The sequence below is a fragment of the Kitasatospora sp. NPDC030952 genome, from assembly GCF_055571335.1.
The window spans coordinates 1-115,343 of sequence record NZ_JBVIFM010000028.1 but is presented as its reverse complement, the minus strand read 5'-3'; the positions used below and the strand labels follow the sequence as shown (position 1 = coordinate 115,343).

Annotated in this window: 92 protein-coding genes; 26 read left to right on the top strand and 66 right to left on the bottom strand. The window is 73.3% G+C overall.

Annotated elements, in window-relative coordinates:
- Positions 1-76: 76 nt before the first annotated feature.
- The 3 genes from ACZ47G_RS34315 to ACZ47G_RS34305 all read right to left on the bottom strand — a co-directional run bounded on the left by ACZ47G_RS34315 (position 77) and on the right by ACZ47G_RS34305 (position 1,986).
- Entirely contained in the window at positions 77-874 is a 798-nt protein-coding gene (locus tag ACZ47G_RS34315) for a DUF3710 domain-containing protein (RefSeq protein WP_380462869.1), read from the bottom strand.
- 69 nt (positions 875-943) lie between these two features.
- Positions 944-1,411, bottom strand: coding sequence for a dUTP diphosphatase (gene dut / locus ACZ47G_RS34310; protein WP_465749520.1), 468 nt, complete (start codon positions 1,409-1,411; stop codon positions 944-946).
- Positions 1,408-1,986, bottom strand: coding sequence for a PaaI family thioesterase (locus tag ACZ47G_RS34305; RefSeq protein ID WP_465749529.1), 579 nt, complete (start codon positions 1,984-1,986; stop codon positions 1,408-1,410). Before ACZ47G_RS34305 ends, dut begins: the two co-directional genes overlap by 4 nt.
- A gap of 136 nt (positions 1,987-2,122) precedes the next feature.
- On the opposite strand from ACZ47G_RS34305, the gene ACZ47G_RS34300 reads away from it, so the two are divergent.
- Positions 2,123-2,572 (top strand): DUF3093 domain-containing protein, encoded by a 450-nt coding sequence (locus ACZ47G_RS34300; RefSeq protein WP_465749518.1) that lies wholly within the window; start codon positions 2,123-2,125, stop codon positions 2,570-2,572.
- A 227-nt stretch (positions 2,573-2,799) separates the two neighbouring features.
- Here ACZ47G_RS34300 and ACZ47G_RS34295 read toward each other — a convergent pair whose 3' ends face one another.
- The 4 genes from ACZ47G_RS34295 to ACZ47G_RS34280 form a co-directional block, all read right to left on the bottom strand.
- Positions 2,800-3,099: a DUF4193 domain-containing protein gene (locus tag ACZ47G_RS34295; protein WP_030057692.1), complete on the bottom strand. Its 300-nt coding sequence runs from the start codon at positions 3,097-3,099 to the stop codon at positions 2,800-2,802.
- Positions 3,100-3,605: 506 nt separating this feature from the next.
- Complete coding sequence (locus ACZ47G_RS34290; RefSeq protein ID WP_465749517.1) at positions 3,606-4,589, bottom strand: acyl-ACP desaturase; 984 nt, start codon at positions 4,587-4,589, stop codon at positions 3,606-3,608.
- 266 nt (positions 4,590-4,855) lie between these two features.
- Positions 4,856-6,160 carry a sensor histidine kinase gene (locus ACZ47G_RS34285; protein ID WP_465749515.1) on the bottom strand — a complete coding sequence of 435 codons (1,305 nt, stop codon included), beginning with the start codon at positions 6,158-6,160 and terminating at the stop codon, positions 4,856-4,858.
- 112 nt (positions 6,161-6,272) lie between these two features.
- On the bottom strand, positions 6,273-6,926 hold the full coding sequence (locus tag ACZ47G_RS34280) for a response regulator transcription factor (RefSeq protein WP_030057689.1): 654 nt from the start codon (positions 6,924-6,926) through the stop codon (positions 6,273-6,275).
- A gap of 443 nt (positions 6,927-7,369) precedes the next feature.
- Here ACZ47G_RS34280 and ACZ47G_RS34275 point away from each other — a divergent pair, with 443 nt between their 5' ends.
- Positions 7,370-7,555 (top strand): hypothetical protein, encoded by a 186-nt coding sequence (locus tag ACZ47G_RS34275; protein WP_030057688.1) that lies wholly within the window; start codon positions 7,370-7,372, stop codon positions 7,553-7,555.
- A gap of 223 nt (positions 7,556-7,778) precedes the next feature.
- Here the strand turns inward: ACZ47G_RS34275 and ACZ47G_RS34270 are convergent, their stop codons facing one another.
- Positions 7,779-8,597, bottom strand: coding sequence for an inositol monophosphatase family protein (locus tag ACZ47G_RS34270; RefSeq protein ID WP_465749513.1), 819 nt, complete (start codon positions 8,595-8,597; stop codon positions 7,779-7,781).
- 69 nt (positions 8,598-8,666) lie between these two features.
- A complete protein-coding gene (locus tag ACZ47G_RS34265) occupies positions 8,667-9,809 on the bottom strand; it encodes a ferrochelatase (protein WP_465749509.1) in 1,143 nt (380 codons plus the stop codon).
- Positions 9,810-9,939: 130 nt separating this feature from the next.
- Between ACZ47G_RS34265 and ACZ47G_RS34260 the strand changes: the two genes are divergently transcribed.
- Positions 9,940-11,208: an MFS transporter gene (locus ACZ47G_RS34260; RefSeq protein WP_465749507.1), complete on the top strand. Its 1,269-nt coding sequence runs from the start codon at positions 9,940-9,942 to the stop codon at positions 11,206-11,208.
- 138 nt (positions 11,209-11,346) lie between these two features.
- Positions 11,347-12,669 (top strand): D-arabinono-1,4-lactone oxidase, encoded by a 1,323-nt coding sequence (locus ACZ47G_RS34255; RefSeq protein WP_465749505.1) that lies wholly within the window; start codon positions 11,347-11,349, stop codon positions 12,667-12,669.
- 19 nt (positions 12,670-12,688) lie between these two features.
- Here the strand turns inward: ACZ47G_RS34255 and ACZ47G_RS34250 are convergent, their stop codons facing one another.
- The gene (locus tag ACZ47G_RS34250; protein WP_465749503.1) at positions 12,689-13,567 is read right to left on the bottom strand and encodes a hypothetical protein; all 879 of its coding nucleotides are present in this window, start codon (positions 13,565-13,567) and stop codon (positions 12,689-12,691) included.
- 517 nt (positions 13,568-14,084) lie between these two features.
- Here ACZ47G_RS34250 and sepH point away from each other — a divergent pair.
- Positions 14,085-15,164: a septation protein SepH gene (gene sepH, locus ACZ47G_RS34245; RefSeq protein ID WP_465749501.1), complete on the top strand. Its 1,080-nt coding sequence runs from the start codon at positions 14,085-14,087 to the stop codon at positions 15,162-15,164.
- Positions 15,165-15,225: 61 nt separating this feature from the next.
- Here the strand turns inward: sepH and ACZ47G_RS34240 are convergent, their stop codons facing one another.
- A complete protein-coding gene (locus ACZ47G_RS34240; RefSeq protein ID WP_465749499.1) occupies positions 15,226-16,101 on the bottom strand; it encodes a sulfurtransferase in 876 nt (291 codons plus the stop codon).
- A 166-nt stretch (positions 16,102-16,267) separates the two neighbouring features.
- On the opposite strand from ACZ47G_RS34240, the gene ACZ47G_RS34235 reads away from it, so the two are divergent.
- Positions 16,268-17,008, top strand: coding sequence for a VOC family protein (locus tag ACZ47G_RS34235; protein ID WP_465749527.1), 741 nt, complete (start codon positions 16,268-16,270; stop codon positions 17,006-17,008).
- Between the two features lie 16 nt (positions 17,009-17,024).
- On the opposite strand, the gene ACZ47G_RS34230 is transcribed toward ACZ47G_RS34235, so the two are convergent.
- From ACZ47G_RS34230 to ACZ47G_RS34215, 4 genes are all read right to left on the bottom strand, one after another.
- Positions 17,025-17,681: a thymidine kinase gene (locus tag ACZ47G_RS34230; protein WP_380462251.1), complete on the bottom strand. Its 657-nt coding sequence runs from the start codon at positions 17,679-17,681 to the stop codon at positions 17,025-17,027.
- A 61-nt stretch (positions 17,682-17,742) separates the two neighbouring features.
- Positions 17,743-18,930 (bottom strand): alkaline phosphatase family protein, encoded by a 1,188-nt coding sequence (locus ACZ47G_RS34225; RefSeq protein ID WP_465749497.1) that lies wholly within the window; start codon positions 18,928-18,930, stop codon positions 17,743-17,745.
- Positions 18,931-19,037: 107 nt separating this feature from the next.
- On the bottom strand, positions 19,038-19,637 hold the full coding sequence (locus ACZ47G_RS34220; protein WP_465749495.1) for a DUF5998 family protein: 600 nt from the start codon (positions 19,635-19,637) through the stop codon (positions 19,038-19,040).
- A 92-nt stretch (positions 19,638-19,729) separates the two neighbouring features.
- Positions 19,730-22,561, bottom strand: a complete 2,832-nt coding sequence (locus ACZ47G_RS34215) for a bifunctional acetate--CoA ligase family protein/GNAT family N-acetyltransferase (protein ID WP_465749493.1) — start codon at positions 22,559-22,561, stop codon at positions 19,730-19,732.
- Between the two features lie 242 nt (positions 22,562-22,803).
- On the opposite strand from ACZ47G_RS34215, the gene ACZ47G_RS34210 reads away from it, so the two are divergent.
- A complete protein-coding gene (locus ACZ47G_RS34210; protein WP_380462248.1) occupies positions 22,804-23,085 on the top strand; it encodes an HPr family phosphocarrier protein in 282 nt (93 codons plus the stop codon).
- 79 nt (positions 23,086-23,164) lie between these two features.
- On the opposite strand, the gene ACZ47G_RS34205 is transcribed toward ACZ47G_RS34210, so the two are convergent.
- From ACZ47G_RS34205 to ACZ47G_RS34195, 3 genes are all read right to left on the bottom strand, one after another.
- Positions 23,165-24,358 (bottom strand): RtcB family protein, encoded by a 1,194-nt coding sequence (locus tag ACZ47G_RS34205; protein ID WP_465749490.1) that lies wholly within the window; start codon positions 24,356-24,358, stop codon positions 23,165-23,167.
- Positions 24,359-24,682: 324 nt separating this feature from the next.
- Positions 24,683-26,071, bottom strand: coding sequence for a M16 family metallopeptidase (locus ACZ47G_RS34200; protein ID WP_465749488.1), 1,389 nt, complete (start codon positions 26,069-26,071; stop codon positions 24,683-24,685).
- Positions 26,068-27,402: a M16 family metallopeptidase gene (locus ACZ47G_RS34195; RefSeq protein ID WP_465749486.1), complete on the bottom strand. Its 1,335-nt coding sequence runs from the start codon at positions 27,400-27,402 to the stop codon at positions 26,068-26,070. The genes ACZ47G_RS34200 and ACZ47G_RS34195 overlap by 4 nt, the downstream gene beginning before the upstream one ends.
- A 306-nt stretch (positions 27,403-27,708) precedes the next feature.
- Here ACZ47G_RS34195 and ACZ47G_RS34190 point away from each other — a divergent pair, with 306 nt between their 5' ends.
- Together ACZ47G_RS34190 and ACZ47G_RS34185 are read left to right on the top strand one after the other, a co-directional pair.
- Positions 27,709-30,159, top strand: coding sequence for a DNA gyrase/topoisomerase IV subunit A (locus ACZ47G_RS34190; protein WP_465749484.1), 2,451 nt, complete (start codon positions 27,709-27,711; stop codon positions 30,157-30,159).
- Between the two features lie 213 nt (positions 30,160-30,372).
- Positions 30,373-31,275: a sucrase ferredoxin gene (locus tag ACZ47G_RS34185; RefSeq protein WP_465749483.1), complete on the top strand. Its 903-nt coding sequence runs from the start codon at positions 30,373-30,375 to the stop codon at positions 31,273-31,275.
- An 86-nt stretch (positions 31,276-31,361) separates the two neighbouring features.
- Here the strand turns inward: ACZ47G_RS34185 and ACZ47G_RS34180 are convergent, their stop codons facing one another.
- Genes ACZ47G_RS34180 through ACZ47G_RS34170 form a run of 3 tightly spaced genes read right to left on the bottom strand, consistent with a single transcriptional unit; the run spans position 31,362 to position 34,168 of the window.
- On the bottom strand, positions 31,362-32,432 hold the full coding sequence (locus tag ACZ47G_RS34180) for an ABC transporter substrate-binding protein (RefSeq protein WP_465749482.1): 1,071 nt from the start codon (positions 32,430-32,432) through the stop codon (positions 31,362-31,364).
- Between the two features lie 40 nt (positions 32,433-32,472).
- Positions 32,473-33,354, bottom strand: coding sequence for an ABC transporter permease (locus ACZ47G_RS34175; protein WP_465749480.1), 882 nt, complete (start codon positions 33,352-33,354; stop codon positions 32,473-32,475).
- On the bottom strand, positions 33,344-34,168 hold the full coding sequence (locus ACZ47G_RS34170) for an ABC transporter ATP-binding protein (RefSeq protein WP_465749478.1): 825 nt from the start codon (positions 34,166-34,168) through the stop codon (positions 33,344-33,346). The genes ACZ47G_RS34175 and ACZ47G_RS34170 overlap by 11 nt, the downstream gene beginning before the upstream one ends.
- 266 nt (positions 34,169-34,434) lie before the next feature.
- Here ACZ47G_RS34170 and ACZ47G_RS34165 point away from each other — a divergent pair, with 266 nt between their 5' ends.
- Together ACZ47G_RS34165 and ACZ47G_RS34160 are read left to right on the top strand one after the other, a co-directional pair.
- On the top strand, positions 34,435-36,021 hold the full coding sequence (locus ACZ47G_RS34165) for a sensor histidine kinase (RefSeq protein ID WP_465749476.1): 1,587 nt from the start codon (positions 34,435-34,437) through the stop codon (positions 36,019-36,021).
- A complete protein-coding gene (locus ACZ47G_RS34160; RefSeq protein WP_380462239.1) occupies positions 36,021-36,707 on the top strand; it encodes a response regulator in 687 nt (228 codons plus the stop codon). Before ACZ47G_RS34165 ends, ACZ47G_RS34160 begins: the two co-directional genes overlap by 1 nt.
- Before the next feature lie 61 nt (positions 36,708-36,768).
- On the opposite strand, the gene ACZ47G_RS34155 is transcribed toward ACZ47G_RS34160, so the two are convergent.
- The 6 genes from ACZ47G_RS34155 to ACZ47G_RS34130 form a co-directional block, all read right to left on the bottom strand.
- Positions 36,769-38,445, bottom strand: a complete 1,677-nt coding sequence (locus tag ACZ47G_RS34155; RefSeq protein ID WP_465749473.1) for a solute symporter family protein — start codon at positions 38,443-38,445, stop codon at positions 36,769-36,771.
- Positions 38,442-39,047, bottom strand: a complete 606-nt coding sequence (locus ACZ47G_RS34150; protein ID WP_465749471.1) for a DUF485 domain-containing protein — start codon at positions 39,045-39,047, stop codon at positions 38,442-38,444. Before ACZ47G_RS34150 ends, ACZ47G_RS34155 begins: the two co-directional genes overlap by 4 nt.
- 127 nt (positions 39,048-39,174) lie before the next feature.
- Positions 39,175-39,879, bottom strand: a complete 705-nt coding sequence (locus ACZ47G_RS34145; protein WP_465749469.1) for a response regulator — start codon at positions 39,877-39,879, stop codon at positions 39,175-39,177.
- Between the two features lie 73 nt (positions 39,880-39,952).
- The gene (locus ACZ47G_RS34140; RefSeq protein ID WP_465749467.1) at positions 39,953-41,128 is read right to left on the bottom strand and encodes a sensor histidine kinase; all 1,176 of its coding nucleotides are present in this window, start codon (positions 41,126-41,128) and stop codon (positions 39,953-39,955) included.
- A 30-nt stretch (positions 41,129-41,158) separates the two neighbouring features.
- The gene (locus ACZ47G_RS34135; protein ID WP_465749465.1) at positions 41,159-41,644 is read right to left on the bottom strand and encodes a DUF1453 domain-containing protein; all 486 of its coding nucleotides are present in this window, start codon (positions 41,642-41,644) and stop codon (positions 41,159-41,161) included.
- Between the two features lie 154 nt (positions 41,645-41,798).
- Positions 41,799-43,910: a DNA gyrase/topoisomerase IV subunit B gene (locus ACZ47G_RS34130; RefSeq protein WP_465749463.1), complete on the bottom strand. Its 2,112-nt coding sequence runs from the start codon at positions 43,908-43,910 to the stop codon at positions 41,799-41,801.
- Positions 43,911-44,447: 537 nt separating this feature from the next.
- Here ACZ47G_RS34130 and ACZ47G_RS34125 point away from each other — a divergent pair.
- Positions 44,448-44,681 carry a DUF7455 domain-containing protein gene (locus tag ACZ47G_RS34125; protein WP_465749461.1) on the top strand — a complete coding sequence of 78 codons (234 nt, stop codon included), beginning with the start codon at positions 44,448-44,450 and terminating at the stop codon, positions 44,679-44,681.
- A 231-nt stretch (positions 44,682-44,912) separates the two neighbouring features.
- Here ACZ47G_RS34125 and ACZ47G_RS34120 read toward each other — a convergent pair whose 3' ends face one another.
- The 8 genes from ACZ47G_RS34120 to ACZ47G_RS34085 form a co-directional block, all read right to left on the bottom strand.
- The gene (locus tag ACZ47G_RS34120) at positions 44,913-45,812 is read right to left on the bottom strand and encodes a S1 family peptidase (protein ID WP_380454749.1); all 900 of its coding nucleotides are present in this window, start codon (positions 45,810-45,812) and stop codon (positions 44,913-44,915) included.
- 219 nt (positions 45,813-46,031) lie between these two features.
- A complete protein-coding gene (locus tag ACZ47G_RS34115; RefSeq protein ID WP_465749459.1) occupies positions 46,032-47,684 on the bottom strand; it encodes an RNA polymerase sigma factor in 1,653 nt (550 codons plus the stop codon).
- 483 nt (positions 47,685-48,167) lie between these two features.
- Positions 48,168-49,046: a FadR/GntR family transcriptional regulator gene (locus tag ACZ47G_RS34110; RefSeq protein WP_380454753.1), complete on the bottom strand. Its 879-nt coding sequence runs from the start codon at positions 49,044-49,046 to the stop codon at positions 48,168-48,170.
- Positions 49,047-49,240: 194 nt separating this feature from the next.
- Entirely contained in the window at positions 49,241-50,146 is a 906-nt protein-coding gene (locus ACZ47G_RS34105; RefSeq protein WP_465749457.1) for a hypothetical protein, read from the bottom strand.
- A gap of 3 nt (positions 50,147-50,149) precedes the next feature.
- Complete coding sequence (locus tag ACZ47G_RS34100; protein WP_465749455.1) at positions 50,150-51,613, bottom strand: ATP-binding cassette domain-containing protein; 1,464 nt, start codon at positions 51,611-51,613, stop codon at positions 50,150-50,152.
- A 212-nt stretch (positions 51,614-51,825) separates the two neighbouring features.
- On the bottom strand, positions 51,826-52,113 hold the full coding sequence (locus ACZ47G_RS34095) for a hypothetical protein (RefSeq protein ID WP_380454759.1): 288 nt from the start codon (positions 52,111-52,113) through the stop codon (positions 51,826-51,828).
- A gap of 174 nt (positions 52,114-52,287) precedes the next feature.
- Complete coding sequence (locus ACZ47G_RS34090; protein WP_465749453.1) at positions 52,288-53,046, bottom strand: NUDIX hydrolase; 759 nt, start codon at positions 53,044-53,046, stop codon at positions 52,288-52,290.
- Positions 53,047-53,206: 160 nt separating this feature from the next.
- Positions 53,207-55,330, bottom strand: coding sequence for an amylo-alpha-1,6-glucosidase (locus ACZ47G_RS34085; protein WP_465749525.1), 2,124 nt, complete (start codon positions 55,328-55,330; stop codon positions 53,207-53,209).
- A 737-nt stretch (positions 55,331-56,067) separates the two neighbouring features.
- Here ACZ47G_RS34085 and ACZ47G_RS34080 point away from each other — a divergent pair.
- Entirely contained in the window at positions 56,068-57,381 is a 1,314-nt protein-coding gene (locus ACZ47G_RS34080) for an alpha/beta fold hydrolase (protein ID WP_465749451.1), read from the top strand.
- Between the two features lie 31 nt (positions 57,382-57,412).
- Here the strand turns inward: ACZ47G_RS34080 and ACZ47G_RS34075 are convergent, their stop codons facing one another.
- Positions 57,413-58,924, bottom strand: coding sequence for a DUF4192 domain-containing protein (locus ACZ47G_RS34075; RefSeq protein ID WP_465749449.1), 1,512 nt, complete (start codon positions 58,922-58,924; stop codon positions 57,413-57,415).
- Between the two features lie 229 nt (positions 58,925-59,153).
- On the opposite strand from ACZ47G_RS34075, the gene ACZ47G_RS34070 reads away from it, so the two are divergent.
- Positions 59,154-61,349 carry a RecQ family ATP-dependent DNA helicase gene (locus ACZ47G_RS34070; RefSeq protein WP_465749448.1) on the top strand — a complete coding sequence of 732 codons (2,196 nt, stop codon included), beginning with the start codon at positions 59,154-59,156 and terminating at the stop codon, positions 61,347-61,349.
- Between the two features lie 366 nt (positions 61,350-61,715).
- Positions 61,716-62,432, top strand: a complete 717-nt coding sequence (locus ACZ47G_RS34065; protein WP_465749446.1) for a hypothetical protein — start codon at positions 61,716-61,718, stop codon at positions 62,430-62,432.
- Positions 62,433-62,633: 201 nt separating this feature from the next.
- Here the strand turns inward: ACZ47G_RS34065 and ACZ47G_RS34060 are convergent, their stop codons facing one another.
- The 3 genes from ACZ47G_RS34060 to ACZ47G_RS34050 form a co-directional block, all read right to left on the bottom strand.
- Positions 62,634-63,317, bottom strand: coding sequence for a hypothetical protein (locus ACZ47G_RS34060; RefSeq protein WP_465749444.1), 684 nt, complete (start codon positions 63,315-63,317; stop codon positions 62,634-62,636).
- A gap of 101 nt (positions 63,318-63,418) precedes the next feature.
- Complete coding sequence (locus ACZ47G_RS34055) at positions 63,419-64,117, bottom strand: ribonuclease HII (RefSeq protein WP_465749442.1); 699 nt, start codon at positions 64,115-64,117, stop codon at positions 63,419-63,421.
- A 277-nt stretch (positions 64,118-64,394) separates the two neighbouring features.
- Complete coding sequence (locus ACZ47G_RS34050) at positions 64,395-65,039, bottom strand: TetR-like C-terminal domain-containing protein (RefSeq protein WP_465749440.1); 645 nt, start codon at positions 65,037-65,039, stop codon at positions 64,395-64,397.
- Positions 65,040-65,430: 391 nt separating this feature from the next.
- Here ACZ47G_RS34050 and ACZ47G_RS34045 point away from each other — a divergent pair, with 391 nt between their 5' ends.
- Positions 65,431-66,981: an MFS transporter gene (locus tag ACZ47G_RS34045; protein ID WP_465749438.1), complete on the top strand. Its 1,551-nt coding sequence runs from the start codon at positions 65,431-65,433 to the stop codon at positions 66,979-66,981.
- A 194-nt stretch (positions 66,982-67,175) separates the two neighbouring features.
- Here ACZ47G_RS34045 and ACZ47G_RS34040 read toward each other — a convergent pair whose 3' ends face one another.
- The 13 genes from ACZ47G_RS34040 to nrdR form a co-directional block, all read right to left on the bottom strand.
- Positions 67,176-68,909 carry a DUF4153 domain-containing protein gene (locus ACZ47G_RS34040; protein WP_465749436.1) on the bottom strand — a complete coding sequence of 578 codons (1,734 nt, stop codon included), beginning with the start codon at positions 68,907-68,909 and terminating at the stop codon, positions 67,176-67,178.
- A gap of 243 nt (positions 68,910-69,152) precedes the next feature.
- Positions 69,153-70,097: a carbohydrate ABC transporter permease gene (locus ACZ47G_RS34035; RefSeq protein ID WP_465749434.1), complete on the bottom strand. Its 945-nt coding sequence runs from the start codon at positions 70,095-70,097 to the stop codon at positions 69,153-69,155.
- 56 nt (positions 70,098-70,153) lie between these two features.
- Positions 70,154-71,176 carry a carbohydrate ABC transporter permease gene (locus ACZ47G_RS34030; RefSeq protein ID WP_465749431.1) on the bottom strand — a complete coding sequence of 341 codons (1,023 nt, stop codon included), beginning with the start codon at positions 71,174-71,176 and terminating at the stop codon, positions 70,154-70,156.
- A 205-nt stretch (positions 71,177-71,381) separates the two neighbouring features.
- Positions 71,382-72,767: an ABC transporter substrate-binding protein gene (locus ACZ47G_RS34025; protein WP_465749429.1), complete on the bottom strand. Its 1,386-nt coding sequence runs from the start codon at positions 72,765-72,767 to the stop codon at positions 71,382-71,384.
- 275 nt (positions 72,768-73,042) lie between these two features.
- On the bottom strand, positions 73,043-74,257 hold the full coding sequence (locus tag ACZ47G_RS34020; protein WP_465749427.1) for a cytochrome P450 family protein: 1,215 nt from the start codon (positions 74,255-74,257) through the stop codon (positions 73,043-73,045).
- 289 nt (positions 74,258-74,546) lie between these two features.
- Positions 74,547-75,785: a cytochrome P450 gene (locus ACZ47G_RS34015; protein WP_465749425.1), complete on the bottom strand. Its 1,239-nt coding sequence runs from the start codon at positions 75,783-75,785 to the stop codon at positions 74,547-74,549.
- On the bottom strand, positions 75,782-76,519 hold the full coding sequence (locus ACZ47G_RS34010) for a GTP-binding protein (protein ID WP_465749423.1): 738 nt from the start codon (positions 76,517-76,519) through the stop codon (positions 75,782-75,784). The genes ACZ47G_RS34015 and ACZ47G_RS34010 overlap by 4 nt, the downstream gene beginning before the upstream one ends.
- Positions 76,500-76,868: a DUF742 domain-containing protein gene (locus ACZ47G_RS34005; protein WP_380454791.1), complete on the bottom strand. Its 369-nt coding sequence runs from the start codon at positions 76,866-76,868 to the stop codon at positions 76,500-76,502. The genes ACZ47G_RS34010 and ACZ47G_RS34005 overlap by 20 nt, the downstream gene beginning before the upstream one ends.
- On the bottom strand, positions 76,865-77,308 hold the full coding sequence (locus ACZ47G_RS34000) for a roadblock/LC7 domain-containing protein (RefSeq protein WP_465749422.1): 444 nt from the start codon (positions 77,306-77,308) through the stop codon (positions 76,865-76,867). Before ACZ47G_RS34000 ends, ACZ47G_RS34005 begins: the two co-directional genes overlap by 4 nt.
- A 320-nt stretch (positions 77,309-77,628) precedes the next feature.
- Positions 77,629-79,386: a sensor histidine kinase gene (locus ACZ47G_RS33995; protein ID WP_465749420.1), complete on the bottom strand. Its 1,758-nt coding sequence runs from the start codon at positions 79,384-79,386 to the stop codon at positions 77,629-77,631.
- Between the two features lie 358 nt (positions 79,387-79,744).
- The gene (locus tag ACZ47G_RS33990; protein WP_465749418.1) at positions 79,745-80,503 is read right to left on the bottom strand and encodes an SDR family oxidoreductase; all 759 of its coding nucleotides are present in this window, start codon (positions 80,501-80,503) and stop codon (positions 79,745-79,747) included.
- Between the two features lie 176 nt (positions 80,504-80,679).
- On the bottom strand, positions 80,680-83,562 hold the full coding sequence (locus tag ACZ47G_RS33985) for a vitamin B12-dependent ribonucleotide reductase (protein WP_465749416.1): 2,883 nt from the start codon (positions 83,560-83,562) through the stop codon (positions 80,680-80,682).
- A gap of 234 nt (positions 83,563-83,796) precedes the next feature.
- Positions 83,797-84,294, bottom strand: a complete 498-nt coding sequence (gene nrdR, locus ACZ47G_RS33980) for a transcriptional regulator NrdR (RefSeq protein WP_380454801.1) — start codon at positions 84,292-84,294, stop codon at positions 83,797-83,799.
- A gap of 529 nt (positions 84,295-84,823) precedes the next feature.
- Here nrdR and lexA point away from each other — a divergent pair.
- On the top strand, positions 84,824-85,519 hold the full coding sequence (gene lexA / locus ACZ47G_RS33975) for a transcriptional repressor LexA (RefSeq protein ID WP_380454855.1): 696 nt from the start codon (positions 84,824-84,826) through the stop codon (positions 85,517-85,519).
- A 131-nt stretch (positions 85,520-85,650) separates the two neighbouring features.
- On the opposite strand, the gene ACZ47G_RS33970 is transcribed toward lexA, so the two are convergent.
- The 5 genes from ACZ47G_RS33970 to ACZ47G_RS33950 are packed head-to-tail and all read right to left on the bottom strand — an operon-like array spanning position 85,651 to position 93,695.
- On the bottom strand, positions 85,651-87,813 hold the full coding sequence (locus ACZ47G_RS33970) for an ATP-dependent DNA helicase (RefSeq protein ID WP_465749414.1): 2,163 nt from the start codon (positions 87,811-87,813) through the stop codon (positions 85,651-85,653).
- 12 nt (positions 87,814-87,825) lie between these two features.
- Entirely contained in the window at positions 87,826-89,667 is a 1,842-nt protein-coding gene (locus ACZ47G_RS33965) for an IucA/IucC family protein (RefSeq protein ID WP_465749412.1), read from the bottom strand.
- On the bottom strand, positions 89,645-91,216 hold the full coding sequence (locus tag ACZ47G_RS33960) for a lysine N(6)-hydroxylase/L-ornithine N(5)-oxygenase family protein (RefSeq protein ID WP_465749410.1): 1,572 nt from the start codon (positions 91,214-91,216) through the stop codon (positions 89,645-89,647). Before ACZ47G_RS33960 ends, ACZ47G_RS33965 begins: the two co-directional genes overlap by 23 nt.
- An 8-nt stretch (positions 91,217-91,224) precedes the next feature.
- Positions 91,225-91,896 carry a GNAT family N-acetyltransferase gene (locus ACZ47G_RS33955; protein ID WP_465749522.1) on the bottom strand — a complete coding sequence of 224 codons (672 nt, stop codon included), beginning with the start codon at positions 91,894-91,896 and terminating at the stop codon, positions 91,225-91,227.
- Positions 91,785-93,695: an IucA/IucC family protein gene (locus ACZ47G_RS33950; protein ID WP_465749408.1), complete on the bottom strand. Its 1,911-nt coding sequence runs from the start codon at positions 93,693-93,695 to the stop codon at positions 91,785-91,787. Before ACZ47G_RS33950 ends, ACZ47G_RS33955 begins: the two co-directional genes overlap by 112 nt.
- Before the next feature lie 351 nt (positions 93,696-94,046).
- Between ACZ47G_RS33950 and ACZ47G_RS33945 the strand changes: the two genes are divergently transcribed.
- Both ACZ47G_RS33945 and ACZ47G_RS33940 read left to right on the top strand, forming a co-directional pair.
- Positions 94,047-95,219 carry a trypsin-like serine peptidase gene (locus tag ACZ47G_RS33945; RefSeq protein WP_465749406.1) on the top strand — a complete coding sequence of 391 codons (1,173 nt, stop codon included), beginning with the start codon at positions 94,047-94,049 and terminating at the stop codon, positions 95,217-95,219.
- A 27-nt stretch (positions 95,220-95,246) separates the two neighbouring features.
- Positions 95,247-96,446, top strand: a complete 1,200-nt coding sequence (locus ACZ47G_RS33940; RefSeq protein WP_465749404.1) for a trypsin-like serine peptidase — start codon at positions 95,247-95,249, stop codon at positions 96,444-96,446.
- Between the two features lie 51 nt (positions 96,447-96,497).
- On the opposite strand, the gene hflX is transcribed toward ACZ47G_RS33940, so the two are convergent.
- From hflX to miaA, 5 genes are all read right to left on the bottom strand, one after another.
- On the bottom strand, positions 96,498-98,000 hold the full coding sequence (gene hflX, locus ACZ47G_RS33935; RefSeq protein ID WP_380454814.1) for a GTPase HflX: 1,503 nt from the start codon (positions 97,998-98,000) through the stop codon (positions 96,498-96,500).
- The gene (locus ACZ47G_RS33930) at positions 97,997-100,381 is read right to left on the bottom strand and encodes a RelA/SpoT family protein (RefSeq protein WP_465749401.1); all 2,385 of its coding nucleotides are present in this window, start codon (positions 100,379-100,381) and stop codon (positions 97,997-97,999) included. The genes hflX and ACZ47G_RS33930 overlap by 4 nt, the downstream gene beginning before the upstream one ends.
- A 167-nt stretch (positions 100,382-100,548) precedes the next feature.
- Entirely contained in the window at positions 100,549-101,457 is a 909-nt protein-coding gene (gene dapF / locus ACZ47G_RS33925) for a diaminopimelate epimerase (protein WP_465749399.1), read from the bottom strand.
- A gap of 100 nt (positions 101,458-101,557) precedes the next feature.
- Positions 101,558-102,070 carry a hypothetical protein gene (locus tag ACZ47G_RS33920; protein ID WP_465749397.1) on the bottom strand — a complete coding sequence of 171 codons (513 nt, stop codon included), beginning with the start codon at positions 102,068-102,070 and terminating at the stop codon, positions 101,558-101,560.
- Between the two features lie 229 nt (positions 102,071-102,299).
- Positions 102,300-103,235 carry a tRNA (adenosine(37)-N6)-dimethylallyltransferase MiaA gene (gene miaA / locus ACZ47G_RS33915; protein ID WP_465749395.1) on the bottom strand — a complete coding sequence of 312 codons (936 nt, stop codon included), beginning with the start codon at positions 103,233-103,235 and terminating at the stop codon, positions 102,300-102,302.
- 177 nt (positions 103,236-103,412) lie between these two features.
- Here miaA and ACZ47G_RS33910 point away from each other — a divergent pair, with 177 nt between their 5' ends.
- Positions 103,413-103,685: an antitoxin gene (locus ACZ47G_RS33910; protein WP_465749393.1), complete on the top strand. Its 273-nt coding sequence runs from the start codon at positions 103,413-103,415 to the stop codon at positions 103,683-103,685.
- A 12-nt stretch (positions 103,686-103,697) separates the two neighbouring features.
- Here ACZ47G_RS33910 and ACZ47G_RS33905 read toward each other — a convergent pair whose 3' ends face one another.
- Both ACZ47G_RS33905 and miaB read right to left on the bottom strand, forming a co-directional pair.
- Positions 103,698-104,396, bottom strand: coding sequence for a class III extradiol dioxygenase subunit B-like domain-containing protein (locus tag ACZ47G_RS33905; protein ID WP_465749391.1), 699 nt, complete (start codon positions 104,394-104,396; stop codon positions 103,698-103,700).
- A gap of 220 nt (positions 104,397-104,616) precedes the next feature.
- Entirely contained in the window at positions 104,617-106,119 is a 1,503-nt protein-coding gene (gene miaB / locus ACZ47G_RS33900) for a tRNA (N6-isopentenyl adenosine(37)-C2)-methylthiotransferase MiaB (protein WP_465749389.1), read from the bottom strand.
- Between the two features lie 172 nt (positions 106,120-106,291).
- Between miaB and ACZ47G_RS33895 the strand changes: the two genes are divergently transcribed.
- A complete protein-coding gene (locus ACZ47G_RS33895) occupies positions 106,292-107,311 on the top strand; it encodes a TAXI family TRAP transporter solute-binding subunit (RefSeq protein ID WP_465749387.1) in 1,020 nt (339 codons plus the stop codon).
- 83 nt (positions 107,312-107,394) lie between these two features.
- Here ACZ47G_RS33895 and ACZ47G_RS33890 read toward each other — a convergent pair whose 3' ends face one another.
- A complete protein-coding gene (locus ACZ47G_RS33890; RefSeq protein ID WP_465749385.1) occupies positions 107,395-108,828 on the bottom strand; it encodes a sensor histidine kinase in 1,434 nt (477 codons plus the stop codon).
- A gap of 6 nt (positions 108,829-108,834) precedes the next feature.
- Complete coding sequence (locus ACZ47G_RS33885) at positions 108,835-109,593, bottom strand: response regulator transcription factor (RefSeq protein ID WP_465749383.1); 759 nt, start codon at positions 109,591-109,593, stop codon at positions 108,835-108,837.
- Between the two features lie 392 nt (positions 109,594-109,985).
- Here ACZ47G_RS33885 and ACZ47G_RS33880 point away from each other — a divergent pair, with 392 nt between their 5' ends.
- The 5 genes from ACZ47G_RS33880 (at position 109,986) to ACZ47G_RS33860 (ending at position 115,192) form a co-directional block, all read left to right on the top strand.
- Positions 109,986-110,759, top strand: coding sequence for an amino acid ABC transporter ATP-binding protein (locus tag ACZ47G_RS33880; protein ID WP_465749381.1), 774 nt, complete (start codon positions 109,986-109,988; stop codon positions 110,757-110,759).
- 119 nt (positions 110,760-110,878) lie between these two features.
- A complete protein-coding gene (locus tag ACZ47G_RS33875) occupies positions 110,879-111,784 on the top strand; it encodes a glutamate ABC transporter substrate-binding protein (protein WP_465749379.1) in 906 nt (301 codons plus the stop codon).
- Positions 111,785-111,840: 56 nt separating this feature from the next.
- Positions 111,841-112,491 carry an amino acid ABC transporter permease gene (locus tag ACZ47G_RS33870; RefSeq protein ID WP_465749377.1) on the top strand — a complete coding sequence of 217 codons (651 nt, stop codon included), beginning with the start codon at positions 111,841-111,843 and terminating at the stop codon, positions 112,489-112,491.
- Positions 112,488-113,336: an amino acid ABC transporter permease gene (locus ACZ47G_RS33865; RefSeq protein WP_465749375.1), complete on the top strand. Its 849-nt coding sequence runs from the start codon at positions 112,488-112,490 to the stop codon at positions 113,334-113,336. Before ACZ47G_RS33870 ends, ACZ47G_RS33865 begins: the two co-directional genes overlap by 4 nt.
- Before the next feature lie 122 nt (positions 113,337-113,458).
- The gene (locus tag ACZ47G_RS33860) at positions 113,459-115,192 is read left to right on the top strand and encodes an FAD-dependent monooxygenase (protein WP_465749373.1); all 1,734 of its coding nucleotides are present in this window, start codon (positions 113,459-113,461) and stop codon (positions 115,190-115,192) included.
- Positions 115,193-115,343: the final 151 nt, after the last annotated feature.

Below are 115,343 nucleotides of genomic sequence, written 5' to 3'. Positions count from 1 at the left end.
ATGCAAATCGCCTCCGCCCGGGGCTCCGGGCGGAGGCGATCAGCAGCGATGACCAGCGAAGACGGTCAGCCGAGGATCAGCGGACCTCGGTGATCTCCGGGCCGCGCGCGAACGGGTCGAGCGAGCCGTAGCGGCCCTCGCCCTCGCCCGCGGCGGCGGCAGCCCCGCCACCGTCGGCGACCATCTGGGCGTCCTCGGGAAGCTTCAGCACGATCGGGTCGCGGGGAGCCATCGGGCTCTCGCCGCGCACGACGACGGTCTGCCGGAAGACCTGCTCCAGGATGCCGGCCATCTCGGGCTGCACGGCGGCCTGGCCCGAGATCACACCGCGCAGGAACCAGCGCGGGCCGTCGCAGCCGACGAAGCGCACCAGCTGCACGCCCTGGGTGCCGTCCGGGAGCTGCACGGGGACCTGGGCGCGGAGGTGCCAGCCGAGCGGGCCCTCCTCCTCGTCGATCAGGCCGCCCTGCGAGGTGATGCCGTTGGCGATCTCCTCGCGGACCTCTCCCCAGATGCCCTCCGACTTCGGGGCCGCGAAGGCCTGGAGCTGGATGGCGCTGTTGCCGAGCACCAGGGTGGCGGCGACGATCGCGTCACCGGCGACCTCGACGCGCAGCTCCATGCCCTCGACACCGGGGACCAGCAGACCCCCGAGGTCGACCCGCCCCTCCTCCGGGGTCTCCAGCTCGGTGTGGTCCCACGGGCCGTCCGGCCGCGGGGCCGGCGGCAGGCCGACCTTGTCGGCCGGGTCCAGCTCGGTCACGTTCTCGCTCTCGGCGGAACCTTCGACGTCATCGGCCGTCTCGTCGGCGCTGATGGCGTCGTCGGCGAGCTGCTCGACAGCGTCCTCGCTCTTCTGGCGACGACGGAACACGGTCACTGTCCTTCCCGGTCCAAGACCGATGCGAATACCTGCTCGGCTTCCTGCGAGGCCGCGGGAATGCTAGACCCCGGCGTGGCCACCGGTCGACCCGAACCCGCCCTCGGCGCGTGCCGACCCAGGCAGCTCGGCCACCTCGTGGAAGCGGGCCTTCTCGACCTGCTGGATGACCAGCTGGGCGATCCGGTCCCCTCGGCGGAAGCTGACCCCCTCGCGCGGGTCCAGATTGACGACGATCACCTTGATCTCTCCACGGTACCCGGCATCGACCGTCCCCGGGGCGTTCACGAGAGCAACTCCGCAACGAGCTGCCAGCCCGGAGCGCGGGTGGACGAAGGCCGCGTAGCCGTCCGGCAGCGCGACGGCGATGCCGGTCGGGAGCACCGCCCGCTCGCCGGGGGCCAGTTCGGCGTCGACGGTGGTCCGCAGGTCGGCGCCGGCGTCCCCGGGCTGCGCGTACTCGGGCAGCGGCAGCTCGGCGTCGATGCGCTTGATCAGGACGTCCAGCTGCGGACGGGGGGTCTCGCTCAAGGGTTCACCTCAAAGGCTCGTGCGCGCTTCATCAGATCCGGGTCGTCGAGGACCTTGTCGATGTCCTCGGCACGACCGTGCGTGGTGAAGTGTTCCAGCTTCACCTGGATGAAGAGCGCCTGTGCGCGCACGGCGACCGGTCCGTCCGGGCCGCCGATCCGCGCCTCGGCGGCGCTGTAGATCTTGCGGCCGCGCACTCCGGTGACCCAGGCGCGCAGGTGCAGCACCGAGTCGACGGGCACCGGGCTGAGGAAGTCGGTCTCCAGCCGGCCGGTCACGGCGGGCGCGTGCAGCAGCCAGTTGAGCGTGCCGAGGGTCTCGTCCATCGCCGTCGTGAGTACGCCGCCGTGGGCCAGTCCGGGGCCGCCCTGGTGGACGTCCCGGACGGTGAACTCGGCCGTGACGTCGAGGCCCTCGCCGGCGACCGCGTCGATCCGCAGGCCGCCGGGGTGCTGCGGGCCGCAGCCGAAGCAGTGCTCGTAATGCGAGCCGAGGTGGGTGCCGGGGGCGGGCGCCTCGGGGTGGCGCTCCGGGATCACGGCGTCCGGCGGCGGGGTGGTGGGGGTCGGCGGCAGCGCGGGCGCCGACCGGTCGGTGGGGGTGGTGGGGGTGGTCGTACCGGTCACGGCTCCCCAGCCTACCCAGGGGTAGCAAGGCCTCCGGTGGGGGTGGCGTCCCGGCCCGGGCGTCAGGGCGCCCACAATGGGGGGCATGTACGACGAACGCCTCACGGTGCCGCGCTCCTGGTGGCTGCTCCCGGTCGCAGTCGGTCTGACCCTCGCCCTGATCCTGATCCGGGTCAGCGGGCTGGCCGCCCTGGTCGGCCTGGTGGTCGGCATCGCCGTCGGCGCGGTGGCGATCAGCAGCTACGGCTCGGCCCGGATCCGGGTGGTGCAGGGCTCGCTGGTGGCCGGACCGGCCCGGATCCCGGTGGACGCGCTGGGCGCCGCCCACGCGCTGAGCCCCACCGAGGCCGCGGCCTGGCGCGGCCCGAAGGCCGATCCCCGCGCCTTCATGCTGCTGCGCAGCTACGTCCCGACTGCGCTGCGGGTCGAGGTGAGCGACCCGGCCGACCCGACGCCCTACCTCTATCTGTCGACCCGCTCGCCGATGAAGCTGGCCGAGGCGCTGGAGGAGGCCCGGCGCGGCGCCCGTACGTAGCCGACGCACCACAGGCCCCGAAAGACCGAGAGGGACGGTTCCGCTGCTGCGGGACCGTCCCTACGACTTTGTCCTGGCCGGCACGCGGCCGACCGACTCCGTCCTCCCGGGCCCGTCCCGCAGGACGGTCCGCGGACCTGCCGTCCGGCCCCGCTGCCCGGGGCCGGAAGGGGCGGTGTGCCGGTGCCGCGGGAGCCACGGGCACCAGGCGCTGTCCGCTGCGGTGCTCAGGCGCCGCAGTCCCGGCAGATCGGGTTGCCGTTCTTCTCGCTGTACAGCTGGCTGCGGTGGTGGACCAGGAAGCAGCTCATGCAGGTGAACTCATCGGCCTGCTTCGGCAGGACCCGAACCGCGAGCTCCTCGTTCGAGAGGTCGGCACCGGGAAGCTCCATGCCCTCGGCGGCGTCGAACTCGTCGACGTCGACGGAGCCGCCGCCCTTGTCGTTCCGCCGAGCCTTGAGTTCCTCGATGCTGTCTTCGTTGAGCTCGTCGTCAGTCTTGCGTGGGGTGTCGTAGTCGGTTGCCATTTTTCGCTCTCCCCCTCCGGGTTTGTGCGGTGTGTGCGGTATCTCCAGCGCACGTAACGCATGGGGGGTCGGTCTTGTGCCCGACCCGAGGCGGAGATTTTGCCTTACTTCAAGCCCTGTTACTCAATCGACACTCAGCCTGGGCTCCGTTGGGGTGATCCTCCGGGGCGCGGAAGGCCTCACGCTGGGCCATCGCCGACCCGCCGAATGCCCGCCGGGCCGGCGACTCACAGTGAGCGGAACCCGCCTTGCTGTCCGCTGAATCCCTTGCCCACCAGGGACGCCGACCAATCCTGCGAACCGGTGGCAGGCCGGATTCCGGTCACGGACGGCGATCGTCACCCCCGATGGAGTGATCACTCTCCGGGGTCACCCGGCATCGCGGAGCGACACGGTGTGAGCTTGGTCACGTTCAGAATCTTCTGGGGCAAACCACGGAAAATCCACCCACTCCGCCCTCTCCCCCGGAGGGCGTGACAGCTCGCCGGAGCGCCCCCGCAGGCGCCCTAGCCGGCGTTCCGGCGGGCCTCCCGGCGGGCCAGCAGCGCGGCCTGGCGCTCCTCGAACTTGCGCGCCTGCTCGTCCAGCCCGTCCAGGAAGACCCCCAGCTCGTTCTGGGCCAGCAGGCCCTCGGGGCCGAGGCCGTCGATCTCCATCACCCGCAGCTTGCGCAGCACCGGCTGCAGCACGTCGTCGTGGTGAATGCGCAGGTTGTACACCCCGCCGAGGGCGATCTGCGCGGCAGCGCGCTCGAAGCCGGGGATGCCGTGACCGGGCATGCGGAAGTCGATGACCACGTCGGCGATGGCGCGCATGGCCTGGTCCGGGGCGATCTCCAGCGCGGCCTTCAGCAGGTTCCGGTAGAAGACCATGTGCAGGTTCTCGTCGTTGGCGATCTTCGCCAGCAGCTGGTCGCACAGCGGGTCGCCCGCGTACTTGCCGGTGTTGCGGTGCGAGATCCGGGTCGCGAGCTCCTGGAAGGCCACGTACGCGACCGAGTGGAGCATGCTGTGCGCGTTGTCGGACTCGAAGCCCTCGGACATGTGGGACATCCGGGCCCGCTCCAGCTCCACCGGGTCGACGGCCCGGGTGGCAAGCAGGAAGTCGCGGATGGCTATCCCGTGCCGGCCCTCCTCGGCGGTCCAGCGGTGCACCCAGGTGCCCCAGGCGCCCTCGCGGCCGAACATGGTCGCGATCTCGTGGTGGTAGCTGGGGAGGTTGTCCTCGGTCAGCAGGTTCACCACCAGCGAGACCCGGCCGAGCGGGGTCACCTGGGACTGCTCGAGGCGCCATGCCTCGCCGCCGAGCACGCCGTCGAAGTCGCGGCCCTGGCTCCACGGGACGAACTCGTGCGGCATCCACTCCTTGGCCACCCCCAGGTGGCGGTTGAGCTCCTTCTCGACGACCTCTTCGAGGGCCAGGATCAGTCGCGCGTCGGTCCAGCCGCTCGATCCGAGCGAGGGGCTGCTCTGCACAGGGGCGATGGTCACAGTCTTGCTCCTGGGGACGGATACGCGCGGGACGGGCGCGTTGGGCGGGCACGCGTCCGCTTCTCGGAGCCGTCGGCGGAGAGGCCGGCGGTCGCACTTACGGTTGCGTAGGTTACGACACCGTAAGTTGCTCGGACCGGAAAAGACAAGCCGCCCCGCCAGGCCTTATGTCGTCTTGACAGGCTGACGGGGGCGGCTGAAAACGGTCGCCCACGGAACGCGGCAGCACCGGCGGCCGTGACCGGCGGAACGGCCCTGCGAGCGGGTCAGGGCGAGGGAATCCGCACCCGCATGGTGAGGCCGCCGCCGGCGCGCGGGGTGGCCTCGACGGTGCCGCCGTGGGCGCGCACCACCGAGCGGACGATGGACAGGCCCAGCCCGACCCCCTTGTCGCTGCGGGTGCGGTCGGCGCCCTTCACCCGGCGGAACGGCTCGAAGATGTGCTCCAGCTCGTACCCGGGCACCACCGGGCCGGTGTTGGAGACCACCAGCTCCCCGCCGCCCGGCACCGTGGCGGTGGCCAGCTCGACCCAGCCTCCCGGGGTGTTGTAGCGGACGGCGTTCTGCAGCAGGTTGAGCGCCAGCCGCTCCAGCAGCACGCCGTTGCCCGCGACCACCGCCGGGTCGAGCTTGGAACGCAGCTCGACCTCGCGCTTGTCCGCCTCGCCCCGGCTCTGCTCCAGCGCCCGGGTGGCGACCTCGGACAGCTCCACCGCGCGGCGGTCGGTCAGCTCGTTCTCGCTGCGGGCCAGCAGCAGCAGGCCCTCGACCAGCTGCTCGCTGCGCTCGTTGGTGGCCAGCAGGGTCTTGCCGAGCTGCTGGAGGTCGGGCGAGGCGGCCGGGTCGGAGAGCTGGACCTCCAGCAGGGTGCGGTTGATCGCCAGCGGGGTGCGCAGCTCGTGCGAGGCGTTGGCGACGAAGCGGCGCTGGGAGTCGAAGGAGCGGTCCAGCCGGTCCAGCATGTCGTCGAAGGTGTCGGCGAGCTCCTTGAGCTCGTCGTCCGGGCCGTCCAGCTCGATCCGGCGGTGCAGGTCGGAGGAGGCGACGTCCCGGGCGGTGCGGGTGATCCGGCCCAGCGGGCGCAGCACCCGGCCGGCCATCGCGTAGCCGGCCGCGAAGGCGATCACGGCGAGGCAGACCAGCACGGTCAGCAGCTTGCGCAGCAGGGTGTTGAGCGCCGCGGCGGCCTGGATGGACTTGTTGTCGTTCAGCCACTGGTCGAGCGCGGACTGGTTGGTGATGATCTGGCCGTCCGGGGTCCGCACGGGGATGCCGTTGAGCACCAGGTGCGGCTGGCCGACCGACTGGAGCGACTGCTGGACGAAGAAGTACATGACCAGCAGCAGCACCACGCCGGCCATCAGGAACATCCCGCCGTACAGCAGGGTGAGCCGCATCCGGATCGTCGGGCGGAACGGCAGCCAGGCGAGCAGCCCGTCACCGGGCACGTAGGTCTCCTGCTGGCCCAGCCGGGGCGGGCGCGGCGGGTGCACGGGCTTGGGCGGTACGGCACGCGGGCCGCCGGCGGGCGCGCCGGAGGGCCCGCCGGCCGGGGGCGGCGGGGTGGTCATGATGGTCCTCTCGGGCGTCCGCCGGGGGCGGGCGCTGGGTACGGCGGGGAATCCCGGGAGCGGATCCCAGGGGACGGATTCCGTGGGGCGGACTCCGGGGGTCGGATTCCGGTCAGATCCGGTAGCCGGAGCCCGGCACGGTGACGATCACCGGCGGGTCGCCGAGCTTGCGGCGCAACGTCATCACGGTGACCCGCACGACGTTGGTGAACGGGTCGGTGTGCTCGTCCCAGGCCTTCTCCAGGAGCTGCTCGGCGGACACGACGGCGCCGCCGGCCCGCATCAGCACCTCCAGGACGGCGAACTCCTTGGGGGCGAGCTGGACGGTGCGCCCGTCACGGATCACCTCGCGCCGGCCGGGGTCGAGCGAGATGCCGGCCCGCTCCAGCACCGGGGGCAGCGGGATGGTCGCGCGGCGGCCCAGCGCCCTTACCCGGGCCACGAGTTCGCTGAAGGCGAACGGCTTCGGAAGGTAGTCATCGGCGCCGATCTCCAGGCCCTCGACCCGGTCGCTGATGTCGCCGGAGGCGGTCAGCATGATCACCCGGGTCGCCAGGCCCTGCTCGACCACCTTGCGGCAGACGTCGTCGCCGTGGACCAGCGGGAGGTCGCGGTCCAGGACCACCACGTCGTAGTCGTTGACCGCGATGCGCTGGAGCGCGGCCTCCCCGTCGTACACCACGTCGACGGCCATCGCCTCGCGGCGCAGGCCGGTCGCGACGGCCTCGGCAAGCAGCTGCTCGTCCTCGACGACGAGAACCCGCACGGTCGTTGTCCCTTCTCCAGGCCGGCCCCGGAAGCGGACGCACGGCTCCGACGGTGCCTCCATCCTGCCTGGTCCTGCGGTAAAGCAGCGATAAGCTGCCCCTCGGGCAGGGGGCCGGGCCGCACGGCGGTGACCGTTCGTGCCGGAAGCGCTCCGCTTGGACTGTGACACGGGCAACTTTCTTCCGCCGGGAGGTTTCCCGGCCCCCCGGGCGGGGAGGACAGCTGCACACCCGCGATCTGGCTGTTGGCCGATCGCACCCACCCGCCGTGCGTTCATCCGCGCCGGCCCTGGGGCTGGGACGTCACCGGGAGCGGCCGAAGGGCCGTCTCCGCGCCCGACCGGAGTTCTCACCTGTCGGCCAGGGCGCATTCACCGGCTGGACCACTCCTCAGGGCGGAGAGCGCACGACCGTGCACGTCCGACACAGTAAGGGGGCCCGTATGGACGCCTTCAAGGCCGGAATCCTGCAGCGCATAGCCAACGCCGAGCAGGACCTGCACCGCGCGATCGAGGCCGGGGACGAGTTCCTCGCCGAGGTGGAACAGTCCGAGCTGGACGACCTGCGTCGTCTCGCCGCCGAGCACGGTGTGGACACCGTGCTGGAGCGCCACCGCACCGCCGCCTGACCCGACGCCGGCACTCCGGCACCAGCGGCCCTGCGGGGGCCGTGCGAAACCCCAAGCCCTGGCATCCCCCGTATGCCAGGGCTCTTCGCTGTCCCGAAGGGTTCTCCGCCGCGGCTTCGGCTTCCCGAAGGCTCCCCGAAGGCTCCCCGAAGGCTTCCCCGAGCGGCCTCGGGCCTTCGGGAACCCGAAGGGCCGTCGGGCCCTTCGGGTTCCCGAAGTGTCCTCAGTCCGCCCAGGCGCGCAGCGCGGCCAGCCGCTCCTGCAGCGGCTGGTACACACCGGGGGCGGCGGCCACGGTCAGCTCGCCGTCCGGGCCGTGCCCGGGGCGGCCGCCGACCAGGGCACCGGCCTCGGTGGCGATCAGGCAACCGGCCGCGCGGTCCCAGGGGGCGAGGCCGCGCTCGTAGTAGCCGTCCAGCCGCCCGGCGGCCACGTCGCACAGGTCCACCGCGGCCGCCCCGGCCCGGCGGACGTCCCGCACCTCGGGCATCAGGGCCAGCAGCACCTCGGCCTGGCGCACCCGCACCGGCTGGACGTAGTTGAAGCCGGTGGCGATCAGCGCCTGGCCCCAGGGCGGGGCCGGGCGGGCGGAGATCGGCCGGCCGTCCAGGTGGGCGCCGCGGCCCAGCACGGCGTGGAACAGCTCGCCGCGGGCCGGGGCGTAGACCACTCCGACGACCGCCCGGCCGTCCACCTCGGCGGCCACGCTGACCGCCCAGGAGGGCAGCCCGTAAAGGTAGTTGACCGTTCCGTCGAGCGGGTCGACGACCCAGCGCACCCCGCTGGTGCCGGGGTGCTCGGCGCCCTCCTCGCCGAGGTAGCCGTCCTGGGGGCGGCGGTCGGCGATCAGCTCCACGATGAGCTTCTCGGAGGCGAGGTCCATCTCGGTGACCACGTCGACCGGGCTGCTCTTGGTGCCGGCCACGCCGAGGTCGGCGGGGCGGCCGTCGCGCAGCAGGGCGCCGGCCTGCCGGGCCGCGTCCAGGGCGACCTCCAGCAGGTCGTCGAGGAGCCCGTCGTCGGGCAGGGCGGGGGTGGGCACGGGAATCTCCTCCGGAAGGGGTCGACGCTCGAAGGTCGACGCTCGAAAGGGGTCAGCGCTCGGAAGGGGTCACCGCTCGGCGGCGGCCGGGCGGGGGGCGCGCGGGTTGGGGCAGCAGGCCACCGCGCACACGTCGTGGCTGGGGCCCAGGGCGCCGAGGGCGCAGCGGGTCACGGCCTCGCCCCGCTCGGTGGCGGCCCGCTCCAGGACGAGTTCGCGCACCGCGGCGGTGAACCGCGGGTCGGCGCCGACGGTGGCCGCCCGGGAGACCGGCAGGCCCAGTTCGGCGGCCTTGGCGACGGCTTCGGTGTCGAGGTCGTACTTGACCTCCATGTGGTCGGAGACGAAGCCGATCGGGACCATCACCACGGCCGGCGCGCCGTCGGCGTGCTGGGCCTCCAGGTGGTCGCAGATGTCCGGCTCCAGCCACGGGATGTGCGGGGCGCCGCTGCGGCTCTGGAACACCAGCTGCCACGGCCGGTCGGCCACGCCGGTGTGCTCGGCGACGGCCGCGGCGATCAGCCGGGCCACGTCCAGGTGCTGGGCGACGTAGGCGCCGCCGGGCGTGCCGCGGGCCGGGTCGTCCGGGGCGCCGGAGGTCTCGGCCATCGCGTCCGGGATGGAGTGGGTGGTGAAGGCCAGCCGGGCGCCGTCCCGCACCTCGGCGGGCAGCTCGGCCAGGGCGGCCAGGGTGGCGTCGATCATCGGCTCGACGAAGCCGGGGTGGTTGTAGAAGTGCCGCAGCTTGTCGACGGTCAGCGCCGGGACGCCCTCCTCGGCCAGGGTGGCCAGCGCGTCGGCCAGGTTCTCCCGGTACTGGCGGCAGCCCGAGTAGCCGGCGTAGGCGCTGGTGGCGAGCACGGCGATCCGGCGGTGGCCGTCCGCGGCCATCTCCCGCAGGGTGTCCACCAGGTACGGGGCCCAGTTCCGGTTGCCCCAGTGGACCGGGAGGTCCAGCCCGTGCTCGGCGAAGTCCTTGCGCAGGGCGGCGAGCAGCTCCCGGTTCTGTTCGTTGATCGGACTGACGCCGCCGAACATGAAGTAGTGCTTGCCCACCTCCTTCAGCCGTTCCTTGGGGATGCCGCGGCCCCGGGTGACGTTCTCCAGGAACGGGACGACGTCCTCGGGGGCCTCGGGCCCGCCGAAGGAGAGCAGCAGCAGGGCGTCGTACGGGGCGGCGCCGGAGGCGGAGGGTTTGCGCGCGTCGGACATGGCTCCGATCCTGCCACTGAGGGGTCGGGCGTCGGCGCCGGGGCCGCGCGGGCGTCCGGAAAATACCGTTTGCCAACGTACGTAAGCTGTCCAGACCAGCCATGTTCCTTACCCCCTGCCCGGAGCTCACGTGCTGTCCAGCTACCGCCGAATATTCGCCGCGCCCGGCACCGTGGCCTTCTCCTCCACCGGTTTCGTCTCCCGGCTGCCGATCTCCATGACCGGCATCGGCATCGTGACCATGCTGTCCCAACTGCGGGGCTCGTACGGCGTGGCCGGCCTGGTCTCGGCGACCCTCGCGGTCTCCGCCGCGGTCCTGGGCCCCCAGGTCTCCCGACTGGTGGACCGGCACGGCCAGGCGAAGATCATCGTCCCGGCCATGGCCCTCACCATCGGCGCCGTCGTCGGCCTGCTGCTCAGCGCCCGGCTGAACGCCCCGGACTGGACGCTGTTCGTCTTCGCCGCCGGCATGGGCGTGATGCCGAGCACCGGCGCGATGGTCCGCGCCCGCTGGGCCCACCTCTACCGCGAGGACGCCGACCGGCTGCACACCGCGTACTCCTTCGAGGCCGTGGTCGACGAGGTCTGCTTCATCGTCGGCCCGATCCTCTCCATCGGCCTGGCCACCTCCGTCTTCCCGGAGGCCGGCGTGCTGCTCGCCGGGATCTTCCTCGCCGTCGGCGTGCTGCTGTTCGCCGGCCAGCGCTCCACCGAGCCCCCGGTCCACGAGGCCGCCCGGCACGAGGGCCACTCGGTCATCCGCAACCGCGGCCTTCAGGTACTGATCCTCACCTTCGTCGCCACCGGGGCGATCTTCGGTTCGGTCGAAGTGGTCACCGTCGCCTTCTCCGAGGCCCAGGGGCACAAGTCGATCTCCAGCGTGATCCTCGCCCTGTGGGCGCTCGGCTCCTGCGTGGCCGGGGTGGTCTTCGGCGCCGTCAAGCCCACCGGCTCGATGGCCCAGCGGTTCTTCCTCGGCGTGCTCTTCATGGCGCTCAGCATGGTGCCGCTGCTGCTGGTCGCCCACGCGGTGCACGGCATCGGCGGACTGGTCGCGGTCGGCGGCGCCCTGCTGGTCGCCGGCATCGCCATCTCCCCCACCCTGATCACCGCGATGGCCCTGGTCGAGCGGCTCGTCCCGGCCGCCCAGCTCACCGAGGGCATGACCTGGACCACCACCGGGCTCGCCCTCGGCGTCGCGACCGGCTCCTCGGCCGGCGGCTGGGTCGTCGACGCCTCCGGCGCCGCCGCGGGCTACTGGGTGCCGCTGGCCGCCGGCGCGCTCGGGGTGCTCGCCGCCCTGGCCGGACTCGGCCGACTGCGCGCCGGACTCGGCGCCGAACAGCCCGCCGGGACGGCCGGCGGAACGGTCGACCGACCCGTAGACGCCGAACGGTGAACTGACTAATCTCGCCCTACCCGTGGCCCTACCCATGGGTAGGGCCCGCCTCCCGGACACCGCGGACGGGCCCTGGGGCGGCCGCGCCGCCGCAGACCGCGCCGACCCCGTTCGGCCACGGAGCAGGAGGCAGCGCAGATGCCCCAGGCCAGCACCGCGACCCGCACCCGGTGGACCAACTGGGCCGGCAACCAGAGCGCCCGACCGGCCCGGAGCGCCACCCCCGGCACCGCGGAGGAACTGGCCAGGGAGATCCGGCGCGCCGCCGAACAGGGCCGCAGCGTCAAGGCCGTCGGCTCCGGCCACTCCTTCACCGCGATCGCCTCACCCGGCGACGGCCTGCTGGTCCGGCCGCACGCGCTCACCGCCGTCCGCGAGATCGACCGCGAGGCCGGCACCATCACCGTCGAATCCGGCCTCCCGCTGAGCCGGCTCAACCGGATCCTGGCCGCCGAAGGCCTCTCCCTGACCAACATGGGCGACATCGAGGTCCAGACCGTCGCCGGCGCCACCAGCACCGGCACCCACGGCACCGGCCGCGACTCCGGCTCGCTCGCCGCCCAGATCCGCGCCCTGGAGATCGTGCTCGCCGACGGCACCGTTCGGCACTGCTCCCCCACCGAGGACCCCCGGCTCTTCCAGGGCGCCCGGCTCGGACTCGGCGCCCTCGGGGTGATCACCGCCCTCACCTTCGGCGTCGAACCGGCTTTCCTGCTCACCGCCCACGAGCAGCCGATGGGCTTCGACGAGGTGCTGGAACGCCTCGACGACCTCACCGCCGTCAACGAGCACTTCGAGTTCTACTGGTTCCCGCACACCGAACGCTGCTCCACCAAGCGCAACAACCGCAGCCAGGGGCCGGCCGCCCCGCTGCCTCGGTTCAAGGAGTGGCTGGAGGACGACTTCCTCTCCAACACCGTCTGGGAGGGCGCCTGCCGGGTCGGCCGCCGCTTCCCCGGCTCCATCCCCTCGATCGCCTCGCTCGCCAGCCGCGCCTGGTCCGACCGCAGCTACACCGACACCGCGTACAAGGTGTTCACCAGCCCGCGCAAGGTCCGCTTCCTGGAGATGGAGTACGCCGTGCCGCGCGCGGCCGTCGCCGAGGTGCTGCGTGAACTGAAGGCCCTGGTCGAACGCTCCGACTGGAAGGTCGGCTTCCCGGTCGAGGTGCGCTTCGCCCCCGCCGACGACCTCTGGCTCTCCACCGCCTCCGGCCGGGACAGCGCCTACATCGCCGTCCACCTCTACCGGGGCACTCGCGACCAGGGCTACTTCACCGGCGTGGAACAGCTGATGACCGCCCATCAGGGCCGCCCGCACTGGGGCAAGCTGCACACCCGCGACGCCGAGTACCTGGCCGGCGCCTACCCCCGCTTCGCCGACTTCACGGCGCTGCGCGACGAGGTCGACCCCCAGCGCCTGTTCGGCAACGACTACCTGCGGCGGGTGCTGGGGGCCTGACCACTCGGCCGGACAGGGCCTAAGGCGCGGCGGTCCCGGCCGGCGGCGGGGCGACCGTCGCGTTCGCCGGGGCGTCGGTCGGCACCGGCGGCTGGGACGTGGTCCCGCCGGTGGGCTTCCCGCCGCCGCCCGCCGACGGGGAGGGCCCGGCGGACGGGCTCGCGCTCGGGCCCGCGGAGGGCGAGGCGTCGCCGCCGTGCCCGCCGGTGCCGCCGCTCGGGGTCGGGCTCGGCTCCCGGGTCGGCCGGGTGGTCGCCGGGGCCGAGGCACCGCCGGGCGGCGTGGTCTCCGGGCCGCGCCCGCCGCCCCCGGTGGACGGCCGCTCCGCCGGGGCGTCCTTGGGCGCCTGATCCTTGGGCGCCACCGTGCCGCCGAAGGACGTCCCGTTGCCGGACTCGCCCTTCACCGTCGCCGACACCGGCTGCCCGGTGGCCAGCTCGAACGCCACGATCGGCGTCATCGCCAGCACGAACACCAGCCCGGACACCGCCGCGTAGCCCCGCCACCCCAACCGCCGGCGCGCCCGTACCACCTGCGGCTCGTTCCACTCCGAGGTGATCACCGGCGCTCCGGCCGGCAGCTCCGCCGACGGCTCGGGCCGCTCCGGACCGGTCGGCACCTGGCGCAGGGTGTTCACGGTCTGGTTCGGCCCGCGGTCCACCGCGTCGCGCAGCTGCTCGCCGGTCCGCCGGAACACGTGCTGGAACACCGCGCCGCCCGTGGTGGCCCCGATGCTGACCACGGCCGCGCCCATGATCGTGCCGTACACGCCGAGTTCGGAGGCGAGCAGTGCGCCCACCACCGCGGCCAACGCGCTCGCCACGACCTGAGCCACACTCAGATCGATCCGCTTGCGCTCCTCCTTGCCGCCCTCCTCGGCGGGGCTCAGCTCCGGCATCAACATCCCTCGGTCCGTACGACTACTACTCGAACAAGCCTCTCCATCTTGCCCAAAGAAGGACACAAGGGACGAAAATGCGGTTCTTCGCGCCCGGATTGTGTGAAGATGATCACCGTTCATCCGGCGATGGTCCGCCATTGGGGGCGCGCGCTCTTGAGATTCCCGTGAATCGCGGGAGACTTGAGCGGCGAGCCGCCCCTTCGGATGCCACGAATGGAGTACTGTTCGTAAAGCCCGAGCCCTGGGTCGACATGTCGACTGTGCCTTCACCGGCAGCTTGACGAAGAGCCACGGAACGGGCACGCACGGCGACGCCGGTCCCGGATCGTCGCGAACACTCCGCGTGCGAGGACGGCCGGGACACCCAGGCGCGACGTCGACGGATGACGTGGCAAAAAGGCAACCGTGCCACAGCGGTGTGGCGGGGCGTAAGCCCGACACGCCGGGGAACTCAGCAAGGTTGTGGCCAGTCGCGAGTGGGCAGGCCACACTCAGTACGGGAGCAGCGACGCAGGTGACGTCGGCAGGCACCACCCGGGAGGTAACCGTGCCCGAACTGCGGGTTGTGGCCGTCAGCAACGACGGCACACGGCTGGTGCTCAAGGCTGCCGACAGCACGGAGTACACCCTCCCCATCGACGAGCGGCTGCGCGCCGCCATCCGCGGCGACCGGCCGCGCCTCGGCCAGATCGAGATCGAGGTCGAGAGCCACCTCCGCCCCCGGGACATCCAGGCCCGGATACGAGCCGGTGCCTCCGCCGAGGAGGTCGCCCAGGCCGCCGGCATCTCCGTCGACCGCGTCCGCCGCTTCGAAGGACCGGTCCTCGCCGAGCGCGCCTTCATGGCCGAGCGCGCCCGCAAGACCGCCATCCGCCGCAACGGCGAGTCCCCCGGACCGCAGCTCGGCGAGGCCGTGGCCGAACGGCTCGCCCTGCGCGGCGCCGAGAAGGACACCGAGCGCTGGGACTCCTGGCGGCGCGACGACGGCACCTGGGAGGTCATCCTCTCCTACCGCGCCGACGGCGAGGGCCGCAGCGCCTCCTGGACGTACGACCCGCCCCGGCGCCTGGTCCAGCCCAACGACGACGAGGCCCGGGCGCTGATCGGCGAGTCCGTCGAGCGCGAGGAGGACTCGGTCTTCCCGTTCATCCCGCGGATCGCCCGGCTCCCCCAGGACCGGCCGCCCCGCCCGATGATCGACCGGCCCTCCGCCGACCGCATCATGTCGGCCCGCGAGGTCCGCGAGTCGCGTGAGGCCACCGCCGAGTCCCGGGACTCGCTGACCAGCCTGCTCGACGTGGTCCCCGCCTTCCGCGGCGACCTCGCCGTCGGCGGCCCCGCCCCGATCGAACCGGTACCCGCCGAGGTCGCCGAGGAGAGCGAGGAGCCGGCCGCGGCCGCCGCCCCGGCGGTCGGCGCGGGCTCGGCCTACGCCGACATCCTGATGCCGCGAGCCGTCGCCCCGCACCGCGAGCGCCTGGTCGGCACCACCGACCGGCAGGCCGAGGCGGACGGCGTCCGGCCCGGGCGCCGGGCCACCGTGCCCAGCTGGGACGAGATCGTCTTCGGCAGCCGGCGCAAGAAGCAGGAGTAAGTCCCCGGACATGCCGGTGGGGCGGGAGGCCGGGCCTCCCGCCCCACCGGCGTGTCCGGGCTCAGCCCGGCTGGTCGGTCACCGCCACCGGGCGGCTCGCGTCGCTCGACCACTCGCTCCACGAGCCCGGGTACAGCGTGGCGTCCAGGCCCGCCGCCGCCATCGCCAGGATCTGGTGAGCCGCCGTCACGCCCGAACCGCAGTACACCGCGACCTTGCCCTCCCCCGCGCCCAACGCCTCGAACCGGGCCAGCAGTTCGGCGACCGGGCGGAACCTCCCGTCCGGGCCCACGTTCTCGGAGGTCGGCGCCGACACCGCACCCGGAACGTGCCCGGCCCGCGGGTCCACCGGCTCGGTCTCGCCCCGGTAGCGCTCCCCCGACCGGGCGTCCAGCAGCAGGGCGTCGCGCGCCCAGGCCGCGGCGCCGTCCGCGTCCACCGTCGGCAACTGCCCCGGGACGGGCTTGAAGTCACCCTCCGCCGGCTCCGGCAGCTCGGTCGTCACCGGCAGCCCGGCCGACCGCCAGGCCGCGAAACCGCCGTCCAGCACCCGGACGTCCCGGTGCCCGGCCCAGCGCAGCAGCCACCAGGCCCGGGCCGCCGCCATCGACGCCGCACCGTCGTACACCACGACCGGGCGCCCGGCGCTCACCCCGAAGCCGCGCATCGCCGCGCCGAACTCCTCCGGGTCCGGCAGCGGGTGGCGCCCGCCCCGGCCGGGAGCGCCGGGCGGGGCCGCGAGGTCCCGGTCCAACTCGACGAAGTGGGCGCCGGGCAAATGCCCGGCCCGGTACTCCTCGGCCGCGGTCGGGCCGCCCGGCGCGGCGCCGACCAACTGGTAGCGCACGTCCAGCAGCACCGGCGGGTGCGCGGAGGCGAGCGCCTCCCGCAGCCCGGCCGCGGAGATCAGCGGGGAACCGTCGTTGAAGGTGGTCATGCCGGCCATTGTCGCGCAGCGCGCTCCGACCACGGCTCTTTGTGCGCTCTTTGCCGGACTTTCCGCGCGGGTCGAGGGTTGGGCGCGCGCCAGAGTGGAAGCATCACCCTCGCGCGCGAGGATTTCCGTGCGCCAACCACCCGTGAGGAGGCCCGCATTGCCCGCGGTGGAACTCCGACTGGCCCAGGGCACGCCCTGTTGGGTCAGCCTGCTGACCGACGACCTGCCCGGCGCCCGCGCCTTCTACGGCGAACTGCTCGGCTGGACGTACTCCCCCGGGCCCGGCCAACTCGGCGCCTACGTCCGGGCCGAGCTCGACGGCACCCCCGTCGCCGGCCTCGGCGTCTCCACCGCCACCGGATTCCCGGTGCAGTGGACCACCTACTTCGCCGTGGACGACGCCGACCGCACCACCCAGCTGGTGCGCGAGTGCGGCGGCACCGTCGCGGTCGGGCCGGTGCAGGCCGAACGCGCCGGGCGGATGGCCATCGCCTCCGACGTCTCCGGCGCCGTCTTCGGCCTCTGGCAGGCCGAGGAGCACCTCGGCCGGGAGGCCGGGGAGGACCCCGGCGGCCCCGCCTGGGCCGAACTGCTCACCCCGGACGCCGACGGCGCCGCCGCCTTCTACGGCACCGTGCTCGACCGGCCGGTCCGGGACGACGCCGACGAGACCGCGCTGCTGGTGCACGGGCGGCCGGTCGCCGGCATCCGCCACCGCGCCGACCTGCGCGGCCACCCGCCGCGCTGGCGCACCCATTTCGCCGTCCGGAACGCCGCACTGACCGCCCGTCAGGCCGTCGAACTCGGCGGCCGCGTCCTGGTGGAGCCGCAGGACACCGCCCGCGGCCGCGCCGCCCGGCTGGCCGACCCCCAGGGCGGGCACTTCTCGGTGCTGGAAGCGCCGTGACTCGCCCACTCGCCGGTCAGACCTGCTGCTCCTCGAACGGCAGGACGTCCGGGGAGAGCACCGAGGCGCGGGCGGTCGCGGCGGTCAGCCGACGGCGGTGGTGGCGGCGGCAGAGCACCTCGTAGCCGACCTCGTCCTCGGCCACCGAGATGTCACCGATCACCACCTGGGCGCCCTCGACCACCATCACCCCGCCGACCGTACGGGCGTTGTGGGTCGCCCGTGCACCGCACCAGCACAGCGCCTCGACCTGCAGCACCTCGACCCGGTCGGCCAGCTCGATCAGTCGCTGCGAGCCCGGGAACAGCCGGGTGCGGAAGTCCGTGGTGATACCGAAGGTGTAGACGTCGATGTCCAGTTCGTCCACCACCCGGGCCAGCTGGTCGACCTGCTCGGCGGCGAAGAACTGCGCCTCGTCACAGATCAGGTAGTCCACCCGGCCGCCCGCCGAGAGCCGGTGCACCACGTGGGCGTGGAAGTCGAAGTCGTCCGTCACCTCGACCGCGTCGGCGCGCAGGCCCAGCCGGCTGGAGATGGTGGCGGCGCCGGCCCGGTCGTTGCGGGTCAGGATGACGCCCTGCCGACCGCGCGCGGCGTGGTTGTGGTCCATCTGCAGCGCCAGCGTCGACTTGCCGCAGTCCATCGTGCCCGAGAAGAACACCAGTTCAGCCATGGGTGGAGCAAAGGCCTTTCACATCAAGGGGGTTCGGGCACGGATGAGTCAAGGGGCAGGCTCAGCCACGGACTTCGAGCAGCGGCACGAACTGCTCGACCGGGGTCATCGAGCCGTGCAGGCCGATCATCGCGGACTCGCCGGGCTCGTTGCGGGAGGCGATGATCGCGATGTCGTCGCGCGCCGCGGCGACCACGTCGCCGATCCGCCGGTACACCCGCTCGTCGACGGTCGGGCCGAACCAGCCCGCGGCGATCGCCTCGTCCCGGGTGGCCACCCACATCCGGTCGCCCAGCACCTCGCTCCAGACCGTGTGCACGTCGGCCGCGGCGCCCGGCACCGCGTACACGTGCCGGGCCCGGCCCTCGCCGCCGAGCAGGGCGACGCCGGCGCCGAGTTCCCAGTCCTCGTCGAAGTCGATCCGGTCCTCGGGCGCGATGTCGATCATGCCGTGGTCCGCGGTCACGTACATCGCCGAGCGCGGCGGCAGCTGCTCGGCCAGCCGGCGGGCCAGCCGGTCCACCGCGTCCAGCGTCATCCGCCACTCGTCGGAGTCCACCCCGAAGCGGTGGCCCGCGCCGTCCAGTTCGCTGACGTACGTGTACACCAGTGCCCGGTCGTGCTCGGCCAGCCAGGAGGCGGCCAGGTCCATCCGCTCTTCGCCGGTGGTACGGCCCAGGAAGGTGCCGCCGGACAGCGCCACCCTGGTCAGCGGGGTCTGGGCGAACAGCGGGGAGGACACCTGGGCGGTGGCCACCCCGGCCCGGTGGGTCTGCTCGAACACCGTCGGGTACGGCTGCCAGACCTGCGGGTCGGTGTGCGGCTGCCAGCGCAGCTGGTTCATCAGGTAATCGGCGCCCGGCACCGCCACCGTGTACCCGGCCAGGCCGTGCAGGCCCGGCGGCGTCCCGGTGCCGACCGAGGCCAGCGAGGTCGCGGTGGTCGACGGGAAGCCCGCGGTCAGCGGACGGCCGGTGCCGCCCAGCGAGCTCGCGGCCAGCGAGGACAGGAACGGGGCGTACTCGGGGTGGCGCAGCAGCAGCTCCCAGCCGAGGCCATCCACCAGGAACACCACCGCCCGGTCGGCCGGGGCGATCGGCAGGGTCGCGGTGAACCCCGGGACGCCCAGGCCCGCCGCCACCGAGGGCAGCAGGTCGCAGAGCGAGCCGCTGCCGTACGGGGGCGCGGGAGCGTCGGCCGGGTCGAGGATCTCGAAGGCGTCGTAGCCGTCGGAGGGTGCGAAGGACATGGAACCGGATTCGTAGCGGTCGGGAACGCGGCCGGGCACGCGGCCGGAGGCGCGAACGAGGGCGCGAACAGGAAACGGGGGCGCGAACGGCGGGGCTCGGCCGGGCCTCAGACCCTCGGGCCGTTGTCGATCGTCGCGTCGGACAGCGCCCGGGCGAACACCAGCGCCTGGGCCACCGTCTCCGGGCCGTCCCCGGCCTCGCTCACCCGCAGCGAGAGGTCGTCGGCCGTCGCCGAGCCGGTGTAGCCGTGGTCGGCCTCACAGTTCGGGTCGGAGCAGCCGGCCGGCTCCAGGTCCAGGCGCTGCACGGCACCCCAGCCGATCGTCAGCACCACCTCGCGCGGCAGCGTGCCGGGGGTGTACGTCTCCGGGTTGGCCACCATCCGGCTCAGCACGACCGAGCCGATCCGGTCCAGCCGGACGCTCTCCGTCGAGGTGGTCGCGAACGGCACGGCCGGGCTGCCCGCGTCACCGGACTGCTCGTCGGTGTGGCTCACCACGAACCGGGTCGGGGTCAGCACCAGCACCGTCACGTGCCGGCGCACCTCGTTGGAGTCGAAGGTCGTCTCCTGGTGCACCAGGTAGGAGCTGATCGGCTCCGGGCCCACCGCGGCCTCCACCGCCTCGGACACCAGGGCCGGGTAGTAGCCGCTGCGCTCGATCGCCGAGCGCAGGTCCTGAGTGGTGGTGGTACCGGTCTTCGCCATAACTCCATCCTGGCATGGTCCGCCGACGAAGCGGGCGGCGCGGCGCCGAGCTTCGGACATCAGCGCCCACGGGCAGGCGCAACCAAGGAAGGTTACAGCGTGCTCATCGCGCGCGGACCCAGATCGCTGCGGATCGGCAGCGGTGCGACCCGCACCCGCGCCCCCAGGATCGCCAGCCCGTGCGGGGCGACGACCACCGGTTCGAGGTCCACCGAGGCGATCTCCGGAACGTCGTCCACCAGCTGCGACACCCTCAGCAGCAACTCCTCCAGCGCGTTGGTGTCCACCGCCTCGGCGCCGCGCCAGCCGAACAGCAGCGGCGCCGCCCGGACCTCCCGGATCAGCCCGGCGACGTCCTGGTCGGTGGCCGGGACGAGGCGGTGGGCGACGTCACCCAGCAGCTCGGCGGGGGCGCCGGCCAGGCCGAAGGACAGGATCGCGCCGACGGCCGGGTCGACGGTGGCGCCGATCACGGTGTCCACGCCGCGCGGAGCCAGCCGCTGCACCACCAGCTGGGCCCCGACCGCGCCGCCGAGCAGGGCGTCCAGTTCGCGGTGGGCGCGGCGCAGGCCCGGCTCGCCGGTGAGGTCCAGCCGGACGCTGCCCAGGTCGGGGCGGTGGCGCAGGTGCGGGGCCGTCGCCTTCAGGGCCACCGGGTAGCCGAGCTGCTCGGCGGCCCGGACGGCGGCCTCCTCGTCCGGGGCGGGCAGCGTCGGCGAGACGTCGATGCCGTAGCGGGCCAGCAGCAGCCGGGACTCGGCGTCGGACAGGGTGATCCGGGCGCCGCCGGGCTGGGTGCGCGCGGCAACTGCGGCGCGGGTGCTGAGCGCCGCCTCAACCAGGGTGCGGGCGCCGGGCTCGTCGATCCGGTCCAGGTCGGGGACGCGCGCCGTCTCCTCCGCCGCGGCGGTACGGCGGCGCCACTGGGCGTAGTGCACGGCGTGGGCGAGGGCGCGTACGGCGCGCTCGGGCGCCGGGTAGGCCGGGATGCCGCCGGGGCGCAGCCGGGTCGGCAGGTCGGTCAGGGCCAGGTGGGCCAGCACCAGTGGTTTGCCCAATCCCCGTGCGCGCTCGCCCGCTTCGAGTAGGGCGGTGGCGATCTCCGGGTCGTCCGAGCCCAACTCGGGGTCGTCCGAGCCGGTCAGCCGGCCGCCCATGAAGGCGTGCGCGGAGGTGCCGATCGGCGGGATGGCGACGGCGATCACCGCGTCCACGGCGGGGTCGCTGAGGGCGACGTCCAGGGCGATCCGGAAGTTCTCGCCGGTCGCGCCGGTGGTGAGGTCGACGGGCGTGCGCGGACGCAGCCCGGCGCTCAGGCAGGCGTCGTAGGTGAGCAGTCCGAGGGAGTCGGAGTTGCCGACCACGGCGACCCGGTCCCCGGGCGGCAGCGGCTGCTGGCCGAGCAGCTCACCGGTGTCGAACAGTTCGGTGATGGTCGACACCCTGGTCACCCCGGCCTGCTCGAACAGGGCGTCCACGGTGGCGTCGCGCAGGCCGGTGGCGGTGGCCGGGACGGCGTGGCCGGGCGGCAGGCTGCCGGTGTGGCGGGCGCCCTTGACCACGACCACCGGCTTGGCGGTGGCCAGTCGGCGCGCGATCCGGGTGAACTTGCGGGGGTTGCCGAAGGACTCCAGGTAGAGCAGCACCACCTCGGTGGACTCGTCCTCGGCCCAGTACTGGAGGAAGTCGTTGCCGGAGACGTCCGCGCGGTTACCGACCGAGGCGAAGGAGGAGATGCCCAGGCCCCGCCGGTGGGCGGACTCCAGCAGGGCCACGCCGATCGCCCCGGACTGGCAGAAGATCCCGTAGCCGCCGCGGGCCGGCAGGTGCGGGGCGAGCGAGGCGTTCAGCGGGCGGTCGGGGTCGGTGTTGATCAGACCGAAGGCGTTCGGGCCGATCACCCGCATGCCCGCCGCGCGGGCCTGGCGGACCAGGGCGCGCTGGCGGTCGCGGCCCTCCGGGCCGGTCTCCGCGTAGCCGGCGGTGACCACCACCAGGCCCTGCACGCCGTGCGCGCCGCACTCGGCGACGGCCGCCGGGACGGCGCTCTCGGGGACCGCGATCACCGCGAGGTCGACCGGTCCGGGAATGTCCAGAATCGAACGGTGCACCGGGACGCCGTCCAGCTCGGTGCCGGGCGGGGCGCTGCGGTTCACCGCGTACACGGCGCGCGGGGCTCCCTTGGGCTCGTACCGGCTCTCGAACTCGGTGTCGAAGCTGCCGAGCAGGTCGCGCAGCAGGGCCCGGCCGACGGTCTGCGGATTGCGGGAGACCCCGAGCACGGCCACCGAGCGCGGGGTCAGCAGCCGCCGCACCGAGCGGGCCTCGGCACGGTGCTCGCGGGCGCGCATCACGGCGAGCGAGCGGTCGGTCTGTTCGAGGTCGAACTCCAGGTGCACCACGCCGTCGGCGAAGCTGCGGCGCTGGGTGTAGCCGGCGTCGGTGAAGACCTTCACCATCTTGCGGTTCTCCGGCAGCACCTCGGCCTGGAAGCGGCGGATGCCGCGCTCCTGGGCCACCGCCGCGATGTGCTCCAGCAGGGCGGAGGCCACGCCACGGCCCTGGTGGGCGTCCTGGACCAGGAAGGCGACCTCGGCGTCCGTGCCGTCGTCGGAGGGGCGGCCCTCGGCGTCGATCCGGTCGTAGCGGACGGTGGCGATGAAGTGGTCCCGGACCACCACGGCGAGGCCGACCCGGTTCACGAAGTCGTGGTGGGTGAACCGGCGGACGTCCTTGTCGGAGAGCCGCGGGTACGGGGCGAAGAAGCGGAAGTACTTGGACTGGTCCGAGACCTGCTCGTAGAACTCCACCAGCCGCCCGGCGTCGCCGGGGGTGATCGGCCGGATCCGGGCCGTACCGCCGTCGCGCAGCAGGACGTCGGCTTCCCAGTGCTGCGGATAGTCGGGTTGCGCGGGGTTCGCCACCGCCGGGTCTTCCACAATCGTCAGGTTATCCGGCGGCGGGCCGAATGGCGCCGGGCGCGTGCCCACGGCAGGGTGGACACGGCCACTGGCCGGGCCTTATGCCCCGAAAAGAAACAATCACAAGTCCCGAACGCGACGCCTCCCAGGGGTTGTCTGCGTGCAACACTGGTCTAGACAACACGGTCGTTTCCCCCGCTCCCCCGAGCACGGCCGTGACCAGCTTCACCGGAAAGGCACGTCTCATGGCCGAGCGCCGCGTCACCATCGGTTGGGCCGAGGGCCTGCACGCCCGTCCCGCCTCCGTCTTCGTCCGGGCCGTCACGGCCACCGGCGTGCCGATCACCATCGCCAAGCCGGGCGGCAACCCCGTCAACGCCGCCTCCATGCTCGGCCTGCTCGCCCTCGGTGCCCAGGGCGGCGAGGAGGTCATCCTGGCCTCCGACGCCCCCAACGCCGACGAGGCCCTCGACCGCCTCGCCAAGCTCGTCGCCGAAGGCCTCGACGAGCTCCCGGCCGCGGCCTGAGCCCTCGCAACCGCCCGATCGGGGTGTCGCCACATCGTGGCGGCACCCCGATCTGCTGTCCGCGGGACTCGCGGCCCGCTCAGCCCTTGACGCAGATCACCTGCTTGAGGTGCGCGACCACCTCGACCAGGTCCTTCTGCTGCTCGATGACCTTCTCGATGGACTTGTAGGCGCCCGGGATCTCGTCCACCACGCCGCTGTCCTTGCGGCACTCCACGCCCTTGGTCTGCTCGGCAAGATCGCGCGTGGTGAACCGCTTCTTCGCGGCGGTGCGGCTCATCTTCCGGCCGGCGCCGTGCGAGGCGGAGTTGAACGACGCCGCGTTGCCCAGACCGCGGACGATGTAGGAACCCGTCCCCATCGAACCCGGGATGATCCCGTAGTCGCCGGATCCGGCCCGGATCGCGCCCTTACGGGTCACCAGCAGATCGACGCCGTCGTACCGCTCCTCCGCCACGTAGTTGTGGTGGCAGCTGATCACCTCGTCGAAGGTGACCTGCGCCTTGGCGAACTCACCTCGGACGACGCCCTGGAAGAGCGCCATCATCAGGGCCCGGTTGTGCTTCGCGTACTCCTGCGCCCAGAAGAGGTCCTGGCGGTAGTCGGCCATCTCCGGGGTCTTCGCGAGGAAGACCGCCAGGTCCCGGTCGACCAGGCCCTGGTTGTGCGGCAGCGAGCGGGCGACCCCCATGTGGTGCTCCGCCAGTTCCTTGCCGATGTTGCGGGAGCCGGAGTGCAGCATCAGCCAGACCGCGCCAGTCGTATCAACGCACACTTCGATGAAGTGATTTCCTCCGCCGAGCGTCGCCATCTGCTGCATCGCCCGCTCGCGGCGCCACTTGACGTCCTCCGCGATGTCGTCGAAGCGCTGCCAGAAGTCGTCCCAGCCCGCCGCGCGGAAGCCGTGCAGCTTGGTCGGGTCGACCGGGTCGGTGTGGAGGCCTCGGCCGACCGGGATGGCCTGCTCGATCTTGGAACGCAGGCCGGAGAGGTCGTCCGGGAGGTCCTTGGCGGTGAGGGAGGTCTTCACCGCGCTCATGCCGCAGCCGATGTCGACGCCGACGGCCGCCGGGCAGACCGCGCCCTTCATGGCGATGACGGAGCCGACGGTCGCGCCCTTGCCCAGGTGGACGTCGGGCATCACGGCGAGGCCGTGCAGCCAGGGCAGGGAGCTGATGTTGCGCAGCTGCTGCATGGCCGCGCCCTCGACCGTCGCCGGGTCGGTCCACATCCGGATCGGGACCCGGATGCCGGGTACTTCGGTGTACGTCATGGTTGAACGACCTCCAGCGGTCGGGGAGTTCGGAAGAAATGCTGCCGCGCGAAAGAGAATCCCGGCGCGGCTCGGGGAAGTTCGGGAGGGGCTGCGCTCAGGCAGCCGGAGCGGAGCAGGGGAGGAACGGCCTTGGGGAGCGTCGTCGTATGGTTCGCTCGACCCGCATGGTGACCGCCTCCCTTCGCTGTGTCCGCAGTTCGCACGCTCTGTGCGTCGGGGAACATCTATCCACGGAACGGGACGGGCCCGCAACGGATTTAAAGACGCGTCCGGCCCGGCGGAGCGGGTGCTCCACCGGGCCGGGTACGACGGCTCACGGCGTCAGCTGACGACGGTGACCTCGCCGATGCCGAGCGCCCGCACGTCCGCCTCGATCGCGGCGGCGTCGCCGACCAGCACGGTGACCAGGCGGTCCGGCGGGAAGGCCGCGACCACGGCCTCGGTGGCCGCGGCGGTGGGCAGTTCGGCCAGCTGGCGGTAGACCTCGGCCTGGTAGTCGTCGGCGAGGTACTGCTCGACCTGGTCGGCCAGGGTGCCGGCGACCGAGCCCGCGGTCTCGTACTTCAGCGGCGCGACGCCGACCAGGAACTGCACGGCCTCGTCGCGCTCGGCGTCGGTGAGGCCCTCGGCGGCGAGGGTGCGCAGGATGGTCCAGGTGTCGGCGAGCGCGGGGGCGGTGGAGGCGGTGTCCACCGAGCCGCTGATGGCGAGCAGCGAGCGGCCGGTGCCGTCGGCGGCGGAGCGCAGCGGCTGGGCGAAGGCCCGGACGCCGTAGGTGTAGCCCTTCTCCTCGCGCAGGACGCGGTCGAGGCGGGAGGTGAGGGTGCCGCCGAGGCAGTAGGTGCCGAGGATCTGGGCGGCCCAGACCGGGTCGTGGCGGTCGGGGCCGATCCGGCCGATCAGCAGCTGGGTCTGGACGGAGCCGGGGCGGTCGACGATGAGGACGCGGCCGTGGTCGTCGCCGGTGACGGGGGCGTGGACGGAGGGCTCGGCGGTGCTGCCGGTCCAGGTGCCGAGGGTGCTCTCCAGCAGGGCGGGCAGGTCGACGCCGGTGAGGTCGCCGACCACCACGACGGTGGTGGTCGCGGGCCGCACGTGGGCGTTGTAGAAGGCCTTGACGGCGGCCCGGTCGATCGACTTGACGGTGTCGGCGGTGCCGCTGCGGGGCCGGGAGAGGCGGTCCGCGGCGTCGAAGAGCTCGGCGTAGAGGGCCTTGGCGGCGCGCCGGGCGGGGTTGGCCTGCTCGTGGACGATCTCGTCGAGCCGGTTGGCGACCAGGCGCTCGATCTCCTCCGCGGGCAGGGCGGGGGCGCGCAGGGCGTCGGCGAGCAGGGTGAGGCCGCGCTGCAGCCGGGAGGCGGGGACCTCCAGGGCGACCCGGATGCACGGGTGGTCGGCGTGGGCGTCCAGGGTGGCCCCGGCCCGCTCCAGCTCGCCGGCGAACTCCTCGGCGGTGAGGGTGTCGGTGCCCTCGTTGAGGGCGCGGGCGAGGATCGCGGCGATGCCGTCGAGGCCCTCGGGTTCGGCGGCGAGCGGGGCGTCGAGGAGGACCTCGACGGCGACCAGCTGCTGGCCGGGCCGGTGGCAGTGCAGCACCGTGATGCCGTTGCCGAGGGCGGCGCGCTCGGGGGCGGGGAAGGCCCACGGGCCGGGGGTGCCGGGCTGGGGCTGGGGGTGGAAGGTCATCGCGGGGACGTAGTCGGTGCTCATACGGCGGCACCCTCCTCTTCGGAAGCGGCGTCGGAAGCGGCGGCGGTCGGCTCGTAGACGAGGACGGCCCGGTTGTCGGGGTGGAGCCGGGCCTTGGCGACGGCCTGGACCTCCTCGGCGGTGACGTCGAGGACCTTGGGGAGGGCGTCGTTCAGCAGCTTGGGGTCGCCGAACAGGACGGCGTAGCGGCAGAGTTCGTCCGCGCGGCCGGCGACGGTGGTGAGCCGGTCGAGCCACTCGCGCTCGATCTGGGCCTGGGCGCGCTCGAGCTCCTCGGGGGTGGGGCCCTCGGCGGCGAAGCGGGCGAGTTCCTCGTCGACGGCGGCGTCGATCTGCGCGATGGTGGCGTCGCCGGAGGTCTTGACGTCGAGCCAGCCGAGGCTGGGGGCGCCGGCCAGGCGCAGCAGGCCGAACCCGGCGGCGACGGCGGTGCGGTCGCGGCGGACGAGCCGGTTGTAGAGGCGGCTGGACTCGCCGCTGCCGAGGATGGTGAGCGCGAGGTCGGCGGCGTCGGCCTCCCGGGTGCCGTCGTGCGGCAGGCGGTAGGCGGCCATCAGGGCGCGGGAGGGGACGTCCTCGGCGAGGTTCTGGCGCAGCTCGCGGCCGATGGTGTCGGGGAGTTCGCCGGAGCGCGGCGGCTGCTTGCCGTCGTGGGCGGGGATGGAGCCGAAGTACTTCTCGACCCAGGCGATGGTCTGCTCGGGGTCGATGTCGCCGACCACGGACAGCACCGCGTTGTTGGGCGCGTAGTAGGTGCGGAAGAACGCGCGGGCGTCCTCGAGGGTGGCGGCGTCGAGGTCGGCCATCGAGCCGATCGGGGTGTGGTGGTACGGGTGGCCGTCGGGGTAGGAGAGCGCGGTGAGCTTCTCGAAGGCGGTGCCGTACGGGACGTTGTCGTAGCGCTGGCGGCGCTCGTTCTTGACGACGGCGCGCTGGTTCTCCATGGACGTCTCGTCCAGGGCGGCGAGCAGCGAGCCCATCCGGTCGGCCTCCAGCCAGAGGGCGAGCTCCAGCTGGTGGGCGGGCATGGTCTCGTAGTAGTTGGTGCGCTCGAAGCTGGTGGTGCCGTTGAGCGAGCCGCCGGCGCCCTGGACCAGCTCGAAGTGGCCGTTGTTGGAGACGTTGGCGGAGCCCTGGAACATCAGGTGCTCGAAGAGGTGGGCCAGGCCGGTGCGGCCCTTGACCTCGTGGCGGGAGCCCACGTCGTACCAGAGGCAGACCGCGGCGACCGGGGTGAGGCGGTCCTCGGAGAGGACGACGCGCAGGCCGTTGGCCAGGCGGTGCTCGGTGATGGCGATGCCTCGGCTGGAGGCGGGGGCCGGGTTGGCCATGCGCTCGGGTCCTTCCCGTCGTCGATGTCGGGGTTCGTGTGGCGTCCCCCATTGTGGTGCAACGCGTGGGGGGCGTGTTTGTGTCCGCGCGGAAGTGGCGTTCGCCAGGGGCGGAAGAGGGCCGCTGACCGGGAGTGTCGGCGCGAGGGTCCACAATGGGGGCGCCGTGCCCTGTCGGTCGCGTCCGGTTGACGGTCGCGGCGGCAGGACGGTGCATCAGGACGGCACCGCCCGTTCCGACGCCCGACGGCCGGCCGACCACCGGCCGCCGCCACAGCCAGCGACACGTAAGGGAGCCCCGCCGCGATGGCCCGCCGCAGTTCGCAGACCCCGCCGCCCGGAGACTTCGAGGAGCGGATCCTCGACGTCGACGTCGTGGACGAGATGCAGGGCTCCTTCCTGGAGTACGCCTACTCGGTGATCTACTCGCGTGCGCTGCCCGACGCGCGGGACGGTCTGAAGCCCGTGCACCGCCGGATCCTGTACCAGGCCAACGAGATGGGCCTGCGCCCGGACCGCGCGCACGTGAAGTGCGCCCGCGTGGTGGGCGAGGTGATGGGCCGGCTGCACCCGCACGGCGACCAGTCGATCTACGACTCGGTGGTGCGCATGGCGCAGCCGTTCTCGATGCGGCTGCCGCTGATCGACGGGCACGGCAACTTCGGTTCGCTGGGCAACGACGACCCGCCGGCGGCGATGCGTTACACCGAGTCGCGGCTGACGGCGGCCTCGATGGCGATGGTGGAGTCGATCCACGAGGACACCGTCGACTTCGGTCCGAACTACGACGGCAGCGAGCAGGAGCCGCTGGCGCTGCCGGCCGCGTTCCCGAACCTGCTGGTGAACGGTGCGACGGGCATCGCGGTCGGCATGGCGACCAACATGCCGCCGCACAACCTGTCCGAGGTGGTGGCCGCGGCCCGGCACCTGATCAAGCACCCGACCGCGGACCTGGACACCCTGATGCGGTTCGTGCCCGGTCCGGATCTGCCGACCGGCGGACGGATCGTCGGCCTGTCGGGGATCCGGGACGCGTACGAGTCGGGTCGCGGCACCTTCAAGATCCGGGCGACCACGACGATCGAGAACGTCACGGCGCGCCGCAAGGGCATCGTGGTGACCGAGCTGCCGTACAACGTCGGCCCGGAGAAGGTCATCTCGAAGATCAAGGACCTGGTCAACGCGAAGAAGCTGCAGGGCATCGCGGACGTCAAGGACCTCACCGACCGCGAGCACGGGCTGCGGCTGGTGATCGAGGTGAAGAACGGCTTCGTGCCGGAGGCGCTGCTGGAGCAGCTCTACAAGCTGACGCCGTTGGAGGAGACCTTCGGCATCAACAACGTGGCGCTGGTGGACGGGCAGCCGCTGACGCTGGGCCTGAAGGAGCTGTTGGAGGTCTACGTCGACCACCGCTTCACGGTGGTGCGTCGGCGCAGCGACTTCCGCCGCCGCAAGCGGGAGGAGCGGCTGCACCTGGTCGAGGGTCTGCTGGTGGCCCTGGTCGACATCGACGAGGTCATCGCGATCATCCGGTCGAGTGACAACGCCCAGCAGGCGAAGGAGCGCCTGATGGAGCGCTTCTCGCTGTCGGAGACGCAGACCGGCTACATCCTGGACACCCCGCTGCGCCGACTGACCAGGTTCGACCGGGTGGAGCTGGAGCAGGAGAAGGCGAAGCTGAAGTCGGAGATCGCGGAGCTGACCGAGATCCTGGAATCGGACGCCAAGCTGCGCAGCGTGGTGTCGTCCGAACTGGGCGCGGTGTCCAAGCAGTTCGGGACGGAGCGGCGCACGGTGCTGCTGGAGGCGGGGGCGGCCCCGTCGGCGGCGCTGTCGGTGCCGTTGGAGGTGGCGGACGACCCGTGCCGGGTGCTGCTGTCCTCGACGGGGCTGCTGGCGCGGACGGCGGACGGCGAGCCGTTCGAGCTGTCGGAGAAGCGGGCCAAGCACGACGTGATCGTGTCGGCGGTGCCGGCCACGGCGCGGGCGGACGTGGGTGTGGTGACGTCGGCGGGCCGGGTGCTGCGGCTGCCGGTGATCGACCTGCCTGCGCTGCCGCCGATGCCGTCGCCCACGCTGGCGGGCGGCGCCGCGGTGGGCGAGTTCCTGCGGCTGGAGGCCGGGGAGCGGGTGCTGGCGCTGACCACGCTGGACGAGTCCTCGCCGGGGCTGGCGCTGGGCACGGTGCAGGGCGTGGTGAAGCGGGTGGTGCCGGAGTGGCCGGCGAACAAGGACGAGTTCGAGGTGATCGCCCTCAAGGACGGCGACGAGCTGGTGGGCGCGGTCGAACTGCGCACCGGCGAGGAGGACTTGGTCTTCATCACCTCGGACGCCCAGCTGCTGCGCTACCCGGCGGGGCAGGTCCGTCCGCAGGGTCGTCCGGCGGGCGGCATGGCGGGCGTCAAGCTGGCGGACGGCGCGCGGGTGCTGTCGTTCACGGCGGTGGATCCGGCCGTGGACGCGGTGGTGGTCTCGGTGGCGGGCGCCTCCGGCACCCTGTCCGGTGACGAGCAGTCGTCCTGGAAGGTCACCCCGTTCGAGCAGTACCCCCGCAAGGGCCGGGCGACCGGCGGCGTCCGCTGCCAGCGCTTCCTGCGGGGCGAGGACGCGCTGGCGTTCGCCTGGGCGGGTGCGGCCCCGGCCCGCGCGGCCGGTGCCAAGGGCGCGCCGGTCGACCTGCCGGAGCGTGACCCGCGCCGGGACGGCTCGGGCACCCCGGTGGCGGCGCCGATCGCGGTGGTGGCCGGTCCGGCGTGACGTCCGGCGTGATGTCCGGCCCGGCGTGATTCCTGGCCCGGTGTGATTCCTGGCCCGGCATGATGTCCGGTTCGGCGTGATGCCTGGTCCGGGGGGGCGGGGTGCCTGCGGGTGCCCCGCCCTCCGGCGTGTCCGGGGCCGTCGCGCGGGCTCGTCCGAGGCCCGTTCCCGGCCCCCGGGCCCGCCCGAACGGCTGAGGGTAGCCTTGCCCAAGTGAGCACCTGTGCGACCGCGTCGCGTGAACTTTCGGAGCCGCTGACCGCGACGGCGGCGGTCGCGACCACCTGGCTGCTGCTGGAGCAGAACGGCCCGTGGGGTGCGAAGGCGCTGGCCGAGAGCCACCTCGACACGGCGGTCGGGCGAGCCCTGGAGGCGGCCGCGGCGGGCACCGGCGTACGGGTGGCCCTGATCCGGCGGCCGGGCCGGCACGCGGACTGCCTGCCGACCGCGCGGCACGAGGTGGTCGTGGCCCACACCGTACCGGGCCGCGGCTGGGTGCGCCGGGCCCAGGTCGGGGACCCGGCGGAGCTGCTGGAGCTGGACTTCGCGGCGCTGGGCGTCGGCGACCACACGGGTTTCGGCGTGGAGCACGTCGGCGGCCCGCTGGCCCTGGTGTGCACCAACGGCCGCCGGGACCGCTGCTGCGCGCTGCTGGGCCGTCCGCTCGCGGCGGAGCTGGCGGCGGCCGGGCACAGCGAGGTGTGGGAGGTGACCCACCTGGGCGGGCACCGCTTCTCCCCCACGATGCTGGTGCTGCCGTACGGCTACGCGTACGGGCGGCTGACGCCGGAGAGCGCCAAGGAGGTGCTGGCGGCGACGGCGGCCGGGCACATGGTGCCGGAGTGGTCGCGGGGCTGCTCGGGCTGGGAGCGTCCGGGCCAGGCGGCCGAGCACGCGGTGCGGCTGGCGACCGGCGAGACCGGGGCGGCGGCGCTGACCCTGGTGCAGCGGCCGGACGGCGCGGGCCGCTGGCTGGTGCGGGTGGTGCACCGGGACGGCCGGGCCTGGGAGGTGGACGTGATCGAGTCGGTGAGCGAGCCGCCGCGTCCGGAGAGCTGCGGCAAGGCGGCGGGGACGCCGTCGCGGATGGACGTGCTGTCCGTACGGGGGTTCTGAACACCGCGGCGGCCCCGCGCCCGTGGGGGTGAGCGCGGGACCGACGGGCAGATGGGGTGAGCGCGGGACCGCGACGGACGCCGGACTCAGCCGGCGGCCTTGCCGACGAACTCGGTGGTGTACGTCTTGGCCAGGTCGATCGTCCCCTCCTTGCCCTTGACGTCCGGGTGGAAGGCGGCGAGCACGGCGAGCACGGTCTTGGGCCCGTCGGCCGGCATCACCCCGTCGGTGGTGAACATCGGCAGGGTGGACTTGATCGCCGCCGCGTACTGCTGGGCGCCGCCCTGGGCGTAGTCGGCGGGCATCTTCGCCGCGATCTCCTCCGGGCTGTGGGTGGACATCCACTTGAGGGTCTTCACGAAGGCGGCGGCGAGCTTCTGGGTGGTCTCCTTGTTCTTCTCCACCCACTCGGTGTTCATGTACAGCGACGACGAGGGGTAGAGCCCGCCTAGCGCCTGGCGCGAGCCCTCGGGGGTGCGCATGTCGTAGAGGATCTTGCCGAGGCCCTTGTCGAGGACGGCGGCGACGGTCGGGTCGGTGGTCATCCCGGCGTCGATGCTGCCCTGCTGGAGGGCGGCGATGAAGGTCTGGCCGGCGCCGACCGCGATCGGGCTGAAGTCGCTGACGGAGGCGCCGTTCTTGACCGCGAGGTACTTGGTGAGGAAGTCGGTGGAGGAGCCGATGCTGGTGACGCCGAGCTTCTTGCCCTTGAAGTCGGCGCCGGACTTGATGGCGTCGGCCTGCTTCGCGGAGACGAGTTCGACCTCGCCGGGGGCCTGGGCGAACTGGACCACCGACTCGACGTGCTTGCCCTTGGCCTGGAGGTCGATGGTGTGGTCGTAGAAGCCGACGGCGCCCTGGACGTCACCGGCCAGCAGCGCGGTGGTGGCGTTGACGCCGGCCGGCTCGGTGAGCAGCTCGACGTTGACGCCGGCCTCGGCGAAGTAGCCGAGCTGCTGGGTGAGCATCGCGGGCAGGTAGATGACCTTGTCCAGGCCGCCGACCATGATCTTGACCTTGGGGCCGTCGACCTGCTGCCCGGCCGGGGCGGCGCCGTGGGCCGAGGAGGCGGCGTCGTTGGCGCAGGCGGAGAGCGGGAGGACCAGGGCGGCGGCGAGGACGGCGGCGGCAGCTCTGCCGGTCGGGTGCGGGCGCATCGTGGGGGAGCCTCTCTGTACGTACGGGCAGGTGGGGAGTTCAGCGGCCGTCGCCCGCGTCGGCGGGCTTCCAGCGGAACAGCTTCTTCTCGGCGAAGGTCAACAGCCCCTCGGTGACCAGCGCGACGACCGCGAGGATGGTCATCGCGGCGTACACCCCGGCCGCGTTGAAGGTGCCCTGGGCGGCGGCGACCAGCAGGCCGAGGCCCTTGGTGGCCCCGATGTACTCGCCGACGATCGCGCCGATCAGCGCGAAGCCGAAGCTGACGTGCAGGCTGGTGAAGATCCAGGTGGTGGCGGCGGGGATGACCACCTGGAGGGTGACCTTGCGGTTGTCGGCGCCCAGGATGCGGGCGTTGGCGACCAGGTTGCGGTCCACCTCGCGGGCGCCCTGGAAGGCGTTGAAGAACACCGGGAAGAACACCAGCACCACCGCGGAGGCGACCTTGGAGGCCGGGCCGAGGCCGAACCAGATCAGGAAGATCGGGGCGAGCACGATGCGCGGGATGGCGTTGAGCACCTTGATGTACGGCCCGAACACATCGGCCAGGAACCGGATCCGGCCGAGCGCGATGCCCAGCAGCACACCGCCGACCACGCCGATCACCCAGCCGCTGAGGGCCTCGTACAGGGTGTAGCCGATCTGCTCGCCGAGCGAGCCCTGGGCGGTGCCGTGGGTGATCCACTGCCAGATCTGGTCCCAGATCCTGGACGGCTGCGAGAAGTTGAACGGGTCGATGACCTCGGTGCGGGCGCACAGCTCCCACAGGCCGAGGAAGGCGACCAGCACGCCGAGCCGGGCCGCGTAGACGGTCAGCCTGCGGTTGCGGGCGGCCCGTTCGCGGGCCTCGGTCCTGGTCGTGGCGGCCGGGGGCTTCCCGGCGGCGGTCGAAGCGGTTTCGGACGCGGTCTCAAGCGGCACGACCCGCTCCTCTCTCCCGGGTGATGCGCACCTCTTCGCCGAGCGAGGCCCAGATCTCGCGGTACAGCTCGACGAACCTCGGTTCCAGCCGGACGGCCTCCACGGTGCGCGGCCGTGGCAGGTCGACGGTGAAGATCTCCTTGACGGTGGCCGGCCCGGCCGTCATCACGACGACCCGGTCGGCGAGCGCGATGGCCTCGTCCAGGTCGTGGGTGACGAACACGACCGACGCTGCGTTTCTGGAAGAACCGGTGCCGGCCCACAGCTCCAGCAGCTGGTCGGACATCAGGGCGCGGGTCTGCACGTCCAGCGCCGAGAAGGGCTCGTCCATCAGCAGGATGGCCGGGTCGTTGACGAAGGTCTGGGCGAGCGCGACGCGCTTGCGCATGCCGCCGGACAGCTGGTGCGGGTAGCGGTCCTCGAAGGCGGACAGCCCGACCCGGCCGAGCCAGTCCCGGGCCCGTTCCCTGGCCTCGGCGGCGGGCACGCCGCGGAACCGCGGCCCGGCCATCACGTTGGACAGCACGGTGCGCCAGGGGAAGACGGCGTCCTGCTGGAAGACGAACCCGACCTGGGGGTCGATCCCGCGCACGGGCTCGCCGTACACCCGGACCTCGCCCTCGGTGGGCTCCTCCAGACCGCTGACCAGCGTCAGGGTGGTGGACTTGCCGCAGCCGGTGGGGCCGACGACGGCGACGAACTCGCCCTGGGCGACGGTCAGATCGAGATCGCGGACGGCGGTGTGCAGGGCCCCGGAGGGGGTGCGGAAGCGTTTCGTCGCGCCGGTCAGCTCGATCGCCGGGGTATTGGTCATTGATTCCTCCCGGGTCAGTGCTTGCCCCGGAAAGGTAGAAGCGGCCCCGGCCCCGGCGGGAGCCTTCTCCGCGTAGTGCGACTTCTCCGCATTGAGGGGTGTTCTGCTCGTTTTGCTTCCGCTACAACTGCGGGGACGCGGGCTGACAGAAACACCCCGGAAACATAGGGTGTCCCGACCCCACCCCTGACGGACCCCATCCCTGACGGACCCACCCCTGACGGACCCCGCCCCCGTAGCACCGACGCCACCGAGAGGAGGCCCGGATGAAGCTCCCCCACTGGCCCCGCCGGGTCTTCGCCCAGCTCCTGCTGAGCCAGACCGTCGTCACCGTCGGCGTCACCGCCGTGACCGCCGGGCTGTTCCTGGCCCCGGTCAGCAGCGAACTGGACCACGACGCGATGCAGCGGGCGCTGTCCATCGCCCAGGCCACCGCCACCGACGAGACCATCGCCCGGGCCGCCGACGCCCGGGACGTCGTCACCGCGCAGCGCAACGCCGAGCAGATCCGGCTGGCCACCGGCGCCAGCTTCGTCGTGGTCACCGACCTGGACGGCATCCGGCTGTCGCACACCGACCCCGGCCGGATCGGCCAGCGGGTCAGCACCGACCCGGAGCCCGCGCTCAACGGCCGCAGCGTCACCGCGATCCAGCAGGGCACGCTGGGCCGCACCGCCCGCGGCAAGGTGCCGCTGCGGACGACGGACGGCCGGATCGTCGGCGAGGTGTCCGTCGGCATCAGCGACGACTCGATCCGCCGCCGCCTGCTGAAGATGCTCACCGGCATCCTGCTGTGCGCCGCCGCCGGTCTGGCCGCCGGCACCGTCGCCACCCTGGTGCTGGCCCGCCGGCTCAAGCGCCGCACCCACAACATCGCGCTGGCCGACATCTCCGCGCTGCTGGTCGAGCGGGAGGCGATGCTGCACGGCATCCGCGAGGGCATGGTGGCGCTGGACGAGCGCGGCCGGATCCGGCTGGCCAACGACGAGGCCCTCCGGCTGCTCGGCCTGCCCGAGGACTGCACCGGCCGCCCGATCGCCGAAGTGCTGCCCCCGGGCCGGCTGGCCGACGTGCTGACCGGGCGGATCACCGGCCCCGACCTGCCCGCCGTACGGGACGACCGGGTGCTGGTGGTGAACCGGACGGCCACCAGCGAGGGCGCGGTGGTGACGCTGCGCGACCGCACCGAACTGGAGTCGCTGGTCCGCGAGCTGGACACCACCCGCAGCCTCACCGACGCGCTGCGCGCCCAGGACCACGAGCACGCCAACCGGATGCACACCCTGCTCGGCCTGCTCGAACTCGGCCGCCACGAACAGGCGGTGGCCTTCATCTCGGAGCAGTCCGGCTCGCACGCCGTGGTCGCCGCCCGGATCGCCGAGCAGGTGCGGGACCCGCACGTGGCGGCACTGCTGGCGGGCAAGACGGCGGTGGCCGGCGAGCGCGGGGTGCGGCTGGCGCTGGCCCCGGCCGCCCACCTGCCGGACACGGTGGTGGACGCCCGGGCGCTGGTGACGGTGCTCGGCAACCTGATCGACAACGCGGTGGACGCCCTGGAGGGGGGCGGCCGGGTGGAGGTGACGCTGGCGGCGGCCGGCTCCACCCTGCTGCTGCAGGTCGCGGACAGCGGCCCGGGCGTGCCGGAGGAGCTGCGCCTACGGGTCTTCGAAGAGGGGTGGACCAGCAAGGGCGCGCCCGCGCACCGCCCGCGCGGGCTGGGCCTGGCGATGGTGCGGCGGCTGGTCGAACGGACCGGCGGCCGGATCGTGCTCGACACCGGCCCGCTCGGCGGCGCCCGGTTCACCGTCGAACTGCCCGAGGCCCTGCTCACCGCTCAGCTCGTGGAGGCGTGATGATCGACGTACTCGTGGTGGACGACGACTTCCGGGTCGCGGACGTGCACGCCGCGTACGTGGCCAAGGTGCCGGGCTTCCGGGTCACCGGCACCGCCCACTCGGCCGGCGAGGCGCTGGCCGCGCTGGAGCGCCGCCCGGTGGACCTCCTGCTGCTCGACCACCACCTGCCGGACGAAACCGGCCTGGCGCTGGTCCGCCGGCTGCGGGACCGCCAGGTGGCCTGCGACGTGATGATGGTGACCGCCGCCCGGGACGTCTCCACGGTGCACGCCGCGATGCAGCACGGCGCCCTGCAGTACCTGGTCAAGCCGTTCACCTTCGCCGGACTGCGGGACAAGCTGGTCTCGTACGCGCAGCTGCGGCACGCGCTGGCCGCACCGGCCCGGGAGGCCGGCCAGGACGAGGTGGACCGGCTGTTCGCGACCCTGCGCAGCGCCTGCGCGCCCACCGGCGCCCTGCCGAAGGGCCACTCGGCGCCCACCACCGACCTGGTCCTCGGCGTGCTGCGGCGGGCCGGCCGGCCGCTGTCCGCCCAGGAGGTCGCCGACGCCACCGGACTGAGCCGCTCGACCGCCCAGCGCTACCTCAAGCAACTGGAGCGCGACAGCCGGCTGCGGCTGACCCTGCGCTACGGCGACACCGGCCGCCCGGAACACCGCTACGGACTGGCCGCCCGGGCCTAGACACGGGGGAACCCCGGCGGCCCCTGGCCCGCCGGGGCCCCGACCTCACGGATCAGTACGGCTAGGCCGCGCCCGCACCGGTGAGGGCCCGCACCTCCAGCTCGGCGAATCGGTCCGCGTCGGCGGGCTCGGGCGAGGTGAGCGTCCCGATCCAACCGGCCAGGAAGCCCAGCGGGATGGACACGATGCCGGGGTTCTCCAGCGGGAACCAGTGGAAGTCCACGCCGGGGAACAGCGCCACCTTGGAGCCGGAGACCACCGGCGAGAAGAAGACCAGCACGATCGCCGGGACCAGCCCGCCGTACACCGACCAGACCGCGCCCCGGACGGTGAACCGCGACCAGAACAGGCTGTACAGCAGCACCGGCAGGTTCGAGGAGGCGGCCACCGCGAAGGCCAGGCCGACCAGGAACGCGACGTTCAACTGCTGGGCGTACAGGCTGATCACGATCGCCACCGCGCCGATCCCGACGGCGGCGAACCGGGCGACCACCACCTCCTGCTGCTCGCTGACCTTCTCCGCGGCCCGCTCCCCACCGCGACGGCGCGGGCGCCCGCGCCAGGCGCCGGCCCAGATGTCGTGGGCGAAGGCGGCCGAGGAGGCCAGGGTCAGCCCGGCGACCACGGCGAGGATGGTGGCGAAGGCGATCGCCGAGATCAACGCGAACAGCACCACCCCGCCGGTGCTGCCGTTGCCGCCGCCGAGCACCAGGGCGAGCAGCGGAACGGCGGTGTTCCCGGCCGAGTTGGCGTGCCGCACCTCGGCCGAGCCGATCAGCGCGGTGGCGCCCAGGCCGAGCACGATGGCCATCAGGTAGAAGCCGCCGACCAGGCCGATCGCCCACATCGTGGAGCGGCGGGCGGCCCGGGCGGTGGGCACCGTGTAGAAGCGGGACAGGATGTGCGGCAGGCCGGCGGTGCCGAGCACCAGGGCCAGGCCCAGGCTGAAGAAGTCCAGCCGACTGGTGAAGGTGGCGCCGTACTTGAGCCCGGGTTCGAGGTAGCGGTGCCCGGCGCCGCTGTGCTGGGCGGCCTGGCGCATCAGCTCGAGGAGGTCGCCGTGGAAGCGGACCACCAGCAGCACGGTCAGCAGCACCGAACCCGCGATCAGCAGGACGGCCTTGACGATCTGGATCCAGGTGGTGGCCCGCATCCCGCCGATCGTGACGTAGACGATCATCAGGGCGCCGACCGCGATGATCGTCCAGGTCCGGGCCTGGGCGCTGTTGGTGCCGAGCAGCAGGGCGACCAGCGAGCCGGCGCCGACCATCTGGGCGACCAGGTAGAGCAGGGTCACCACGACGCTGGCGCCACCGGCCGCCGCCCGCACCCGGCGGCGGCGCAGCCGCAGCGCGAGCACGTCGGCGAGGGTGTACCGGCCGGCGTTGCGGACGAGTTCGGCGACCAGCATCAGCACGACCAGCCAGGCCACCAGGAAGCCGATGCTGTAGAGCACGCCGTCGTAGCCGTAGAGGGCGATCAGCCCGGCGACGCCGAGGAAGGAGGCCGCGGAGAGGTAGTCGCCGGAGAGGGCGAAGCCGTTCTGCAACGGGGTGAAGTCACGCCCGCCGGCGTAGAAGTCCTCGGCGGCATTGCCCTGGCGGCCGACCCAGAGGGTGATCCCCAGGGTGACCAGGACGATGACGGCGAACAGCACGATCGCCAGGCCGTGGTGCTGGCCGGTGGGGGCGACGGGGGGCGGGGTGGCGGTGGTCAGCACGCCGGTGGTGGCCGTCATCGCAGCTGGTCCTGGGTGTCCCAGCGCAGGCCCAGGGCGGCGCGGTCGCGCTTGGTCCGGGCGTTGCGGGCGTAGAGCCAGGTGAGCAGGAAGGTCGAGGCGAACTGCAGCAGTCCGAGCAGCCAGGCCACGTTGAGCGGGCCGGCCACCGGGGTGCGCATCACGCCGGGGGCGGCGGCCTCGGCGGCGACGTACATCAGGTACCAGCCGAGGAAGGCCCCGCTGGTCGGGAAGACGAAGCCCCGGTAGCTGCGGCGGATGTCCTGGAAGGCCGCGCTGGCCTGGACGCTCCGGTAGACCTCGGTGCTGTCGGTGGTGCTCACCGGCGCGGTCGGCTCCGGCGGGGCCAGCGGTGCGGCGGCCGACGCGGCGGCCGGGGCCGGCGGCGGCACGACCGGGGGCGCGGCCGGCGGGGCGGCGGGCGCGGCCGCCGGCTCGGGGGCGGCCGACCGGCCCGCGGCCGTACGGGTGGGCACCGGCTGGGCCGGTACGGCCGTTCGGCGGGGCGCGGCAGCCGGCTCGGATGCGGCGGCGGTGGCCGGAGCGGCCCACCAGTCGAATCGCTGCCCCTGTCCGGGACTGCTGGTCTGCTGCTGTGGCACTGCTGCTCCTGGGCCGGGCCGGGCGTTCTGACCCGAACCATCATGGAGGCCCCCGGACACCGTCCCTGACCATCGCAGATACGTTCACTCAATGAGGTGATCGATCATCTGACGGACGCTCATCCGACTACTGCTGCGTACCGGTGATTCCGTGCCGGAAGGCGTACGCGACCGCCTGCGCGCGGTCCCGCACCGCGGTCTTGGCGAACAGGTTGTTGATGTGCGTCTTCACGGTGGCCTGGCTGACGAACAGCCGCTGGGCGATCTCCGCGTTGGAGAGCCCCTCGGCGATCAGCGCGAGCACCTCGGCCTCCCGCACGGTCAGGCCGTCCGGCAGCTCCCCGCTCCGCGCGGCCGACCGCTCCGGGCCCGGCCCGCCCGTCGGCGCGGACTTCGCCGGCGCCTCCGAAAGTCGTTCCAGCAACCGGAGTTGGACCTGCGGCGAGAGCCCGGCCGCCCCCGCACGGACATTCGCGATGGCCTTGGCGATCTCCTCGCCGCCGGCGTCCTTGGTGAGGTAGCCGCGCGCCCCGGCCTGAAGGGCCGGGAACAGCGACTCGTCGTCGGCGTAGGTGGTGAGCACCACGACCTCGGTCTCCGGGTGCGCGGCCCGGATCCGCCGGGTCGCCTCGACACCGTCGACCCGCGGCATCCGCAGATCCATCAGCACCACGTCCGGGTGATGACGCTCCACCAGGGCGACGGCCTCCTCGCCGTCCGCCGCCGCCCCGACCACCTCGATGCCGGGCAGCAGCCCCAGCAGCATCACGATGCCCTCGCGCACCACCGTCTGGTCGTCCGCCACCAGCACCCTGGTGACCCCCGCGTTCATGCGCCCACCTCGCTGCGCCCGGCCGTCGCTTCGCGCACTACGCACCCTCCGATGATGAGCTCGCCGCGCTCGCTCATGCCGGCACCCGCAGCAACACCCGCCACCCTCCGTCCACCGGGCCCGCCAGCAGGGTGCCGCCGAGCAGTTCCGCGCGTTCGCGCATCCCCAGCAGACCGTACCCGCTGCCGCTGCCGGCCAGCTCGGCGGCGGTCGGCTCGCCGGCGGACGGTCCGCGCGGCGCCCGGGTGTTGCGCACCTCCAACTCCACCGCGTCGTCCAGGTAACGCAGTTCGACCGAACAGCGGGCGCCCGGCGCGTGCTTGCGCACGTTGGTCACCGCCTCCTGCGCGGTGCGCCGCACCGCCAGCCCGGCCTCGGCGGCCAGCGGCCGGGGCGTACCGGTGACGGTGATCGGGGCCCGCTCCCGCTCGGCCAGTTCCACCAGGAACTCCCCGACCGGCGTGAACTCCCCGCGCAGCGCGGACAGCGCCTGCCGGGTCTCGGCCAGTCCGTCCTGCGCCATCCGCCGTGCGGCGACGACCCGTTCGCGGATCTGCTCGCGCTCCACCCCGGCGTCCAGCATCAGCCGGGCCGCCTCCAGGTGGACCAGTTGCGCGGAGAGGCTGTGCGCGAGCACGTCGTGGATCTCCCGGGCGATCCTGGCCCGTTCGGCGAGCGCCGCGCTCTCCGCCTCGGCGGCCCGGGCGGCGCGCTCCTGGACCAGCAGCCGACGGGCGGTGCCGCGCGCGTCGATGTCCAGCCGCAGCAGGAAGCCGACCAGGAGGGAACCTCCGAGGGTGGCGGCGACGCTGAGCCAGCTCGCCGGGGAGGCCGCCGTGTACGAGGCCAGCGCGGCCGCCGCGGTGAGCAGCCCGGGCGCGGGCGGCAGCCGGATCAGGGCCGTGACGGCCAGCCCGATCCAGAGGAAGTCGGCCAGCGTGTAGGCCAGCCCCCAGTTGGCGAGCCAGCCGGCGCCGACCACGGCGGCGGACAGCAGGTACGAGGCCGCCCGGCGCTGCTCCCGGCTGGCCCTCAGGTACACCGCGCACAGCGCGACGGCCGCGACCAGCCCGGCCACCGCGGCCGCCACCGCCCAACCGGCGTACTTGCCCTCGGAGAGGGTCGCCCAGCCGACGACGGCCACCAGGACGGTCCGGCCGAACACGGTGAGGACCCGCCGCGGCCGGCTCTCGGCCTCGCGCTCCAGTCCCTCCCGGGACGGCCAGCGGGTCCAGTACCACCCGGCCAAGGGTGCCTCCTCGGTGCTCACGGCGGCGGATCAGTGCAGTACGGCGGTCGCCTGCGCGGGCTCCAGCGTCCGGGCCCTCCAGTTGACCACGAGCGAGCGGACCAGCAGCAGGACCGCCATGCCGAGCATCAGCGAGCTGCCCGCCTGGTGGACGCCCAGGGCCGAGCCGATCGCGTACAGGCCGATCCGGACGGCGACCATCCCGCCCCAGGCGGCCAGGGTGGCCTTGGTGCCCTTGACCAGGACGGCGCCGTCGGCGGCCCGCCAGATCCGGACGGTCCAGCCCCAGACCGAGCCCATCGCGAGCACGGCGACCAGGCCGGCGGCGAGGAGGGTGACGGACAGCACGGTGTGCTGGTGGTCGATGATCTGCGGATCACGCAGCGCGAGCGCGCCCAGGATCAGCGGCAGCAGCCAGAACCGGCGCTCGGTGTCCAGGCGCTGGACGCGCATCTGGCGCGTGACCACCAGGACCGCCACCGCGGCGATCACGAGGAGGTTGGCGAGGGAGGCCATCGGAGTTCTCCGTCCGGGGAGAGGCTTGTGCTGACCTCTCCGACGCTACGGATCCGGCGCTCCCCGCTGATCGGAGCCGGGGTGGACCGCGGGTGGAACCGACGGCGCGAGGGCCCTCCACCCACGGGTGGAGGGCCCTCGTCGGTCCGGGCCGTCAGGCGTCGATGCGGGAGCGGTCCAGGGTGGCCGCCGAGTCCACGATGAACTCCTTGCGCGGGGCGACGTCGTTGCCCATCAGCAGGTCGAAGATCCGCTCGGCCTGCTCCAGGTCGCCCAGGTTGATCCGGCGCAGGGTGCGGTGGCGCGGGTCCATGGTGGTCTCGGCCAGCTGGTCGGCGTCCATCTCGCCCAGACCCTTGTAGCGCTGCACCGGCTCCTTCCAGCGCTGTCCCTTGCGCTGGAACTCCAGCAGGGTGGAGCGCAGCTCGGCGTCGGAGTAGGTGTAGTGGTACTTCTCCTGGCCGCGCTTGGGGCTGGTGAGCTCGATCCGGTGCAGCGGCGGCACGGCGGCGAAGACCCGGCCCTGCTCGACCATCGGCCGCATGTAGCGGTGGAACAGGGTCAGCAGCAGGGTGCGGATGTGCGAGCCGTCGACGTCGGCGTCGGCCATGAAGATGACCCGGCCGTAGCGGGCCTGGTCGATGTCGAAGGTGCGGCCCGAGCCGGCCCCTATCACCTGGATGATCGCGGCACACTCGGCGTTCTTGAGCATGTCGCTCACCGAGGCCTTCTGCACGTTGAGGATCTTGCCGCGGATCGGCAGCAGCGCCTGGAACTCGGAGTTGCGGGCGAGCTTGGCGGTGCCGAGCGCGGAGTCCCCCTCGACGATGAACAGTTCGCTGCGGTCGACGTCGTCGCTGCGGCAGTCGGCCAGCTTGGCGGGCAGCGAGCTGGTCTCCAGCGCGGTCTTCCGGCGCTGGGCCTCCTTGTGCTGCCGGGCGGCCACCCGGGTGCGGGCGGCGGCGACGACCTTCTCCAGCACGGCCCGGGCCTGCTGCTTCTGGTCCTTCTTGGCCGAGGTGAGGAAGGCCTTGAGCTCCTTGGCGACGACGGCCGCGACGATCCGGTTGGCCGCCGAGGTGCCGAGCACCTCCTTGGTCTGGCCCTCGAACTGCGGCTCGGCGAGCCGGACGGTGACCACGGCGGTGAGGCCCTCGGTGGCGTCGTCCTTGGTGATGTCGTCCTCGGCGACCCGCAGCAGCTTGCTGGCGCGCAGCACCTCGTTGACGGTCTTGGCCAGCGAACGCTCGAACCCGGTGACGTGGGTGCCGCCCTTGGGGGTGGCGATGATGTTGACGAAGGAGCGCAGGGTGGTGTCGTAGCCGGTGCCCCAGCGCAGCGCGATGTCCACGCCGAGGTGCCGGGTGACCTCGGTCGGGGTCATGTGGCCGAGGTCGTCCAGGACGGGCACGGTCTCCTTGAAGGTGCCCTCCCCGTGCAGCCGCACCACGTCGCTGACCGGCTTGTCGGGGGCCAGGAATTCGCAGAACTCGGCGATGCCGCCGTCGTAGTGGAAGACCGACTCCTCGACCTTCTCGCTCTCGGTGAGGCGCTCGTCACGCACGACGATGGTCAGGCCGGGGACGAGGAAGGCGGTCTGCCGGGCCCGGCTGTGCAGGTTCTCCAGGGAGAGCTTGGCGTCCTTGAGGAAGATCTGCCGGTCGGCCCAGTAACGGATCCGGGTGCCGGTGCGGGTCTTGGGCACCTTGCGGGTCCTGGTGAGGCCGTTGGCGGGCTCGAAGGGCGCGTCCGGGCTGGCCTCGGTGAAGATGCCGGGGGTGCCGCGGCGGAAGCTGATCGCGTGGGTGTGCCCGCTGCGGTCGACCTCGACGTCCAGCCGGGCGGAGAGCGCGTTGACGACCGAGGCACCGACGCCGTGCAGACCGCCGGAGGCCGCGTACGAGCCACCGCCGAACTTGCCGCCCGCGTGCAGCTTGGTCATCACGACCTCGACGCCGGACAGCCCGGTCTTGGGCTCGACGTCGACCGGGATCCCGCGGCCGTTGTCGCGGACCTCCACCGAGGAGTCCGGGTGCAGCAGCACCTCGATGCGGTCGCAGTAGCCGCCCAGCGCCTCGTCGACCGAGTTGTCGATGATCTCCCAGAGGCAGTGCATCAGACCGCGGCTGTCGGTGGAGCCGATGTACATGCCGGGGCGCTTGCGGACGGCCTCCAGACCCTCCAGGACGAGCAGGTGCCGCGCGGTGTAGTTGGAACCGTCGTCGCCGGCCAGCAGCGCGGACGGCACGGTCGTTTCGGCACTCACGCGGCACTCTCCTCGGTGAAGTTCTGTCTCATCGGTCACATCCGGACGCATCCGGACCAACCGCCAGTGCAGCACGCCGCACCGACAGTCGTCGCTCTGTGTGCTCGCAACCCTGCGACGGGTGCACAGCACAGCGGGCCGGCCCGGCGCAGCTTGTACGCGCTGCGCGAACAAGGACCGCACCCGGGCGTGGGCCCCGGGGCGCCATCTCCTCCCGGTACCACCGGTCCTGGCGGACCGTGGGGTCCGGCACAGGCTCCGGAACTGCCGTTATGCAGGCTACCGGGGCCCGGGACGGGGCTTATGCTCCAACCCGGCAGAGGATTATGCTACGCGGACCTCGACCCCGGTCCCGATCGGACGTTCGAGCGATGGGCAGCTCCCGGGATTCGGCACGCATGAACCACCGGCACCCGGGGCACGTCCTCATCAACACAGCAGAATCCTCAGAGAAGAAAAGCCACGAGCGGGAACGTTTTCGGCCTGGTTGGATGTTGACCCTGGTACGACAGCTCGTCGAGCTAGAGAAGAGGCGACGTGACTACTGTTCTGACACCTGCGAGCCCGCTGACCGCGGCTGACCGCTGCGACCGCTGCGGCGCCCAGGCCTACCTGCGCGTCGTACTCGCCAGCGGCGGAGAGCTGCTCTTCTGTGCCCACCACGGCCGGAAGTTCGAGCCGGAGCTCAAGAAGATCGCCGTGGAGATACAGGACGAGAGCGGCCGTCTCACCACCAGCACCACCGTGACGGCCACCGAAGACGAGCGCTGACCCAGGCGCCTCGACAAGCAACCAGCGTCGAGCTGTGTCCGGCCGCGCACCGCGCGCGACCGGGGAGCCGGGTGGAGGACCCTTCGGGGCCGTCCACCCGGCTTCGCTGTTCTCCCCCGTTCTCCCCCGCCCACCCCGACCCACGGGACCGAGAGCGGGGCCGGGCCCGACCGAAGTCGAAACGGCGTCAGAAAGTCACCGCGCCATCACTCGCGGCGACGCCCGGGATGCTCAGAGCGCGGATCGCACCGCGTCCGTGACCGAGGACACCCGGGTGTAGACGCCGGGGTGCCCCGCCTCCGCGCAGCCCGTCCCCCAGGACACCAGCCCGGCCAGCCGGCCGGCCACGATCAGCGGGCCGCCGCTGTCCCCCTGGCAGGCGTCCTTGCCGCCCTTCTCCTCGCCCGCGCAGACCATGCCGCGGGCGTCGAACTTGCCGTCCTGACCGCCCGGGTAGGCGTGCGCACAGGTCTGGTCCGAGACGATCGGCACGTCCACCTCGCGCAGCAGCGGCGAGTAGTCGCCCCGTCCGCTGGTGTCACCCCAGCCGTAGACCTGCGCTCCGGTCCCCGCCGCGTACGGCCCGCTCTCCCCCTGGCCGACCAGCTCGACCACCGGCCGGGACCCCTGGGACTCGGCGAGGGTGAGCACCGCCACGTCGTTCATGTTCGCGGCGAAGTTGTAGTCGGGGTGGATCCAGACCCGCTGGACGGCCACCTCACGACCGGCCGAGCCGCGCATGTCGTCCCGGCCGACGACCACCTTGAGCCCCGGCCGGTCCACCCGGCCCTTGGACTCGTCGTAGAAGCAGTGCGCGGCCGTCACGACCTTGGTCGGGGTCACCAGCGCACCCCCGCAGAACTGGCCGGAGCGCCCGCTGCCGAACTGCTGGCGGCTGGCCAGCGCCACGATCCAGGGGTGGTCGGCGGTGCTCACCGCGCCGCCCCCGACCACCCGGCGCTGCGCCTCGGCCGGACCGGCCACCCCGAGGGCGACCAGCGGCACGGGGACGGCGGCGAGCAGCGCCAGCAGGGCGCCACGCCGCCGACGGCGGCCAGGACGGGCAGCGGCCGGGACGACCCGGCGCGGGACGGAGGTCGGCAGGTCGGCTCGGTCCGGGTCGGTCAGCACCGTGACTCCACAAGGCTCGGCAGCAGGCAACCGGCACAGCGTAGGTGATCAACTACACTGCGCGACCACTTCCCGGCATGCCGCCACCCGGACGAGCGACAAGCGCCACCCGGACGCTGACGCACCGCCCCCGAACAGCCCGAAAGGCCCGGAACCCCACGGGTTCCGGGCCTTCGTCGCGTGCTGCTGCCGGTCGGACCTGGCCGGCCGGCGGACCGATCAGTCCAGGTAGTCGCGCAGCACCTGGGAGCGCGACGGGTGGCGCAGCTTCGACATGGTCTTCGACTCGATCTGGCGGATGCGCTCACGGGTGACCCCGTACACCTTGCCGATCTCGTCGAGCGTCTTCGGCTGGCCGTCGGTCAGACCGAAGCGCATCGAGACCACGCCGGCCTCGCGCTCGGAGAGGGTGTCCAGCACCGAGTGCAGCTGCTCCTGGAGCAGGGTGAAGGAGACCGCGTCGGCCGGGACGACCGCCTCGGAGTCCTCGATCAGGTCACCGAACTCGCTGTCGCCGTCCTCGCCCAGCGGGGTGTGCAGCGAGATCGGCTCACGACCGTACTTCTGGACCTCGATGACCTTCTCGGGGGTCATGTCGAGTTCCTTGGCCAGCTCCTCCGGGGTGGGCTCGCGGCCCAGGTCCTGGAGCATCTGGCGCTGGACGCGGGCCAGCTTGTTGATGACCTCGACCATGTGCACCGGGATGCGGATGGTGCGGGCCTGGTCGGCCATGGCGCGGGTGATCGCCTGACGGATCCACCACGTGGCGTAGGTCGAGAACTTGTAGCCCTTGGTGTAGTCGAACTTCTCGACCGCACGGATCAGACCGAGGTTGCCCTCCTGGATCAGGTCCAGGAACAGCATGCCGCGGCCGGTGTAGCGCTTGGCCAGCGAGACCACCAGGCGGAGGTTGGCCTCCAGCAGGTGGTTCTTGGCCCGGCGGCCGTCCTCGGCGATGATCTCCAGCTCGCGCTTGAGCTTCGGGGCGAGCTTGTCGGCGGCCGAGAGCTTGTCCTCGGCGAACAGGCCGGCCTCGATGCGCTTGGCGAGCTCGACCTCCTGCTCGGCGTTGAGTAGCGGGACCTTGCCGATCTGCTTCAGGTAGTCCTTGACCGGGTCGGCGGTGGCACCGGCGACGGCGACCTGCTGGGCCGGCGCGTCGTCCTCGTCGTCGTCGGAGAGGACGAAGCCCTCCGACTCCTCCTCCGGGGCGCCCTCGGCCTCGGCCTTGTCGCCGGGCAGCGCGGCGTCCTCGAGCAGCTCCTCCTCGCCGAGCAGCTCCTCGTCGCCCTTGCCGCCCTTGCCGGCGGCGGTCTTCTTGGCGGCGGTCTTCTTGGCCGGCGCGGCGGTCTTCTTGGCCGCGGCCTTCTTGGCCGGCGCGGCCTTCTTCGCCGCAACGGCCTTCACCTCGGTGACGACGCTGGTCGTCTCCTCGACGGTGATCTCGGCGGACACGGTGGGGGCGGGCGCCGCGGCGGCGGCCGCGACGGCCGGAGCCGCGACGGGGGCGCCGGGGGCGATCCGCACGGGCGGCTTGGTCGGGGCCGACGAAGCGGCCGGGGTCCGGGTGGTGACAGCCTTGGTGGCGGTGCGCTTGGTGGGGCTCTTGGCAGCAACGCTCTTGCGCTTGGCGCCGGCCGGCTCGGCCGCGCTGACCATGAGGTCCACCCCCTCCTCAATCAGTACCTGGTTGAGGCTGCGCATGACGTTCTTCCACTTGGTGACCGGGATCTGGTCCGCCTCGAACGCCTGGCGCACGTCGTCACCGGCGATCTGCCCCTGGGCCTTGCCCCGCTCGATGAGAGCCAGCAGAGCCGCGGACTCGGCGATCTCGGGGGGAAGCGAACGGGATGTGCTGGCCGACACGAACAACCTCTCGGACGATGAGTGGACTCGAACCCGTACCGGCCGCCCGAGCGGGCGGGGAAGGAGATCGCGCGCTGGACGCGCGGTGTCGATTCCGACCGACTCGGGCTTGAGGACTGGGTTTGCAGGACGGCAGCAGCGCCGCGGACCAACACAGCATTCTGACATGTTGGAGTATTCCGGAGCTGCTCCCGCTCAGGACACATCGCTGCTACTCGTCAAGTGTTACGCATGGCCTTGGTGTCGCGGGTCACACCACTCGGCGCCCGCGGCCCCGGGGCCGTCATCCATCATCGCGCACTCGCGCCGAAGTCGATTGTCATGGGCGGGACATGCTATCGGGACGCCGGGGGCGGGTCCCTCCGTTCCACACCGCACCCATGCGCCTCCCCCACGCAGAGGCCCTCCGGCTGCGCCACACGGTGCGGCCGGAGGGCCCTGGAGGAGCGGGACCGCGCCCGACGCGTCCGCTCGCCGAGAACAGTCCGCTCAGTGCTCCCGGGGGGCGGGGACGGAGGGCTCCATCTCGGGGTGGACGGTGAGCAGCGCCCGCATCGCGGCCTCGCCCGCGGTGCCGTCGCCGGTACCCAGCGCGTCCACCAGCCGGGCGTGCAGGCTGACGGAGGACTCGGAGGGTCGCTCGCACGAGATCGTCGGACCACCCGAGACCTGCAGGGCGCAGGAGATGATGCCGGACAGGTGCTCCAGCATCCGGTTGCCGGCCATCTGCAGGACCAGGCCGTGCAGCTCCGCGTCGGCCCGGGTGTAGGTGGACAGGTCGGCCTGGGCGGCGGCGTGGCCCATGATCTCGACCAGCTCGACCAGCCGCTGCTGGACGTCCTCCCGGCCGTGACCGGCCGCGAGCCGGGCGGCCAGCGGCTCGATCGCCCAGCGGAGCTCGAACAGCTCCCGGCGCTGCTCGTCCCGCTGGGGGCCGAAGGCGCGCCACTCGATGATGTCCGGGTCCAGCAGGTTCCAGTCGCCCACCGGGCGGACCCGGGTGCCGACGTTCGGGCGGGCGCTGACCAGGCCCTTGGCCTCCAGCACGCGCAGCGACTCGCGGACGACCGTCCGGGACACCTCGAAGCGCTGGCCGATCTCCTCGGGCACGAGCGGGCGGTCGGCACCGAGGTCGCCGGAGACGATCATCTGGCCGAGCTGCTGGACCAGCTGGCCGTGCAGACCGCGGCCGCGGCTGCTGGTGGTCTTGCGACCGACCCGGGCGATGTCGGACTCGGCGCCCTCCCAGCGGGGCGCCGGCGGGGTCGGCCGGTCGGCGTACGAGAAGCGGTCCAGATCGCCGGGGCCGTGGATGGGCCCATCGGCGGAACGGGCGGGGGTCATGGTGGGGTGCGCAAGGGTACTCACGCCATCCTTTGTCGGCGATTGGCGGGCGCAGCTTGAGGATTCTCGTGAAAAGCACACGAAAGGGTGATCGACCGTGACTGGATAATTGACTTCTTATCAGGAAGAACCGCTCATTACGGTCACTGCTGGTCGATCTTGGTGCTTCGGGACGGCGTGCGGTCCGCCCGACGGGCCCGGGTGCGCGCGACGGCGGCCTACAGCGAGCGGCGACGGGCCTGGACCAGCAGGGCGGCCAGCAGCAGGGCCGCCGCGGGGGCCGCGACCGCCACCAGCAGCGCCGGATCGGTCAACGCCGCACTCCCGGCCGCCGCCCCACGGGCTCCGCCGTACACCCAGCCGTAGGCCCACTCGATGCCGGACTGGAAGGGCAGCAGCTCCGCCGCCCGGGTCGGCCACGGACGGCCGGTCCGGCGCAGCAGCAGGGCCACTCCGGACTCCAGCAGCGGCGGCAGCGCGCACAGCAGGAGCACCCCGGCGGCGGCGCTGCGGGTCAGCGAGGCGGTCAGCACACCCGTCCAGGCGGCCACCACGGTCAGCAGGACGAAGGCCAGCAGCGCGGCCGGCACCCCGTGCCCGGCCACCAGCCCCAGCGGGGCGAAGGCGCCCGGCAGTTCGGCCGGCCCGCTCAGCCCGACGGCGCCCAGCGCCCCGGACACCCGGTCGGACAGCGCGCCGGGATCCGTCCAGGCCGCCACCGTCACCCCGTCCGGCAGGGCGAGGTGCACGGCCACGGTGTCGAGCAGCACGGTGGCCAGCGCCAGCAGCGCCGCCACCGGACCGACCACCAGCAGCTTGGCCAGCAGCAGCCGCACCCGGCGCGAGTAGGCCACCTGCGAAGCCGCCAGCCCCGGGTGACGCACCTCGTGCCCGTACGAGAGCGCCCCCAGCACGCCGGCGCCGAGCGCCGCGAAGGGCAACGGGATCAGCGGCACGGCGGCGGTCAGCAGCCGCACCCCGGCCGGGGCGGCCAACGGACCGGCCGGGGCCTGGCTCGCCAGGACGGCGGCCACGACCACGTCGCAGAGCAGGACGGCGGAGAGCAGCAGCCAGGTGGAACGCAGGCCGCGCAGGCGGCGCAGCTCGTAGGCCAGGACACGCACGGTTCACTCGCTCCGGTGGTCGTCGGGGTGGGCGGAGGTGGCAGAGGTGGCGGGGGCCTTGCCGGTGGTGACCCGGCCGAGCCGGACGGTGTCGTCGGTGAGCAGGTCGGCGGCGCTCTGGCGGCGGCGCACGGGCTCGGTCCCGGCCTCGCTCTCCGGTCCGGTCCCGGACCGGAGGGGCTCCGTCTCGGTGCGGACCACCTCGGCGCGGGCGGGCGAGGCGGCACCGGGCTGGTCCCGGAAGAGCCGGTCGACGGCGACGGTGGAAGCCGGCTCCGGCTGCGGGGTGGTGACCGCGGCGAGGACGGGCAGGGCGGCCGTCACGGCGGCGACGGGCAGCGCACGGGTGTTCCGGACCGCGTCCTCGCGGGCGCGGCCCTCGGTGGCGGGCTCCGGGACGGTGGGCTCAGGGTGCGCGGGGTCGGGGTGCGCGGCGTCGGGGTGCGCGGGGTCGGCGGCGGTGGCCTGGTGTTGCGGGTCGGTGCCGGGCTGCGCGCCCTCGGGGGCCGCCCCGTGGGCCGATGCGGGTTCCGGCCGGCGGCGGAGGCGGCCGGATCGGCCGGAGGCGACCGGCAGGGCCGCCCGGGGCACCGGCTGCTCGACCACCCGGTCGGCCAGCTCGTGCAGCAGGATCCCGTGCTGGTAGGCGAGTTCACCGATCTCGGTGCGGTCGATGCCCGCCACCGCGAGGCCCGCGCCGCCGTCCCGGCGCACCTCGGCGCCCTGGCTGACCAGCAGGTCGGCCAGCCGCGCCATCTGCGGCCCCCGGACGGCCACTTCGGGGCTGAGCCTGGTCCGGCAGAACTCCGCGACCGGCTGGTCGGCCATCGCGCGACCGTGGTCCAGGGTGACCACCCGGTCCGCGAGTTGGGCGGCCTCCTGCGGGATCCGGGTGGTCACCAGCACCGTTCCGCCCGCGACCGCGAAGGAGCGCAGGAAGGAGTGGAACCACTCGACGTTGCGCGGGGACAGGCCCTCGGTCGGCGCGTCCAGCAGTAGGGTTCCGGGATCACCGAGCAGCGCGGCGGCCAGGGACAGCCGGCGGTGCATGCCTGGCGAGAAGGTCCGCAACCGCTGCCCGGCCACGGCGGCCAGCCGGGTCTGCTCCAGCAGTTCGTCGGCCCGCCGCATGGGGACGCCGACGGCCGCGGCCAGCATCCGCAGGTGCCCGCCTGCCTTGCGCCCCGGGTTCCCGGCCACCGCTGCGGCTCCCTCGCCCGGCCCGGGCAACAGCACCCCGACCTCGCGTTCGGGGCGGCGGATCCGGCGGTAGGGGCGGCCGTCGAAGAGGGTGATGCCCTGGCCGCGTTCGAGTTCGAGCATCAGCCGCAGCGCGGTGGACTTGCCGGCCCCCTCGTCGCCGAGGAGCACGGTGACCATCCCCGGCCGGGCGTCGAAGGTCAGATCGAGTACGGCGGGTGGGGCGCCCTTGCGATGGACCTTGGTCAGTCCGGTGATCTGGATCATCGCTGGCTGCTCCCATGCCCTCGGCCGACCTGCTCGACGCCAGCACATTAGGGGCCAGCACCGCAGATTCCGGGCATTACCGAACCGCCACGGGCCCGCCACCCGCTCGCCTCACCCGATCAGGGGACAATCCGATCCTGCGATTCACGGGCGCCGCCGCTCCGACGGGCCGTCGGCACCACCCGCGTTTCCGGCCAGGTGCCGGGGCCGGCCTATGTCGTCAGGAAAGCCGCGGCGCCCGGCGGGAGCGGCTCGCCGGCGCACTGCTGCTGGAACTCCTCGGCGGCGACCTTGCCCTCCAGGGCGATCTGGGCCAACTGCTCCTGCTCGGCGTCCAGCCTCTCCTGCACGGAGGCGATCGTCGCCGGGTCGCCGTGCGCGGCCTTCAAGGCGGCCAACTGCTTCTCGGTCCTGTCGGTCGTCGTGGTGAGGCTCTTGGAGGCCGCCACCAGCTTCACGAGGCCGTCCCGCTGATTGGCGCACAGGTCATCGGCGTCCATCACAGAGCTCCCAGGGTTCCGGAGGCCTTCGGCCCGGCGACCGAAGCGTCCACCGACACTGTGCGTCGGAGGCGCCCCGTCGGCCTCCGGGCCGGGGCCGTTCGGCGTCCCGTGCGGGCAGGTGTCCGGGGCCGCAGGCCCGGGGCTGCCCGGAGTACTCGGGAGTCGGGGTGTTCAGGAGTCGGGGCGGAGCATGGGCGGGTTGAGGACGGTCGCGTCGCCGGCGGTGAAGAGCTGGGCCGGGCGACCGCCCTGACGGGTGGTCGTGCCGCCGGAGGGCAGCAGGAAGCCGGGGGTGCCGGTGACCTTGCGGTGGAAGTTGCGCGGGTCGAGGGCGACACCCCAGACGGCCTCGTAGACCCGGCGCAGCTCGCCCACGGTGAACTCGGTCGGGCAGAAGGCGGTGGCCAGGGAGGAGTACTCGATCTTGGAACGGGCGCGTTCCACGCCGTCGGCCAGGATCAGGCCGTGATCGAAGGCGAGCGGGACCCCGTCGGTCGGGTTCTCGCCGAGGAGTTCGCTGACCGGGGCCCAGCGGGCGCTGCTGGCGTCGCCGCCGGCCCGGGGGGTGGGGAGGTCCGGGGCGAGCACCAGGTAGGCCACGCTGACCACGCGCATCCGGGGGTCGCGCTGCGGGTGGCCGTAGGTGGCGAGCTGCTCCAGGTGGGCACCGGCCGCGCCGGGGCCCGCCGCCTCGTGGCCGGGGGCGGAGTGGGCGCGCAGCCCGGTCTCCTCGGCCAGCTCGCGGGAGGCCGCCTCGGCCAGGCCCTCATCCGGGCGGACGAAGCCGCCGGGCAGCGCCCAGTATCCCTGGTAGGGCGGCTCACCCCGTCTGACCAGGAGGGCGCAGAGCGAGTGGTCGCGCACCGTCAGAACCACCAGGTCAACCGTGACAGCGAACGGGGGGAAGGCCGACGGATCGTAGCGCGACATGGCGACGATCATAGTCGTCTCTCTGACGATAAGCACAGGCCCGTACGGGAGCGCGCGCCTGTGGTGGCCGTGGCCGCCCGGCACGATTCGCGCACGGGCGATCGGCTCCGGGATGGCCGGGGGGCGGGCAGGGTACCGACAGGCGCTGCCCGGTCCGGCGTCAGCGGGCGACCAGTTGCAGGTCCGCAGAAGCCTCCTCCACCATCGCCACCCCGATCCGGCTCACCCGGACCGAGAAGGGTTCGCCCGCCACCCGCAGGCCGGTCAGTTCGAGTTCGCCGAGCGGGGCGGTGCTGGCCGGGCGGACCAGGACGCGGCCGCCCGGGACGTCCGGCCGGACTCCGGCGAGCGCGAACACCGCGTGAACGGCCCCGGCCGCGGAGACCGCCGCCGGGCGACAGGCCGCGGGGTGCGGCACCGGTGGGCAGCCGGGGATGCGCTGCTCCCCCGCGTACATCTCGGGCAGCCGTGACTCGAAGTGGGCGGACGCGGCGAGCAGGCCCTCCAGCAGGGCGCCGGCCTCGTTCTCGTGGCCGGCCTCGGCGAGGCCGGCGATCGCCAGCGCGGTCTCGTGGATCCGGACCGCGCCACCGCGGTGGCCCAGCGGGTTGAAGCGGGGCGACTTGGCACTGAGGGTCCGCAGGCCCCAGCCGCTGTCCAGCTCGGGCGCGACCAGGCGCTGGGCGAACAGCCGGGTGTGTTCGCGGTCCAGCAGACTCTCGTGCCGCCCGCCGTCGGCGGCGAGCCCGGTGTCGAGCAGGTGCACCAGGGAGGAGGCGACGGCGGGCAGCGGTTGGCCGCCCGGGGCCAGCCCGGCGGCAGGGCGGCCGCCGGAGAGGTCGTCGATCCAGAACCGCTCGCGGAAGCGCCCGCGCAGGTCGGCCGCCCAGCTCCGCCACTCCCCGGCTCCCGGCCTGGCGAAGGCCTCCAGCAGCTCGGCACCGTGCAGAGCGGCCCGGTGGGCCTGCGCCTGGACCTCGACCCGGGCGGCGACCGGGTGGGCGCCGCGGTCCGCGACCGGGCGGCTCAGGTCGGTGACGAAGCCGTCGACCAGGCCCTCCCGCAGGGCGGCCAGCGCCCGCTCGGCGGCCGGGAGCAGTTCGGCGACCTCAGCCCGGGGCAAGCCCCAGCGCCAGGCCTCGGCGAGCACGGTGACGAAAAGCAGGGTGGCCTCGGTGGCCGTGCAGGTGGGCGGCAGTTCGGGGCCGCCGTGCCGCAGGCCGCCGGGCAGCAGGCCCTCGGTGCGACCGGGGGCGGAGGCAAGCTGCTGACGGCGGGCCAGCGCGCGCAGGGTACCGACCGCGAGCCGGGTGCCCAGCGGGAGGGTCAGCCGGGCGGCCCAGAGCGCGTCGGCCGGGGCGAGGCCGAAGCGCCAAGGCGCACCGGAGGCCGGGTAGAGGTCGGTGGGGCGGTCCGGGTCGGCGAACAGCAGCCCGCCGAGGGCGTCCAGGGAACGGTCGACCAGCGGGGCGGCGCGCGGGTCGTCGCTGCGCACCTCCGGTTCCGTCCAGGGCAGCGGGACACCGGTGCCGCGCCCGCCGGGCGGGCGCGGGCCGCTCGGGGCGCTCTCCAGTTCGGCGCGCAGCTCGACCGACCAGCGGGCGCCCGGCTGGACCTCCAAGTCCCAGCGGAGCACCCCGGCCCCCGCCAGGACGGCGTGCGGGGAGGGCTTGGCGCTGACCACGGCGCTGTGCGCCGGACCCGACCAGCGCAGCCCGGCGGACTGCACCTGGCCGGGCAGGTCGGGCGAGCGGTGCCCGGCGGCGATCTCGGCCACCGGGCCGAGGTCGGTGCCCAGGGCGACCTCCAGCGGCAGCCGGGCGGGCCGGGCACCGGTGTTGCGCACCGTGACCGTCTCCACGCCGTCCGCGTGGCGCAGCCGTTCGACGGTGAGCGCCGGGTCCGGGTCGAGGTCGCCGGGGACGCGGACGGAGCCGAGGAAGCGGGCCTGGGCGGTGCTGGTCAGGGTGCCCTGGAGCGGCAGCGGCTCCATGCCGCCGAGCCGTAGCTCCATCCGGGCCAGCACCCGGACCCCGTTGCGGTAAAAGCCGTGCAGGCCGTGGCCGCGCAGCTGGCCGTCCGGGCCGGAGGCGGCCATCGCGGGGGCGTTGACGCAGAGCAGCGCGTGGTGGACGGCGGGGGGCTGGGGGCGCGGCGGGGCCGCGGGCCGTCCGGGGCCGACGGGTGCGCCTGCGGGCCCGGCTGCCGGGACCTGGTCGGGACGGCCGACCGGTCTGGGCGCGCCGACCACGCTCTCGGCCGGCACGGCCTGTAGTGGCCTCATGGCGGTCACCGGACTCTCCTCCCCTCGGCGGTCCGGTGGCCGGTCAGGCCGGTGGGCCGCGAGCATGCTCGATCGCGTGCTGGTGCCTGGCCGGCGGGTCTGTCCCGTCGGCGGTGTGCCGTGCTGGCCGTACCCGGCGGCGGGCCGTGCCATGCGGTGTGCGGTACCGGGCCGGTACCGGCACGCCGCACCTTTCGCGCCGGGCACCTCATCCTGCTCGGCACCTCACGTCGTCAGGTCCGGCGCCCCGGCCTGCCGGTGACGCCCCGCCCGTGACGCCCTGCCCCCGCGGCCCGCGCCCGACGGACCGGCGGTCGTGCCCGGCCTGTCGTGCCCGGCCGGTCGGCGCCGCCTGACGGCCGCCTGGAACCGGGCTGCCGCCGGGCACCGTTCGGGCGCAGGGCCCCCGGGGTGAACGCCGCGAACCGCCGCCAGGTCACGCCCGCCGTCCCCGCCCCTGGTCGCGCTCGGGTCGTCGGGCGGTCGGACCGCCTCCGCCAGGCCGTCACGGAAGGCTTCGCCAGGGCCCTGGCGCCGTCCGGGGCCTGAGCCCGCCTCCGGCACCGCTGAAGCCGGCGCCCAGTCGAGTCGCGATCGGCTGCCCGGCCCGGTGGACGGGGCAATCGAACCGGTGCTCGACCGCCGCCAGGATACGGTGCGGGGGTCGCGGCGCCCGTACCCGGTGACCCCGTGAACCGCGACGCACCCGCTGTGACCAGCAGAGACCGAGGAGTTGCATGTCCACCATCAGCCGGCTGCCCGGGATTGTCACGACCGACCACGTCTTCCAGGTCCCACTCGACCACTCCGCGCCGGAGGGCGAGCAGATCGAGGTGTACGCCCGCGAGGTGGTGGCCTCGGGCCGTGAGCGGGACGACCTGCCCTGGCTGCTCTTCCTCCAGGGCGGGCCCGGCGGCAAGGCCGCCCGCCCGCTGGGCCGGGACACCTGGCTGGATCGCGCCCTGGACGACTACCGGGTGCTGCTGCTGGACCAGCGCGGCACCGGACGGTCCACGCCCGCGACCCGGCAGACCCTCGCCCGGCGCGGCGGCCCGCAGGCGCAGGCGGACTACCTGGCCAACTTCCGCGCGGACTCGATCGTCCGGGACGCCGAGCTGATCCGCCACCGGCTGCTCGGCGCCGACCGGCGCTGGAGCGTGCTCGGCCAGAGCTTCGGCGGCTTCTGCACTCTCACCTACCTCTCCTTCGCTCCCGAGGGCCTGACCGAGGCCTTCATCACCGGCGGTCTCTCCGGCCTCGGCAGTTCCGCCGACGACGTCTACCGCGCCGCCTACCCGCGCGTCGTCCGCAAGAACGAGGACCACTACGCCCGCTTCCCCCAGGACGTCGAGGCCGTGCGGCGGATCGCCGCCCACCTCGCCGACTCCCCCGCCACGCTGCCCGACGGCGGACAGCTCACCGTCGAGGCCTTCCAGGTGCTCGGGATGATGCTCGGCGGCGGCAGCGGCTCCGGGGCCCTGCACTACCTGCTGGAGGAGGCCTGGGTGGAGGGCCCGGCCGGGGCCGAGCTCTCCGACACCTTCCTGGCCGGTGTCCAGGCCAAGCTGTCCTTCGCCGAGGGCCCGCTGTACGCCGTGCTGCACGAGTCGATCTACAGCCAGCGCTCGGTGGACCAGGGTGGCACCGCCTGGTCGGCCGAGCGGGTCCGCAAGGAGTTCCCGCAGTTCGACGCACGGGCGGCGCTGGCGTCCGACGCACCGGTGCTGTTCACCGGGGAGATGATCTACCCCTGGATGTTCGACACCGACCCGGCGCTGCGCCCGCTGAAGGAGACCGCGGACCTGCTCGCCGCCCGCACCGACTGGCCCGACCTCTACGACCCGGCGCGCCTGGCCACCAACACCGTGCCCGTCGTGGCGGCGGTGTACCACGACGACATGTACGTGGACACCGCCGACTCGCTGGAGACCGCCCGCGCGGTGCGCGGCCTGCGGGTCTGGATCACCAACGAGTGGGAGCACGACGGCCTGCGGGTCAGCGGCGGCAAGGTGCTGGACCGGCTGCTCAAGATGGCGCACGGCGAGGCGTAGCGGCCTTCCGGCCGGTGGGGCGGCGAGTGGCTCAGTGCGCACGGTGGGACCCCCTCGCCGCCTGCCGACTGCCCCGGCACCGGTGGAGTCCGGTGCCGGACCGGAGGGCGGCCGGGGCGCAGGACCCCGCCCGGCCGAGGCGCACACCCAGAGCGGACCGTGCTCCGGCGACCGGACCGTGCCCGGGGGCCGGGAGCAGGGCGACCGGTCCGGGGTCGCCGGCGTCCGGCTTCGGCTCGCCGGGGTCACCGGGCCCGTCGGCACCGCGGTCGGCCGGGGACGCTCCCGGGGCCGCGGCCTTCCGGCGGCCGCCCCGCCGCCGTCGGCGTGCCCCACCCGCGGGGCGGGGCTGCTCCCCGGGCGAGCCGCCCGGGGCCTGATCGGACCCAGGCGCCGGCCCCGGCTCACCGTCGGTCGCGGGCTTGGGCCCGGCCCCGGGCTGCGAGGTGGCCGTGCGTTCCTCGCGCCGCCGCCGCTGGGCCTCGACCGCGGTCAGCAGCGGCCCGGGCGTCATGCCGTCGTTCATCGACTCGTACAGCAACTCGGCCAGCAGGTAGCCCGGGGAGAGCCGAAGGACGTGACCGAGCACCACCCGGGCGGTGGCCGTGTCGCCCGCGACCCAGGAGGCCCAGGCCAGCAAGGTCAGCGGGGCCACCGCACAGCCCTCGTACGGCGGCACGGCGCGCCGGGCGAGGAAGCGCCAGAGCCGCTCGGCGGGCGCGAGCTCGCCGGGGCGGACGTACTCGACGCCGCGGTCCCGGGTGAGGCGGTCCCGGAGGGCGAACAGCAGCCGGGCCGTTCGCTCCTCGTCGAGTTCCCGGGCACCGGCCGCGAACTCGGCGAAGGCCTGCTCCAGCAGATCGAGGCCCTGCTCCCGGGAGACCGCCCCCGCGAGGGGCTCGGCGCGGGCCAGCGCCTCACGCTGCGGGGCGTCCTCCGGCGGGCCGACCGGGGCCAGGCCGCCGACGATCGCCCTCCGGCTGCCGCGCGGCACCAGGCCGGCCACCGTCGCGGCGGCGGCCGCCGGCCCCGGGTCGGGCCCTCGGCGCACCGGGTTGCCCGCCGGATCGCAGCAGCCCTCCCTGCGGCAGAGGAAGGACCACCAGCGGCCGTCCGAGACGCACAGCGACTCCTTGACCGCCACTCCCCTGCGCCCGAAGGCCGCACGCAGGTGGTCGGCGAGCGGCCGCAGGCCCTCCACCGGCGGCGGGGCGTGCGGCGTGTCCGAATCCTGGCAGAGGTAGAGGAGCACTTCGAGCGGCCGGCTGCCGTGCCGCTCGGAGAGGGCGACCAGCAGGGCGGCCGTCTCCTCCGCGGCGGCCGGCCACTCCGCGGACGAGACCGGGATGTCCGCCCGGATGACCCCGCCCTGGTGCAGGTCGGGGCCCTGGAGGCCGACCGCGACGATGCTGTCGTCGGGGTAGAACCCCAGGAAGTAGGGCAACAGTTCGGCCATGTCGGCCGGACCGCGCATAACGACGGGCCGCTGCTCGGAAGCCGGGCCCAGGGACAGGATGACGTGTTCGTTGTTCATCGCGTTCATGGCCGCAACAGTGCGCGCTATCCGATGACGACTCCGGAACTTTCCTTTTTCCTGTGGATAACTCGGCCTCCAAATTTCCGTTCGCTCATTCAGCGCACGCGACACTCGCTCCAGAGAGTGGATTTTGGCGACCGTTCAGCGGATCGACGGATGAAATACACTCCGCCTTCCGCTTCGCCGCCCGGACCGCATTCGCCCCTTGTCGGCGCCATGGGGTTACATCGACGCCATGAAGCAGCCCGACATCCACACCACCGCCACCGCCGACCGCGCCGAGGTCCGGGCGCGGGCCGAGGCCGTCCTGCGCGAGCTCGCCGGCCCCGCCGCCAGCCTGCGCGAGGACCAGTGGACGGCCATCGAGGCCCTCGTGGTCGACCACCGCCGCGCCCTGGTCGTCCAGCGCACCGGCTGGGGGAAGTCCGCGGTCTACTTCATCGCCACCGCACTGCTCCGCGCCCGCGGCGCCGGGCCGACCGTGATCGTCTCCCCCCTGCTCGCCCTGATGCGCAACCAGGTCGAGTCGGCGGCCCGGGCCGGCATCCACGCCCGGACCATCAACTCGGCCAACACCGAGGAGTGGGACGAGGTCCAGGCCGAGGTCGCCGCCGGGAAGGTCGACGTCCTGCTGGTCAGCCCCGAGCGGCTGAACAACCCGGACTTCCGCGACCAGGTGCTGCCCAAGCTGGCCGCCTCCACCGGCCTGCTGGTGGTCGACGAGGCCCACTGCATCTCCGACTGGGGCCACGACTTCCGCCCCGACTACCGCCGGCTGCGCACTATGCTCGCCGACCTGCCGCCGCGTGTCCCGGTACTGGCCACCACCGCCACCGCCAACGCCCGGGTCACCGCGGACGTCGCCGAGCAGCTCGGCACCGGAACCACCGACGAGCACGCCCTGGTGCTGCGCGGTCCACTCGACCGGGAGAGCCTCACCCTGGGCGTGCTCGCCCTGCCCGACCCGGCGCACCGGCTCGCCTGGCTGGCCGACCACCTCGACCGGCTCCCCGGCTCGGGCATCGTCTACACCCTGACGGTGGCCGCCGCCGAGGAGGTGACGGCCTTCCTGCGCGAGCGCGGCTTCCCGGTGGCCTCCTACTCCGGCCGCACCGAGGACGCCGAGCGCCGCACCGCCGAGGCCGACCTGCTGGCCAACCGGGTCAAGGCGCTGGTCGCCACCTCCGCGCTCGGCATGGGCTTCGACAAGCCCGACCTCGGCTTCGTCGTCCACCTGGGCTCGCCCAGTTCGCCGATCGCCTACTACCAGCAGGTCGGCCGGGCCGGGCGCGGCGTGGACCGGGCCGAGGTGCTCCTGCTGCCCGGGCGCGAGGACGAGGCGATCTGGCGCTACTTCGCCTCGCTCGCCTTCCCGCCGGAGGAACAGGTGCGGCGCACCATCGACGCGCTCTCCGAGGCCGGCCGCCCGCTCTCCACCGCCGCCCTGGAGCCCCGGGTGGACCTGCGCCGGGCCCGACTGGAGACCATGCTCAAGGTGCTGGACGTGGACGGCGCCGTCCGCCGGGTCAAGGGCGGCTGGACGGCCACCGGGCAGAGCTGGGCGTACGACACCGCCCGCTACGCCAAGGTCGCCGCCTCCCGGGAGGCGGAACAGCGGGCGATGCGCGACTATGCGGCGGCCACCGGCTGCCGGATGGAGTTCCTGCGCCGCCAGCTGGACGACGAGCAGGCCGTGCCGTGCGGGCGCTGCGACAACTGCGCGGGCCCGCTGCACACCCCGGAGGTCTCCGCCGAGACGCTGGCCGCGGCCCGGGCCGCGCTCGGCCGCCCGGGCGTGAGCTTCGAGCCGCGCCGGCTCTGGCCGACCGGGATGGACGCGCTCGGGGTGCCGCTGAAGGGCCGGATCCCGGCCGGTGAGCAGGCGGAGACCGGCCGGGCGCTCGGCCGGCTGTCCGACATCGGCTGGGGCAATCGGCTGCGCACCCTGCTCGCCGAGCAGGCGCCGGACGTTCCGGTGCCCGGCGAGGCGGTGGACGCGCTGGTGGCGGTGCTGGCCGACTGGGCACGCGGCCCCGGGGGCTGGGCCGGGCCCGCGACGGCGGAGGGCGCCCGGCTGGAGCGGCCGGTCGGCGTGGTGACCATGGCGTCCTCGTCCCGCCCCCAGTTGGTCGGCAGCCTCGGTGCGCGGATCGCCGAGATCGGGCGGCTGCCGCTGCTCGGCCGGATCGAGTACGCGGGCGGGCAGCCCCCGCACGGGGCCCGCAGCAACAGCGCCCAGCGACTGCACTCGCTGGCCGGGGCACTGGTCCTGCCGCCGGAGCTGGAGCAGGCGGTGGCGGTGGCCGGCGGGCCGGTGCTGCTGGTGGACGACCTCGTGGACTCGGGGTGGACGGTCACCGTGGCGGCCCGGCTGCTGCGCCGGGCGGGAGCCGGCGCGGTGCTGCCGGTGGTCCTGGCCGTGCAGGGGTGAGCCTGCGGCGGACGGCCGCCGCACCCAGGACCGCCTTCACTCGAATGGCCTAACGGAAAGGAGTCGACAGGGCGATTTCGATCACGCCGCAGATCCGACCCGAGAAAGGAGTGCTCACCATGTCGATGACGGCCCACCATGCCCTTCAGCCAGTGTGGATCAAGGTCGAACGGCAGTTGAACCCCACTCGGGCCGCCGTGGAACATATCCGACAGAACATGGGCTATCGGATGGCGTTCATCATTTCATCGTTGCCGCTCCGGCCCCGTTGCCCCGAGAATTGGGAAGTACCCGAAATCCGGTCCGCTGGACCCGCCCTTCGGCGTACCCAGGCACCCGCCTGCCCGCGGGCCAGGAAGGAGGATCGTGATCAACGGTATCGGCCGAGGTCAGCATCCCCTCTCCGGGAGTTCGGCGCCCAGACGGCTGCTGGACCTGGAGACCTGGACCGCCTCGGGGATCCCGTTGCTGCGCGATCCGCGCGAGTTCGTCCAGGAACTGCACCAGCGCCACCTGCCCCAGCCGGGCACGGTCGTGGTGGCGGTCCTGGACGCGCTCCACCACGTCACCGCCTCGGCCTCGTTCACGCCCTGGCCCCACGACACCGACGGCTGGCTGCACCGGAACGCCCTGCTGGCGCACCTGCGCCGGATCACCCCGCACGACCTGCGACTGCCCGAGCCGAACCGGACTGCCGTGCTGCTGCGCTGCCGTGACGGCGCGCCCGGCTGGACCGAGCAGGACGGCGCCTGGATGTGGGCGCTGAGGGACGCGGCCGGGCTGCACGGACTGCGCTGCGGCTCGTACATCGGGCTCACGCCGACGGGCTGGCAGATCCTCGGGGAAGGAAGAGGCGGACGCAATCCGCACGCGGGTTCATGGGCGGACGGGCCGGTGCACACCGTGACGGAACTGCCGCCGCGGTCGGTGCTCGACGTCCCGCGCGGCCAACGCGCCCGGCAGCAGGCGGCCGAGCAGGCCAAGCGGGTCGACGCTCCCCAGCGCGCCCCGCAGTCCGAGCCGCCGTGGATCCCCGCTCGGGCCACGGCCGTCGAACCGGGCCGCCGCACCGGCACGCGCTGAGCGGCCCCGAACGGCCGTCACGGGCACGGGCGTTCCGACCGGAGCAGGGCCGAACGCGTCGGTCGGCAGCCGCCGACGGACAACGGACCGCGGACGGACCACGGTTGGACTGCGGACGGACTGCGGACGGACTGCGGACGGACTGCGGACGGACTCCGGGCCCGGCACCGTACGGCACCGGACCCGGAGTGAGGACGGCTGTCAGGCCTTGCCCGGGCGTCCCGGTGCGGCGCCGACCGCCCCCGAGGCAGCCGGGCCGGCCTCTCCGCAGACCACCAGCAGGGCGTTCGCGCGGCCGAGCGCCTCGGCGTACGCCTCGGCGGCCCGGGCGGGCGATTTGCCGTTGACCGCCAGGACGACCACCTCACGGCGGACCGGCCTGGTCAGCGCGGCGTCGGCGTAGAACACGTCTCCACCGTCGGCGAGTTGCGCCCAGTAGCGCTCCTCGCCGAAGGAGAGCTCGTGCTGCTGCCAGGGGTGCGGCCCGCCGACGGTCAGCACCAGGATGTCGCCCGGGTTGCGGCCCGAGTCCAGGAGCTGGTCGACCGCGTCGTCGGCGCGGTCCAGTGCCTCGGCCGGGGTGGCGGCGATGTGCTGGACCTCGATCTGCGGTGCGGCGGGGGCCGGGCGGCGCGGTGCCGGACCGGGCTTGGGGATCAGGCGCGGCGGGCCCGGGCGGTCGGCACGCGGCGGTGCCGGTCGCGGCGGCGCCGGACGCGGGCCGGGCACCGGGAGCGATGCGGCGGCGACGGTGGTGGGTGCGGTGGCGGGCGCGCCGCCGTTGGCAGGCGCGTGGAGGGCTTGTGCGTCCGACTCGCGGGGGAAGGGAACGCCGGGGCCCGGGAGGCTCTCGTGAATCTCCGGCTCCTCGGGGAAGACAGGCATACCCGGATATCTATCAAATGCCGGTCGAACGCGCACGGGCACCCCACCCATTGGGCACCGGGCACCCGCGACCCCCACCCGGGGCAATTCCAGACGGACCGTCAGAAACCGAGCGTCAACTGTTCGTCGGCGGACCCCTGCCCGGCGCCGGCGACGTCCCGACCGCGCTTCAGATGGCGCCACTCGGGCAGTGCGTCCAAGTACGCCCAGGAGAGCCGGTGATGCTCGGTGGGGCCGAACTCCTCGAGCGCGGCGCGGTGCACCGGGGACGGATAGCCGGCATTGTCCGCGAAGCCGTATTCCGGGCACGCCTCGCCGAGTTGGGCCATCAGCCCGTCGCGGTGGACCTTGGCGAGCACCGAGGCGGCGGAGACGCAGACGCAGGACTGGTCGCCCTTGATCACCGTGCGCACCCGCCAGGGGCCGCCGAGGTAGTCGTGCTTGCCGTCCAGGATCACCGCGTCGGGCTCGACCGGCAGCGCCTCCAGCGCGCGGACGGCGGCCAGTCGCAGGGCTGCCGTCATGCCGAGCTCGTCGCACTCCTGCGACGAGGCGTGACCGAGCGCGTACGCGGTGACCCACTCGGCGAGCACCGGCGCGAGGGCCTCCCGGCGCAGCACGGTGAGCAGCTTGGAGTCGGTGAGCCCCGCCGGCGGCTTGCGCAGGCCGGTGACGGCGGCGCCGACGGTGACCGGCCCGGCCCAGGCGCCGCGGCCCACCTCGTCCAGTCCGACCACGACCTTGGCGCCGGCCCGGCGGAGCGAGCGTTCGACGGAGTGCGTCGGCGGGACGATGGGCATGACGGACTCCGTTCGGCAAAGCAGCCCCGTCGGGCGGAACAGCCCGGTCGGGCGAGGCGGCCCACTCCGCTGGGGGCAGCCTCCAGCCTAAGCCCGCTCACGGGCGCCCCGAAAACACCCCTGCACCGCCCCGAAAACGCCCGACAGCGCCCCGATCCCGACCGGCGCGGACCACCCCGGAGCCACCCTGGAGCCGCCCCGGAGTCGCCCCCTGGCCGCCACCCCGCACCCGCATCGCGCAGACCCCGCGCCCGCCCCGCGCCCACCCCGCGCCCGGCTACGGCTGTCGGATCATCGGCACCAGCACGTCGTCCACCAGCCGGACCGCGAAGTCGGGGGCGAGCCCGCGGTCGCAGACCTTCACCTGGAACATCAGCATCGCCGGGACGACGTCGGCGACCAGCGGGGCGACCGCGTCCGGGCGGACGTCGCCGCGCTCGACGCCGCGGCGGAGGATGTCCAGGACGGTGCCCTGGGTCGGTCCGATCACCCGCCGCACGATGAAGTCCTTGAACACCTCGGCCTGCTGTTGGGAGAGTTCAGCCATCAGCGCGTGCAGGGCGGCGCCCGCGCGGGAGCAGATCGCGTCCGCGAAGAGCTCGATGAGCTGCAGCAACTCGGCTCGGGCGGACCCGAGATCGGGGATGCCGTAGGGGCGTGGGAGAGTGGAGTCCAGGGCGTCGATGACGAGTTCGACCTTGGACGCCCAGCGCCGGTAGAGCGCGGCCTTCCCGGTCCGTGCCGCAGCGGCGACGCCCTCCATCGTCAGTCGCGCGTAACCGCCGGAGGTGAGCTGGTCGAGCGCGGCCTCGAAGATCGCGTTCTCCAACTCCTTCCCCCGACGGCGCACCGGACGCGTCAGCGCCTCCTGGGCCGCCCGCACCGGACAGCAGGGCTCGGCCCCGGCCTTGGTCGGCGCCACCGGGACCACCTCGGGCCCCGCCACCCCGGCGGTGCCCGCAGGCGCCCCCACCCCGGAGGCACGCCCGGACACCCCGGGTTCCATCGGCGCCGGGGGCGGCGGGCTCCCGTCCTCCGCCGTTCGGGCGGCCGTCCGACCGGGCGTCCGGTCCGCCGAAAAGCGCCGCATCAACCGATCCATTGCCACCCTCCTTAAGGAACGCTTGCGTTCACTATCGACCCCAGGATATCGTCCAGCTTAGTGAACGGCACCGTTCCTTCTAAGTCTGCGCCATCGCGCAGCAGCCCGTTCGGGCCAGCGGATCCGCTGCATCCCCGGACGCCCGAGACTCCGAGATCCGAACACCCAAGCACCCAAGCACCCAAGCACGTAGCCAGCAGGGGGCACATTCGTGGCTATCTCCGACACGCTCAGCAAGAACTCACCACCGAAGGGCGGCCAGAGCAGGGGGAAGGGCATCACCCTGGCCGTCATCGCGGCCACCCAGCTCATGGTGGTGCTCGACGCGACCATCGTGAACATCGCGCTGCCGGGCATCAAGGACGCGCTGAACTTCTCCACCACCGACCTGTCCTGGGTCATCAACGCCTACACCCTGACCTTCGGCGGGCTGCTGCTGCTCGGCGGTCGCGCGGGTGACATCCTCGGCCGCCGACGGGTGTTCATCTTCGGCACCCTGCTGTTCGGCCTGGCCTCGCTGCTGGGCGGCTTCGCCCAGGACAGCGGTCTGCTGCTGGCCGCCCGCGCGCTCCAGGGCATCGGTGGCGCGATCTGTTCACCGACCGCCTTCGCCCTGATCGCGACCAACTTCGAAGAGGGGCCGGAACGCAACAAGGCGTTCGGCGTCTTCTCGGCGGTGGCCGGTTCGGGCGCCGCGATCGGTCTGCTGGCCGGTGGCCTGCTCACCGAGTACCTGGACTGGCGTTGGGTGTTCTTCGTCAACGTGCCGATCGCCGTCCTGATCGCGATCGCCGCGCCGCGCTACATCACCGAGTCCGAGCGCCACGCGGGCCGGTTCGACATACCCGGCGCGCTCACCTCGACCCTCGGCCTGGTCGGCCTGGTCTACGGCTTCATCCGGGCCGCCTCGGACGGCTGGTCGGACGGCCTGACGCTCGGTTCCTTCGCGGCCGGCGTGATCCTGCTGGCCGCGTTCGTCGTGATCGAGCGGCGCACCGACCAGCCGATCACCCCGCTGCACCTGTTCGCCGACCGCAACCGCACCGGCGGCCTGGTGATGATGCTCTGCCTGGCCGCGGCCATGTTCGGCATCTTCTTCTACGTGGTCCTGTTCGTGCAGGGACCGCTCGGGTACAGCCCGCTCAAGGCGGGCGTGTCCTTCCTGCCGATCAGCGTGTCGATCATCATCGCCGCTCAGATCGCCTCCGCCCTCCAGGCCAAGTACGGCCCGAAGCCGTTCATGGCGGGCGGCGCGCTGCTGGTCACCATCGGTCTCACCTGGCTGACCCAGATCCACAAGGACAGCGGCTACCTGGACGGCGTGCTCGCGCCCACGGTGATCTTCGGCTTCGGCATGGGTCTGATCTTCGTCCCGGTGATGCTGCTCTCCGTCGCGGGCGTCCCCGGCGAGGAGACCGGCGCCGCGTCCGGCCTGCTCAACTCGATGCAGCAGATCGGCGGTTCGCTCGGCCTGTCGATCCTGACCACGGTCTTCGCACACTACGCCGTGCCCGAGTTCAAGGCGCAGGTGCCCGGCTTCATGAAGGCCGCCTCGCCGGACCAGCTCGCCTACTTCCAGGAGAAGCACGACTTCCCGCCGGGTTCCGACGCCGCCAACTCGGTGCTCGCCCAGGGGATCTCACACGGCTTCATCGTGGGTGCGGCGCTCGCCGGGGTGGCCCTGCTAGTCGCGCTGTTCGTGGTCAAGGCGAAGGCCAGCGACCTGCCGAGCGGCGACAGCGCCGGCATCGCGATGCACTGACCTGACCCGCACCGGGAACCGCCACGGGCCGGCCGGGAGCAGCACGCTCCCGGCCGGCCCGACCCCTTCCCCGACCCCGTACCACCCCGGCCCGTTCCCCGGCCCCGTGCCACCCCGGCCTCGCGCCACCCCGGCCTCGCGCCCCCGCGCACCCCGGCCCCGCGCCACCCCGGCTCCGCAGCACGGCGCTTCCGCTACCGGCTCCCCGCCGGCACCAGGCCTGCCCACTCGCAGGGCCCCCGCCCCGTCCGCGGCCCCTCCACCAGCGGCCGCTCCCGCAGAGCCTGCCAGGCCCCGGCGACCGAGCCGCCGGCCGCGTACCAGGGACGGGTGTCGTGATCCAGGTCGCGCCGGATCAGTTGCAGCGCGCAGGACCGCTGCGGCTCCGGCAGCCGGTCCAGGGCGGGCACCGCGTCCGCCGAGAGGTCGCGGACGTTGCGCAGGTCGATCTGCTGCGACCGCTCGTACCGGGCCACGTTCTGCTCCGCGACCACCGCGTCCGGCCCCATCAGTCCGTACACCGCGACGGTGACCATGCCGCTGAGGACGACGGCGCGCGGCAGCCAGCCGGTGCCGCGGGTGAGCCCCGCGGTGATCAGCAGCAGGAAGACGACGCCCAGCCAGATCTCGACCACCAGCACCCAGAGCCGCAGCCGGGTGAGGCCGGAGGCGTCCACGTAGAACCACATCCGGCCGAGCGCCGAGGCGACCACGACCAGCGTCAGCAGGCAGAGCAGCCCGAGCAGGATCCGCGCCACCCGGCGGTCGGCCGGCGTGGTCCGCGGGGCCCAGCGCCGGGCGACGGCCACCACGACCAGGGTCAGCACGGTGATCACGCTCAGCTGCCAGAAGCCCTGACGGGCGTACGCGGAGCGGCTCATCCCGGTGTTGCGCAGCACGGCGTCCGCGCCACCGAGCACCACCACCGCCTGGATCACCGCGAAGGCGCCGAACATCAGGTTGAGCGCGACCAGGGGCAGCGCCCACTCCAGCCGCCGTCGTTCCCGCCCGCGACGGATCTCCAGGCGGTCCCAGCGGCGCGGGCCGGCCGCGATGTGCGCGAAGCCCAGCGCGGCGAGCGTCCCGAGTCCGCACAGCAGCCCGCGCAGCGGCAGTTGGTGGATGTCGAGGCTGGGGGTGAGCCCGGCCAGCAGGTCCGCCATGGCGGCGTCGGCGTCGGCGAACAGCAGGCCGAAGACGGTCAGCAGGACGGCGGCGACCGCGAGTGCCTTGAGCACCGGGACGATCCGGCCGCGGCCGGGCAGCGACCGGCCCTCCAGTCCCTCCCAGAGCCAGGCCACGCCCGGAATCAGCTGGCAGACCAGGGCTGGCAGCGCCAACAGCACCCCCGACCAGCGTCGACCGCCGTGCAGGGCCAGCGAGGCCAGGCCCAGCGCGCAGCCGGCGGCCAGCAGGGCGGGCCAGCCCGCGTCCCACCGGGCCGGGACGGCGAGCAGGGCGAGCGCCAGCAGGCTCCAGACGACCGTCCAGGGCCGGATCCGGCGGCCGGCGGCACGAGCGACGAGTCCGGCGGTGACGGCGGTGGCGGCGCCGCCGATCAGCAGGTTGGCACCCACCCCGTCGTACAGCAGCCAGGCCGTCAGCAGGCCCGTGAGCAGGGCAAACAGCAGGACCCGGGGGGTGGCCGCCGCGTGCCGCTCGGGGTCGGTGGCGCGCAGCCGGTCTCCGATCGTCGGTCCGGACACCACGGACGGGCCGTACGAGCCGCCGGGCCGGTACCGGCCGGACGACGAACCCTGGCCGGACGGCGCCGACGACGCGGACGGCGCGTACGGCGCATACGGATCCGCCGACGCGTAGGGCGCGTACGGGTCGTCCGACGCGTACGGCTCGTACGGGTCGGCCGACGCCTGCGGGTCGGACGCGGGCGGCGGATCGGTCGGGGCAGGCGTGGACGGGCCTGGCATGGCTCCCCCTCAGTGGTCGGCGGGCATGCGGAAGCCGTCCTCCGGACGGTCCGCGGGCGGGCGTGCTCGACGCCTCGGCCGCTGCCGACTGTAGAGCATTCTGAACAAGTTCAAAAGTCAGTTCTGAACACGTTCAGAAGCCCCTGGCCACCACCCCTCCCCGCCGGGGCCACCGCCCCTCCCGCCGGGGCCACCACCCCTCCCGCCGGGGCCACCACCCCTCCCGCCGGGGCCACCGGCGGGCTACCCCTTGACCGACCCGGCCAGCAGACCCCGGACGAAGTACCGCTGCAGGCTGAAGAAGACGATCAGCGGCACGATGATCGACAGGAACGCCCCGGCCGTGAGCAGCTCCCACCGACCGCCGAGCGAACCGGACAACTGCGCCAGCCGGACCGTCATCGGCGCCACCTCCGGCGTACCGCCGGCGAAGGTGAGGGCGACCAGCAGGTCGTTCCAGACCCACAGGAACTGGAAGATCGCGAACGAGGCCAGCGCAGGGGCGCACAGCGGCAGCACGATCGACCGGAAGATCTTGAAGTGCGAGGCGCCGTCCACCACAGCCGCCTCCATCAGGTCGCGCGGCAGCTGGGCGATGAAGTTGTGCAGCAGGAACACCGCCAGCGGCATCGCGAACATGGTGTGCGCCAGCCAGACCGGTGCGTAGCTCCCCTTCAGGTCCACCGCCGGGATCAGCGTCAGCGAACCCAGGTGGGCGCCGCTGGAGAACAGCCGCAGCAGCGGGATCAGCGCCATCTGGAGCGGCACCACCTGGAGCGCGAACACCGTGAAGAACACCGTGTCGCTCCCCCGGAACCGCACCCAGGCCAGCGCGTACGCCGCCATGGCCGCGAGCACCAGCGGGAAGAGGGTGGCCGGGATGCTGATCGCCAGCGAGTTCACCAGGAAGGGCATCAGGCCGGTGGAGCCGCCGGAGCCGCCCTCGAACAGCACCGCGTGGTAGTTGCCGAGTCCGAAGTCGGGGTGGCGCAGGGCGTTCCACCAGCCGTCGGCGGTCACGTCCTGCTTGGGGCGCAGCGAGGTCACCAGCAGGCCGAGGGTGGGGATCGTCCAGAGCACCGTCACCGCGATCACGAACACCGAGGCCAGCGGGCTGCTGAAGGCCTTCCGGACCGGGTTCCTCCCACCGGGACGACGGCCGACGGCTTTCGCCGCAGCAGTGCTCACCTCAGGAGTCCCCGCCCCGGGAGTGCTCACCTCGGGAGTGCTCCTCTCAGGAGTGCTCACCGCACCTCACGCTCCCTCCGCAGTTGGACGATGTTGTAGGCCACCAGCGGCAGCACCGCGAGGAACAGCAGGACCGCCAGGGCGCCGCCGCGCCCGTCGTTGAACTGCACGAAGGACTGCGAGTACATCTCGTTGGCCAGCACCTGGGTGCCGAAGTTGCCGCCGGTCATGGTGCGGACGATGTCGAAGGCCTTCAGCGTGATGATCATGACGGTGGTCAGGACGACCATCACCGTGGTGCGGATCATCGGCACGGTGACGTGCCAGAACAGCCGCACCCCGGTCGCGCCGTCCAACCGGGCGGCCTCCACCACCTCGTCCGGGATCGCCTTGATCGCCGCCGACAGCACCACCATCGCGAAGCCGGTCTGCACCCAGACCATCACCGCCATCAGCAGGAAGGTGTTCAGCGGCTGGCTGAGCAGCCAGTTCGGCGGGTCGGACCAGCCCACCGCGTGGGCGAGCTGGCTGAGCAGGCCGATCTGCGGCTGGTCGTTCCCGCGCGCCTCGTAGACGAACTTGAAGATGATCGAGGCGCCGACCAACGAGATCGCCATCGGCATGAAGATCAGCGACTTGTACACCGACTGGCCGCGCATCCGGTCCACCAGCAGCGCCAGCACCAGGCCGAGGCCGGTCGCCGCCAGCGGCGCGACCACCAGCCACAGCAGGGTGTTGAGCAGCACCTTCCGCACCGAGTCGGTGGTGAAGGCCCAGCCGAAGTTCTCGCCGCCGACGAAGGTGCTGCCGTCCGCGCTGTGCAGGCTGAGGTAGATCGTGCGGATCAGCGGCGCCACCAGGCCGACCGCCAGCAGCAGGACGGCCGGGCCGAGGAACACCAGGACGGCCAGCGGGCGGGCGAGGCGGCCGCGGGCCCGGCCGGCCACCAGGAAGACCACCAGCAGGATGCCGAGGAAGCCCGCGATCGCGCCGAAGCTGTTGCCGAACTTGACCACCGCATCGCCCCAGGCTCCGACGGCCAGGGAGTCGACGGCCGGCGGGGAGCCGGATACGGGCATGGCTGCACGTCCCTTCGGTTCGTCCAACGGGAAGGCGAGTCAGGAAGGCGAAGCGGGAAGACGAGACGGGGAGGGGAGGCGGGGAGGCGAAAAGGCGAGGTGGGAAGGGGGGTGGGGAAGGGGGGTGGGGAAGGGGGTGGGCGGTGCGGGTGGGTGGCCCCGCACCGCCCTCGGCGGGTGGTCCCGTGGTCCGCCGTACGGCGGGCTACTTCGGCCAGGCGGCGTCGATGTCGCCGGCCACCTTCTGGATCGACTGCCCCTCGGCGAACCAGGCGGTGAGCGACTTCCACTCCTGCCCGGAGCCGACGGCCGCCGGCATCATGTCGGAGGCGTCGAAGCGGAAGGTCGCGCTCGGGTCGGTCAGCGCCTCCGCCGAGAGCTTGTCGATCGGGTCGGTGTACAGGCTCTTGTCCACGCCCTGGTTGGCCGAGACCCAGCCGCTCGCGGTCTTCACCCGGCTGCTCGCCCAGTCCGAGCTGGACAGGTAGTTCTGCACCGCCTGCACCTCGGGCCGGCCGGAGAAGGCGGCCAGGAACTCGCCGCCGCCCTCGACCGGGTTGGCGATCGCCGGGTTGACGGCGGGCAGGTGGAAGGCGAAGACGTCACCGTCCGGGGCGACCTTGGTGCCCTTGGGCCACTGGGCCTCGTAGAAGGAGGCCTGCTGGAGCATCGCGCACTTGCCGGTGAGGATCGGCGCGCCCGCGTCCTGGAAGGTGGTGGTGGCGATCGACTTGACGTCGCCGTAACCGCCGTTCACCCAGGCCGGGTTGAGCATCCAGTCGGCGACGGTCCTCATCGCCGTGGTGATCTTCTCGTCGGAGAACTTCACCTGGTGGCCGACCCACTGGTCGTAGACCTCGCCGCCGTACGTGCCCAGCACCGCCTCCTCCAGCCAGTCGGTGGCCGGCCAGCCGGTCGCCGTGCCGGAGGCGATGCCGCCGCACCAGGGCTTGGGGCCGCCCGCCTTGGCGATCCGGTCGCTGAGCGCCATGAGGTCGGCCCAGGTCTTGGGCACCTGGTAGCCGGCCGCGGTGAAGGCCTTCGGCGAGTACCAGACCAGCGACTTCATGTTGGCGCTCATCGGGGCCGCGTAGAAGGTGCCGTCGACGGAGCCGTAGGTCTTCCAGACCGGGCTCCACTTGTCCTGGTTGGCGACGGTCTGGGCGGGCGGCTTGACCACCTTGCCGCTCTTGACCATCTGCGCCAGCAGGCCCGGCTGCGGGATGATCGCGAAGTCCGGGGCGTTGCCGCCGGCCACCCGGACCGGCAGCTGGGACTCGAAGTCGTTGGAGCCCTCGTAGCTGATCTTGATCCCGGTGCACTTGCCGAACTCGGCCCAGGACTTCTCCAGGTTGTCCGACTCCGGGCTCAGGATCGAGGCGAACATCGTCACCGTGGTGCCCGAATGTCCGGCGTACGGCTGGTACTTGGCGCAGTCGCCGGTCAGCGTCTGGGCCGCTCCACCGCCGTCACCCGAACCGCTGGAGCTGTTCGAGCAGGCCGCGGTCAGGGCCAGCGCTGCCAGCAGGGCGGGCGCGGCCACCAGTCTGCGGCGGTAACTCGTGGACGACGCGGTCGGGTTGAGGGTCAATGCGGTCCTCCTCGCCAGGGCGAGCTGCCTGGGGTGGGCTGAACGACATTGCGCTGTACCGGAGATGGGCGTGCGGAGATCGCTGGACGAGCGGGCGGCCGAACCGATTCGACGACGTTAACGCAGCCGTCCGCCGCCGCCAAGGTCCATGGTCGACCTTCCCGTACCGGTGCCCCGACCGCCGCCTCCGAAACGCCTACCTCGGCCGCCACGAGCCGCGGCCCCGCCCGGAAGCCGGACGGGGCCGCGTACCCGGCGCACCGCCGGAAAGGACGTCACCAGAGCCGGACGGGCAGCTCCAGCAGGCTGTTCACCACCAGCGACGGGCTCGGCCGCAGCTCGCCGTCCGGCACCGCCGGCGACAGCCCGGGGAAGCGCTCGAACAGCGCCGGCAGCGCGATCCCCGCCTCCAGCCGGGCCAGCGGCGAACCCGGGCAGACGTGCGGGCCGTGCCCGAAGGACAGGTGCCGGGTCGGGTCCCGGGTGATGTCGAACAGCTCGGCGGTCGCCCCGTGCTGCAGCGGGTCCCGGCCGATCGCGTTGTACGAGACCAGCACCGGGTCGCCCGCCGGGATCACCAGCTCGCCGACCTCGATGGACTCGGCGGCGAAGCGGAACAGGAAGTTGCTGGTCGGCGGCGTCCAGCGGAGCGACTCCTCGACCACCGCGTCCCAGGAGACCTCGCCCGCCCGCACCAGCTCCAGCTGGTCCGGGTGCGCCAGTAGGGCCCGCACCGCGTTGCCGATCAGGTTGACCGTGGTCTCGTGGCCGGCCGCGATGATCACCCGCAGGGTGGCCGCCGCCTCCGCGTCGGTGAGCGCCCCGCCCTCGGTGTCGGCCGCCAGCAGCACGCTCGCCAGGTCCTCGCCCGGTGCCGAACGGCGCTGCGCCACCAGGCCGTTGACGAAGGCGTTCAGTCCGGCGACGGTCGCCTGGATGCCCTCCGGGTCGGGCTTGATGCCGAAGAACCGCTCGTACAGGTCGCGCAGCAGCCCGTGGTCCGACTCGGGGACGCCCAGCAGCGAGCAGATCACCGTCATCGGCAGCGGGAAGGCGAAGGCCGTCTTGAGGTCGATCTCCGGCTCCCCGGCGGCCAGGGTGTCCAGCAGCGCGTGGGTGATCTCCTCCACCCGCGGGCGCATCAGCTCGACCCGGCGCGGGGTGAAGGCCTGGGCGACCAGCGCCCGCAGCCGGCGGTGCTCGGCGCCGTCCGTGGTCACCATGCTCGGGCCGGGCACCGCCAGGCCGATCAGCGGCCAGGTCTTCGGCACCTCGCCGCGCTGGTAGGCGGCCCACTGCCGGGCGTCCTTCACCAGCCGGGGGTCGGTGAGCAGGTCACGCGCGGCCGCGTGGTGGCTCACCGCCCAGGCGGCCACCCCGCCGGGCAGCACCACCGGCACCGCCGGACCGGCGGCCCGCAGCAGGGCGCCCTCGGCGGCGTTGTCGCGGGCCAGCGGGTCGAGGGCGATCGGGGCCGGGGCAGCGGTCATCGGCGGCAACTCTCCTTGACATGGCGGAACTTCGAACGTTTGTGCACGCCCGGTGGATCTTGGCTGGCCCGCCGAAGATCCGCAAGACGCGTGCCTCAGACCGACCGGCAAATGGTGAGTGGGTGAAGGAGCGGCGTTGGGGTGCGTGCATCGCAAGGCGGAGGAGGGAGCCAATGCAGCGCATTGGCGACCGACGACAACGCGGCGAGGTGCGCTTGTGCCCTGGGGGTACCTCCCGGCCGAAGGCTGGGGGAGCGTCGCGACGCCGCTCACCATTTGCCGGTCGGTCTCAGTGGCCGGGGGTGAACGACACCGGCAGCGCGACCAGCCCGCGCACCCAGGCCGAGGGCCGCCACACCAGCGCGTGCTCGGCCACCGCCAGCCGGAGGTCCGGCAGTCGGTCCAGCAGCACCTCGATCGCCGTGGTGGCGATCACCTCGGCCGCCTCCTGCGCCGGGAACGGACAGCCGTGCTCGCCGTACGAGTAGCTCATGTGCGCCCGGTTCCCCTCGGCCGGGCGGCCGTCGGACTGACGCACCAGCGGATCCCCGTTCGCCCCGGCGAAGCCCAGCAGGACCATGTCTCCGGCGGCGATCCGCTGGCCGCCGAGCGAGGTGTCCTGGGTGGCCCAGCGACCGGCGAAGATCTGGACCGGCGTGTCCTCCCAGAGCGCCTCGTTGAGCGCCTGGCTGATGCTGCGCCGACCGCCGGCCAGCGAGGCGGCGAAGCGCTCGTCGGTGAGCATCAGTCGCAGCGCGTTGGAGATCCAGTACGAGCTCGGCTGGTGGCCGGAGATCAGCAGCACCCGCAGGTCGCGCATGACCTCGTCGTGCTCCAGGCCGGCCGGGTGGGCCAGCATCCGCGAGGCCACGTCCTCACCCGGGAACTCGGCCTTCGTCCGGACCACTTCGAGCATCAGCTCCAGCAGCCGCTGGGCGGCGGCCGGCGCGCCCTGTCCGCCGTCCAGCATGGTGAGCACCGCGTCGACCAGCTCCGGCGCCTGCTCCTCGTCCAGACCGAACACCCGGCAGAGCACCAGCAGCGGCATCAGGTGGGCGTACTCGGCGACCAGATCGGCCTCACCGCGCCCGGCGAATCCGTCGATCAGCCGGTCCGCGATGTCCTCGCTGTGCTTGCGCAGCTCGTACGGGTCGATCCCGGCCAGCGCGTCGGTGACCGCGCGGGACCGTCGGACGTGCTCCTCGCCCTCGGTGTACAGCATCGACGGCACCGGGGCCATCATCGGCTTGAGCGGCCAGTCGGCGGGCAGGGTCTCCCAGGCGTGCCAGCGGCTGGAGTCCCGGCCGAACAGCTGCGGCTGGCCGGTGACCTGCTGCAGCTCGCGGTAGCCGATCACCAGCCAGGCGGGCACCCCACCGGCCAGCTCGACCGGGGCGACCGGGCCGTGGGCGGCGCGCAGCTCGCGGTAGAGCTGGGCCGGGTCGGTCTGGAAGCGCGGCCCGTACAGCGGCGTGGCGCCGGCGTGCGCCGGGCAGCCCGGGGGCGGGGTGGCGGCGGGCTGGGTCACGGGGTGCTCTCCTCGTAGATCGCGTCGGGTGCTCCGGCGAGGGCGGCCGCGGCGGGGTCGGCGACGGGGGCCGGGGTGGCGACAGGGACGGCGGCGGCGGGCTCCGCCAGTTCCGCCAGCTCGGCCGGGTCGGCCCCGGCCAGGGCGGCCAGGTGGTGGACCAGGGTGATCAGCACCCGCTTGCCGGAGTCGCGGTCGCGGGCGTCGCAGTCCACCAGCGGCACCTCCGGCGGCAGGTCCAGGGCCTCCCGGACCTGCTCCAGGGTGTGGCCGGGCTCGCCGAAGTTGTTGCGGGCCACCACGAACGGGGTGCCGTGGTGCTCCAGCCGGTCGATCGCGTACCAGGAGTCCTCCAGCCGCCGGGTGTCCACCAGGACCACCGCGCCCAGGGCGCCGCTGAACAGCCGGTCCCAGAGGAACCAGAAGCGCTCCTGGCCGGGCGCACCGAACAGGTAGAGCACCTGCCGCTCGGACAGGGTGATCCGGCCGAAGTCGAAGGCGACCGTGGTGGAGCGCTTGCCCCAGCTGCCGGCCGGGTCGATGCCCTCCCCCGCCCGGGTCATCACCTCCTCGGTGTTCAGCGGGCGGATCTCGCTGACCGAGCCGACCAGGGTGGTCTTGCCCACCCCGAAGCCGCCGACCACGACGATCTTCAGCGCGTTGTCGGCGGTCGCCCGCAGCGGGGTGCGCGCCGCGGGCCGGACGTCCTGGAGGTCAGAGCCGTTGGAGGCCATGCAGCACCTGCTTCAGCGTGTCGAGATCGGGCAGCCGGGCCTTGTTCGGCGCGAACCTGGGGTGGCGAGCGGTGACCGCCCCGGACTCCAGCAGGTCCCCGAGCAGGATCTTCACCACCGAGATCGGCAGCGACAGCTCCGCCGCCACCTCCACGACGGCGGTCGGTGCCTCGCACATCCCGAGGATCCGGGCGTGCTCCGACTGCATCCCCGGCGCCGGCTGCCGCTCCGCGACGATCAGGGTGACCAGGTCGAAGGCGTTCTCCGGGGCGCGGCTGCGGCCCCCGGTGATGGTGTAGAGGCGGTCCGGGTCGTCGTCCCGGCCCGGCAGCACCGGCCCGGCGTTCATATCCCGGCGCTCTCGCGCGCGGCCCCGTCGGCGTCCGCTTCCGCGTCCCGGGCGGGCGCGCTGAGGTGGATGCCGATCTGCTCGATCAGGCCGTGCATGTTGTGGCCGACCACGCCCACGTCCGCGTCGTCGTCCGTGACCACCGCGAGGTGGGCGCCCTCACCGGCCGCCACGATGCACAGGATGCCGCCGTGGAACTCGGTCATCGACTGCCGCACGCCGCCACTGCCGTCGCCGAACTCGATCGAGGCGCCGTGCGCCAGGCTCTGCAGTCCGGAGGCGATCGCGGACAGCTGGTCGGCCTGGTCGGCGCTCAGCCCGGCGGTGTGGCAGAGCTTCAGGCCGTCGGCGGAGAGCACCAGGGCGTGCCGGGTACCGGGGGTTGCCGCCAGCAGGTTTTCCAACAGCCAGTCGAGGTCGCGGTCGGTGGCGCTGATCATCTATTACCTCCGATGAGTCCCCGGCGCTGACCGGGGAAATACGGGCGTTCTGTCGGCGACGCAGAACGCGGCAGGGCTTGTCAAGTTGCAGCGCCGTCATCGTCGTCGTCTGCTACGTTGCCGGAGTCGGCCTGGGGCGCTGTAACGCTCCGAGTCGGCCTACCGCCGGGCTGGCGGGAGGTCAGGTCTGTGGAGCTGATGTAAGACCGATGGGCGGTACACCGTCCCTTCGCTGGCAAACCCAGGTCGGCAAGCGGCTGTGAAGCAGAAAGCCCGACCCGCGAGGGTTGGAGTCCTCTGGCCTCGTCCGGAGGAGGAAGTCAACAGGAGTCCTTCTCGGTGGCAGATGAGGCATCGGAAGTGACGTCCGTGGTCGGCGGCCCGTCGCTTCTGGTCGGCAGGGCCGCCCTACGGAAGGCCCCGAACCGGGCGGCCGCACCCGCCGCGTCGGTCCGTACGGGCTTCGCGGCCGGAGCCGCCGCCGGGGTGGTGGTGGCCAGCGTCTGGCCGCGGCGGCGCTGCGGCAGGCCGCTGTCGGTCATCCGGGCGGGGACGGCGGGTACGGGCACTGCAGGCACCGGGACGGCGGCGACAGTCGACACAGCGGCCGGCGCATGAGTCGGCGCGGCGGTCACCGCAGCAGCGCTCGGCACCACGGGCGCGGGCGGCAGTGAGGCGGGCGCCGGGCGGGCGGGGGTGAGCGCCGGGCGTACGGACTCCACGGCGGGCGCGGGTGCCTGGGCGGGCGCCGGTGCCGGGGCCGGGGTCGCGTGGGTGACCAGCTGCTGCGGGATCAGCATCACCACGCCGGTGCCACCGCGCGCGGACGGCCGGAAGGAGATCTGCAGCCCGTGCTTGCGCGCCAGCACGCCGACCACCGCGAGGCCCAGCCGGGTGCCGGCGGACAGCGTGGCGAGGTCCAGCGGCTCGGCGGACACCGCGCGTTCGGCCCGGCGCAGCCAACTGTCGCCCAGGCCCAGGCCGCTGTCCTCGACGGTGACCACCAGGCCGGCCGGCACCTCCTCGACGTAGACGTGCACCTCGGCCGGCGGGGCGGAGAAGTTGGTGGCGTTGTCCAGCAGTTCGGCCAGCGCGTGCATCACGCCCTCGGCGGCGAAGCCGGCCACCGCCGCGGTGCTGGCGTTGTGCAGCCGCACCCGCTGGTAGGCGCCGATCCGGCCGAGCGCGCCGCGCAGCACCGACTCCACCGCGATCGGCTTGGCCCACCGGCGGCCGGAACGGGCGCCGGTGAGCACCGCGATGCCGTCCGCCATCCGGCCCGCCTGGGCGGTCGAGTGGTCCAGCCGCAGCAGGTCGCCGAGGACCTCCTCGTCGTGCCGGTGCTGCATCTCGCGCAGTTCCGCGTGCATGCTCGTGGCCAGCGCCTGGACCCGGCCGGCGGCGGTCGCGCAGACCGCGAGCGCGGCGGCCCGCAGCCGCTCACCGCGGCCGACCTCCTCACCGACGGCGCGCAGCAGGGCGTACTGGGGGTGCTGGCGGTGCGCGGACAGCGCACTGTCCACGGACGCGCCCCCGCGCAGCTTCTTCACCACCTCGGGCAGCACGCCCTCGGGGATCCGCTCCAGCTCGGCCCGCTCGGCGGCAGCCCGCTCGCGCTCCGCCGCGGCCTCGGCCCGCTCGGCGTCCAGCTCGGCCGCCAGCCGGGCCAGCTCGGCGTGCGCGGCGGTGACGTCGGCCTCGATCCGGGCCTGCTCGGCGCGGGCGGCGTCCCGTTCGGTGAGCGCGGCGGCGGCCCGGTCCAGGGCGGCCGTCTCGGCCTGTCGGGCGGTGCCGGCGGCGACCAGCGCGGCCCGGGTCTCCTCGTGTTGGGCGGCCAAGTCCTCGGTCAGCCGCCGGGCGCGCTCGGCGCCGGTCGCGGCCTGGCCGACCGCGATCAGCCAGAGCACCGCCACGGCTCCCACCGCGAGGGCGGTGAGCGGCTGGTGCGCACCCAGGGCCCGGCCGATGCCGACCGGCGCGGCGACCAGCGCCAGCAGGACGGCGGCCCCGGTCAGGGCGACGGTGCGCGGCGCGGGGCGGCGGCGCGGCCGACCGTCGGGGCTGGTGGCTTCTCTCATCGGTACGGTCCTCGGCAACGTCGGCGGGCGGCGGCGCGGGCGGCCGGTCGGCGACGGCTTCGGCCGCCGACAGCTGGTCGGGCGCATACCAGACCGCCCGGCGGCGTCGCGAAACGTCTCCGGGCGGCTGATCGGTTCACGCTTTCGGCCGATCATATCGATTCAGACATTGGCCTCAACCCGCTAGTTGACGGCCAATCTCCTTCATTCACGCCGACTACACCGCACCGCGACACCTTCCACCCCACCCGCACCGCGGGCTCAGGCCAGTCCGGCCTCCACCGCCCGCCACGCCGCGTCGGCGAACCGCCCGACCATCGCCCAGGCTCAAGCGTCAACCCTGGTTGACGACTTCGGCCTACCCGAACCGCCGCGCCAGCGCCTCCTCGAACGTCCCCCGCCCCACCGCCCGCTCCGGCGTCGTCAGCCCGCCCGCCCGCAGGGCCCGGCCGGCCGCCCCCGGGATCCCCAGCGGCAGCAGCACCCGCCGCCGGCCCGCCGCCCGCAGGTAGGCCTCGGCCAGCTCCCGGTACGACCGCACCCGCGGCCCGCCCACCTCCGGGGCCAACCCGGCCGGCTCCCGCCCCACCAGCTCCACGACCGCCGCCGCCACCTCCCGGACCTCCACCGGCTGGATCCGGGCACCGTTCACCACCGGGAACACCGGCAGCCTCGCGCTCAGGTCGAAGGCCTTCAGCACCAGGTCGTGGAACTGCGTCGCCCGCAGCACCGTCCACCCCAGCCCCGACTCCCGCACCACCCGCTCACAGCCGAGCTTCGCCCGGTAGTACGCGATCGGCACCCGGTCGATCCCCACGATCGACACGTACACCAGGTGCCGCACCCCGGCCTGCCGGGCCTCCGCCACCAGCCGCCCGACCGCCGCCACGTCCTTCCTCCCCTGCGTGGTCGCGCAGTCCACGACGGTCTCCACCCCGGCGACCGCCGCCGCGACCCCCGCCCCGGTCACCAGGTCCCCGACCACCCACTCGACCCCGTCACCCGCCGCCCGGGCCCGCCGGCTCAAGGCCCGCACCGCCACCCCGCGCGCCACCAACAGCCGCACCACCTCCCGACCCAGCGTCCCCGTCGCCCCGGTCACGAGCACCGTCCCCATCACCGCACCACTCCTCTCCCGAATCCCGAATCCCGAACCGCCGACACCGGCTACGGACCGGACACCGCCCGCATTCGTGACATCGGCCCCTCCCGGAACGCGCAGAAGCGGGGCGAGGACCGTGAAGTCCTCGCCCCGCTTCAGGGATTCACCTCAGGAGGTGAACACCGGGGTCGTCAGCTGCAGCCGCTGGTGGAGCCGCAGCCCTCGCAGAGGTAGCAGCTGCCGGCGCGGCGCATCTTGGTGCCGCAGGAGAAGCAGAGCGGTGCGTCGGCGTTGAGGCCGAGCTGGATCTCCATCAGCTCCGTGGAGTTGTGGGCCTGCTTCGGGGCCGCCTTGGGCGCCTCGACGGCCGGGGCCGGAGCCGGCTTGGCGGCGGTCACCGGGGCGGACTGGGCGAGCGACTCGGTGTCGATCTCCTCGGCCTCCAGCGGCTCGTAGGAGCCCGTCTCCAGGTGGCGGGTGCGCTCCTCGACGGAGTGGATGCCGAGCGCCGAGCGGGTCTCGAACGGCAGGAAGTCCAGCGCCAGGCGGCGGAAGATGTAGTCGACGATCGACTGGGCCATCCGCACGTCCGGGTCGTCGGTCAGACCGGCCGGCTCGAAGCGCATGTTGGTGAACTTCGAGACGTAGGTCTCCAGCGGCACGCCGTACTGGAGGCCGACGGAGACGGCGATGGAGAAGGCGTCCATCATGCCCGCGAGGGTCGAGCCCTGCTTGGACATCTTCAGGAAGACCTCGCCGAGGCCGTCGTCCGGGTAGGAGTTGGCGGTCATGTAGCCCTCGGCGCCACCGACCGTGAAGGAGGTGGTGATGCCCGGGCGGCCCTTGGGCAGGCGCTTGCGGACGGGGCGGTACTCGACGACCTTCTCGACCACGGCGGCCGGGGCCTCCTCGGCCTTGGCCTCGCCGCCGGACTTCTTCTTGGCCGAGAGCGGCTGGCCGACCTTGCAGTTGTCGCGGTAGATGGCCAATGCCTTCACGCCGAGCTTCCAGGCCTCGAAGTAGATCTCCTCGATCTCCTCCACGGTGGCGCTCTCCGGCATGTTCACGGTCTTGGAGATGGCGCCCGAGATCCACGGCTGGATCGCGGCCATCATCCGCACGTGGCCCATGGCCGAGATGACGCGCTCGCCCATGGCGCAGTCGAACACCTCGTAGTGCTCGGTCTTCAGCCCGGGCGCGTCCACCACGTTGCCGTGCTCGGCGATGTGGGCGACGATCGCCTCGGTCTGCTCGTCCTGGTAGCCGAGGCGCTTGAGGGCGCGCGGCACGGTGCCGTTGACGATCTGCATGGAGCCGCCGCCGACGAGCTTCTTGAACTTGACCAGGGCGAGGTCGGGCTCGACGCCGGTGGTGTCGCAGTCCATCATCAGGCCGATGGTGCCGGTCGGGGCGAGGACGGAGGCCTGGGCGTTGCGGAAGCCGTTCTGCTCGCCGAGGCGCAGCACGTCCTGCCAGGTCTTGTTGGCCTCGAGCCAGACCGGGGCGTCCATGTCCTCGAAGGAGACGGCGTCCAGGGAGGCGTCGGCGTGCTGCTTCATGACCCGCCGGTGGGCGGCGGAGTTGCGGGCGTAGCCGTCGTACGGGCCGACGACACCGGCGAGTTCGGCGCCGCGGCGGTAGGCGGTGCCGGTCATCAGCGAGGTGATGGCGCCGGCCAGGGCGCGGCCGCCCTCGCTGTCGTAGGCGTGGCCGGTGGCCATCAGCAGGGCGCCGAGGTTGGCGTAGCCGATGCCGAGCTGGCGGTAGGCGCGGGTGGTCTCGCCGATCTTCTCGGTCGGGAAGTCGGCGAAGCAGATGGAGATGTCCATCGCGGTGATGACCAGCTCGACGACCTTGGCGAAGGCGGCGGTGTCGAAGGTGTCGTCGTCGCGCAGGAACTTCATCAGGTTCAGCGAGGCCAGGTTGCAGCTGGAGTTGTCCAGGTGCATGTACTCCGAGCACGGGTTGGACGCGTTGATGCGGCCGGACTCGGGGCAGGTGTGCCAGTGGTTGATGGTGGTGTCGTACTGGATTCCGGGGTCGGCGCAGGCCCAGGCGGCCTCGGCCATCTTGCGGAACAGCTTCTTGGCGTCGACGGTCTCGATGACCTCGCCGGTCATCCGGGCGCGCAGGCCGAATTCGGTGCCGTTCTCGACGGCGGTCATGAATTCGTCGTTGACGCGGACGGAGTTGTTGGCGTTCTGGTACTGGACGGACGTGATGTCGTCGCCGCCGAGGTCCATGTCGAAGCCCGCGTCGCGCAGGGCGCGGATCTTCTCCTCCTCCTTCACCTTGGTCTCGATGAAGGCCTCGACGTCCGGGTGGTCGACGTCGAGCACGACCATCTTGGCCGCGCGGCGGGTGGCGCCACCGGACTTGATGGTGCCGGCCGAGGCGTCGGCGCCGCGCATGAAGGAGACCGGGCCGGAGGCGTTGCCGCCGGAGGAGAGCAGCTCCTTGGAGGAGCGGATGCGGGAGAGGTTGAGGCCGGCGCCGGAGCCGCCCTTGAAGATCATGCCCTCTTCCTTGTACCAGTCGAGGATCGACTCCATGGAGTCGTCGACGGACAGGATGAAGCAGGCGCTGACCTGCTGGGGCTGCTTGGTGCCGACGTTGAACCAGACCGGCGAGTTGAAGCTGAACACCTGGTGGAGGAGGGCGTGGGTCAGCTCGTGCTCGAAGATCTCGGCGTCGTCCTTGGTGGCGAAGTAGCCGTGCTTCTCGCCGGCCGCGCGGTAGGTGAGCACCACGCGGTCGATGATCTGCTTGAGGCTCCACTCGCGCTGGGGGGTGCCGACCGCGCCGCGGAAGTACTTGGACGTGACGATGTTGACGGCGTTGACCGACCAGAAGTCGGGGAACTCGACGCCGCGCTGCTCGAAGTTGATCGAGCCGTCGCGCCAGTTGGTCATGACGACGTCACGCCGCTCCCAGCGGACCGCGTCGTACGGGTGCACGCCAGGGGTGGTGTGGATGCGCTCCATCCGGAGACCGCCCTTCGGGGCCTTGGCGCCCTTGGCCGCCGTCTTCTCGGACTTCGACCCGCGCGCGGAACCGCTCGTGGTGTCTGTCACTTCTCGCTCCTCCTCCTGGGCAAACGCCCGTAGTGCCCTGAAAAGTCCGGGCACCGCTGGTTCGTTCTTCCGGTGTGCGGGCAGGCGGGGACCCCGTCCGCTTGCGCACGGTTTGTAGTGTTCCGTGCCCCGTTTTCGGGCACGCGTGGGCCCACGCGGGGCCGGTGTGGTGCTGACGGCCCACGGGGGGCCTGCATGGTGGTTCGGGGGGGCCGCGAGGGCCCGGCACGCCTCCTAGGGCGCGGCGGCGGGAACGGGCACGCAGGTGCCGTCCGCCTCGGGGGCGGGCCGCTCGGCGCGGAGTTCCGCGATGGCGGCCTCGAAGTCTTCGAGTCCGTCGTACGCCTGGTACACGCTGGCGAAGCGCAGGTAGGCGACCACGTCGAGTTCCTTGAGCGGGCCGAGTATGGCCAGCCCGACCTCGTGGGTGGTCAGCTCGGCGTTGCCGCTGGCGCGCACGCACTCCTCGACCCGCTGGCCGAGCTGGGCGAGCGCGTCCTCGGTGACCGGGCGGCCCTGGCAGGCCTTCCGGACGCCGGTGATGACCTTCTGCCGGGAGAAGGGCTCGGTGACGCCGCTGCGCTTGATGACCATCAGCGCGGCCGTCTCCACGGTGGTGAAACGGCGACCGCAGTCCGGGCACTGTCGACGACGGCGAATACAGCTGCCGTCCTCCGTGGTCCGACTGTCGACGACGCGGCTGTCGGAGTGCCGGCAGAAGGGGCAGTGCACCTGGGGATCCCTCCCTGGCAGGACGTGCGGACCTGTTGAGTCTATGCGATGCGCCCCCGGCCTCGGCAAGCTGATCATGCGACGCGACCACTAGTACTGGGCACGGAGAGGACTCTAGCCACTACATCTAGGTCTCAGAGGGAGGCGACACCCCTGGCGTGTCGGCGCCGATTAGACTGCCGGAGGCGACATCCGGTCGAACATTTACTCGATGTACAACAAAGCCTTGATCGAGTCAGCCAACTCCCGAATAATTCACTCGAACGTGTGTTTGGCGCAACCTTTCGATAGGAGGTGCGTTGGGCTGGAAAAGGGGAGAGGACAGCCGTCGAGAGGGGCCGCCGTGAACACCGTCGAAACCAACACCATCCCGGTGCAGGAACACTCCCAGTTCAAGGTGGGGCAGCGCACCACGAATCAGCAGAGCGTGGACATCAGCATGGACCGTAGCGAAGACCACCGCCTCTCCGGGCCGGCCGTTTCCACCACGGGCCGAGTCCCCGACCAGCCGATCGAACACTCCCCCACCATGGACGACACCCACACCTCGCCCGCCCGCTCGATGCCCGGCCGCCCCCCCGGCATCCGGACCGACGAGGCAGGCCTCACCGAGCGCCAGCGCCGGGTGATCGAGGTCATCCGCGACTCCGTCCAGCGCCGCGGCTACCCGCCGTCCATGCGCGAGATCGGCCAGGCCGTCGGCCTGTCCAGCACCTCCTCGGTCGCCCACCAGCTGATGGCCCTGGAGCGCAAGGGCTTCCTCCGCCGGGACCCTCACCGCCCGCGCGCCTACGAGGTCCGCGGCGTCGAGGTGGCCCGCCCCAACACCGCCGAGACGGCCGGGCGCCCCTCCACCTCCTACGTGCCGCTGGTCGGCCGGATCGCCGCCGGTGGCCCGATCCTCGCCGAGCAGACCGTCGAGGACGTCTTCCCGCTGCCCCGCCAGCTGGTCGGTGAGGGCGAGCTGTTCGCCCTCACCGTGCGCGGCGACTCGATGATCGAGGCGGCCATCTGCGACGGCGACTGGGTCACCGTGCGCCGCCAGCCGGTCGCCGAGAACGGCGACATCGTGGCCGCGATGATCGACGGCGAGGCCACCGTCAAGCGGCTCAAGCGCGAGGACGGCCGGATCTGGCTGATGCCGCACAACCCGGCCTACGAGCCCATCAACGGCGACAACGCCACCATCCTGGGCAAGGTCGTCGCGGTCCTGCGCCGCCTCTGACGGCAGCGCCCGGCCGCCACCCACCCGCGGCCGCCACTACAACGGGAAGGGGCTCCACCGCGTCGCGGGGAGCCCCTCCGTCGTTCCACCGGGCCGCAGCCTCGGCTCCCGGGGCCGCAGCCCCCGGACCCTCAGCCCCGCTTCACCACCGGCCGCACCGGCGCCGCCGAGGCGTCGATCGCCGCCAGCGAGCGGCGCACCTGGTTGCGGTCCGTGGTGTACCAGAACTCCGGCATCGAGGACCGGAAGAAGCCCCCGTACCGCTTGGTCTCCACCCGCGGGTCGAGCACCGCCACCACGCCCCGGTCGTCCGCCGCGCGCACCAGCCGGCCCGCGCCCTGCGCCATCAGCAGCGCCGCGTGGGTGGCCGCGACCGCCATGAAGCCGTTCCCGCCGTGCTGTTCGACGTCCTTCTGGCGGGCGCTCATCAGCGGGTCGTCCGGCCGCGGGAAGGGGATCCGGTCCATCACCACCAGCTGGCAGGCCGAGCCGGGCACGTCCACGCCCTGCCAGAGCGAGAGCGTGCCGAACAGGCAGGTGCTCGCGTCCGAGGCGAACTCCCGGATCAACTCACCCAAGGTGTCCTCCCCCTGGAGCAGGATCCGGTGGTCCAGCCGCTTCCGCATCGCCTCGGCGGCCGTCTGGGCGCCGCGCATGGAGGAGAACAGGCCCAGCGTGCGCCCACCGGCCGCCTCGACCAGCTCGGCCAACTCGTCGAGCATGTCCGGCCGTTCGGGGTCGCGCCCGGGGTCGGCGAGGTGCTTGGCGACGTACAGGATGCCCTGCTTGGGGTACTTGAACGGCGAGCCGACGTCGATCCCCCGCCAGTACGGGACGGCGTCCTCTCCGAAACCGGAGCCGGAACCTGCGCCTGCGCCTGCGCCTGACCCGGAGCCGGACCCGGAGCCGGATTCCGGGTTGTCGCCGGCCGTGCGCTCGTCCGGCAGCCTGGTCTCCTTGGGCAGGCCGAGCGAGCCGGCCACCCCGTTGAAGTCGCCGCCGAGCTTGAGGGTGGCCGAGGTGAGCACCACCGAGCGTTCCTTGTACAGGCCCTCGCGCAGCAGCCCGGACACGCTCAGCGGCGCGACCCGCAGCGAGGCGGTACCCAGCCCGTAGCGGTCGCTGCGCTCGATCCAGATCACGTCGTACTCGGAGTCCTCCAGCAGCCGCTCGGCGGTCTCGTGCACCGTCTCGGCGGAGGCCATCGCCTGCTTGCGCACGGCGTCCTCGTCGCTGAGGCCCTTGTCCCTGGTCTCGCCGAGCGAGGTGATCACCTGCCGGGCGGCGTCCCGGATGGCGGTGACGGCGTAGGCCAGGTACTCCGGGAGCTCCTCGACCCGGCCGGGCTGGGCGGTCTCCATCAGGCCGTGGTAGTTCTCGGCGGCGGCCTGCAGCAGGTCGACGGCCTTCTCGTTGGCCAGCCGGGCGGCCCGCTTCACGGCCCGGTTGACGGCGCCGACGGTCAGTTCGGCGGTGGCCGCGCCCGTGACCCGGTTGACCAGCTCGTGCGCCTCGTCCACGATCAGCAGCCCGTGCTCGGGCAGCACCGGCGCGCCCTCGATGGCGTCGATCGCCAGCATCGCGTGGTTGGTGACGACGACGTCGGCGAGCTTGGCGCGCTCCCGGGCCTTCTCCGCGAAGCACTCCTGGCCGTAGGCGCAGCGGGTCGCGCCCAGGCACTCCTTGGAGGTGACCGACAGCTGCGCCCAGGCCTTGTCGGAGACGCCGGGGCTCATGTCGTCGCGGTCGCCGGTCTCGGTCTCGTCGGCCCAGTCGCGCAGCCGGAGCACCTCCTGCCCGAGCTTGCCGGCGGGGCCGCCGAGCGCGTCCACCGGGTCGAACAGGCCCTCGCCCTCGTCGCTCGGGGTGCCCTCGTTGGCCCGGTGCAGGCAGAGGTAGTTGGAGCGGCCCTTGAGCATCGCGTACAGCGGCCGGCGGCGCAGCACCGGGTGCAGTGCCTCGACGGTGCGCGGCAAGTCCCGTTCCACCAGCTGGCGTTGGAGTGCCAGGGTGGCGGTGGCGACCACCACGCGGTCGCCGTGGGCGAGGGCCGGCACCAGGTAGGCGAGGGACTTGCCGGTGCCGGTGCCGGCCTGGACGAGCAGGTGCTCGGCGTGGTCGACGGCGTCGGCGACGGCCTCGGCCATCCGCGCCTGGCCGGGGCGCTCGACACCGCCGACGGCCTCGACCGCGGCGTGCAACAGCTCGGGGATCCGCGAGCGCGGAACGGCGACGGCTTCCTCGGCCTCGTCGCCGAGGTCCGTCGCGGGCTGGGATTCGGAGTCGTTCGTCATGACCCTTCCACCCTACGGGGCGGGGGTGACAATCCGGTCCCGCTGCCCGGGGAGGCTGCCGGGCAGCCGCACCTCCACGCCGACCAGGGCGTTCGGCACCGTGCCGTGCCGGACGGCGTGCGGGCGGTGCGGGCGGTCCTGGTAGCCGTCCATGATCAGCCGGTTGCGGTTGAGGCAGAGCCGGTCGATCCGGGGCCGGAACAGGTCGAACAGCTCGAAGCGTTCGCGCAGCTCGGGGAAGCGGTGCTGGTAGCGGTGGATCTCCGCGCGCAGCAGGGCCCAGAACTCGGTCTCGGCGAGCCCGGCCTGGGCCTCCAGCAGTGGGGCGAGGTAGCGGAAGACGCCGATGAACAGTCCGGAGTGGATGAACTGGCAGAGCCCCTGGGGGTCGTCGCGCAGCAGGACGCCGGCCACCTCGGCGGGCAGGTCGCGCAGTTCGGGGAGGTCCTGGTCGCTGAGGTTGACGTCGTCGACGAAGTCCTTGACCGCGAGCCGGGTCGGGGTGCCGCGGTCGTCGAACACCACGATGGCGTTCTCGCCGTGCGGGGAGAAGACCAGTCCGTAGCGGTAGAGGAAGTGCAGCAGCGGCGGCAGCATCGCGGCGAACAGCCGGCCGGTCCACTCGGCGGGGGTGTGGCCGGAGCGGGCGATCAGCTCGACGGCGAGCGCCCGGCCGTCGGAGCCGGTCTGGAGCAGGGCGGCGAGGGTGCGGGCGCGTTCGTCCCCGGCCAGGAAGGGGCCGAGCGGTTCGCGCCAGATCGCGCCGAGCAGTTCCTTGTACTGGTAGGGCGAGTCGGGCAGCTCCCGGTAGAGCGGGTGGTCGACGGTGACGGAGGCGATCTCGCCGAGCAGGATCACCCGGCACTCGTCCCGCAGGTACGGGTCAGCGTCGCGCAGCCCGTGCAGCCAGGCGGTGACGGCGGGCGCGGCGAGCGTCCGCTCGACCGGCAGTCCGCGCCAGACCAGGGTGTTGAGGATGGACAGCGGTAGTTTGACGGTGCAGCGCTCGGGGTGGGCGGTGTTGAAGAAGGAGCGGATGGACTGCTGGGGCAGCCGTGGGTCGCCGTCCGAGGGCAGCGGGACGATCTCGCCGGAGGCGATCCAGGGCGCGAACAGCGGCAGTACCGTCTCGTCCCACTGCCAGGGGTGGACGGGCAGCAGCAGGTAGTCGTCAGCGTCCGCGCCGAGCGGGGCGCGCAGCGCGTCGACGTCGTCCAGCTCGCGGGCGTACAGCTGCTCGGGCCGCTCCAGGCCGGGCACGCCGCGGTACTCGGCGAGCCGGCGGTGGACGGCGATCCAGGGCAGCGGGCGCGGGCTGCGGGCCTCCGGGGTCCAGCGGGCGGCGTCGGTGCCGGAGAAGCCGATCCGGCCCTTGCTGGGGACGATCCACGGGTGGCCGCCCTGCCGGCCCTCCAGCGCGGGGTGGTCGAGGTCGGCGAGTTCGGCGGCGGTGAGCGCGGTGGCGAGCTGGCGGGCGTCGGCGGTGAGGGTGACGGAGAGTTCGCGGAGCAGGTGGGCGGTGGTCTCGCCGCGCAGCCCGAGGGCCTCCCGGGCGTACGGGAGGAAGTGCAGCGGATCCAGGCCGTCCGGGCGGGAGCAGCGGATCGAGTCCGGGTCGACCTGCCAGCCGTCGTAGGCGCCGCGCCGGGCGGCGAAGCGGTACTCGGCCTCGGGCAGCTTCAGCAGGTACTCGCCGTCGAGGGCGCCGGGAACGGGCCGGAGCAGGTCCTCGTAGGCGAACTCGCCGAGCATCTTGGCCAGCAGGGCGCGGCCGGCCCGCTGCCAGTGCCCGGGGGTGAGGTGCGGGGGCAGGTAGAGCGGTTCGGCGGGCTCAGCGGCCGACGGTTGCGGCACGGGTCAGCTCCTGGGGGCGGGGGACGACGGGGGTCTGCTCGGGGGTGGCGCTGTGCGGACTGTGCTGACTCTGCTGGCTGTGCTGGCTGTGCTGGCTGTGCTGGCTGTGCTGGCTGTGCTGACCGTCCGGAACATTCACGGTTTTCGGAATGTTCGGAAGGCTGGCGGAAGAGACGGAAGACACGGAAGACACGGAGGACACCGGCGGCGCGAAGCCGGTCCAGGCGGTGCGGTCGGGCAGCCGGTGGACGGTCCGGCCGGTGACGGCGTTGAGGATCACCGCGGCCCGGTGGGCGCCGAGGCCGAGGTCGGGCGTGCCGACGCCGTGGGTGTGGAGTTCGGCGTTCTGGACGTACAGGCCGCCGGTGAGTTCGGGCCGGGTGGCGACCCGGTGGTCGAGGTCGACCCGGTAGCGCCCGGACTCGTCCCAGTCGATCAGCCGGGCGAGCGGTTCGAGGGCGGCCGGGCGGGCGGCCCGGTAGCCGGTGGCGAGCACCACGGCGTCGGTGCGCAGCACGTGCTCGGTGCCGGAGTCGGTGTGCCGGCAGCGCAGTTCGAGGCCGCCGCACGGGCCGGGGCGGGCCTCGGTGACGGCGGTGCCGGGGGTGATCTCGACCGGGGCGCTGTCGATCGGGCGCCCGATGGTGCGCTCGTAGAGGTGGTCGTGGATCTCGGCGAGGGTCTCGGCGCTGGCGGCCTTGTGCAGCTGCCACTGGGCGCCCACCAGGGCGTCCCGGACGGGCCCGGGCAGGCCGTGGAAGTAGCGGGTGTAGTCGGGGGTGAAGTGTTCCAGGCCGAGCTTGGAATACTCCATGGGCGCGAGGGCCCTGGTGCGGGTGAGCCAGCGCAGCCGGACGCCGTCGCCCTCGTGGCGGCGGAGCAGGTCGAGGAAGACCTCGGCGCCGGACTGTCCGCTGCCGATCACGGTGATGTCCCGGGCGCCGGCCAGGTCCTCGCGGCGGTCCAGGTACTCGGCGGAGTGGAAGGCCCGCGGGTGGTCGGCGAGGGCGGCGAAGGCCTCGGGCAGCACGGGCCGGGTGCCGACGCCGAGCGCGAGGTTGCGGGCCCGTACGGTACTGCGCCGCCCGGTCGCGGTGTCGGTCAGTTCGACCCGGAACAGCGGGCCGTCCCGGTGCAGGGCGGTGACCTCGGTGCCGAAGCGGCAGTTGGGCAGCCGGTCGGCGGCCCAGCGGCAGTAGTGGTCGTACTCCCGGCGGGGCAGCTGGAAGCGTTCGGCGAAGTAGAACGGGAACAGCCGGTCCTGGGCGCGCAGGTAGTTGAGGAAGGACCACGGGTTGGTCGGGTCCACCAGCGAGACCAGGTCGGCGAGGAAGGGCACCTGCATCCGCGCGCCGTCGACCAGCATGCCGTGGTGCCAGCGGAACTCGGGGCGCTGGTCGCAGAAGAGCGTGCGCAGGCCGGGTACGGGCTCGGCGAGGGCGGCGAGCGAGAGGTTGAACGGGCCGATGCCGACGCCCAGCAGGTCGTACGGCGGGTCATGCGGCGGGTCATGCGGCCCGGGGTGCGAAGGGGGTGTCGAGGTGTCCACAGAACGTCCTAGGCGGGGAGTAGGTCTCGGTCGCGGACCATCAGGGCGGCGCGCTTGTCGGGCAGGTCGAGTTCGGCGACGGCCCGGAACCCGGCCCGCTCGAAGGCCCGGACGGAGCGCCGGTTGCGGACGTCCGGTTCGGCCACCACCCGTTCGCAGCCCGGTCTCCGGCGGAGGATCAACTCGGCCAGGGCGCCGAGCAGCTGGGCCCCGAGACCGCGGCCCCGGCTGGTGGCCGGGCCGAGCAGCAGGTGGAGGCCGGTGTCCTGCGGCCGGGCCGGGTAGTGGGCGGCGAGCGGGTCGAGGTCGGCGCGGTAGACCTCCCAGTAGCTCATCGGCTCGCCGTCGAGCAGTCCGAGGCAGGGCACGCTGCGTCCGTCGCCGTCCAGTTGGGCCCGCAGGTGCCGTTCGGTGACGGCGGGCGGCCCGGCGAGCGCCCAGAACGCGTCGACCTCGGGGTCGTTCATCCACCCGGTGAGCAGCTCCAGGTGTTCCGGCAGCCGGACCGGGTCGAGCCGGAACCGGCCGGCCGGGGTGGGGACTTCGCCCCACCCGGCCAGGTCCTCCGTCATCGGGCCCCCGCCACCGGGTTGGGGATGTCCACGTACACGGACTGGGTGGCGACCGGGCCGACCAGCTCGTCCAGGCCGTTGATCCGGGTGAGCAGGTTGGCCTTGCAGGGCAGGGTGGGCGCGTCCAGCAGCAGGGCGGGCAGCGCCGAGCCGGTGGCGGCCGCCCGCGGGCCGGCCAGGAACCGGCGCAGCCCGGCCAGCAGCACCGTCTCGTCGGCGAGCCCCTGGGAGCCGAAGGCGCCGATCAGCCCGAGCACGTGGTTGATGCCGAGGTAGTACGCGAAGTGGTGGTCGATGACGGCGTCCGGCAGGAAGGTGTCGCTCTCCGAGCCGAGTCCGGGCAGCCGGGCGGTGAGCCGCTCGGCTGCGCTCTCCCGGTAGTAGTAGCCCTGGTTGTCGCGGTACCGGCCGCCGCTGGGCCAGCCCTCGGCGTCCAGCAGGACGATGCTGTTCTGCTGGTGCGCCTCCAGGGCGATGCCGCCGCGCCCGTCCAGCCAGAGGACGGGCAGGACGACGGCCTCCAGGTAGCGCAGGAACCATTCGGCGGCCACGGTGCGCAGCGGGCGCCCGGTGCGGGCGGCGAGCGCGCGCAGGGTGTCGCCGAGTGCGGACGGCACGGTGGCGCCGGTGCCGCGCGGCTGTTCGGCGACCAGCCCGGCCACGCACAGCGCGCGCTGGGTGGGCGCGAAGGGCTGGGCGCGCAGCACGGTGTCCAGTCCGCCGGGGTCGCCGAGTCCGGGGTGGTCGACGCCGATCCAGGCCGGGTCCCGGACGATGTCGAAGCCGGGGTGGGCGGCCCGCCACTCGGCGGCGAGGCCGTTCTCCAGCAGCCGGTGCACCTCCAGGCCGCGGTGGAGTTCCTTGCGCAGGTTCTCCCGGCGGGAGTTGGTGATCCGCAGGCCGAGCGAGAGCTTGAGCATCCACGGGGTGCCGGGCCGGTAGACGGTGCGCACCGAGGAGGTGGGGTGCCAGGGTTCGCCGGCCGGTCCGAGGTCGTGCAGCAGCCCGTCGGCGAGCAGGGCGGCGACGGCCGGGCGGTGGGCGAGTTCGCGGGCCTGCCAGGGGTGCAGCGGCAGGGCGGCGGTGCCGGGCGGCAGGGCGGCGTGGCCGCCGAGCAGGTCGGCGGTGATCCGGTCGGCGCTCCGGGCGACGGCTGAGCCGGCCGCGAGCAGGGTGCGGTCCACGGCGAACCAGTGGACCTGGAAGCTGCCGTGGAGTTCGGGCGAGTAGGCGGCGCTCTGGGCCGGGCCGAGGCCGTCGCGGCTCTTCGGGGTGGGGTGCAGCGGGTGGCCGAGCAGCAGGGACTGTTCGGCGGCGAGGAAGTGCGAGCGTTCCGGTCCGCCGGGTGCGGCGGCGGTGCGGTGGTGGGTGAGGATCTCGGCGGTCCGCACGACCGAGTCGGCGACCCTGGCGGCGAGGTCCGCGACCTGTCCGGGGTCGGGCCGTTCGGCGGCCGCGGCGGCGAGCAGGGCGGCGGCGGTGACGGCGTCCACCGGGGCCGCGGCGGTGCTGTCCCCCGCCGAGAGGGCGGCCGGGCCGAAGCGGTGCCAGCCGCCGGGGGACCAGTAGCGGACCGGCGCGGTGAGCCGGGCGGCGCCGCCGAGGACGTCGATCCGCAGTCGGCCGTCCGGTCCGGGGCGGGCGCCGGTCTCCCGCGCCCAGCAGCGCAACAGGGCTTCCAGGGCGCCCTGTTCGGCGGCGACGGCGGGGTCGGGGTGCAGCAGCGGATCGGGCCCGGGCCGGTGTTCCGCGCCCGCGTCGGGGTGTTCACGGTCCGGCACCTGCCCTCCTCGGTCCTGAACTCGCTGGTCGCTCGTCACCTCCGGCGCCGACGTGTCCTTCGGCTCGGGGCGGGAGTCCGTGGACGGCGGCGGAACGGGCGGGGCTCCGGTGAGGGCGGTGCTCAAGGCTGCTCCTTGGTGCGCGTGGGGGTGCGGACGCGCGCTGGTGGTGGAGGGGGTCGGCGGGCGCTCGCACCGTCGCGTCAGGTAAGGGTTACCTATCCCTGACGGGTGATCACAAGGACCGCTCACTCGTCCGGGTGAAGATCGGGGATAGTGCGCCACCGGGCGGGGCAGCCCTGCTGTGCCAACGAAGGGGCCGGTCCGGGGTCACGGATCGGTGACCTCCGGTCAGCCCAGGAACCCGGGGGGCGACTGCCGCCGTCCTGTACCGCGATGGAAGACTCCAGGGCGGCGAGCCGCCGCACCGAAGCCCGACCCGACACCATCCCATCGCGTACAGGGGGAAGCGCACCGATGCCATCGATCCACCGGTCAGCCCTCGCCGCCGCCCTGGTCACCGGAACGCTGCTGGCCGTCAGCGCCTGCGGACCGGACGGCCCGGCGGGCGGCGACAGGACCGTGGCGGCGCCGCCGCCCAGTACGCAGGCGAGCGCCACCCCCGGCGGCGTCATCGGCGGCATCACCCTGCCGTCCGGTCTGCCGACCAGCCTGCTGGAGGGCCTGCCGAAGAGCTGGGACGACCTGAAGAAGTGGAAGTTCGACGACTGGGACAAGTGGGCGTCCAAGCACGTCTTCAACAACCCGGTGGTGAAGGACTTCTGGAACCCGGACAAGATGGGCGACGCCAAGCCCGCCGACCCGGCCCCGCCCACCGCCAAGCCGGCCGCCGCCGACGGGGTGACCGACCCCGAGCCGCCGGTGGTCAAGGCCGTCCAGGTGCCCCGCCCGTACCTCAAGCAGCCCTCCGGGAAGGTGTTCTTCTCCGCCCAGGGCGGCCGGGGCAACTGCTCGGCGACGGTGATCGCCGACCCCCTGCACCCGGGCAAGAGCAACCTGGTCTGGACGGCGGCGCACTGCGTGCACGAGGGCAAGGGCGGCGACTTCTACAAGGACCTGGTGTTCGTCCCCGCCTACAACAACTCCGGTGCCTCCAGCGGCGGCAAGAAGGCCCCGCTGTCCGAGCTGGCCCCGCTCGGCACCTGGTGGGCCGACCAGGTCGTCACCTCCCCGCAGTGGATGGTCGAGGGCGGCCCGACCGGTGACGCCGCCAACCAGTACGACTTCGCCGTGATGCGCGTGCACAACCAGAACGACACCGGCAAGTCCCTGGAGGAGACGGTCGGTTCGGCCGTCCCGGTCTGGTTCGACGCGCCCCGCGACCAGCTCAAGGTCTCCGCCGCCGGCTACCCGCTGGTCAAGCCGTTCGACGGCCAGGAGCTCTACAAGTGCGACGGCGGCAAGCCCACCCGGCTGTCCTTCGACGCCAAGCGCCCGTCCATGCTGACCATCGGCTGCAACATGACCCAGGGCGCCAGCGGCGGCGGCTGGTTCGCCACCATGCCGGACGGGAGGACGGCGCTGGTCAGCAACACCTCGATCGGCACCCAGGAGCACACCTCGCTGAGCGGCCCGTACCTGGAGACGGTCGCCAAGCAGGCCCTGGACTGGATCTCCAGGAAGCAGTGACCGGCACCATCACGGGGGCACCTCAGCTTGCGCACCATCAGCACCACCCGAACCACCGGCGCCACCAGCAGCACCACTAGCACCAGGGGACGGCGGGCCGCCACGGCCGGCGCCGCGCTGCTCGCCGCCCTGACGCTCACCGCGGCCGCCTGCGGCCCGGACGGCCCCGGCGCCCCCGCCGCCCCGCCCGCGGCACTGCCCAAGGCCGCCCCGACCAGCCTGGGTGACCTCGGCGGCTGGAAGCTGGAGGACTGGGCCCGGTACGTCGCCGACAGCGGCTTCACCAACCAGACGGCCCCGGCCTACTGGACGACCGCCCGGATGGAGGCCGCCAAGGCCCGCCCCACCCCCGAGTACTCGCTGACCGCCCCCGCACCGGCCACCGTCCAGCGCGGCGCCCCGCCCGCCCCCGTCCCGGCCAAGGCACAGCCGCACCCGTACGGCCCGGACTCCGCCGTGGTCGGCAAGCTGCTGATGACCACGCCCCAGGGCGACGCGGTCTGCTCCGGCACGGTGGTCACCGACCCGCTCAACCCGGGCCGGAGCAACCTGGTCTACACCGCCGCGCACTGCCTGCACGACGGCAGGGGCGGCGGCTGGGTGAAGAACCTGGTCTTCGTGCCCGCCTTCAACCGGGACGGACAGGCTGGCAACCGGGACGGACAGGCGGGCAACCGGGACGGCCGGGCGGCCCGCGGCAAGCCATCCGGCGACCAGCAGGCCGCCCCGTACGGCCGCTGGACGGCGGTGCGCGCGCTGGTGTCGCCGACCTGGCTGCAGGAGGACGGCGTCGGCGCCCACGACCAGTACGACTACGGGATCGTCCGGGTGCGCGGCGAGTCCGGCTCCGGCCCGTCCCTGGAGGAGGCGGTCGGCGGGTCCGTGCCGGTCTGGTTCAACGCCCCGCGCGAGCAGGTCACCTCGGCCACCGCCTACGGCTACCCGGTCGAGCGGCCCTTCGACGGCATGGAGCTGCAGCGCTGCGACTCCGCGGCCGCGCCGGGCCTGCTCTCCTTCGACCGGGCCCGGCCGCCGATGTACGTGATCGGCTGCACCATGACCGGCGGCGCGGGCGGCGGCGGCTGGTTCATCACCAAGGACGGCAAGCCCAACCTGGTCAGCGTCAGCTCGGTCGGCAACCGCGCCCCGGCCGGCTACCTGGCCGGACCGTCGCTCCAGGACCAGGCGAAGCAGGCCTTCGACTACTTCGTCAAGAACGTGAAGTAGCCCCCGGACGCGAACGTCCGGGGGCTACCGGCGCAGAGCGGCGCAGACCGGTCAGCCCTGCAGGGCGACCGTGAAGTGCTCCAGCTCGGCGGCCAGCTCGGCCGGCACCTTGGCGTGCAGCAGCGTGCCGTCGGCGGTGTGCTCGGTGCCGAGCAGCTCGCCCTCCTTGTGCACCCGGGAGACCAGGGCGCCCTGGGTGTAGGGCACCAGGGCCCGCACCTCGACGGCGGGGCGCGGCAGCTCGTCGTCGATGAGCTTCAGCAGCTCCTCGATGCCGGCGCCGCTGCGGGCCGACACCACGATGGCGTGCGGCTCGCGGCGCAGCAGGCGCTGCAGCACGTGCGGGTCGGCGGCGTCCGCCTTGTTGATCACCACGATCTCCGGCACGTTCTGTGCGTCGACCGAGACGATGACCTCGCGGACGGCGGCCAGCTGGGTCTCCGGCTCGGGGTGCGAGCCGTCCACCACGTGCAGGATGAGGTCGGCGTCGGCGACCTCCTCCATGGTCGAGCGGAAGGCCTCGACCAGGTGGTGCGGCAGGTGCCGGACGAAGCCGACGGTGTCCGCCAGGGTGTAGAGCCGCCCGCTCGGGGTCTGGGCCCGGCGCACGGTCGGGTCCAGGGTGGCGAACAGCGCGTTCTCCACCAGCACGCCCGCGCCGGTGAGCCGGTTGAGCAGGGAGGACTTGCCGGCGTTGGTGTAACCGGCGATGGCCACGGACGGCACCTGGTGGCGCTTGCGCTCCTGGCGCTTGGTGTCGCGGCCCTTCTTCATGTCGGCGATCTCCTTGCGGAGCTTCGCCATCTTCTCGCGGATCCGGCGCCGGTCGGTCTCGATCTTGGTCTCACCGGGACCACGGGTGGCCATGCCGCCGCCCGAGGAGCCGGAGCCACCGCCACCCATCTGCCGGGACAGCGACTGACCCCAACCGCGCAGGCGCGGCAGCATGTACTGCATCTGCGCGAGCGAGACCTGCGCCTTGCCCTCCCGGGACTTGGCGTGCTGGGCGAAGATGTCCAGGATCAGGGCCGTCCGGTCGACGACCTTGACCTTGACCACGTCCTCCAGGTGGATCAGCTGGCCGGGGGTGAGCTCACCGTCGCAGACCACGGTGTCGGCGCCGGTGGCGGCGACGATGTCGCGCAGCTCCTGCGCCTTGCCGGAGCCGATGTAGGTGGCCGCGTCGGGCTTGTCCCGGCGCTGGATGACGCCGTCCAGGACCTCGGAGCCGGCCGTCTCGGCGAGCGCGGCGAGCTCGGCCATCGAGTTCTCCGCCTCCTCCAGGGTGCCGTCGGTCCAGACGCCGACGAGCACCACGCGCTCCAGGCGGAGCTGGCGGTACTCGACCTCGGTGACGTCCTGGAGTTCGGTGGAGAGGCCGGCGACCCGGCGCAGGGCTGCGCGCTCACTGCGGTCGTACTGGTCGCCGTCGTAGCTGTGGCCGAGGTCCTCGTCGATGGCCGCGTGGTCCTCGTCCATGAGGGCTTCCGCCCGCAGACCGTCGAGGCGGCGCGGGGCGTCGGCGTGGTCGCGGGTGTCGAACGTGGAGGTCATTCTGTCCTTTGGTCGCTGGGTGGCTTCGGCGAGGACCCCTGGATCTCACCCGGGCTCCTGTGCCCTGAGAACGCCGTGGACCGGCCGTGAATTCCCCACGATGGTCGCACGCCGGGCACGGGCCGGTCATCCCCATTTCCCCCGGAGTGCCGGGCCGGGCGCCCTTCCGGGGAGCGCGTCGCGCCCTCGCGGGTCCGCGTCCCCTCCGGGGCGTGCGGCCGGCTCACGTCGTACACCCCGGAGACCCTGAGCATCGCCCGCATCAGGGCCGGCAGCGCGCCCGGCTCGGGCAGCTCCACGGTGTAGGTGTGCCGGACCCGCAGCTCCTGCGGCGGCTCGACCTCGGCGGAGACGATGCCGACGCCCGCGGCGGAGATCGCCGCGGTGAGGTCGGCGAGCAGCCGGGGCCGGTTCAGCGCCTCGGCCCGCAGGGTCACCCGGTGCCCGGCCGCCGGGGCGCCCTCCTGCCGCCAGCGGACCTCCAGTTCGGCCCGCCCGTCCGCGCGCAGCCGCTGCCCGGCCGGGCAGGCGGTGCGGTGCACGGCCACCGCGCCGCCGCGGATCGGGTAGCCGGCCACCTCGTCCGGCGGGACGGGCGTGCAGCAGCGGGCCAGCCGCACCGGCGCCCCGGGCCGGCCGGCCACCGCCACCGGGGCGGCCCGGCGCTCGCCCGGCCGGTGCGCGGGCGGGGCGGGCTGGCCGGCCGCCGGGCCGGTGCTCACCACCGGCAGCCGGGCCGGGTGGTCGGCCAGCCAGCGCTCGATGGCCAGCCGGGCGGCCGGGGTGCGGGCGTGCGCCAGCCACTCCGGCGAGGGGCCGGACGGCTGCGCCCCGCCGCCGGCCGGGAGGCTCTCGGTGAGCACCGCGAGCACGTCCCCGTCCCGCAGCACGGTGGACAGCGCGGTGAGCCGGCCGTTGACCCGGGCGCCGATACATCGGTGGCCGGTCTCCTCGCCGAGCAGGTAGGCGGCGTCCACGCAGCTGGCCCCGGCCCTCAGCTGAAGCGTTTCGCCGTTCTCCGTCACCACGGTGATCTCGCGGTCCCCGGCCAGGTCGGCGGTGAGCGCGGACCAGAAGGCGTCCGGGTCGGGGGTCTCCTGCTGCCACTCCAGCAGCCGGCTGAGCCAGCCGGGCCGGGCCGGGTCGGTGCGGTCCAGCTCGTCGGCGTCCTGGGCCGGTCCGGCCGGGGACGGGTCGCCGAGCGCGACCACCCCGGTCTCGGCCACCTCGTGCATCCGCCGGGTCCGCACCAGCACCTCGACCACCGCGCCGCCGTCCAGCGCGACGGCGGTGTGCAGCGACTGGTAGAGGTTGAACTTGGGGGCGGCCACGAAGTCCTTGAACTCGCCGGGCAGCGGCGTCCAGCAGGTGTGCAGTTCGCCGAGCACCGCGTAGCAGTCGGCGTTCTCCTCGACCACCACCAGCAGCCGCCCGAAGTCGGCCGGCTGGGGCTCCTGCGGCAGCCCGTCCCGGCCCGGTGCGGCGGCCCGCTTGAGCAGCACCCGGTGCAGCGAGACGCAGTGCCGGGGCCGTACCGTCACCTCGGCGGCGACCCCGGTCTCGGCCAGCTGGCGGGCCAGTTGCCGGGCGAAGGGCTCCAGCAGGGCGTCCGGCTCGGCCTCGTGGCCGGCCATCAGGCCGCGGGTGCGGGCGTGCTCCTCGGGGTGCAGGGTGGCGAAGACGATGTCCTCCAGCTCCGCCTTGAGCACCTGGATGCCCAGCCGCTCGGCCAGCGGGATCAGCACGTCCCGGGTGACCTTGGCGATCCGCACCTGGCTGGCCGGCTTCATGTGCCGGATGGTGCGCATGTTGTGCAGCCGGTCGGCGAGCTTGATCACCATCACCCGGACGTCGTCCCCGGTGGCGACCAGCATCTTGCGGAAGGTCTCGGCCTCGGCGGCGGCGCCGAAGTCGACCTTCTCCAGTTTGGTCACCCCGTCGACCAGGTAGGCGACTTCGGGCCCGAACCCGGCGCTCACCTGGTCCAGCGTCAACTCGGTGTCCTCGACGGTGTCGTGGAGCAGCGAGGCGACCAAGGTGGTCGTCCCGGCGCCGAGTTGGGCCAGGATCATGGTGACGGCCAGGGGGTGGGTGATGTACGGCTCACCGCTCTTGCGCTTCTGGCCGCGGTGGCTGGCCTCGGCCAGCCGGTACGCCCGGGCCAGCAGGGCGAGGTCGGCCTGCGGATGGTGCCGTCGGTGCACCTGGACCAGCGGTTCCAGGGCGTCCGGCACCGGCGGCCGACCGGTGGCCAGCAGGGCGGCTCGCCCGGCCCGGCCGAGGGCGGCCCGGCCGAGTTCCCCGAGGGGCCTCCTGGCCCCGCCCTGCCGCGCGCTCGTCGGCTGCCCCGCGATGGGGGGCTGCCCGGCTTCGATGGTCATCGGCACCTCCGGCAACGTCGCCGGGTGCGGCCCCTCCCCGTGGGGTGACCCGGTGGTCCATGCTACCGAGCAGAGCACGTTCCGCGACGCCGTGATTCCCGTCCGCGACCGGTATCACCCGATCGGGGGGATTCGTCACCGTACGAATTGGGCAAACCGGGCCGCCGCTACCGGCTCAGCGACTCCCACCAGCGCGCGTCCAGCCGCCCCTCGGCCACGATGACCGCCGGCCCGGTCATCTCCACCCGGCCGTCCGGGTGCTCGGTGATGACCAGCCGACCGCCCAGCACGTCCACCGTGTACGAGACCGCCGCACCGGTGACCGCCGGGTCCACGCCGTCCCGGCGGATCGCCGCCACCGCGACGGCGCAGGCGCCGGTGCCGCAGGAGCGGGTCTCGCCGGAGCCGCGCTCGTGCACCCGCATCGCCACGTGCCGCGGGCCCCGGTCCACCACGAACTCGACGTTGACGCCCTCCGGGTAGGCGCCCTCGGGGCTGGTGAGCGGCGCGCTGAAGAGGTCCCCGGCGTGGTCCAGGCTCTCCACGAAGGCCACCGCGTGCGGGTTGCCCATGTTGACGTTCAGGGCGGGCCAGCGCCGCTCGCCGACGGCCACCTCGATGCCGTCCGGTCCGGGCAGCCGGGCCCGGCCCATGTCGATGGTGACCTCGCCGGGCGTGCCGTCCGCGGCGTCCTCGGCGACCTTCGCGGTGAGCACCCCGGAGCGGGTGGCGATCGCCAGCTCACCGGGCTTCGCCAGGCCGGCCTCGACCAGGAAGCGGGCGAACACCCGCAGGCCGTTGCCGCACATCTCGGCGATGCTGCCGTCGGAGTTGCGGTAGTCCATGAACCACTCGGCCCGGTCGGCCTGGCTCGCGGCGGCCGGGTCGGCGGCCGCCCGCACCACGCGCAGCAGCCCGTCGCCGCCGATGCCGGCCCGCCGGTCGCAGAGCGCGGCGACGGCCTCCGGGCCGATCTCCAGCACCCCGTCCGGGTCGGGCACGATCACGAAGTCGTTCTGGGTGCCGTGCCCCTTGAAGAAGGGGAGACCGGCCTGCTGAGGAGAGGATGCGCTCACCCCACCGATGGTACTGATGCCCGCCCGCTCGCCGCCGGGCGCTCCGACCCCACGGCTCGGGGCGGACGGCCCCGCGGCCGCCCGGGCCCGGGCGGCGTCCTCAGCGCAGGTAGGCGACCCGCCACACCGCGAGCGCGCAGGCGGCCAGCGCGATCAGGGTGTAGATCACGATGGCCTTCCAGCCGGCCCGCCGCCCGGAGCCCCGGCGCGGCAGCCCCGGCCACTTGTAGCCGGCGTGCCGGGCGGCCATCGCGCCCCAGCCGACCGAGGCGGCGGTGAACAGCAGCCCGAGCATCCCGACCATGGTGGCCCGCGCCCCGGCCGAGCCGAAGGCGAGCGGGAAGGCGAACATCAGCGAGCCGAGGGTGCCGAGCAGGGCGATCGGCAGGGTCTGCCACCAGCGGAGCCGGCGCAGCGGCCGGATCTCCCGCTCGTGCACCGCGGCGTTCGGCGGGGTGCGGGTGTCCAGTGCGGGCACCGCGGCCGCGTACGAGGTCGGTGCCTCCAGGCCGGTCAGCACGGGGAGGTCCCCCCTCGTCGACTCGTCGAACTCCTCGGCCGGTGCGGTGACGCTCCCGCTCTGGCCGGATTCGGGGCCGGTACCCGTCGACACACGGCCTCCCCTGACAGTTCGACACGAGCGGACTCGCGGCCGGGCACGGCCGACCCGCGCGGGCCGACCCTTATGGCATCGATGATGGCATGTCCAGAGGGGGCGTTCGGGGCCTGACCGGGGTCCTCGGGTGATCCGTGGCCATCACGTGATCGGGCCGTGACCCCCGGTTCGTCCTGCACGGTCGCCTGCGCGCGCAGGTGCACCGCCGAATTGGCCGGAACAGCACCTATGCGGCCGGAACTCCCTGACGGCCGATCAGTTCCAGGGAGCGTTCCAGCAGCTCGACGGGGTCGGTGCCGGCCGGTCGGGAGAGCCAGTGGATGCGGTCGTCCCGGCGGAACCAGGACTCCTGACGGCGGGCGAAGCGCCTGGTGGCCCGGACGGTCTCGGCCCGTGCCTCGTCCTCGGTGCACTCGCCGGCGAAGTGGTCCAGCACCTGCTGGTAGCCGAGCGCCCGGGAGGCGGTCCGGCCCTCCCGCAGCCCGACCCGCTCCAGCTCCCGCACCTCGTCCAGCAGCCCGGCCTCCCACATCCGGTCGACCCGCAGCGCGATCCGCTCGTCCAGCTCGGGGCGCGGCACGGCGACGCCGATCTGCACCGCCTCGTACACCGCGGTGTTGCTCGGCAGGTTGGCGGTGAACGGCTGCCCGGTGATCTCGATGACCTCCAGCGCCCGGACGATCCGCCGCCCGTTGCCGACCAGGATCGCCTCGGCGGCCGCGGGGTCCAGCTCGGCCAGCCGCCGGTGCAGCGCGTACGGGCCGCCCTGCTCCAGTTCGGCCTCCAGCCGGGCGCGCACCTGCGGGTCGGTGCCGGGGAACTCCATCTCGTCGATCGCGGCCCGGACGTACAGTCCGGAGCCGCCGACCAGGACGGGGGTGCGCCCGGCCGCGAGCAGCCGGTCGATCTCGGCCCGGGCCAGCCGCTGGTACTCGGCGACGCTGGCGGCCTCGGTGACGTCCCAGACGTCCATCAGGTGGTGCGGCACTCCCCCGCGCTCGGCCATGGTCAGCTTCGCGGTGCCGATGTCCATGCCCCGGTACAACTGCATCGAGTCGGTGTTGATCACCTCGCCGCCGAGGCTGCGGGCGATGGCGACGGCCAGGTCGGACTTTCCGGCGGCGGTCGCGCCGACGATGCTGATCACACGGGAGCTGCTCACCGCTCCAGTCTCCCAAACCACCGCCGCGGTCGGGGCCGGGCTGCCGCCCGCCGCCGACTGCGCGAGGATGTGACTGGTTCCCGGACGGTCTCCGGCCGTTTCCGCCCCGGCCCGGCTTTGCGAACTCTTTACCGGTCGGACGCGTTGTGCAGGAGACAGGGAAAGAAGGAGATCACCATGGGTCTGATGGACAACCTCAAGGGCAAGGCCGAGGAGCTCAAGGAGAAGGCCAGCGAGCTCGCGGGCAAGCACAGCGACCAGATCGAGCACATGGTCGACAAGGCCGGCGGCGCGATCGACAAGGCCACCAAGGGCAAGTACAGCGACAAGATCGAGCACGGCGCCGGCAAGGCCAAGGACGCGGTGGGCGACTTCGCCCACAAGCCGAAGCCGGAGGGCGGGGAGGGCGGGGAGGGCCAGGCCCCCCGGCCCCCGCAGCCGCAGTCGTAGTCGTAGCGGCGGTCAGCTCCAGGACGCCACGAAGTACCCGACCCCGTACGGCGCGTCCTGGTAGCCCAGCCGCCCGGTGAGGCCGGCGCCCTCGGCGGCGCCGGCCAGCACCTGCCAGGGCGCCCGGCCCTCGGCCTTCAGCTCGGCGGCCAGCGCCGGGTCCAGGGCGGCCAGGGCGGGCAGGTCGGCCGAGCCGAGGGCGGCGGCCACGGCGGCGTCGTAGCCCTCGGCCCGCTCGTCCAGGTAGCCGGGCGCCTTCAGCGAACGGCAGGCGCTGCCGTCGCCGAGCACCAGCAGGGCGACCCGGTCGGCGAGGCCGGCCAGGCCCTGGCCGAGGCCGAGCATCCGGTCGGCGGGGGCGTCGGCGGGCACCGCGCAGGCGTGCGTCGGCAGGGTCACGCCGGCGCGCTCCAGCAGCCAGGCGCCGACGGTCAGCGAGGGCGCCAGCTCCGGGCCCTCGACCCGCCCGCCGGGCAGCTTGGCGACCAGCGGCACCCCGTAGCGGTGGAAGGAGCCGGCCCCGCCCTCGGTCCACACCTCGGCCTCCGGCCCGGCGCCTACCGCCACGACCAGCTGCGGCCCGGCCGCGACCAGCGCCGCCAGAGCCTCGTCGCAGGCGGCGCGCAGCCCGTCCAGCTCGGGCGCGGCCCCGGCGGCGACCTCGGGGACGAGCAGCGGCGGACAAGGGCACACGGCGGCGGCTACCAGCATGCCGATCACTCTAGCCGGGAGCCGAACGGCCCGGCCGGAGCTCCAGAGCCGCTGTTCGCGCGCTCGCCTCCGGACCGCTCGTACCCGGTGCCGACGGTCGTCGCTCCGGCGCTCGTACCTCGCTGGTCGCTTCTCCCTTTCGGCACCGGAGCGCCCCTTCGGCTCGACGCCGGCCGGCCGGGCCGCCGTCACGGCACGCGGGTCAGTCGCCGCACGCGGGTCAGTCGCCGCAGCAGGCGCCGCCCGCCGGGGCGGCCAGCGGCAGCTGGGCCGGGGCGCCGATGCCGGGCAGGCCGAGCATGACGCCCGCCGGCTTGTCGGCCGGCTTGGCCTGGCGCTTCTCCCAGGCGTCGCCGGCCCGGGTGCGGCGCACCGCGAGGGCGGGGCCCTCGGCCAGCAGGTGGTGCGGGGCGGCGTAGGTGATCTCGACGGTCACCACGTCGCCGGGGCGCACCGGCTCCTCGGGCTTGGTGAAGTGCACCAGCCGGTTGTCGGGGGCGCGGCCGGAGAGGCGCTGGGTCTTGTCGTCCTTCTTGCCCTCGCCCTCGGCGACCAGGATCTCCAGGGTGCGGCCGACCTGCTTCTTGTTCTCGTCCCAGGAGATCTCCTCCTGGAGGGCGATCAGCCGGTCGTAGCGGGCCTGGACGACCTCCTTGGGCACCTGGTCCGCCATGTCCGCGGCGGGGGTGCCGGGGCGCTTGGAGTACTGGAAGGTGAAGGCGTTGGTGAAGCGGGCCTCGCGGACGACGTGCATCGTCTCCTCGAAGTCCTCCTCGGTCTCGCCGGGGAAGCCCACGATGATGTCGGTCGAGATGGCCGCGTCCGGCATCGCCTCGCGGACCTTGCGGATGATCCCGAGGAACCGGTCCTGCCGGTAGGAGCGGCGCATCGCCTTGAGGACGCGGTCCGAACCGGACTGCAGCGGCATGTGCAGCTGGTGCATCACGCTCGGGGTCTCGGCCATCGCGGCGATCACGTCGTCGGTGAAGTCCCGGGGGTGCGGCGAGGTGAAGCGGATCCGCTCCAGGCCCTCGATCTGCCCGGCCGCGCGCAGCAGCTTGGAGAAGGCCTCGCGGTCGCCCAGGTCGGAGCCGTAGGCGTTGACGTTCTGGCCGAGCAGGGTCACCTCGATGACGCCCTCGTCCACCAGCGCCTCGATCTCGGCGAGGACGTCGCCGGGGCGGCGGTCCTCCTCCTTGCCGCGCAGCGCGGGGACGATGCAGAAGGTGCAGGTGTTGTTGCAGCCGACCGAGATGGCGACCCAGGCCGCGTACGCGGACTCCCGGCGGGTGGGCAGCGTGGAGGGGAAGGTCTCCAGCGACTCCAGGATCTCGACCTGGGCCTTGCGCTCGACCGCGGCCCGCTCCAGCAGCGCCGGCAGGTGCCCGATGTTGTGGGTGCCGAACACCACGTCGACCCAGGGGGCGCGCTTGACGATGGACTCGCGGTCCTTCTGGGCCAGGCAGCCGCCGACGGCGATCTGCATGCCCCGGTGGCGGCTCTTGACCGGCGCGAGCTGTCCGAGGTTGCCGTACAGCTTGTTGTCGGCGTTCTCGCGCACCGCACAGGTGTTGAACACGACCAGGTCCGGGTCACCCTCGGGCCCGGCCTTGACGTACCCCGCGTCCTCCAGCAGGCCGGACAGCCGCTCGGAGTCGTGGACGTTCATCTGACAGCCGTGCGTGACGACCTTGTAGCTCTTCAATCCGCTCTCACCGCTCACCAGACCAGGGTACGGGCAGCCGCGAGCCGCCATTTCCCGGATCTTCGTCACGGCGGCTCCGGACTCCGGATCTTCGCCGGCGCCGTTCCGGATCTTCGTCACGGCGGCTCCGGAGCTTTCCACCCGCCGTTCCCCTCCCGTTCGGCGGGAGCGCCTGGCAGTATCCCTGCATATGACCCCCACCGATCCGTCACGTCTCGGCGCCGCCGTCCGCCGCGCGGCCCGCAGCCCGTTGTGGCGGACGGTGCTGGTGCTGGTGCTGCTGGTCGCCGGACTGGGCGGCTGGTGGCTGTCGGCGGCCCGCTCACCGGGGTACCCGCGCGGGGAGACCCGCTTCGCGACCGGTGTCCCGCGCGGGGTCTACGACCGGTACGGGCAGCTGCTGCAGAGCCACGTCTCGCAGACCATGCCGGGGGTGCGGCTGGCGCTGGACAGCTCCGAGGGCTCGGTGGACAACCTCGCCCGGGTGATCAGCGGCCAGGACACCTTCGCCATCGCCACCGCCGACGCGGTCGCCGACTACCAGGGGCCCGGCAAGGACCGGCTGCGGGCGATCGCCCGGCTGTACGACGACTACCTGCAGCTGATCGTCCCGGCGGATTCCACGGTGCGCCGCACCGCCGACCTCAAGGGCCTCCGGGTCGGCGTCGGCCTGCCGCAGTCCGGGGTGAACCTGGTGACCAGGCGGCTGCTGACCGCGGCCGGCCTGGACCCGGACCACGACATAACGCCGGTGCCGGGGGGCGTCAGCGACGGCTCCGACGAGCTGCGCGAGGGCAGGATAGACGCCTTCTTCTGGTCCGGCGGCCTGCCGACCAGCGCGCTCACCGACCTCTCCGACCGCATGCGGATCCGGATCGTCCCGCTGGCCGACCTCTCCGAGGCGCTGCACAAGGCGGAGGGCGGCGGCGTGGACGCCTACCGGGCGGCCACCATGCCCAAGGGCACCTACCCGAACGCCGAGCCCAAGGACGCCGTGGCCACCATGGCCGTGCCCAACCTGCTGGTCACCCGGGACGACGTGGACCCGGGGCTGGTCGAGGGCATGACCCGGGCGGTGATCGACAGCCGGGACCAGATCGGCGCCCAGGTGCACGCCGCCCAGCTGGTCGACCTGCGCACCGCCGTCTACACCGACCCGCTCCCGCTGCACGACGGCGCGGCGCGCTACTACCGCTCGGTGAAGCCCTGACTCGGTGAAGCCGTGACTCGGTGAGCCGTGACCCGGTGAAGCCCTGAGCCGCCCTGCCAGGGCTGCTACGGCCGCTCCGGCTGCTACGGCCGCTCCGGCCGCGGCACCGCCAGGGTCACCGCCAGCCCGGTCGGCTTGACCGGGGCGAAGCCGAGCGAGCCGCCGCCGGCCGTCAGCAGGGTGCGGGCGATCGACAGGCCCAGCCCGGAGCCGTCCACGTTCTGGTGCCGCGCACTGCGCCAGAACCGGTCCCCGGCCCGGGACAGCTCGTCCTCGGTCAGCCCCGGCCCGGCGTCGGTGACGGTCACCGCGACCTCGTCCCGGCGCACCGCGACCCGCAGCCGCACCTGGCTGCCGGCCGGGCCGAACTTGAGCGCGTTGTCCAGGACGGCGTCCAGCGCGGAGCCGAAGCCGATCGGGTCGGCCATGCCGATCGCCAGCGCCGGACCGTCCCAGCGCAGTTCGATCCCGCGCTGCTCGGCCACCGGCCGCCAGCCGTCCACCCGGGCGAGGGTCAGCTGGGCGAGGTCGGTCTGTTCGGGTTCCGGGCGGGCGTGCTCGGCGGTGGCCAGGCCGAGCAGGTCGTCCAGCACCCGGGCCAGCCGGGTGCCCTCCTCGCGGACGCCGCTGACCTCCTCCTCGTGGCCCTCGGGCAGCTCCAGGCCGAGCACCTCGACCCGCAGCAGCAGCGCCGAGAGCGGGTTGCGCAGCTGGTGCGAGGCGTCCGCGACGAAGGCCTTCTGCTGGTCCATGGCGTGCACCACGTGGTCCGCCATCTCGTTGAACGACCGTGCCAGCCGCTGGAGTTCGGGCGGTCCGCCGCCGGGGGCGACCCGCGCGGACATCTGCCCGGTGGCGATGTCGTGGGTGGCCCGGTCCAGGGTGCGCACCGGGCGCAGCACCCACTCGGTGAGCCGGACGGCCAGCAGCACGGCGACGGCCATCGCGGCCGCCTCACCGCCGGCCAGCACCAGCCACTTGTGCAGCACCCGGGCCCGCAGCGCCCCGGTCGGGGACTCGCTGAGCACCACCGCGACCACGTCGCCGTCGCGCACCACCGGGGCGGCGACGGTGATCGTCCGGTCCTCGGTCCACGGCCAGACCTGCGGCGGGTTGTGGCTGCGCCGCCCGTCGAGCGCCTCCTGGAAGGCCTGGGCACCCCAGCCGACGGCGGGCACCCGCCAGTCGTGCGGCGCGACCGCGATCGGCATGCCGTCGCGCTGGAAGATGCCCAGCCGCACGCCGTACAGGTCGTAGTAGCGCTGGACCTCGGCGTCGATCGCGTGCCGGCGGCTGAGGTCGCCCGGGGCGGGCTCCGGGTCGGCCTTGCGGGCGGAGTCCAGGGCGGCGGCGCCCGAGGTGGGCAGGTCCTGGGCGAAGCGGGCGGCGTCGTCGAGCCGGTCGACCACCACCCGGCTCTGCTCGGCCGCCGCGAACGCCGCCGCGAGCGGCAGCCCCAGAGCGGCCAGGACGCAGAGCATGAGGGCGATCAGGATGCCGAGCAGGCGGGTGCGCACGTGCGGTCAGTGCTCCGCGGGGGCGGACGGGGCCTGGTCGGCCGCGGGGGCGGACGGGGAGTCGGGGATCAGCCGGTAGCCGACGCCGCGCACGGCCTCGACCAGGCCCGGCAGCGCCAGCTTGTTGCGCAGCGAGCCGATGTGCACCTCCAGGGTGCGGCCGTTGCCCTCCCAGCCGCTGCGCCAGACCTCGCTGAAGATCTGCTCGCGGCGGTAGACCACGCCGGGGCTCTGGGCGAGCAGCGCCAGCAGGTCGAACTCCTTGCGGGTGAGCGGCACGTCGCGGCCGTCCACGCTGACCCGGCGGCGCTCCCGGTCGATCCGGATGCCCCGGGACTCCAGCGGGCCGCGCTGCTGCGGTACGGCGTCGGGCGCGGGCAGCGCCGCCGAGGACGGCTGGGCGCCGCGGCGGGCGACCGCGTGGATGCGGGCGAGCAGCTCGCCCATGTCGTACGGCTTGGTGACGTAGTCGTCGGCGCCCAGGTTGAGGCCGTGGATCCGGGAGCGGATGTCGGCGCGGGCGGTCACCATGATGACCGGCACCCCGCTGCCGGCCCGGATCCGGCTGCAGACCTCGAAGCCGTCGCGGTCGGGCAGCCCGAGGTCGAGCAGCACGACGCGGTACGGCTCGTTGCCGTCCGGCACCAGGGCGTCCAGCGCCTCGTGCCCGCTGCGGGCGTGCCGCACCTGGAAGCCGTGCCGGCCGAGCACCGCGACCAGGGCCGCGGCGACGCGTTCGTCGTCCTCGACGAGCAGCAGTCGCATCCTGTTCTCCTCCTTCCCCCACGTGATCACCGGGCCAGTTCGTGCGGGGCCCGGTCCTGCGCAGTATGGGCCAGCGGGCGGCCGGGCGCCAGGTTCGACCGCGTACCGGGCTCGTGGGGGACGCCCGGCGCCGGTGCGGATTCCCGCTGTGACATGCCCCGTCGACACACTCGCGAACAGTACGTACGGATCGCGTGGCCGTTTCGTGATCCTCAAGTTCCGCTCAGATCGGCTGACGGGGCACCGTCAGCGCTCCTATGGTCGGCCCACCGGGGGCTGCGGCTCCGCCGGTCGCGGCTCCCGGATACGTACCACCTTTGCCGCCCAAGGGAGTTGGGACTCCTCCGGCAGGCAGGAACCGACTCAGTTCGACACAAAGGGAGCAAGGCGCGATGTCCGAGAAGCCGGTCGAGGACTCCACCCCCGCAGCCGCCCCGCTGGTCGTGCTGAACAAGGTCAACAAGCACTACGGCGCGCTGCACGTGCTGCAGGACATCGACCTGGAGATCAGCCAGGGCGAGGTCGTGGTGCTGATCGGCCCGTCCGGGTCGGGCAAGTCCACGCTCTGCCGCACGATCAACCGGCTGGAGTCCATCGACTCCGGCACGATCACGCTGTCCGGCCGCCCGCTGCCCGCCGAGGGCCGGGAGCTGGCCAAGCTGCGCGCCGAGGTCGGCATGGTGTTCCAGAGCTTCAACCTGTTCGCGCACAAGACCGTGCTGGAGAACGTCGTTCTCGCCCAGGTCAAGGTGCGCAAGGTGGTCCGCTCGCACGCCGTGAAGACCGCCCGCGAACTGCTGGAGCGGGTCGGCGTCGGGGCGCAGGCGGACAAGTACCCGGCCCAGCTCTCCGGCGGCCAGCAGCAGCGCGTGGCGATCGCCCGGGCGCTGGCGATGAAGCCGAAGGTGATGCTCTTCGACGAGCCGACCTCGGCCCTCGACCCGGAGATGGTCAACGAGGTGCTGGAGGTCATGCGCCAACTGGCCGCCGACGGCATGACGATGGTCGTGGTCACCCACGAGATGGGCTTCGCCCGCTCCGCCGCCAACCGGGTGCTGTTCATGGCCGACGGGAAGATCGTCGAGCAGAACACCCCGGACGCCTTCTTCACCGCGCCGCGCTCCGACCGCGCCAAGGACTTCCTCTCGAAGATCCTGCACCACTGACCCTTCGAGACCACGCGGGGCCGCGGCCGGCAACGGCGCCGACCGGCCCCGCCCGTGCACGACTTCCAGACGCCAGAGCCCGGTTGACGCCGCGGCCCAGCCCCAGGAGAACAACCCTCATGAGGACTTCCCGCACCCTCGCCGTGGCCCTCTGTGCCGTCGCGCTCACCGCCACCGCCGCCTGCGGCAAGGACGGCACGCCCGCCTCCTCCAACGCGGCGAGCGCCAGCAACGCCCCGGCGCTGCCGACCTACACGGTCAAGACCGACGTCAAGGTCGACTCCCCGGTCATCGCCGAGGCCAAGAAGCGCGGCCAGCTGATCATCGGTGCGAAGGCCGACCAGCCGAACCTCGGCTGGGAGGACGTCGCCAGCGGCGACCGCAGCGGCTTCGACATCGAGGTCGCCAAGATGGTCGCCGCCGACCTCGGCTTCACCCCGCAGCAGATCAAGTGGCAGACGCTGGTCTCCTCGCAGCGCGAGCCGGCCATCGCCAAGGGCCAGATCGACTTCTACGTCGGCACCTACAGCATCAACGACGAGCGCAAGAAGACGGTCTCCTTCGCCGGCCCGTACTACATCGCCGGCCAGGACTTCCTGGTGAAGAGCGACAACACCTCGATCACCGGCCCGGAGAGCATCAGCGGCAAGAACATCTGCACCGCCACCGGCTCGACCTCGATCCAGAACATCAAGCAGTACAACCCGAAGATCACCCAGTTCGACACCTACTCGGCCTGCGTCGAGAAGCTGATGTCGGGCGAGGTCGACGCGGTCACCACCGACGACGCGATCCTCAAGGGCTACGCCTCCAAGTACTCCCCCAAGCTCAAGGTGGTCGGCAAGCCGTTCACCAAGGAGAACTACGGCGTCGGCCTCAACAAGGACGACAAGGCGCTGCGCGACGCGATCAGCGACGCCCTCAAGGCCCACGAGGACAACGGCGACTGGAAGAAGGCCTACGACGCGACCCTGGGCGCGTCCGGCTCGGCCGCCCCGGCGATCCCGACCCTCGACCGCTACTGATCCGGCCGCCGTACCCGACCACCCGTTCTGACCATCTGTGAGAGGAGGGCCGCCGGATGGGGTTCCTGTTCGAGCAGGACAACTTCGCGTTGTTCCGCGACGGCTTCCTGCAGACGATCGAGCTGAGCGCGCTCAGCGCCCTGCTCGCCCTGCTGCTGGGCACCCTGCTGGCGGCCTTCCGGGTCTCCCCGGTGCCGGTCCTGCGCGCCTTCGGCACCACCTGGGTGACGCTGTTCCGCAACACCCCGCTGACCCTGCTGTTCTTCGCCGTCACCTTCGGCCTGCCGCCGCTCGGCGTGCACTTCAGCCACCTCGCCTTCGCGGTGCTGGCGCTCGGCGGGTACACCGCCTCGTTCGTCTGCGAGGTGATCCGCTCCGGCATCAACACCGTGCCGCTCGGCCAGGCGGAGGCGGCCCGCAGCCTCGGCATGAACTTCTTCCAGACCCTCACCCTGGTCGTCCTGCCGCAGGCCACCCGTACCGTGCTGGCCCCGATGAGCAGCGTGTTCATCGCGCTGCCGAGGAACTCGGCGATCGCCGGCGCGTTCAGCGTCGGCGAGCTGTACAGCTCCCAGCAGACCTTCTCCGAGCGCGGCTACTCGATCTTCTCGATCTTCTTCTGGGTGGCCTGCGCCTACCTGCTGATCAGCGCGACGGTCGCCTCGTTCTTCCGCTTCCTGGAATCCCGACTGGCGGTGGCCCGATGAGTTTCTTCCAGCGCCAGGCCTCGGCCAGTGTCCTCTACGACACCCCCGGCCCCCGGGCCCGCTCCCGCTACCGCCTCTTCGGCGTCCTCTCGCTGATCGGCATCGCGGGCCTGCTCTGGTACGTCGTCTCCGCGCTCGCCGACAACGGCCAGTTCGACGCCGACCTGTGGGACCCGTTCCAGTACACCTTCGTCCAGCAGATGATCGTGGACGGCCTGCTGGCCACCCTGAAGGCCTTCGGCCTGGCCGCGGCCTTCTCGCTCACCCTGGGCGCGCTGCTGGCCGCCGGGCAGCTGTCCGACCACCGGCCGGTCCGCTGGGTCTGCACCTCGGTCGTCCAGTTCTTCCGGGCGATGCCGCTGCTGATCCTGATCGTCGCGCTCTACTACGCGTTCTTCGCCAAGGACCCGATGTGGGCGCTGGTGCTCGGCCTCACCCTCTACAACGGCGCCGTCCAGGCCGAGATCATCCGCAGCGGCGTCAACGCCGTCCCGCGCGGCCAGGGCGAGGCGGCGTACGCCCTCGGGATGCGCAAGACCCAGGTGATGTCCGGCATCCTGGTGCCGCAGGCCGTCCGCTCGATGCTGCCGACGATGATCGGCCAGCTGGTGGTCACCCTCAAGGACACCTCGCTGGGCTTCATCATCACGTACAACGAGCTGCTGTTCATGGGCAAGAAGATCGCCAGCCAGCCGATGAACGCCGCGGGCTTCCCCTACATCCCCGTGGTCCTGGTGATCGCGCCCATCTACATCGTCCTGTGCCTCCTGCTGACCGCGCTCGCGCGGTGGATCGAAGCACGCGGCCGTCGCGGCGCGAACCGGCGCACTTCACCTGCTGCTTGACGGACACCCAGGCGAACTGTTGCATTGCTCTTCGTGACACCTCCCGGGAGCATCCACGCGGCATATGCGGCAGCGGTAACTGACGCCGGCCCATGGGCCGGTTCGTGCCCGGAGGTCACCGCATGGATCCGGTGATCGTGGTCGGGGCCGGACCGGTCGGTCTGGCCCTGGCCCTCGCGCTGGCCCGGCACGAGGTGCCGACCGTCGTCCTGGACGAGGGCTCCGGGCTCTGCCCGGAGGGCCCCCGCAGCGTCGTCCTCGGCGCCGACTCCACCGCCTTCCTGACCCGGATCGGCTACTCCCGGGCCGTCTCCGACTCGGCGCTGTGGGACTCCTTCGCCGTCTGGCGGCGCCGCCAGGAGGTGCTGCGGATCGACCTCACCGACTCCCCCACCTTCCACCTCCCCCAGCACCGCCTCCAGCGCGGCCTGCGGGACGCCCTGACCGGCACCCCGCTGGTCCGGCTGGTCCCGCTGAACCGGGTCGTCGAGCTCGAACAGGACCGCGACGGGGTCAGCGTCCGCACCCACGGCACCCAGGACGGCTCCACCACCTGGTGGCGCGGCAGCCACCTGGTCGGCTGCGACGGCGCCCGGTCCACCGTCCGCAAGCTGCTGAAGATCCGCTTCCCCGGCCGCCCCGCCGTCGACCGCAACGCCATCGCCACCGTCCGGGTCGACCTCCCCTTCGACGGCGCCCGGCTGCACCGCGAGCCCCCCTGGCGCGGCGACCGCGAGGCCTCCGCCCGTCCGCTCCCGGACGGCGTCTGGCGGCTCGACTGGCGGCTGCCCCCGGGCCGGCCCGACCCCGCCGAACAGGTCGACCCGCACGCCACCTGGCCCGGCATCGTCACCGGCGACACCCTGCTCACCCGGGTCACCGCCACCCTCACCGGCTGGTGCGGCGAACTCCCCCGCTACGAACTGCTCGCCGCCGCCGACCACACCGCCCAGCAGCGCCTCGCCGCCCGCTTCCGCAGCGGCCGCTGCTTCCTGGCCGGCGACGCCGCCCACCTGCACGGCGCCCTCGGCATGCAGAACCTCGCCGACGGGCTGCGCGACGCCGACAACCTCGCCTGGCGGCTCTCCCTCGCCTGGCACCTCCACTCCGGCGGCCCCCAGCCCGGCGGCTCGCTGCTGGACGGCTACGAGGCCGAGCGGCGCGGCGCGGTCGGCGCCCGGCTGCGCGCCGTCGACCAGTCCATGCCGCTGCTGCGCCCGCTGCGCGGCTGGCAGCAGACCCGCCGCTCACTGCTGGTCGGCGGCTTCCGCAAGCACGCCCCGCTGCTCGCCGACGGGCAGCTCGGCACCGGCCGCTTCGGCGGGGCGCCCGCCTACCCGGCGGCGCCCTCCGGCGTCCCCGGCCGGGTGCCGGTCCAGCGCGGCGCGCGCGGCGCCACCTCGCTCAGCGAACTGCTGCCCGCCACCGCCCCCGGGGTGCTCGTCCCGGACCTGCCGGTGCTCACCTCCGACGGCACCCCGGACCACCTGCACGCCCGGCTCGGCGCCACCTTCCTGCTGCTGCTGGTCGCTCCCGGCACCGCCGTGTGGTCCGCCGAGCACTGGCTGGGCGCCGGGCTGATGCCCCGGCTCGGCGAGGTGGCCGCCGCGCTGCCGGTACCGGCCGAGGTGCTGGTCACCGAGGAGTACCCGGGCGCCGGGCCGCACACCGTGCTGCTGATCCGGCCGGACGGGCACCTGGTCGGCGTCACCCAGGGCGCCGCCGCCGAGGACCTCCTGATCCTCGCCGACCGCGCCCGCGGCGGCCCGGCCCCGCTCACCGGCCCGGCCGAACCCGAGCCCGAGGCGGCCCCGGAACCCGAACCCCAGCAGGTCGACTCGGCGAGCCAGGCCTAAGGCGTGTCTGACAATTCCCGCCGCGCGCTGATCCGACGCGAATTGTCAGACACGCCCTAGGGCGCGTATTCGGTCGTGATCAAGGTGTGGTCCGGGTGAGGTCTTTGATCCAGATCATCGCGCCGCAGAGGTGGAGGCCGGCGAGGTAGCT

What these genes read in the sequence shown, in the direction of transcription:
- ACZ47G_RS33995 (WP_465749420.1), bottom strand. Translation starts at nt 79,386, where the DNA reads ATGAGAGAAGCCACCAGCCCCGACGGTCGGCCGCGCCGCCGCCCCGCG.
- ACZ47G_RS34100 (WP_465749455.1), bottom strand. Translation starts at nt 51,613, where the DNA reads ATGATCCAGATCACCGGACTGACCAAGGTCCATCGCAAGGGCGCCCCA.
- ACZ47G_RS34060 (WP_465749444.1), bottom strand. Translation starts at nt 63,317, where the DNA reads ATGCCTGTCTTCCCCGAGGAGCCGGAGATTCACGAGAGCCTCCCGGGC.
- ACZ47G_RS34070 (WP_465749448.1), top strand. Translation starts at nt 59,154, where the DNA reads ATGAAGCAGCCCGACATCCACACCACCGCCACCGCCGACCGCGCCGAG.
- ACZ47G_RS34030 (WP_465749431.1), bottom strand. Translation starts at nt 71,176, where the DNA reads ATGCCCGTATCCGGCTCCCCGCCGGCCGTCGACTCCCTGGCCGTCGGA.
- lexA (WP_380454855.1), top strand. Translation starts at nt 84,824, where the DNA reads ATGGACGACACCCACACCTCGCCCGCCCGCTCGATGCCCGGCCGCCCC.
- hflX (WP_380454814.1), bottom strand. Translation starts at nt 98,000, where the DNA reads ATGACCTCCACGTTCGACACCCGCGACCACGCCGACGCCCCGCGCCGC.
- ACZ47G_RS34040 (WP_465749436.1), bottom strand. Translation starts at nt 68,909, where the DNA reads ATGCCAGGCCCGTCCACGCCTGCCCCGACCGATCCGCCGCCCGCGTCC.
- ACZ47G_RS34165 (WP_465749476.1), top strand. Translation starts at nt 34,435, where the DNA reads ATGAAGCTCCCCCACTGGCCCCGCCGGGTCTTCGCCCAGCTCCTGCTG.
- ACZ47G_RS34285 (WP_465749515.1), bottom strand. Translation starts at nt 6,160, where the DNA reads ATGACCACCCCGCCGCCCCCGGCCGGCGGGCCCTCCGGCGCGCCCGCC.
- ACZ47G_RS34250 (WP_465749503.1), bottom strand. Translation starts at nt 13,567, where the DNA reads ATGCCGGAGCTGAGCCCCGCCGAGGAGGGCGGCAAGGAGGAGCGCAAG.
- ACZ47G_RS34240 (WP_465749499.1), bottom strand. Translation starts at nt 16,101, where the DNA reads ATGACCACCTTCAACGACGGTTCCCCGCTGATCTCCGCGGCCGGGCTG.
- ACZ47G_RS33865 (WP_465749375.1), top strand. Translation starts at nt 112,488, where the DNA reads ATGAGTTTCTTCCAGCGCCAGGCCTCGGCCAGTGTCCTCTACGACACC.
- ACZ47G_RS34080 (WP_465749451.1), top strand. Translation starts at nt 56,068, where the DNA reads ATGTCCACCATCAGCCGGCTGCCCGGGATTGTCACGACCGACCACGTC.
- ACZ47G_RS34085 (WP_465749525.1), bottom strand. Translation starts at nt 55,330, where the DNA reads ATGAGGCCACTACAGGCCGTGCCGGCCGAGAGCGTGGTCGGCGCGCCC.
- ACZ47G_RS33945 (WP_465749406.1), top strand. Translation starts at nt 94,047, where the DNA reads ATGCCATCGATCCACCGGTCAGCCCTCGCCGCCGCCCTGGTCACCGGA.
- ACZ47G_RS34230 (WP_380462251.1), bottom strand. Translation starts at nt 17,681, where the DNA reads ATGGCTGAACTGGTGTTCTTCTCGGGCACGATGGACTGCGGCAAGTCG.
- ACZ47G_RS34265 (WP_465749509.1), bottom strand. Translation starts at nt 9,809, where the DNA reads ATGTCCGACGCGCGCAAACCCTCCGCCTCCGGCGCCGCCCCGTACGAC.
- ACZ47G_RS34210 (WP_380462248.1), top strand. Translation starts at nt 22,804, where the DNA reads ATGGCCGAGCGCCGCGTCACCATCGGTTGGGCCGAGGGCCTGCACGCC.
- ACZ47G_RS33970 (WP_465749414.1), bottom strand. Translation starts at nt 87,813, where the DNA reads ATGACGAACGACTCCGAATCCCAGCCCGCGACGGACCTCGGCGACGAG.
- ACZ47G_RS34095 (WP_380454759.1), bottom strand. Translation starts at nt 52,113, where the DNA reads ATGGACGCCGATGACCTGTGCGCCAATCAGCGGGACGGCCTCGTGAAG.
- ACZ47G_RS34220 (WP_465749495.1), bottom strand. Translation starts at nt 19,637, where the DNA reads ATGGCGAAGACCGGTACCACCACCACTCAGGACCTGCGCTCGGCGATC.
- ACZ47G_RS34005 (WP_380454791.1), bottom strand. Translation starts at nt 76,868, where the DNA reads ATGAACGCCGGGCCGGTGCTGCCGGGCCGGGACGACGACCCGGACCGC.
- ACZ47G_RS34300 (WP_465749518.1), top strand. Translation starts at nt 2,123, where the DNA reads ATGTACGACGAACGCCTCACGGTGCCGCGCTCCTGGTGGCTGCTCCCG.
- ACZ47G_RS34090 (WP_465749453.1), bottom strand. Translation starts at nt 53,046, where the DNA reads ATGTCGCGCTACGATCCGTCGGCCTTCCCCCCGTTCGCTGTCACGGTT.
- ACZ47G_RS33990 (WP_465749418.1), bottom strand. Translation starts at nt 80,503, where the DNA reads ATGGGGACGGTGCTCGTGACCGGGGCGACGGGGACGCTGGGTCGGGAG.
- ACZ47G_RS33860 (WP_465749373.1), top strand. Translation starts at nt 113,459, where the DNA reads ATGGATCCGGTGATCGTGGTCGGGGCCGGACCGGTCGGTCTGGCCCTG.
- ACZ47G_RS33910 (WP_465749393.1), top strand. Translation starts at nt 103,413, where the DNA reads ATGGGTCTGATGGACAACCTCAAGGGCAAGGCCGAGGAGCTCAAGGAG.
- ACZ47G_RS33885 (WP_465749383.1), bottom strand. Translation starts at nt 109,593, where the DNA reads ATGCGACTGCTGCTCGTCGAGGACGACGAACGCGTCGCCGCGGCCCTG.
- ACZ47G_RS34195 (WP_465749486.1), bottom strand. Translation starts at nt 27,402, where the DNA reads ATGGCCAACCCGGCCCCCGCCTCCAGCCGAGGCATCGCCATCACCGAG.
- ACZ47G_RS34075 (WP_465749449.1), bottom strand. Translation starts at nt 58,924, where the DNA reads ATGAACGCGATGAACAACGAACACGTCATCCTGTCCCTGGGCCCGGCT.
- ACZ47G_RS33870 (WP_465749377.1), top strand. Translation starts at nt 111,841, where the DNA reads ATGGGGTTCCTGTTCGAGCAGGACAACTTCGCGTTGTTCCGCGACGGC.
- ACZ47G_RS33930 (WP_465749401.1), bottom strand. Translation starts at nt 100,381, where the DNA reads ATGACCATCGAAGCCGGGCAGCCCCCCATCGCGGGGCAGCCGACGAGC.
- ACZ47G_RS34225 (WP_465749497.1), bottom strand. Translation starts at nt 18,930, where the DNA reads ATGTCCTTCGCACCCTCCGACGGCTACGACGCCTTCGAGATCCTCGAC.
- ACZ47G_RS34135 (WP_465749465.1), bottom strand. Translation starts at nt 41,644, where the DNA reads ATGGCCTCCCTCGCCAACCTCCTCGTGATCGCCGCGGTGGCGGTCCTG.
- ACZ47G_RS34180 (WP_465749482.1), bottom strand. Translation starts at nt 32,432, where the DNA reads ATGCGCCCGCACCCGACCGGCAGAGCTGCCGCCGCCGTCCTCGCCGCC.
- ACZ47G_RS34205 (WP_465749490.1), bottom strand. Translation starts at nt 24,358, where the DNA reads ATGACGTACACCGAAGTACCCGGCATCCGGGTCCCGATCCGGATGTGG.
- ACZ47G_RS34255 (WP_465749505.1), top strand. Translation starts at nt 11,347, where the DNA reads ATGCCCCAGGCCAGCACCGCGACCCGCACCCGGTGGACCAACTGGGCC.
- ACZ47G_RS33880 (WP_465749381.1), top strand. Translation starts at nt 109,986, where the DNA reads ATGTCCGAGAAGCCGGTCGAGGACTCCACCCCCGCAGCCGCCCCGCTG.
- ACZ47G_RS34145 (WP_465749469.1), bottom strand. Translation starts at nt 39,879, where the DNA reads ATGAACGCGGGGGTCACCAGGGTGCTGGTGGCGGACGACCAGACGGTG.
- ACZ47G_RS34190 (WP_465749484.1), top strand. Translation starts at nt 27,709, where the DNA reads ATGGCCCGCCGCAGTTCGCAGACCCCGCCGCCCGGAGACTTCGAGGAG.
- ACZ47G_RS34010 (WP_465749423.1), bottom strand. Translation starts at nt 76,519, where the DNA reads ATGGCCTCCAACGGCTCTGACCTCCAGGACGTCCGGCCCGCGGCGCGC.
- ACZ47G_RS34020 (WP_465749427.1), bottom strand. Translation starts at nt 74,257, where the DNA reads ATGACCGCTGCCCCGGCCCCGATCGCCCTCGACCCGCTGGCCCGCGAC.
- ACZ47G_RS34000 (WP_465749422.1), bottom strand. Translation starts at nt 77,308, where the DNA reads ATGATCAGCGCCACCGACCGCGACCTCGACTGGCTGTTGGAAAACCTG.
- ACZ47G_RS34200 (WP_465749488.1), bottom strand. Translation starts at nt 26,071, where the DNA reads ATGAGCACCGACTACGTCCCCGCGATGACCTTCCACCCCCAGCCCCAG.
- ACZ47G_RS33905 (WP_465749391.1), bottom strand. Translation starts at nt 104,396, where the DNA reads ATGCTGGTAGCCGCCGCCGTGTGCCCTTGTCCGCCGCTGCTCGTCCCC.
- ACZ47G_RS34160 (WP_380462239.1), top strand. Translation starts at nt 36,021, where the DNA reads ATGATCGACGTACTCGTGGTGGACGACGACTTCCGGGTCGCGGACGTG.
- ACZ47G_RS34170 (WP_465749478.1), bottom strand. Translation starts at nt 34,168, where the DNA reads ATGACCAATACCCCGGCGATCGAGCTGACCGGCGCGACGAAACGCTTC.
- ACZ47G_RS34295 (WP_030057692.1), bottom strand. Translation starts at nt 3,099, where the DNA reads ATGGCAACCGACTACGACACCCCACGCAAGACTGACGACGAGCTCAAC.
- ACZ47G_RS34055 (WP_465749442.1), bottom strand. Translation starts at nt 64,117, where the DNA reads ATGCCCATCGTCCCGCCGACGCACTCCGTCGAACGCTCGCTCCGCCGG.
- ACZ47G_RS33875 (WP_465749379.1), top strand. Translation starts at nt 110,879, where the DNA reads ATGAGGACTTCCCGCACCCTCGCCGTGGCCCTCTGTGCCGTCGCGCTC.
- ACZ47G_RS34155 (WP_465749473.1), bottom strand. Translation starts at nt 38,445, where the DNA reads ATGACGGCCACCACCGGCGTGCTGACCACCGCCACCCCGCCCCCCGTC.
- ACZ47G_RS34275 (WP_030057688.1), top strand. Translation starts at nt 7,370, where the DNA reads ATGGACGCCTTCAAGGCCGGAATCCTGCAGCGCATAGCCAACGCCGAG.
- ACZ47G_RS33895 (WP_465749387.1), top strand. Translation starts at nt 106,292, where the DNA reads ATGACCCCCACCGATCCGTCACGTCTCGGCGCCGCCGTCCGCCGCGCG.